Here is an 89,557-nt window from a genome sequence, read left to right as displayed (position 1 = left end):
GACATGACCCGGTATTTTATGAGCATTCCCGAGGCAGTGGCCCTGGTGCTGCAGGCGGGCGCAATGGGAGACGGGGGCGAAGTTTTTATTCTTAATATGGGAGAACCCGTGAAAATACTCGAAGTCGCCGAGGAAATGATCAGACTCAGCGGTTTTGAGCCTGATAAAGATATACCGATTATATTCTGCGGTATGCGGAAAGGTGAAAAACTTTATGAGGAGCTCCTCACCCCCGCAGAAACCACTAATTCGACAAGCCATCCCAAGATATATGTAGTGAAGAACGAAGTGGTGATGAACGACCTGATGGAGAGGCTCGAGCCACTGAAACATGCCCTAAAGAACCCTGACGGCAATAACATCAGGATATCCCTCAGTAAAATAGTCCCTGCCTACAAGCCCGATTGTACGTTGCAGGCAGTGCATGCAGACCCGGAAGAGGAAGAACCGGTCGCCCCGGACCGGATCGAAAGGATAATCCATGAATAGAACCAGGAGGTATGATTTCTTAGTGCGTGCGGCTATGGCTGCCGCCATCATTTTCACTGCTTTTACAGGGTCCGTTCACGCGATCGATTCTCAGTTAACGAGACAGACCCTCGCGGGTTTGCAGGGAGTTTATCTCATCGTCGAGGAATTGAATCCGAATATCGATAAATACACAAAAAAGAATAATCTCACTTCCAAAAGGCTGTATAGCGCCGTCGAGCAAAAGCTGTCGGAGGCGGGGATAAGGATCTTTACGTGGGAGCAATGGCTGAAGGCCCCACGACGACCGATGCTTTATGTGAATGTAAATACTCATCCGACCCAATTTGTGGTTGGCTATGACGTAAGAATAGAGCTGAGGCAGATCGTTACGATCGATGCCCTCCAGGTGAAAACTCTGGCGGGCACCTGGTCGATGAATATGACGGGAGTGGCTGACCGGGAGTCTCTCAATGCGATCAAGGATAATATCGGGCATCTTACGGACCGGTTCATCAGTGCGTATAAATCGGTGAATTGATCTTTTTATCGACCATAGACTTTTGTCCGGAAAGCCCGGCGCGTGAACGGCCTAAAGTAGCGGGAACTGAAGTAACACGCTTCGGCATACTATACACGGTAAGAATAAATAAAAGGATGGAAGACATTTCATGGAAATTGAGCGGGCGAAACAAGATACTGAAATAAGTATTTTCGAATATCTCAAAATCATAATCAACAATTATCGTTTGATACTAGCAATAGTGATCGGTTTTGTGGCATTGACAATCGTTTACGCTTCTTTTCAAACGCCCGTATATGAAGCGAGAGCCGTTATCGAGCCAATAGGCAAAACCACGGAAAGATCCGGCATAGGAGCAATCGCCCAACAATTCGGCTTAAGCACTCCCGCATCGACGAATATGGCTGAAATCGTAAATATACTGAGAAGCAATATTCTTAAGGAAGACATAATAAAGAAATATAATCTTGTGCCCATATTCCTTGGACCGGATAAAAAGGCCAGGCTGTCGGAAGAGAAGAAGCTATCGTCCGCCATCATGGGCCTTGCCGGATCCCTTAAGATTGTTCCCAGCCCCAAAGATAATGCGATCGAGCTCACCATGCAGTTTCGCGATCCAAAAACAGCGGCAGACATTCTCGGTTATACCATGGCTGAGCTCACCGACCGCATGAGCAGGGAAGCCCGGAGGGTCGCAAACACCAATAAGGCCTACATTGAAACGCAGATTGATAAAACAGCCGATCCTTTCATCAGAACCAAGCTTTATTCCATGATCGCGCAACAAATAGAGATCGCGATGATGGCTGAGGTAAAAGAGAATTTCGCGTTCAAAGTCATTGATCCCCCCAAGGCCTCGGATCAGAAAGTAAAGCCGAAAAAACGGCAAATGGTAATGATCGCCTTTATCATAGCCCTCTTTGTCGCGGTCTTTACCGCTTTTGTCAAAGAATTTCTCAAGAACAACTGGAGAAGCCTTAAAGAGCTTATGAAAAAGGATTGAAAAAGACCTTTACCGATGGAACCGCCGTTTCGGAAAAGTAAAAGATCTTTAAAGGGGGCCTCAATGAATTTACCTTCCACGGATCTTCTAATAAAGTCGAAAGAGGGCTGGGCAATGCAATTTTGTATCTATTTTTGGAGGAGAAAAGTGATCAAAAGGACTCTGGTCGTTGTGTTAGCGCCGCTGCTGGCTTTTGTCATGAGCGGATCGGCCTTCGCGCAGGTAACGGAAGACCTGAAGCGGTTAAGCCCGGAGCAGCAGAAGGCGATGATGATGGATGCGGGCAGGTCCGGAATGGGGATGAACCAGCTCGATTTCGAAGGTCTCAAGAAAAGGCGCGACGGTCAGGGGGAGCAGGGAAAGAAGACCGACCGAAAGATGGAACTGGAGAGAAAAGAATCGCCTCCACCGGAGAGTGTTTTTACCCCTGAAAAAGAAGAAGCCTCATTCCTTGAAAAACACAGGGCATTAGGGAAATATCAGGATATTTCCATAAAACTGAAAACATTCGGATCTGATTTCTTTAAAGAAGCATCGGTGAAACTGGCCAGAGACCGGCAGGATGTTCCGGTCCCCTCGGATTATATAGTCGGACCGGGTGATGAAATAAAGCTCCTCATGTGGGGACGGGTAAACAGCGATCTGATGCTGACCGTCGACAGGAACGGCAACATATCGATCCCCCAGATAGGCCCTGTGAAGGTAGCGGGCCTTACGTACGAAGAGATGTCGAAGCATCTCATAAAATTAAGCGAACAGATCGTCGGTGGGAATATAGATATCGCCATGGGATCGGTCAAGACCATTCCCATATTCGTGCTAGGCGAGCTCAAGAGACCGGGTTCCTATACGATAGGCTCCTTTGCCACCATAACCGATGCCCTTTTGATCGCAGGGGGCCCGTCGGACATCGGGAGCATGAGGAACGTGCAGCTGAAAAGAAAAGATAAGATAATAGCCCATTTCGATCTCTACGACCTTTTGATGAAAGGCGATAAATCGAAGGATTTGAATTTAAGGGCCGGTGATGTAATATTCGTGCCCGTGGCCGGTCCGGTGGTGGGTATTGCGGGTAATGTGAAGCGGCCGGCGATTTACGAGCTGAAGGGGGCGCACGATCTCCATACGCTCTTAGACCTTGCGGGCGGCATAATGCCGATCGCCTACACCCAGCAGGTCCAGGTAGAAAGGATCACGAAAAATGAAAACCAGCTTATCATCGATATAAATGCCAAGGATCTGGCTAAATCCAGGGAATTTCAGCTGCAGGATTTTGACCTGGTCAAGGTATTCAACATAACCGAGAGGGTCGAGAATGCCGTCTTCCTCCAGGGCAATGTGAAAAGACCGGGTAAATACGAATTCAAAGCAGGTCTTACGTTGAGAGATGTTATCAAGAACGAAAAAGACCTTCTGCCCGAGTCCTATCTCAATTATGCGGTGATAAAGAGGATGGAGCCGCCTTCTTTTGAATCTCAGGTTATCCCGATAAACCTGAAGTCTCTTTTTGAATCGCCCCAGTATAATGTAACGCTTAAAGCGCAGGATAGTATCTTTGTCTTCTCCCGTTGGTTTTTTGAGGATAAGCCGTATATCATTGTCGAAGGCGAGGTAAGAGGCGCACTGGAAGAAGCGAAGAAGCCGTCGAAGTCAGTTTCCAGGATGATGGACCGTTCGGAAGGGCAAGGATATTCTGAAGCGCGGATGGAAGGGCAGGCTGAAGGTCAGAATGAACAACGACGATCCGACAGCCGCAATGAAAAGAGAAGGTCCGTGGATACTCGGGTGTTGTTGGGTAATGCGGAGCTGAACCAAAGGACCATCGACGAGCTGCGGAAGGCCGGGATAACGAGGCTTGACGATCCGAGAATCACGGACCTTCTGACCAGAATAAGCGAAAACAAGCAGGATGTCGACCAGAGAACGATCGATGAACTGCGGAGAATGGGCATTACCAGCCTCGATGATCCACGCTTGACGGGGATCAGAAGCCAGATCTGGTCCGGGACGAGAGAAATCGATCAGAGGACGATCGACGAGCTGAGAAGGCTCGGTATCACGGACCTTACCGAAATCCGCCTATGGGAGCCCCGGTTCAGGAAACTGCTCGAGAGACCGGATATCGATCAAAGAACTATAGATGAGCTCTGGCGATCCGGGATTACCAGCCTCGACGATCCCAGGATTGCCGAGATGAGGAGCCAGAGCACGACGAGCAGGTCGGAGATCGACCATAAAACCATAGACGAGCTGCGAAGAGCTGGAATACTGAGTCTTGACGATCCTCGTATTCTCGAGATCAGAAAATCCACCTCCACCACCATGGGGTCGGGCGGAGAGTCACAACAAAGAGAAGCTCTCAGATTCGATATCGACCAGAGGACCATCGATGAGCTGCGACGGTTGGGGATTTGGAGCCTCGACGACCCCAGGATTGCCGAAATGAGAAGTCAAAGCGGCACGAGAGTCGATCAGAGGAAGTTCCTGAGAATCATATATACACCCAATATGACCGTGAGGGATGCGGTTCTGGCCGCCGGTGGCCCTTCCAAGGACGCGTATCTCGCTGAGGCCGAGCTTTACAGGACCGATCCGGCTACAAGAGTCGTTACCCGTTCGAAATTTTCAATAAAGAAGGCACTTGAGGGGGACGACCGCAACAACATCACTCTTAAGAGCCACGACCGTATAGTTATTCATAATATGTCAGGATTCAATTACAAGAAAACGGTCGCCATAGATGGAGAGGTATTGAGGCCGGGAAATTACACATTCGCAAAAGGCATGACGGTTAAGGACCTGATATTTGCCTCCGGAAATTTGCTTGAAAGCGCCTATAGGGACGAAATAGAAATTACCAGGCAGTCAATCGAGGACGACAAATATGTCAGACTGGAGCACAAGAATATCAATCTGAAAAGAGCCCTCGAAGGTGACCCGTCAGCCAATGTGGCGCTCCTCCCGTATGATAGAATAAATGTGAAGCGCCTGCAGGATTGGAGGAAGGAGAGATTTGTCTCGGTGAGCGGCGAAGTCCTGTTCCCCGGTAAATATGTGACCAAAAAGAAAGAGAGGCTTTCTTCTCTCATCGAGCGGGCCGGCGGGTATGCGGACGATGCCTATTTGAGGGGCGCCATATTTACGCGGAAAAGAGTACGTGACATGCAACAGAAGGCGCTTGACGAGATGATTTCCAGGATGGAAAAAGATATGGTCTCCGCCGGCTCCTCCGTGGGGGCCCTTAGTGCCGAGGAGGTCAAGGCGAAAGAAATAGAGATGCAGCAGAAACAGAAATTTATAGAAACCCTCAGAAAAGTTCAGCCTACCGGCAGGATGACCATATACCTCGCAAATTTAAGGCTCCTCAGGGGAAGTGAGTATGACGTGGAGCTCGAAGAAGGCGACAGCCTTCTCATCCCGACAAAAAACAGCGTGGTCACCGTGGCCGGAGCGGTCATGATGAACGGGAGCTTCGTGCATAGCGACGCCATGCGTTGGAAAGACTATGTCCAGTTGGCAGGGGGCTATTCGCGCTATGCAGATACATCGAGCACGTTCGTGGTAAAGGTTGATGGCACGGCCCAGAAACTGGATACCTCCTTTATCACCTGGAGCCATTACAGAAACAGGTGGGAGACCATGGGCTTCGGCGAGAAGAAGAGCGAGATCGAAGCGGGGGACACCATTATCGTGCCGGAGAAGCTCGACAGAACGGCATGGCTCAGACAGTTCAGGGATATTACACAGATTCTCGGAAACATAGGTCTTACGGCAGCCACCATAGCGGTGTTGTATAAGACAATGAAGAATAATTAGTATGACGGCGCGTGAAGGGAAGCCGGGGAGCATATGACCGCCGGCTTCCGCAAATGTCTCCTGCACAAGAAAATGGAGAAGCGGCCCCCGAGGAGGCCTTCGTCTCCGTTCCGGCGGTCGGTTTTGACTGTAAGGTATAAATTGATCACGTCCTGCGGGGTGGTCCTATGCATAATAAATTCAGCCCTGCCTGATGGATCTGACATACAGAAGCAGGGAGAATTGAGGGGATCATGACGCTCATTCTCCCGGAAATGGAGAAAATAATAAGGCCGCTTATCATGTATTCCGTCGGGGCATGGGTTCGGTGCTCATCGAGTGAATAAATGGATTTCCGGGAGCCGATGTCGCTCGACATTGGCTCGCATCATAGCTTTCGCTTCATATGGGGTACTTCTTTTTTCAATAACCTCCTTCCCTCTGCCTTCCACGTTTAAATCTTCACTCTCTCATTCTTCCCCTGGTATGACGATATTCGGCCTTTGTGTCGCGAATGCGTCGGATGAGCCTTTTACAGGTCCGGCGAACTGGGGTGGTACGGGTCTTATGGAGCTGCCTACCGCGCGCCTCATGAAGGAGAATAACTGGAGAATGGGCGTGGGGCAGGTCCACCCCTACAGGTTTTATTATCTTGCCATGACCCCTTTTAAAAATTTTGAGATTGACGGGAGGATGACCGAGATCATCGGGGTCAGCGCGGCCGATGTGAATCCCGCCTTCACCGGATATGGAAACGTCAAAGATAAGTCCATGGACTTTAAATTCCGGTTGATAGAAGAGAGCAAGTATCTGCCGGCCATAGCATTTGGAATCATGGACCCTCAGGGTACAAGGAATTACGCGTCCCAATATATTGTCGCGAGCAAACAGATTTATCCTTTCGACTTCACAGTTGGAATGGGGAACGGCAGGTTCGGAAAGGTGGCATTACCGCCTTCGGTAGACCAATATGACGTGGAGATCCTGTCGAACACCATGGGCTGGCTTCAGGATTCGCAGATATTCGCAGGGGTGCAGTTTGCACCTACAAACTGGCTCACTTTGATGGCGGAGTATAGCCCGATCAAATACGAGGTGCAGATACACGATTCCGCCCAAAGGAAATATTTTTTAAGCCCCGTGGCTTCGAAATTCAATTTCGGCCTGAGATTAAAACCGACCAAGTGGAGCGAGATAGGACTCACATTTCAGCGAGGCGATACAATAGGGGTCAGCCTTTCGACCGTATTTGAGATGGGAAAACCCTTTATTCCCATATATGACCGCCCATATAAAGAGAAAGCCGAAGTCGCCACATATTCGCTCGAGAAAAGACTGGAAATCGCCCTTTCCAAATCCGGTTTTCAGAACATAGGAATAAGCGTCGACGGCAGTCATTTAAGAATAGAAGCGGAAAACGTCAAATATTATTACGCCCCCCGCGCCCTCGAGGTGATACTGAAGATTGCCCATTCCCTGACCGGACCGGGAATACAGCTGATCGACGTGGTCTTCACTCAGAATGGCATTCCCATGGTAGAGCATACGTGCCTCAGGTCCGATCTTGAGGAGCTCTACAATAACAAATTGACCAAGGACGAATTCTTCTTCCTTTCCAGGATGAATACATCGGTAAATCAAAGGCCCGATGTAAAGATAAAGGACAGAAGGTGGATAGGCGCGGGCTTGAAACCTTCCTTTGAGACACTCATAAACTCCGCCGAAAAATTCTTCATGTACCGGCTTGGCGTGGAAGCCTGGGCCGAACTACATCCCTGGGAGGGCTTCACCGTGGCGGGAGGTGTTCAGGGCTACCCCTTGAATGATATCTCCGCCACCACACGGCCTCTTGCGGATTCAGTAAGAAGTGACATTTTTCAATATAAGTCCAAGAACTTCAATATGGGCAGACTTATGGTGGAGCAGATGTATAAAGCGAGCCATGAGATATACAGCCGCCTCGCGGCAGGGTACCTCGAGATCGAATATGCAGGGTTGGATGGGGAAATCGCAATGCCATTATGGGGCGGCAGGGTGTTAATAGGTCTGGGGGGCAGTGCCACCAGAAAGCGTGATCCGGATAACATCTTCATGCTGAAACCGGGCGATGATAAAGTATATAATACGCAATTTTTCAACACCAGGTTCAATGTCCCGGAATATAACATATGGCTTGACTTTAAAACAGGTAGATTTCTTGCCGGCGACTACGGCACTGTCGTCACGTTGACAAAAAACATACACGGATTGATGATCTTTGGATGGTATAGTTTTACGAACACAAATTCCTTACAGGCCCCGGAAAATAGAGGCTACCATGACAAGGGCGTCGGAATCTCATTGCCTATGAGACTCTTTGACGGCACGGATTCAAAAACCAGCTACGGTTATTCGATATCGCCATGGACGAGGGACGTAGGACAGGATATTATGCATTACAATTCCTTGTTTGATTTCATCGGAAGAAATTTGAAAGTGTTCTGGGATCATGATACGGAGAATATGAAATAGAGTTTAGTCCCTGACTGTGCCGGCGCGCTGGGAGGGATCCTTTGCGGACAGGGCCTGCTCCCGATGCGACGATCTCTGCCTGATCCGACGATCCTCTGCTTGAGAAGATATACCCGCGCAATATGCCGTAACGGCCCCAGGTCGTGGGCAAGGTTCCAGTCGTCTTTTCATACCCGGTGCTCGTAGGGTCTTACTCACCTCTTTTTGATCTTGAGTCATTCGCCCCTCCACAGACCGAGTCTCATGCTGTCACATCTGTTATAAACGATCGGCCCGGGAAGGAAATCCTTCCCGGGCCGATCGCGTTCGGGGTTACTTATCGGTCACTTTGTCGCGATCGATTTTGTCTTTGAATAAGCGGAGCTTCCGACCGTATTTGTGGCGAGAACCCGATAATAGTAGGTGGTTCTGCCTGCCACTGTCGTGTCGGCGAATGAACTGGTATTTGCGCCCAGGGTGAATGAAGTGAGGCCCCTCGTAAAGGCTGCGTTCGTCGCCCTCTGAAGGGTGAACCATCCTTCATTGTTCGAGGCCTCATTCCAACTCAGCGAAACAACCTGAGTCTGACCTCTTGGCGGAGTGGTGGCGAAGAGGTTCCAGGGAGCGCCGGGGGCCGCAGTAGTGATCGATACCCAATTCGAAGGATCCGAGCTTCCGGTCCCGTTGGTAGCGACCACGCGATAAGTATAGGTAGTGCCGAGGGCCGTGGTAGCATCGCTATAGCTTGTGATGCCCGCGGCAACCGCGCCGATGTCGCTGAACGCGGTGGTGATGCCTGCCGCCCCAGTGGCCCGCTGAACTGTATAACCTGTGGCGTTGGGCGTAGAGGCGCTCCAGGCGAGGTCAACCTGTGTGCCGGTCGGCACGGCCACTGCCGCTGAAAGCCTTAAAGGCTCGAGCGGAAGGTCGGCTCCGGCCTGCATGATAAGGGGTCGCATCATATCATTCTCTTCATGTCCGAGGAGATGACAGTGCCAGACATATTCCCAGCCGAAGTCGGTGACCTCATTCGAAACAGTGATGGGCTGGTTATTTGGGTCCACTCCGGTAAAGTCCATCGTGGTATGGAGCGGATTTGACGGCGCCAGAGGCCGTGAACTGGTAGGCATTGCGAAAGGTAATATCTGTTTCTTAGGCTTCATCGCCACTACCACGTCTTCGAGAGGGTTCATTTTTACCGTCTCTTTCCAGCCCACCTCATTGGCATCGGGCGGCTTCTTTGCTCCGTCCCAACCTATACGGTTAATCAGCTGCACGTTGACGAGATGGAAGTGAATCGCATGGGTGTCGACGCCGTTGTGGGTGATCTTCCACAGCTGAGGCTCGTGTTCGGTGACCACCTCCGTAGTGGGATCGACATAGAAATAAGGAATCGTGGTCTGGGTGAGGAAGTTGGTAAAGGGCAATTCCACTCCCAGCACTGCATTCATCCGGCCATAATTCGGCTCGAATAGCTCATGTATGGCCTTCGGCTCGAGGGCGCGGGTAACTGGAGCATTTCCCCCGATGGGTGTAAAGGTGAGAGAATTGGAGAAGATTTCAGCATACGTATCGGTAGGCGATCCGTAGGCGGTTTGAGGTACGATGGGCGTAGGCTGAGATTTGGCAAAAGCATGAGGCAGACCTGTTGCCGGGTCGTTCAATTTCGCCAGGGTGGTAGCATAGGTGTCGGTTTCCGGCGGGAGGGTGCCTGAGTTACCCACCACTCTGAACTGCATGACGGTCCTCGTGTTCGGACCATATCCCTTGACTGTCGGTATCCAGCCGCCTGATGCGCTTTGATCCTGATTACCGGTATAATAGTCGAGTCGGGGATCAAAAGCGGGTACGGGTGCGGGGGCATCGTTATACAGTATGATTTTAGAGCCAGCCGGAACCTTGGAGAAATCGACTATTATGTCGGCCCGCTCTGCTGGTCCCATATAAAGGGTGTGATCCGAAATATTGAGGACCGTGATGTCCCGGCGATTATAATTGTATCCTACCGGCGTGTTCAAAAGCTCTACCGGCGCGGGCAGGAATCCTCCCTCCGTCCCGATCTGAATCATGGTGGGACCTATTTTCCTGGGATTCGGTACGCCTCCAACGCGGCTGTCCGTGGGCCATCTGGCAGGGAAGTACGAAGTCGGAAGAGCGGGGACCATGGCGACTTCTTTGCCGCTCGCATCAGCATAATAGAGCTGGAGATTTAAGAACCGGTCGTTAGAGGCGTTGAGAACCCTGAACCGGTACCTTCTTTTTTCCACGTTCATATAGGGGTATGCGGTACCGTTTACCAACATGGTATCCATAAAGGCCTCGGGTGTGGTGGAAACCTCCGGGAGAGCGCCTTTCAGCGTCGCGGGGTTCATAGGCGGCCAGAACCAGGGGCCGTAGTCCCATCTTCCGAAGGGGTTCGCCCCGTCTGGGGAACTGGGATCCTGGTTCGTCTCATACACGTGAGGGAACCAGAGGTCTCCGTAAGTGCCCCATTTGGCGGTATCCCACTTTGAGTCCTGCACCGCGATGTTTTGGGGAACAAAGGTTTTATCCTGAATTATAAGGGGAACTTGTACGGAAGGGATAGCGCCGGAGTTCACGAGCTGCTTCTCCACGTCATCCTGGATCAAGTATCCCGCAGCGATACCCGCATACACATTAAGGCGTGTGATGCCCAAGGCGTGGTCATGGTAGAACATAAGCCTCGAGCTTTGCTGATTTGTGTAATAAACGGTTGTCGATCCGTTGCCCGGGTCCTGCATATCGGGTACGTTTACCACGCTCACGCCTTTGGGGTAGATGGTCGTTTCCCCGGCGGGTGTGATCCACTGGTGAGGCGTGCCGTCGCTTATCCACGGGGTATTCCCTCCGTGGAGATGGATGGCGGACCTGTTTTCCGTGTAAAGGTCGTTAGGGTTGGGCCCGGTCACGCACACGTGGGTGATGGGGTCGCAGGTCTGGGCAAGAGGGCCGGTGCCTGCACCCATGAGTGTCGTATCGACCGGGATAAAAAGATTGCCTGCCGTGCCTGTGGGTAAATCGTTCGTGAACTTGATTCGTACCGGCCTGTCGCGCTGGGCGACGATTATGGGCCCTAAATAATGAATCCCTGCAGGGGCAACAGTATTTTGACCTGCCGCGTCTGTACCGTTATTTGTCTGCACGTATCCCCGAAGTCTCGTGGCCTTTGGGAGGTCCGAGTGCATTCTTTCGGCGTATTCTCTGATTGCGATTTCATAATAATCCGATCCCGGATAGGTAATGGTATCCGCTACTGCTACCGGAAGATATTGACCCAGATTGTTCGCGCTCGATGCCCCCAAACCGGGCAGTGAATCGACGAATTTCCTGAGCGCGGTGCCTGAAGCACCCCCGGCAGGGCTATTCGCGTAATATGTTCCTCCTCCCGGCCCCGCATGGAGCGTATTTGCACCCCATAGGAGCATGACCATAGTGAGTATCAAACCTGCAAGTATCATGGCTCGTGGCCTGTACATTCCTGAACCTCCTCCTCAATTTATTTTCCTGAATTTACTCAATTTCGCATTAGAAACAGATTAACCATTAGCCCGTTCAATCGTACCAATGCGCCCCGGCCATTAAACGTATCCCACCTCCTTTGCGCTTACACCGGGTGCCGCCGGAAGGCTTCATGGCCGGCGGTCCCTATGTAGACCTTTATATTTCCAGCTTCCTTTTAGCAAAATGCATGCCGTGCCTCCCTAAAACGGGATGTAGCAAATATACTTAAATTTCTGTAACATAAAGCACACCCATGTTGTAGCTATTCTGTATATTGTGTTGTAATCGTCTTACGAACAAAGACACCCGTCTTGTGCGGCAAGAGCTGTCTTGCTTTACAAGAGCTGTCGAAAGTGGTCTTATCGTAATTCGATTCGTCACTATAAACCCCCCTCTCTGACTGGATGCAGTGGTTTTTGACTACAGTTTAGTATAAGATTGATTACTAGAAGAGTCAAGTATATGATGACACTAAAAATGACAAAAGGGCGTCAAGTATCCCTACACAGGGGCAAATACAGTACAAAAAAAGTAATATATAGCGTAGGAGCATTTTAATTGGACAGTTTTGTCATGGATATGAATAGATCACCCCATGGCCCCTCGTGAGATTTTTCGCTGGAAAGCCCTTCATGAAAAGGTTAATATAGTCAACCTCAGTTCAGGAAGAAAAGAAAAAAGAGGCATGAGTTCGAGGGAGGTGCATGGAAATGGACGTCAAAGCGATACAGCAGATTTGTTATGGTCTTTATGTGATCAGTTCCGCAAAAAATGGCAGGTTCAACGGCCAGATTGCAAATACCGTGTTTCAGATAACATCGGAGCCGCCGACCGTGGCGGTGAGCATCAATAAAGAGAATTTAACCCATGAATACATTAAGGAGAGCGGGGTTTTTTCCATTTCCACCCTGTCCAAAGAGGCCCCAATGACTTTTATCGGACAATTCGGTTTTAAGACTGGAAAAGATGTCAATAAGTTCGATAATGTGAAATTTAAAGTGGGCACTACCGGCGCACCTATCGTATTGGAGAACTCGACAGGCTACATGGAATGTAAAGTCATCGGTTCGACGGATGTGGGGACCCACACGATCTTCATAGGACAAATAACTGATTGTGAAACACTGAATGACGCCGAGCCTATGACCTATGCCTTCTACCGTCAGGTTAAGGGCGGGAAGTCTCCCAAAACCGCGCCTACCTACGTGGATCAGGAGAAAACCGCCGGCGCCGGCGCACCCCAAAAAACAGAGAAGAACCTTTCCCCGTCTTCTTACCGGTGCACGATATGCGGCTACGTGTACGATCCCGCGGCAGGCGACCCGGATAATGGTATTGCTCCGGGTACCGCCTTCGAAGATCTTCCCGACTCGTGGCTGTGCCCTCTGTGCGGCGCCCCGAAATCTGAATTCGAGAAAGTAATGTGAGGTGATGATATAATGGACAAGGCTTTGTTGCACACCGATTTTACCGACATCGGCACACCTAAGAAAGGAAAAGTAAGGGATATATACGACCTTGGCGACAGGCTTCTTATCATCGCCACGGACCGCCTTTCCGCCTTTGATGTCGTCCTGCCTACGGGAATAGAAGATAAAGGAAAGGTCCTGACCAAACTGTCGGTGTTTTGGTTCCATGAGATGGAGAGCCTGGTACCCAATCACATGATAGAGACCGATGTAGCCCGCTATCCGCAGAAGGTCCGGCAACATGAGAGCTTTCTCAGGGATAGAAGCATGATCGTGCGGAAGGCGAAGCCTTTCCCCGTGGAATGTGTGGTAAGGGGCTACCTCGCCGGATCGGGATGGAAAGAATATTCCGAGACCGGCAGCGTCTGCGGTATCAAACTGCCCAAGGGGTTGGTGGAGTCATCGAGGCTCGAGACCGCCATTTTTACCCCCACGACCAAGGCCGAAGAGGGTCACGATTTAAATATATCCTTTGAAGAAACATGTGATCTGATAGGGGAAGGGTCGGCCATGGCTTTAAGAGACCTGAGCATCGGAATCTACGAACGGGCCCGCACAATAGCTGAAAGCAAGGGAATAATCGTAGCCGATACAAAGTTAGAATTCGGTCTTTTGAATGGTAAAATTATCCTGATAGATGAAGTTTTGACTCCCGATTCATCGAGATTCTGGTCGAAAGAAAATTACGTGCCGGGACAGGGACAGGATAGTTATGATAAGCAGATCGTACGGGACTACCTCGATACCCTTGACTGGAACAAACAGTATCCCGGACCGGAATTACCGGAGGATATAGCCCGGAAGACAAGGGCAAGATATATCGAGATACTGCAAATATTGGCAGGAGAGGGAGTCTAAGCCGACATTCCTGTTGAAATAGGGTCCGGAATCCTCTATAATCATTAACATTGGCCCCCGTAGCTCAGGCGGATAGAGCAATGGTTTCCTAAACCATGTGCCGCATGTTCGAGTCATGCCGGGGGCATTTCTTTATTCTGGTTTTAGGTTGAAAAATGTGGATGGGGAGTTTTTTGGGGAAATCCCCCCATCCACTCACCAATATCCATCGGATACCTGCCAACCGATCCAGCATAACAAACTGCCATATTGTTTTTATGATTATTTAATTACATTTCCATAATGACCGGTATAGAATATCTGTCAAGGTGTGGCAAACTTGAGAAGGAGAGGGAAATGACCAAGATTGCGGGAAGTGAGGGAAGAGAAATTATTTATCTGTCAATTGATGGGGAGGCATATAACGGTCCCGAAATTGACGAGATTCGTTTTCCTGACGAAGGACATCCATTTTGGGAATTTGTCCTGCATGACGGAAGCATTGTAGTTTCTTCGGCGGCCGTGGTTCTACGATACAAATAAAAATTGCCTTTAAGGTTCTTCGGCTGTGGGGGATATTTTGGGGGAGCGCCTTTTTCAAAGGAGCCCTGTCGAGGCACCCAGAAGAGGATTAATTTCGAAACGATCTTTAAATCAGGATAACCAGCCTCGTGCCTCGGTCGGTGGGCACTCGCGATTTCAGCTTCCGAATTCCGGAATTATACAGGATCATACAAATGGTGTGCGCCTAAGGGGCAACGGGCTCGAGGCCCCTTAGGCGTGTGTCACTTTCGTTGACTATTTTGCGGCCCCTTCCACCATGAGGCGGGCGATGACCTTGGAAAAATTGACGGGGTCTTTGGGCAGCGACCCTTTGAGCACCAGGGCCTGGTCGTAGAGAAGATCCACATAATCTTTCAGGAGATCGCTTTCCTTATCCTTTTCGAACAGCTCGTTCATTGCAGTGAGCAAGGGATGGTTCGGGTTTATTTCGAGAGTCTTCTTGTTCTCGGGAATGGACTGCCCCATTGCCTTGAGGAGTTTCTCCATCTGGGGGTCGATATCGTCCTCGTCGCCCACGAGACAACACGGAGAATCGGTAAGCCTGCCGGAGAAGCGCACGTCCTTCACCTCTTCTTTCAGTCTGTCTTTTATAAGGTCGAGAAGCTCCTTGTATTTCTTCTCCTCCTGCCTCTTCTCGACTTTCTTGGATACATCCTTGTCGAGGTCGATATTTCCCCTCAGCACCGACTGCAGCTTCTTTCCCTTGAATTCGAGGGTGGCCATGACGAAATCGTCGATCTCATCGAGGAAGACGAGCACTTCATACTCCTTCCCTCTGAAGGCTTCCAAATAGGGCGACTTCAGCGCATCTTTAAGCGAGGTGCCCGTGATATAGTAGATCGCCTCCTGCTCCGGCTTCATATTATCCACATAATCCTGAAGGGTAGTGAATTTGTGCTCTTCCGTCTTTGTCGAAGGAAAGAGGAGGAGGTCTGCTATGGCTTCTTTTCTTTGAAAATCGTAATGGATGCCCTCTTTGAGAATGCGGCCGAATTCCTCATAAAATTCCCGGTAGGCGCCGTAATCATCCTTCTTCATTTCAGTCAGTGTTTCGAGCACTTTCTTGATGATGCTCGTCCGTATGATCTCCACGAGCTTGTTGTTCTGGAGTATCTCTCGCGACACATTGAGCGGCAGGTCCGCGGAATCGACGACTCCCCGCACGAAACGGAGGTAGGGAGGGATCAGGTCTTCGCAATGGTCCATGATCTGGACTCTCTTCACGTAAAGGGTAGGTCCCACCTTGTAGTCCTTATAAAGGATGTTGAAAGGCGCCCGGGCGGGAAGGTAAAGGAGTGCGTTGAATTCGGTGGTCCCTTCCGCTTTATAATGGATGATTTTTAAGGGGTCGGAAAAGTCGTGGGACAGGTGCTTGTAGAACTCCTTGTACTCCTCATCCGACACGGCCGATTTGTCTCTGAGCCAGATGGCCTTCATGGAGTTGAGGGTCTCCTCAGTGGTCACCTTTACCTTTTTGCCCTCTTCGAGAGCGCTCGGCTCTTCCTTCTCCACGTCCATCACCACGGGATGCTCGATAAAGTCGGAGTATTTCCTCACTACTTCCCGGATCTGCCACTGGTCGAGATACTCCTTTCCCTCTTCCTTGAGGTGAAGGGTCACGTCCGTGCCCTTTCCCTCTTTTTCCGTATCCTCGACCGTGTAGGTGCCGTCCCCCGTCGATTCCCACCTGACCGCCGCCTTCGACCCCTGGCCGGCCTTTCGGGAAACCACGGTGATCCTGTCCGCAACCATGAAGGAAGAATAAAAGCCCACGCCGAACTGTCCTATGAGTTCCGGATTATCTTTCACCGCTTTACTCTGGAGGGCCTGAAGGAACTCCTTTGTCCCTGAATGGGCAATGGTCCCGAGGGCCGCGATGGTCTCCTCCTTCGTCATGCCCAGGCCGTTATCGCTTACGGTAAGCGTGGCCCCTTCTTTGTCGGTCGATATCTTGATCTTCCAGCCGGTCTCGTTTTCGTGGACCGCGCTGTCCTGGAGGGATTCATAACGCGCCCTGTCGATGGCATCCGACGCGTTCGAGATGAGCTCCCTCAGAAAGACCTCTTTGTGTGAATAGAGGGAGTGGACCATAAGGTCGAGGAGCTGTTTTACTTCCGTTTTAAATTCAAATTTTTCCTGAGACATAATCGATCACCCCATTACTCGATATTTTGAACGGATATGTACCCGCGGTCCTGTGGCCGCCCGGGGTCCGTCCATTCTATTGTACTTTTGTTGGCGCTCAAAAAAGAGCAAAGATGTTAGATTTATTAATAATACATGGAGCGCTAAAAATCAAGACCGAAGCCGGTTTCGGGGGCGGTCTCCCCTGCCCCTTCCCGGCGCCCCAGACGGTAGCTGTTTCCTCCGTCCCGCTTGATATCGTACATGGCCGCATCCGCGCAACGGATGAGCGTCTCCCCATCAGAGCCATGGTCCGGGTAAATGGCGATACCCACGCTGCACGTGACGAAAAGCTGCAGGTCGCTCACGGTGAAAGCCCTCCGAAAGGCGTGCATTATCTTCTCGCCTACCACGAACGTATCGGCCACTTCGCTTATCTCGGGCAGGACGAGGAGGAATTCGTCGCCCCCCATTCTCGATACGGTGTCGCTCTTCCGTACCGTTTCCTGAAGCCGGTCCGCCACAGCCCTGAGCAGTTTGTCGCCCCTGTCGTGGCCGTAGGTGTCGTTCACGTCTTTAAACATGTCCAGGTCGAGCATCATCACCGCGATATGGCGTGAATGCCTCGCCGCATTGACAATCGCCATTTCGAGGCGGTCGGTAAAGAGCAGCCTGTTCGGGAGGCCCGTAAGGCTGTCGTGGTAGGCCATATAACGGACATCTTCCTGTGCTTTCTTGATGGCGGTGATATCCCGGACCGTGCCCTGGAACCCTGAGATCCTGCCCCCCTCTTCATGGATGGGGTTCAGGGAGAGGAGACATTCCATTACGGTCCCGTCTTTTCGTTTCAGGGTCACGGCGAAATCCTTGAGATAGCCGCTTCTGCGCATGGTCTCCCGGAACCGCTGCCGGTCCCGGCTGCCGAACGTCTTTTTTGCGTTGAGGGTGAGCGCTTCCTCCCGCGTATACCCGAAGAGGTCGAGAAACGCCCGGTTCACGTCGATGAGGCGCCCGTCTCTCTTTGAGATATAGATCGGGTCAAGGGAGTTCTCGAAAAGAGCACGGTACTTTTCTTCCCTCTCCAGGAGCTCTTTTTCCCGTGGTCCCCTGTCCGTCACGTCCGTCAGGTGCAGGAGGTTCAGGATATGGCCGCCATATTCCAGAAGTGCGGCCGAGGCCTCTATAAAAATCACCCGGCCGTCCTTGCGCAGGCCTCTGAACTCGTAATGATGCGGCGTCTTTTGTCCCTGGAGATGTTGCGTAGTGATCTCTTCCACCCGCTCCCTGTCATCGGGATGCACCAGGATGGAAAACGGATTTTCCCGGATCTCCGCAGGGTCGTCATAGCCGAAGACCCGCGCAAAGCTGTCGTCTACGTGGAGGGCACGTTCGCCCGCCATAAGGACAATACAGTCCCGCGTCTTGGGAGCCCCGCCTTCGTCATCCTTGAGAGGTCCGGGCAATGTGAAGGTTAGAGTAGAATCCGGCATCATGATAATCGCCCTTCCCCCCGGCCGATATCTCCATGTTTTTATTGCCGTACTGCGGAGGGATTGTATCCGATACATAATTTTCGACGATAATCTCTATAAAGTCAATAGATTATTATCGCCAATGACTTAGAGTGAAAAAGAAGGATTTTGCCAAATCTGAAAAACCCTTTCATTCCCAATGATTCCTCCTACTCATACGTGCTATAATAGGTACCTATGTACCTCAAGGGCATTCCCAGGAGATTCCAGCACATAATCCTGCTGATCATCGCGATCGTTTTGATCGGGACCATCGGGTTCAAGATTATCGGGGGGAGCAGGACTTCTTTTCTCGATGCCCTTTACATGACGGCGATTACCATTTCCACCGTGGGATACGGGGATGTGATCGGCCTTGACGACAAGCCCTGGGGCAAGCTTTTCGCCATACTTTTTATCTTTGCCGGGGCTGGCACGGTGGCGTACCTTTTTACCTCTCTGGCCGCTTACATAATCGGCGGGGAACTGCGGAGGGTCTTCAGGAGGAGAAATATGGAGAAAAGGATAGAGAGGATGAAGAATCATTACATCGTCTGCGGCATCGGTATGGTGGGACTCTATATCGTGAAGGAGCTCTATCAGACGAAGCGGCACGTGGTCGCTATCGATATGGACGAGCAGGTGATGGAATCCCTGAAGGCCCAGAATATCAATGTGGACGTCATGACCGGCGATGCCACCGAGAACGAGATACTTGATAATGCCATGGTCCATCGGGCAAAGGGGCTTTTCGCGACCACCAATTCGGATAATGACAATATCGTCATCGCCCTTACCGCAAAGCAGCTTAACCCGTCGCTCCGGGTCATCTCCCGGTGCAACGACACGAAGAACATCGACAAGATCAAACGGGCCGGCGCGGACGGGGTAGTGGCCCTCAATTACATCGGGGGCTTGCGCATGGCATCGGAAATGATCAGGCCCAACGTCACCTCCTTTCTCGATAAGCTCCTTCGGGAGACGGACTCTCCCCTCAGGGTGGAAGAGGTCCATGTCCCGCCCCATTCCGCCTATATCGGCAAACCCGTGGGGGTGATCGATTTCAAGGACTTGGGGAATACGCTCCTCATCTCCGCGAGGACGGCAGACGGGGAATGGATCTACAATCCCTATCCTGATACGGTGCTCAGAAGCGGAATGCACCTGCTCGTCTTAACCACCCCTGAGCAGCGTGAGCTTCTGGAGACCCTGCTTTCAGCGCAAAATGAGAAAAGACAATCGATAGAGGGCGCCTGATCTTTCATATGCCAAAATGAGTCGTGTGAAGGACCGCCGGGTCGACCCCGCGGTCTGCATCAGTTCCGAAAGAGGGGATGCCTCTTTTCCCCTCCGACGGATTGACATGAAGGGCCGGAAATGCTACGTTTTTACGGGAAAATTATATGAAAATAGCCATATCGGGAAAAGGAGGGGTGGGCAAGACAACGCTGGCCGGGGTCATGGCGAGATGCCTCGCCGACAAGGGTCATAAGGTGCTTGCCGTTGACGCCGACCCGGATGCGAACCTCGCGAGCGCCATCGGCGTCGACGGGAAGAAGCTCGAGGGCGTGAAGCCTCTCGCCGAGATGACCGAATTCATCGAGGAGCGTACGGGGGCCAGGAAGGGCGAAATGGGCTCATTCTTCAGGCTCAACCCGAAAGTCGATGATATTCCCGAAAAATTTGCCATCGAAAAAGACGGCATAAAGCTCGTGATCCTGGGGAACATCCCCCAGGGCGGGGGCGGCTGCTTCTGCGCGGAGAATGTGCTTCTGAAGAGCCTCCTCTCCCACGTGCTCATAGAGCGGGACGAATATGTGATCGTCGATATGGAAGCAGGCCTCGAGCATCTCGGAAGGGGAAGCACCGCATATATCGACGCCCTCATCGTGGTTGTCGAGCCGGGACAGAGGAGCTTCCAGACCGCGCGGCAGGTGAGTAAGCTCGCCGCCGACCTCTCCATTCCCCGCGTCTATGGGGTGGCGAACAAGGTTGCAGACCTCGAGGAGCTTGCCCTGATAAAGACCCATCTCGTGGATCTTCCCCTTCTCGGTTTCATCGGGTACAATAAAAAAATAATGGAAGCGGACAGGCGTAATGTGTCGCCTTACGACATGGACGAAAAAATAAAGGAAGAGGTTGAAGAGATCATCCGCGCCCTTCGAGACGATATGAAATGAGGAGGGCCTTCTCTTTCTTCTACATCGTCGGCTCCACCATCATCCTCTCAAGCCTGAGCCTCATAGTATCCTTTTTCGATAAGGATAAAAAGGGAGTGCACGCCATTTCCCGTTTCTGGGCGAAATCCCTCCTTTCAGTCTGGGGCGTCCGGATTACTGTCAGGGGTCTCGAAAATATCCCGACTCCCCCCTTCATTTTTATGTGCAACCACCAGAGCGCCCTGGATATCTACACCCTGATTGCGGGCCTTCCCCTGGCCTTCAAATGGCTGGCAAAGAGGGAGCTTTTCCGCATCCCCTTTATCGGCTGGGCTATGACAAGGGCGGGTTATATATCCATCGACAGGGAGAACCCGAGGGAGGCGCTCAAGGCCATCGACGACGCGGGCCGGAAGATCAGACAAGGCATGGTGATCATCATCTTCCCCGAGGGCACGAGAAGCGAGGATGGGCAGCTGCTCCCATTCAAACAGGGGGTGTTCAACCTGGCCCAGAGGGCGCGGGTGCCGATAGTGCCCGTCGGCATCGAGGGCACGAGCCGCCTTCAGCCGAAAGGCAGTTTTATTCCCAAAGAAAAAGGGATAGTATATATCAATATCGGGGAGCCCGTAGAGGTGGGAAGCAAAGGCAGCGCAGAGAAAGCCAGGCTCATGAGCGAAGTGAGAGACCGCATCGAGGGGTTGATGACATGTCGGGAGACCTGAAAAAGGAGATGTTGGGCGTCGGCCTCGCGGGACTCTTCCTTTTTCTTTTCGTGAGTCTCCTCACCTACCATCCCTTCGACCCTTCTTTCAACACGATCACCGAGGGGGCGGCAAAGAACCTCTGCGGCAAGGTGGGCTCTTATATATCCGACATCTTCGTGCAGATCTTCGGCATGATGAGCTACCTCATCATCGCCTTCGTGCTGCTCTTTTCCGTCTTCTACATCAGGAAGAAAGAGCCCCCCCATCCGCTCCTCCTTATCTCCGGATTGGTCCTCTTCTTCCTCTCCCTTTCCTCGCTCCTTCAGGTAATGGTGGGAAAGATCACCCTGTCGGGCGTGGCCATGCCTTTTTCGGGCTTTTTGGGGTCGCTGCTCGAGAGGACGTTCTTCGCCCTCTTCAGTTTCTTCGGCAGCGTCCTTATATCGGTGGTCCTCCTGCTTATCTCCCTCTTCCTCATCATCCGCGCGCCTATCCTCTCGATCATCGAGAAGAACCTGGCGAGGATGAAGCCCCTCGAGCGCAGGAAGGAGATAAAGGTCACCGAGACGGAGGAGAAAAAGGCCGAGCCGCCGCCTAAGAAAGAGAAGAAGCCCGTCCAGGAGTCCTTCGAATTCTTTCAGGAGATGGGTCCCTACAAGCTCCCCTCCCTCACCCTCCTCGACCCCGTGGAGAGAAAAGAGGTGAAGATCGATAAGGAGAGTATCCAGTACAATGCCCAGATACTCGAAAAGAAGCTCAAAGATTACGGAATAGACGGTAAGGTCTCGGAAGTACGGCCCGGACCGGTCATCACCATGTACGAATTCGAGCCTGCCCCGGGCATCAAGGTAAGCAGGATATCGAACCTGGCGGACGACCTCGCCATGGCGCTGTCCGCCGTCTCCATACGGATCATCGCCCCTATCCCGGGAAAATCGGTGGTGGGCATCGAGATTCCGAACAAGGCGCGTCAGACCGTCTACTTCAGGGAGATCATGGAATCTGAGGTGTTTGCCTCGTCCCAATCCTATCTCACTCTCGCCATAGGGAAAAGCATCTCCGGGGAGCCCTATGTGGCGGACCTTACCAAAATGCCCCACCTTCTCGTGGCGGGCGCCACGGGCTCGGGCAAAAGCGTCTCCCTGAACAGCATGATCTGCAGCATGCTCCTGAAGGCGACCCCCCTGAACGTGAAATTCCTGATGATCGACCTCAAGATGCTCGAGCTCTCCTTTTATGAAGGCATCCCCCATCTCCTGTTGCCTGTGGTGACCAATGCGAAGAACGCGAAAACGGCGCTGAGGTGGATGACGGAGGAGATGGAGCGGCGCTATTCCATGATGGCGGAAAAAGGTGTACGAAGCATCGAGAAATATAATCAGAAGATGGCGAAGCAGGAGCAGGAGACCATCCCCTATATAGTGGTGGTCATAGACGAGCTTGCGGACCTCATGATGGTCTCCCCTAAAGAGGTGGAGGAATATATCGCCCGCCTCGCCCAGATGGCCAGGGCCTCGGGAATCCACCTCATTCTCGCCACCCAGCGCCCGTCGGTGGACGTACTGACCGGCATCATCAAGGCGAACTTTCCTGCCAGGGTCGCATGTAAAGTCTTCTCAAAAGTCGATTCCCGCACCATCCTCGATACGAACGGGGCGGAGGCCCTCCTCGGATACGGCGACATGCTCTTTCTGAGTCCCGGCGTGGGCAGGCTCCAGAGACTTCACGGACCCTACGTATCGGAGGGCGAGATAAAGAGGATCGTCGATTTCCTGAAACAGCAGGGGGCGCCCTCGTATCAGAGCGAAATACTGGAAGAGAAGGAAGAGGAAGAGGCCCGGGAAGAGATGGATGACGAGAAGTACCAGGAAGCGGTCGAGTTCGTCGTCGATAAAGGGGAGGCCTCGATCAGCATGGTCCAGAGAAGGTTCCGGATCGGGTATAACAGGGCAGCGAGAATAATAGAGAGGATGGAGCGCGACGAGGTGGTGGGACCTTCCGACGGAGTGAAGCCGAGAGAGGTTCTGAGGAGGAAGTGAGCCCTGGTCCGTGACTCTGGTGAAAGGACGATAAAGCAATGAAAGGCAATAATCTCATGAAAAATGGCTCATCCGCGGTGTTGCTCGCACTTCTTGCCTTTGGGGTATGCATGGTCTGTGCCGGTTCCGCGTATGCTCAGACAACAGGAGCAGTCAGGGTCCAGGCAGAAGAGGGGAGGGCGAATAATGCCGGCCCATCGGCTTTCGAAGGGATCAAGAAGACCTATTCCGCGATCCAGACCCTCGAGGCACGGTTTCACCAGAAGGTCGTGATCGCGACCCTCAAGAAGGAGCGCGATTCGGACGGGGAATTCTTCTATAAGAGGAACAGGGGTTTTCTGTGGAAGTACAGGACGCCCAAGAGCAAAACTTTTCTCTATGACGGGAAGAGCATATGGCAGGCGGACGAGGATAAACCCTTTGTCATAAAGGAGAAGATACGGAAGGAGAAGACGGGCGGCACCTTCCTGGATCTAATAGAGGATATCGCCAAGATCGACGACCTTTTTACCCTGAAACAACAGACAAAGTCGGGAGACCTCGATGTCCTCGAGTTGGTCCCGAAGAAAGAGGGATCCGTCACTTCGGCGAAAATATGGATAGACAAACAGTACAGGGTAAAGAAGATAGAGATCCTCGAGTTCACGGGCAATACCAACTCGATAGAATTTTCCGCCATAAGGATAAATCAGTCCATCGACGACAACAGGTTCGCCTTCAAGCCCGAAAAAGGGATCGAGATTATTGAGAGGTAATCGAGGGAGAATCTATGGGGCTTCATAAGGATGAGGCGATCGTACTGTCCAAGAGGGCCTACGGGGAATCGGACCGGATCGTAAGGCTCCTGACCCTGGAGTCGGGCAAAATAGGGGCTATTGCGAAAGGGGCGAGCAAGAGCCGGAAGCGGTTCAGTAATACCCTTGAACCTTTCAACCATATAAAGGTCGAGTATTTCGAAAAATCGGGCTCCGGTCTGGTAAGAATAGACAATGCGGACATAGTGGCCACGAACCAGGGAATCGAGGTAAGCCTGAAGAGGGCCTGCACGGCAAGCTTCTTTACCGAATTTTCGGACAGGCTCAGCAGGGAGAGGGAAAAGAATAAGGCCCTTTTTTACACCCTCAAGGAGATACTGGAGACGGCCAGGGTGCGGGAACTCTCCTATGGGGATATTCTCTATTACCAATTGAAGATGCTCGATGTTCTGGGATATATGCCCAACTTCCGCCACTGCGTCTATTGCGGAAAAAGTGTGGCCGATGAAGTGAAGCGTTATTTTTCCAGGCAGAGAGGGGGCGTCCTCTGTCCCGCCTGCATGAGGTCCGTGCCCCACAGGGTCTATGGCGAGGGAACCATATCGAGACTGGTCTCCATAGTAGGTCACGATTTTGCGGCCCCTCAGACAGTCTGTGATTCCCCGATGTCTTACGTATCGGACATGAAGAGATTCGAAGGGGAGGCGAGGGAGATCATGGAGGGATTCATATCTTTCCATCTCGAGGTGGAGCTGAAATCCTATAGAATTTTAAAAACCCTCCTGTGGCAGCCTTAATTCAAGCCCATTTACAACACCTTTCCCGGATGACTAAATTCTCCAGGATAGGGATCTTATCTTCTTTTCGCGAGGAGGCATGGATGGGGAGAATTAAGGTTTCAGTCTGCGTTGCGGTGACGATCCTATTAATGGGCACAGCCCTTTCGGCGGAAGGCATATTGAAAATGACTCCCCCGGAGTTGAAGGAACGGCTTGGAAATGCCGACCTGGTGATTATCGATGTGCGGTCTCCTCATGCATGGAATTTAAGCAGGGATAAGATTAAAGGCGCCGTCAGGGAGGACCCGATGGATGTGGAATCCTGGATCGGCAAATACCCGAAAGAGAAGACTTACGTCTTTTACTGCACTTGACCGAATGAAGCGACCAGCGCCAGTATGGCGCAGGATTTCATGGAAAAAGGGTACGTGAAGGTGTTTGCCCTCACCGGGGGATGGGACGCATGGATCAGGGCTGGCTATCCCGTGGAGCGGAAAGGAAAGAGGTAGCTCCTGCCCCCCGGGTTTCTTGCGCATGGCGCTCATTTTTGATATAGTAAAGGCAAAAGTGGCACCGGTCGAGCGGGTCTTGATGCAATAAGATTAAAACGAAAAATAGGCCCTGCCATGACCAGGATCAGGTCCTGCTCATAATGGAAAAATCGATATCTCCAATTCAAAAAGTTGCCTCCCTTTTAATAGCCGTGGCTTTGGTGGCGGTGTTGTGGCTCTCGAGCCTGCGCAGCTACCTCCTTTTTCATAGCCTGGCCGAAGGTTTCTCCATCCTCATCGCCGTCAGCATTTTTATGCTCGCCTGGAACTCCAGGCGGTTCATGGATAATAATTATCTTCTTTTCCTCGGCATCGCCTATCTTTTCGTGGCAGTTCTGGACCTCTTCCACTCCCTCTGCTACCGGGGAATGGGTATATTTTTCGTGGATGAGGGGAATGCTGCCACCCAGCTTTGGATCGCCGCCCGCTATATGCAGGCCCTCTCCCTCCTTCTCGCTCCTTTGTTTATAAGGAGAAGACTGAAGCCCCCCGCCGTGGTAGCCTCCTATGCGACAGCTGTTGCGCTTGTTCTGGCATTCATTATCTGGCGCCCTCTCTTCCCGGATTGCTTCATTGCGGGTTCGGGGCTCACGCCTTTCAAGAAGGCGAGTGAGTACGTCATATCCGCAATTCTTGTCGGCTCGATTATAATGCTCTACAGGAACCGTCGGAGTTTTCACCCCCTGGTGTTCCGGTGGGTTGTCTGGTCCGTGGGCCTCACGATACTTTCGGAGCTCGCCTTCACCTTTTACGTGAGCGTGTACGGCCTCTCCAACCTCGTGGGCCATTTCCTCAAAATATTCGCTTTTTGTCTTATTTATAAGGCCATTATCGAGACAGGCCTTTCTCGCCCCTACGACCTGCTCTTCAGGAATCTGAAGCAGAGTGAAGAAGCCTTAAAAAAGAGCGAGGAGCGCTATCGGGGACTGGTGGAACTCTCGCCCGATGCGGTATTCGTGAATCGCAATGAACGGGTAATTTTCGTGAACCAGGCAGCGGTAAGGGCATTCGGTGCCGCACAGGCGGCGGAGATTCTCGGCAGGTCGCCTTACGAGCTGTTCCATTCCGACTATCATCATGTAATGAGAGAGCTCGGCCGGCTCCTTCAGAAGGGCGAAATGATTCCCCTTACAGATGGAAAGATCGTCCGCCTCGACGGGTCGATAAGGAGCGTCGAAGTCGCTGCAAGTCCCTTCCTCGATGTCGAAGGCCCGGGCGTCCAAGTGGTGTTCCGGGATGTAACGGAGCGCAGGGAAGCAGAGGTGGAGCTGGCACGCCAGCGGGAATGGCTGCGGGTTACCCTCACGAGTATAGGGGATGCGGTCATCGCTGCGGACAGGGCCGGCAAGGTGACTTTTATCAACCCGGCTGCCGAAGAGCTGACCGGTTGGAGCCTTAGTGAGGCATTCGGACATGGGGTACAAGGGGTATTCCGGATCATACACGAAAAAACAGGCGATCCATCGGAGGATATTGTGGAGGAAGTCTTCCGGGAGGGAAAGATTATCAGCCTCGCCAATCACACGGCACTTGTGAGCCGGGAGGGGCGAGTGATCCCTATCGAGGATAGCGCGGCGCCGATAAAGGATGAGAGCGGCGCTATCATTGGAGCGGTGATCGTCTTTCATGACGTTACCTCGAAACGGAAAGCACAGCAGGAGCTGAGGGAAAGCGAGGATCGGCTTCGCGTTGCCGTTGAATCAGCCGAGCTGGGAACCTGGGATTTCGATCCCCTGACAGGAGATATGAAGTCATCGGAGCGGTGCAACGCTATTTTCGGGGTGCCCGGGGCTTCTCGTGTTGATTATCAACTCTTCCTCGACCTTCTTCACCCTGACGACCGTGACCGGGTCGACGAGGAAGTGCGGTGCGCCCTCAATCCCTCGGGGAATGGTTCTTTTGGCACTGAATACCGCCTGAGAAGACCGGACGGGGAAGAGCGCTGGGTCGTGGCCGCGGGGAGGGTCTATTTCGGGTCCATAAACGGCAAGGAGAATGCCCTTCGCTTCCTCGGCACCGTGCTTGACATCACCGGGCGTAAAGAGGCGGAAGAAGCCATGAAAAGGGCACGGGACGATCTCGAAAAGCAGGTGAAGGAGAGGACCACGGAGCTAAGGCGTGCATATGATTCCTTGCGGGCTGAGATAGAGGAGCGCAAGGGCGTGGAAGACCGGCTGAGACAGGCCCAGAAGATGGAGGCCATCGGTACACTGGCTGGGGGCATCGCCCATGATTTCAACAATATTCTCGCAGGTATCATCGGTTTTACCGAGATGGCGATTGATGACACATCCTCCGCAAGTCCTGTGCATCGCAGATTAAGCCTCGTGTTGCGAAGCGCCATGAGGGGCCGCGATCTGGTGCGGCAAATCCTCGCCTTCAGCCGCCAGACCGAGCAGGAGAGAAAGTCGGTGGAGCTGTCGGATATTGTGGAAGAAGCGTTGAAACTTCTGCGGCCCGCTTTCCCCTCTACCATAGAGATCAAAAAGAGATTCATGAGCGGCGGGGACCGGATATTCGCCGACCCGGTGCAGATTCACCAGGTATTCATGAACCTCTGTACCAATGGGGCACACGCGATGAGGGATAAAGGCGGGGTGCTTGAAGTGAGCATCGAGGAGCTCGATATTTCCGGGGATGAACCCTCGCCTTATCCGGGAATGAAGCCGGGCCCCTACATCAGGCTTTCCGTAAGGGACTCGGGGTGCGGGATCTCGCCGGAAAACCGGGACAAGATCTTCGATCCTTTCTTTACGACCAAAGCGCCGGGTGAGGGGACGGGTCTCGGGCTTTCCGTAGTCCACGGTATCGTAAAGAGCCATGGCGGCCAGGTCGGGGTGTACAGTGAACCGGGCAGGGGATCGGTGTTCCATGTGTATTTGCCTAAAGAGGCGGGCGTCTCACCAGGTGAGCCGTGCAGGGCCTCGCAACTGCAAGGGGGAAAGGAAAGCATCCTTTTTGTCGACGACGAGGAAATACTCGTGGAGATGAATTCAGGCCGTCTCTCGAAGCTCGGATACGAAGTGGTGGGATGCACGAGCAGCGCCGAGGCGCTCGAAATATTCCAGCGTGAGCCCGGTCGTTTCGACCTCGTTATTACGGACTATACCATGCCCGGCATGACCGGAATGGATCTCTCCGAAGCCATGCTCACGATAAGGCCCGAGATTCCCATTATACTGTGCTCGGGCCTCAATGAGACCATAAGTGCGGAAAAAGTGAGGCAGTCAGGCCTCAAAGCGTTCATCGGCAAGACGGCGAACAAGCGAGAATTTGCCAAAATAATCCGTAAAGTATTGGATAAGTGAGGGTATCTCACCCATTGCGGCCCGCTCCGTACTATCGACAGGTTGAGGGTTGTCTCTTCCTTTTCATTATTGCCCCAAAGGCATATCTTTGCTTCACTAACGACTATATACCATCCTACTATCGACTAGCGACTGCCCTTAAAGGTTTTTCTTCCGCCATTTTCCGGAGCCTCGCCACATCCACGATGAGCGCCACGGTGCCGTCGCCCAGGATCGTGGCCCCTGAGATACCCTCTACATCGCGGTAGGCCCTGCCCAGGGTCTTTATCACCGTCTGGTGCTGGCCGATCACGTGGTCTACCACAAAGCCCATCCTCGTTCTGTCGATCTCGGTAATGACGATCTGCTCGAGCTCGGGCTCCTCTCCTTTGATATTGAACTCTTCTCTGAGCCTCATGTAGGGGATGAGGCTCCCCCGTACATTGGCCATATGCCTGCCGTGGGTCCTTTTCACATCTTCCCGGGTCAGCTCCACGCACTCCTCCACCGCGGATAGGGGAAGGACGAAGTGGTTCGTCCCGATCTCCACGAGGAGCCCCTCGATGATGGCTAAGGTGAGGGGGAGCTTTAAGCTGATGGTGGTGCCCACCCCTTCTTCACTTTGGACTTCAATGGAGCCCCGCAGGGAGTCGATGGTCTTTTTCACCACGTCCATGCCCACGCCCCTGCCGGAGACGTTGGTCACATTGGCGGCGGTAGAGAAGCCCGCGGCAAAGATGAGGCCGAAGAGGTCCTTGTCGGAGATCTCCTGCTCGGGGGTAAGGAGCCCCCGCTCCACCGCCTTGGCCCTGATCCGCTCCCGGTTGAGGCCTGCCCCGTCGTCGGTGATCTCCACAAGCACGTAGGCCCCCGAATGCTTCGCTGAGAGGTGGACCATCCCCTGCCGGGGCTTGCCTGCCGCCTCTCGTATGTCGGGAGATTCCACCCCGTGATCGACGGAATTCCTGATGATGTGGACGAGGGGATCGTTTAACTTTTCGATGACCGTCTTATCGAGCTCCGTCTCTCCCCCTTCGGTGGTGAGATCGATCTCTTTTCCTAGCTCGGATGAGAGGTCCCTGACTAAACGTTTGAACTTACTGAAGGTGGTCCCTATAGGGAGCATCCTGATACTCATCGTGGTGTCCCGTAATTCTTCGGTCAGCCGCTCCACTTCCTCGGCGATGAGGGTGAGCTCCGGATCCTTCTCCGTGGAGCTCTTCTGGGTGAGCCTCGCCTGAACGGTCACGAGCTCCCCTACGAGGTTGACGAGCTTGTCGAGCTTGTCGGCGGCCACCCTGATGCTGGAAGCAGCATCCTCTTTCCTGACCTTCTCCTTCGCCTCCTTGATCCGGCTCTGCTCGGCTAAGGCCGAGACGACCTTATCCTTGGTTACGAGCCCTGCGTCGACTAACAGCTCTCCTATGGGCTTCTTATCCTTGAGCACTCGCTCGAGGTCTTCTTTCTTTACGTCTCCCCTTTCGAGCATAATCTCGCCCAGGAGCTTATCCTCTTCCACGGTATCGATCGTGATCTCCGCTAAGTCTTCGACGAAGATGAAGACGTCCTTTATGGCATTGACCCCCTTATCGGTGGTGAGGACGATGTCCCAGTATGTATAGCACAGCTCGGGGTTCATATCCTCGAGGGAGGGTATGGCGTCGAGCTGCGCTATCACGGTGGCGTCTCCTAATTGACGGAGCTCGTTGAGGAGGGGTATGGGGTTGGTACCCGAAGCAAAAATATCCGGCTCTGGGCGGAACCGGATACGGTAGGTCTTGAGTTCTTCTTCAATCTCCCGGGGCTTCCCGGAGGCCTTTTCTTCCTTTGCCCCCGGAAGGTAGTGCTGAAAGGAGGCGGTAAGGGCGTCTCTCTCGGGAGGCTCCTTGCCGTCGAGCATGGCGTGGATCAGGTCTCCCGCCTTTAAGGTAAGGTCGATGAGCTCCTTCTCTACCGCGATTTTGCCGTTACGGACCATGTCGAAGACCGTCTCCACCTCGTGGGTGAAGGAGGCGATATCATCGAAGCCGAACATGGCGCCCGAGCCCTTTATCGTATGGAGGGCCCGGAATATCTGGCCGATGAGCTCTTCGTTCTCCGGAGCTTCTTCCAGTTCCAATAGGGAGGATTCGAGCTCCTGAAGTCTCTCGTATGCTTCTACTCTGAATGTTTCGACAGGGGTACTCATCCCAGCACCTTCCTTACGACCGCTAAGAGCTGGTCCGCCTTAAAGGGCTTGACGATCCACCCCGTGGCGCCCGCGCTCCTGCCTTCCTGTTTTTTTGAATCCTGCGACTCCGTAGTGAGCATGATAATGGGGATGAACTTGAACTGGGGTTGGCCCCTTAGCTCTCTGATAAGGCCAATGCCGTCGAGGTTCGGCATATTGAGGTCGGTGATGACCATGTTGACGGCAGCCCCGTCGATCTTGCCTAAGGCGTCCTTGCCGTCCACCGCCTCCACCACGTCATAGCCTGCGTCCTTCAAGGTGAAGCTCACCATCTGGCGGACACTCGCCGAGTCGTCTACGGTCATGATCCGCTTACTCATGTGGGCCTCCGGTGAAGAGACAGTGATCATCCCCGGCAAGGCCGCACCCGGAGCGGCGTGAATAACCGAGGTTCCCGGCTGTCTGCTCCAGAATGACGGAAGGGGGCCGTTGGAAGATGAGTTCCTTGTTCATGCGACGCGCCATCCGGTGGGCCGAACAGAGGAGCTGAAGACAGGAGAGGTCCGTTTCCAGTATGCCCCCGGTATGAACCGTAATAGTGGCACACTCGCCAATTGTGCCGGTGAGCGCCTTTTTCATTTCCTCGCCATGGATTATGGTAGCCTCGCCGCCGATGACCACAGTCGCGCCGTCACCGGATTTCTCCACTTTGATCTCAATCATATTTCTCTCCTCTTTCTATAACGATGGTTTAGAAAAGCTCCACATTATCTCCGAATTCCTCATTTATTTCAGGCGTCGGGTGCATATCCCGGCCCAAAGTGTCGGCTTGGAGCGATGCCGGTGTGCTTTTCCGGCCGCTTCCCAGGACCGAGTCATGGATAGTCCTCTCGCTCTGCATTGTGTAGTTCGCCTCCAGATGCTTCAGGTAATCGGCCATACCCTCCCAATCCGAGTGGCACACCATCTGTTTCGATTCGGCTGAGATAGACTGGAGGGTTATGACGGCCTTATCGATGACTTCTGCAAAGACGTTCTGCACGGTCACCCCAAGGACCGTCGTCTCGATATCGGCGGCAAGCTGCCGGCCGGAGGTGCCTATGCCGATCAAGAGTGAAGCGATGCGGCTGTTTGCGCTCCTCAAGGTAGCGACAAAGAGGCCGAGGTCGTCGATCATCTTATCCGTCTCGAGAGAGCGGCTGTCGATTCCGCCGTGGGTGTGAGACTGCAGGTCTCCCGCGATCTCCATCACCCTACCGAGGGTTTCCGAGATAGCCCCTTTCTGTGTATTCGCATCGAATGATAATTTTTGTATGGCTTCCGCGATCACGCCCAGAGGGGCGCCTTTCTCCCCTGTATGGGCTGTCTTGATCCGCGCATTGAGGGCGATAAGCTCTATTTCAGCGCTTATCTCCTCAATGTCGTCTACCGACCCCGATATATCGGCGGTGGTCGCAAGAAAGCTGTCCATGGCTGCCGAAAGGTCCGACCGGGCATTGGCGCTCGCTTGCAGTGATGATATTGCAGGGGCTATCCCGTTTTCTATTTTCGCGAGATAAGACGACGAGGATTCATCCGTCGTGCCCGCCAAATGCCCCGTTTTTTGCGAAAGCTCCATTATGTTATCTTTAATGCTGAGCAGGTTATCGTTGATGCGGGCAGTTGCCCCCATAATCTGCTTTTTCGAATCATCGAGGTGTGCTTTTTGAAGCTCGCATATCTTACCCGTTTCGAATATGACTCTGACCGAATCCGAGTCATCTCCCTTCATTTCCGCGGCGCCGCCGGGATACTGGGCATTAAGTTTCTCTATCAGACCGTCGAGCGCTTCCTTCACGTGCTCTATCGTCTGTCTTGTAATATCGTGATACTGCATGGCAGAGACGACATCGCCAATGTGCCGGGAGATGTCTTCCGATTCTTTTGCGATGAGATCCGTGCCTTTTCGGGATGACTCGTTTTTTTCTGCGAGGGCATTGAGGCTCGCCCCGATGCTGTCCAGAATACGATGAATTTCGACCTTCTGCCTCGTCTCGAGAGTGGAGATATTTGCCATGTTCTGCCGGATCATGCTGTTGAGTACCGCGGCCTTTGATGCGATATTCGCCGTTTTCTTCTCAATGAGTGCGGAAAGTTTCTCCACGTCGTCGGCGAGGGTAAAAAAACCGGCTTGCTCCTGACCGAGCTGCCCGCTCTCGATTTTTATTGAAATACTCAGTATCTTCAGTATCTTCACTATTTTCTTGAAACTCGCCAAAGGCGTCCGCACCGTGTCGACTATCTTTACCGTTTCTTCGAGCGTCCTGACGCCGTGGGTGAACTCATCTTCCGTGCCGCCGAGGCCGGTCCCGATGGAGCCGAGCATTTCGCGCAAGCCATCCATGGTATGGGTGATTTCATTTCCGGACATGACCCCCAGAAGAGATGAAAGCATCTGGGTGATTTCCCGGGCGCGGCTGTAGAAATCCGTCATGCTTCTTCCGATTGTCAGGAACTCGTCCTCTGTTCCCGTGATAAGGCGGTGCAGAGAGCTCGATACCCCCTGGAGCTGAGCCGACCATGAAGGACTAGCCGGTCCCGAAAGGGAGAAAAAATGTGCTGAAGGATCAGGTGTTTCATGGACCATCTGTTTCATCCTTACGTACCCGTCACTCGGGCTTATTTTCTCCACCCGCAGAATATACGGTTCTCGGGCATAAAAGGGCCTGAGCTTGCGGGGGGCGCCCGCCCGGAGACTGCGACCCTTCGTAATATGGCTATATTACCCGCTTCAAATGTATTATCGGCGGCATAAGGTTTTAATTAAATGATCTTTGTTTACCTTTTGATACAAGACATGGGCGGCGGGGTATAATAGGGGGCAGGAAGAACAAAATTCGGTGAAACAGGCGGCTTTGGAAAAATTGCGGAAAGGACGGCTGCGACTCTTCCCGCGGAATTAGTCTTATTTATGGTTCGGCGCCAGCAGCTCATTGGGTCGGTCCGGGTTCACGTATCCGCCCCGGGCAGCATTATAATCTCCGAGAGGAGTATTGCGCTGTTTTCCGGTTTTGGGGTCTACGGTAGGCTCTGTGCCCATCATGCCCTCGCGCCATCCTTCGCTCGCATGCTCCCGTACCCGGTCCCGGTTTTTTCCGGATTGGATAAGGCCCGAGTTATCGAGAGGGTTGTTTCTCGGCCGTATAATGGAATTATTGCCGTGTGCTTCCGCTCCATTCGTGAGAACGATGCTTCTCGAAATCTGGGGCAGGAACGATTGGGCGCCCGCAAAATCGGGATTTGCCGCCCGATAACCCACGATCATGGCATCGTTCATTCCCGCGTAGTTTGCCACTCCCACTTTATAGATACCTGTAACAGGAAGACCGTTATCCGTAAAGGAGACTTTCGCCTCTATAAAATGCCACACCTGATAACCCATCCTTTGGCTCGGCAAGTTCCGCATGTTCATGACTCGTGCGTTCCGGTAACTTGGAACGTGGCTGAATATCCATTTCAGAAATGCGTCGGGGGTGGTGGTTCCCCGGGAACGAAGGAGGGAGGCCAGCGAAGCGCAGTACCTACCATCGGGAGAGGTGAGGGTAAGGCCGGCATTGGTCTCACTCACGCGCCAACCCGGAGGGCTCGTCCACCTGAAGTACCTTCCCTGGTGCTGCTCGAGGGACAGGGACGAGGGGCTTGCTCCTGCCACGGGACGCGCGGAAGCCGAGATGGCGGAAAAAAGCATGGTAATGATCGATGCGAGTGAAATGATGAAAATTATATTGCGACGCATGCAACGAACCTCCGAGTCATAATAAAAATTCTGAAACAGACCGGAGACGTTCCCTCCCCGAGAGAGTTCCCCCGGTCTCCGCCATATTATCGGCGATCTCAGGATAAAATGAAGAGAAAGAGCCCCTCATGCGTGCGCCAGCTTATAAAAAAATCCCAATGCAGCGCTTGAAACGACCACCTCGGCGCATTTTTTACGGTCAAGAAGCGCTTTTGCGAGGTGGAACGCCTCGCCCCTATCTCTCAGCAGATCATATTTATTGAGTATAATCGTGCATTTTCTCCTTTCCACGTCCTTGAGCATGGCGCGCTCCGAAAAAAAGCTCAGGAAGATCTCTTCAGAGATAACGGTATCCCCGGCGATTTCTCCCGGGTCGGGCAGGAGCTTCCATCGGAATACCGCCTTTTCGACCGTGCAGTGGAGGGCGTCGAGGCCTCCCACCACAAAGATCCGGTCGGAGAAGGGCGGGACAACCGGTTCATGGGGAGCAGGGAATTTGAGGGGAAAGTGCTTTGCTCCGTCCGCCTCGATAAGTACCGTATCCGCCGATTCCCCCAAAGACCTTACTTCTTCAAAGGCGAGTCCGGTAAGCTTCCCATCCTCGTGAGTCTTCCCCACGCGGGTGGCCGGGCCCCTTGAGAATGATTCGAAATCGGAGAAAAGGATGAAAGGCTCTTTCGCGTAAATCCTGGTGGTGGTCGTGAGGGCAACGCTTTTTCCGGCCATGGCCTGCCTGCCGGCCAGAAATTCGATTATCGTTGATTTGCCGCCCCCTCCCACCACCGAAATGTATTTGCGGCCCGCAAGAAGCAGAAGGGGGTCAATCTTTTGAAAATGCCACATAGGGAAGGGACCTTATCCGCGTCACGACCTTCTTCGCAATTTCCTCATTTTTTCGTTCCACGGACAAACTTGCATAGCCTTTCTGGAGGATGAAAAGGCCGTCGTAGGCGGTGTCTTTGTATTCCTTGATCGAATACTCGATACCTTCTTTATCGAGAGCGTCCCTGATCATGTCCATCTCGAAGACGCTCTCGATCGTATGGATTCTCACCCATTTTTCCGGATCAACGCGCGGGTCCATTCCCTCTCTGCGGGCTCCCTTTGTCTAAAGAGGTGGCCGGTCCGACCCATATTTGGACTTCGGAGGAAAAGGATTCTCTCGACATCTTGATATTGGCGGTCTTATCGTCTTTCACATAATTGGAAGCGATGTCGCCTTTGAACTTGAAGCTGTTCACGAACCGCCAACCGTTTTTCACCATGTTCACCTTGAAGTAATCCTCGAGGGACGGAAGGTCTACATTGCCCGTAAGCACGAGAACCCCCACTTTCATGGTCTGGGTCTCGTAGATGAAGCTTTTATTCTGAGAGTAGGTAAGCTCGGTGGGGACCGGGATATCGGGAAAGCCATAAAATGCCTGGTTTGGAAGGTCCGTCTTTGACTTCTCTTCCTTGCCGTTACTCCAGGTTCCGAAACTCGAGCATCCCGAAACGACGGATAAGGCAAAAAGCAGGGCAACGCAGATCAGCACATATTTTTTCATAGGTCTCCTCCTTCTTTTTTTCTCTCAAGATATGCATAGGCACTGTGGTTGTGGATGCTTTCGAAGTTCTCCGCTTCAATGGCAAACCAGGTAATGTTCTGATCTTTTGAAAGCGCTTTGGCAATGTCACGGACCACGTCTTCGACGAATTTAGGATTATCGAAAGCCTGCTCCGTGACGAATTTCTCATCCTCCCGTTTCAGGATGGAATATATCCCGCTGCTGGCACAGTCCTCTATGGTCGAGATAAGGTCCTCTATCCAGAAAAACCGCCTGAACCTCACGTCCACCTTCGCGACCCCTCTCTGATTATGGGCCCCATGCTCGCTGATCTCTTTGGAGCATGGACAAAGCGTATTGATGGGGACCAGCACGGTCACGGTGAATTCAGTCATCGTGCCGGAATCGTCCATGGACCCGAAAAAGCCGCACCGGTATTCCATGTAACTCTGGGTCTTGCTTACAGGCGCTTCCTTCTTCAAAAAATAGGGGAACCGCACCTCAAGGTGGGTCGACTCGGCATTGAGCCTCTCTTTCATCTGCCTCAAGATGCTCGGAAGGTTCTTCATGTTGATCATGCTCTGGTTCTCGTGAAGGATCTCCACGAAGCGGCTCATGTGGGTGCCTTTGTAATTGTGGGGAAGGTTGACGTACATATCGATGGTGGCGACGGTGTGTTGAAATCCATTCGCTTTATCGAGGACCACTATGGGGTACTTTACCCCCTTCACCCCAACCTTGTCGATCTCAATATTTCTGGGATCGTGCATATTCTGCACATCCACCATCTCGGCCCGTATTTTCTTACTCATAATATGCCGCGCACGCCTTATCAGATTCCCAGACCCTCACCTCTTTGACGGTGACACCGCTCCCTTCGGTCCGTATGCGGAGCTCGCCGAAGATGAACATCGCGATATACTCGGAGGAACTGGCCCTTTCTTTGAAAAAAGGTAATTCATTGAGATATTTGTGATCGAGGATATCGAGGATCTCCTTCAGGAAACCCTTGAGGATCTTGAAATCGATGACCATTCCGTCCGGCCCCGGCTCTTTTCCTGTAAACAGGGCGTCTACCTGGAAGTTATGTCCATGCAGCTCCTCACATTTCCCATGATAATCTTCGATCCTGTGGGCTGCCGCGAATGCATCTTTGACGCAGAGGGTAAACACATTGATAATCTATATTGGTTGGATAGTCAAGTCAATAGATTATCGGAAATACAAGGATTCGGGAACGGACGGGTATGGGCCGCCTTTATCCGTCAGGCGGGAGTCTTGAAACCCGGCGTCCCGAGCCTTATCTTTTATTAATACACTAATCTCGCCGCATAAGGGGGTTTTTCTGGATTATTCAATAAAATTGGGTGGAGAAGGGGGGCAGGGCATCGATACCATGGGCTCCGTGCTGGCCCAGTTGTTCTCAAGGGCCGGGTATCACGTATTTACTCACCAGGAATATGAATCCCGGGTCAGAGGGGGCCATAACTTTTTCCAGATGCGGCTTTCCGATGCGCCGGTTTGTGCTTCGAGAGCGCCTATCGATATACTGGTTGCCATGGACAGGGCGAGTATACCGGTTCATGCGGCCGAGCTTGCTCCCGGGGGTATGGCTATATATGACGGGCGGGCTACCAAGGAATCCCATGAGGGCGCACAATTCCTCAGCATTCCATTCGTCGATCTCGCATTAGAGCACGGCAAGAACAGGATCATGGCCAATATTGTGGCAACCGGGGCGGTGCTGGGCATGCTCGGAATTGACCTGCAGCTCCTCTTCGCGATCATCAGACAGACCCTTGCTAAGAAAGGCGAGGCAACGGTGACCGCAAATATGGATTCCGCCCGCGCGGGACATGAATATGCTGTAAGGGAGTGTTTGAAATGCGCCTTTATCGCTGCGCCCGGAGGACCCGGAAAAATACTTATCTCGGGCAACGATGCAATCGGTGTGGGGGCAGTAGTTTCGGGCTGCAAATTTTATACGGCTTACCCCATGACCCCCGCCACGGGAATACTCAATTACATGGCCGGCAAGGAGCTCAGCCACTCAATCGTGGTGGAACAGGCTGAGGACGAGATCGGGGCGATCAATATGGCCCTGGGCGCCTCGTTTGGAGGAGTACGGGCCATGACGGGAAGCTCGGGGGGCGGATTTGCCCTCATGGTGGAGGGTCTCTCCCTTGCTGCCATGACCGAGACCCCGGTAGTGATCGCCCTCGCCCAAAGGCCGGCGCCCGCGACGGGACTTCCCACCAGAACGGAGCAGGCCGATCTCCTTTTCGCGCTCCATGCGGGCCATGGGGAGTTTCCACGGGTAATTTTCGCCCCTGGAAGTCCCGAGCAGTGTCTATATCTTACGAACAAGGCCTTTGACATGGCAGAGAAATACCAGATACCCGCCTTTATTCTCACCGACCAATACCTCGCCGACAGCGCCTGGACCTATGATTCCTTCGATCAGGACAGGATCGTCTTCAACGATTACAGGGTAAGGGGGGAAGCATTTCAGGGCCTCGGAGAATACAAAAGGCACGCCTACACGGAATCGGGGGTCACGCCCCAAGGCACGCCGGGAGACGGGACACACCTTGTGGTCACGGACAGCGACGAGCACGACGAGGAAGGTCATCTCGTGGAAGACGCCCTTACCAGGGTCAGGATGGTAGAGAAGAGACTCTTCAGAAAACTGCCTCTTTTAGCGGAAGAGATTTCGCCGCCCCTCATGTATGGAGAGGGAGAGGCCGAAACGGTGATAGTCGGCTGGGGCTCCACTTACGGAGTGATGAAAGAGGCGGTAGACATCCTCGCAGGGTCCCATAAAATAGCCCTCCTCCATTTCAGCGAGATATATCCCTTCCCTTCGGTGAAAAAATTAGACTACCTGACTCTCCTGGAGAAAGCGACACGGGCCGTCTGCGTGGAGAACAATGCCACGGGCCAATTTGCATCGCTTATGAGGAGGGAGACGGGATTTCTATTCCGTGACAGGATAAACCGTTATGATGGCAGGCCTTTTACCGTGGAGAGCCTCCTCGCGGAATTGAAAAATGTAATGGATGCCGGGAAAGGCACGAAGAGGGGAGAGAATTAATGGCAAAATTCGAAGATTTTGAAGGTCGTACCTCTGCATGGTGCCCGGGATGCGGTAATTTCGGCATTCTGAAGTCTTTCAAACAGGCCATGGTGGAATTGGAGCTCGAACCACACCAGTTCACCATCGTCTCCGGTATCGGTCAATCAGGCAAGTTTCCCCACTATGTAAGGTGCAATACCTTTAACGGCCTCCACGGACGTTCGCTGCCGGTTGCCACGGGCCTGAGGCTCGCCAATCACCGAATGCCCGTCTTTGCCTTCGCGGGGGACGGAGACTGTTACGGAGAAGGGGGAAACCACCTGACCCACGCGATCAGAAGGAATATAAATGTGAAGCTCTTTGTCCACGATAACCAGATCTACGGGCTCACCAAGGGGCAGCCCTCTCCCACGAGCATGGAGGGGACGGTCTCGAAAATTCAGCCCATGGGACTCATCTCCGAGTCGTTTAACCCTGTGGCCTACGCGACTGCCCTGGACTGCAGCTTTGTAGCGAGGGGATACGCGGGAGACGGGGACCATCTCAAGGAGCTGATAAAGAAAGCGGTGAACCATCAGGGTTTTTCTCTGGTGGATATCCTTCAGCCCTGCGTCACCTTCAATAAGGTCAATACCTATGACTGGTATAAAGAGCGGTGTTATTACCTCGAGCCGGAATATGATTCCCATAACCGCATAAAGGCATTTGAGCGTGCCCTTGAATACGGCGAACGCATACCCCTGGGTGTGCTCTACAAGTCGGAGCGGCCTTGCTATGAAGACAGGGTCCCGGCTATAGAAGCCATGCCACTCGTGAAGCAGGTTTCGGCCCCGCCCGTTTTGAAGGAGTTAATGGAAGAATTTTTCTAATATGAAACGGGTACTTGTGATTTTATCGTATTTCAATCATACAAATAACATAAAAGCCATCCGACCAGACGGTAATTACCGGCTTGACGGCTCTTGCAGAAACCGGAATTTCCCGGCTGCAAGGGTTGTTTTTTTTTGGAGCCAATCGTCTCCCGGTGGCGTTAAATACCGATCTTGCGAAGGGCATATTCGGAACGGGAAATCCATGACTTAATCTTAATTTTTGGCCTATTTTGCCGATAATAAGAACGTAAAGAAGCTGCGAAAGAAAAAAGCAAGCTTCTCTTGAAGGGGGTAGGAAGCCATGAAATGTCCATGGGTTCCGGTCGGGGCATCAGAGGAGAATCAAAGGGTATCGTCGTCGGAAGAGAAGATTCGGGGAAAAAGAAAAGACGGTCTCATTAGATCGGCGGAAAAGAGCTTCCGTGAAATGCTTCTCCTGTCTCTATCCATGATACTTTTGCTATTCAACCTTTTAGGCCGGAGGCGAGGTCCCGATTCTTCAACCTGACAGTCGGACACATGCCTTCCGCCAAACCGGCTCACAATCTCTCAATCTTTGTTTTTCAGCCCCCAGGAAGCGGGGCGTGTACATGTAAACAATCTCTTATTAATCCTTGACAACGGAACCTATTTGCGTAAGAATTTCTTGTAAGGGGTTTTTCCCGCAGCTGCGGGGATGACCCTTTAACCGTCTCAATAAAAAGGATGGTGAGAATCATGCAGTCGATCGAATTGGCGAAGCATTTGAGCGAAAACGAACTGAAGCGGCGTATGAAGGCAGCGAAGGATCACGAGCACTTTCAGTGCTGGCACTGCGTCTATCTCGCGAGCAAAGGGCTTCCGGCAAAAATCGTGGCCGAATATGTAGGCACCACAACCGGGGCCGTCCATCAGTGGGTACGGCAGTACAATCACTACGGTCCCGATGGATTCGAAAAGCCTCCTCTTTCAGTGCCGCGACCGGGATTCGAGCACCTGCCGTAAGGATCTCCAATAGGGAGAACGCCCGCCCAGGCAGTAGTGAACAGGGGTCGGTCCTCTTTTTTGAGACGGAGCCCAAGGGGCACTTCTATACTTTTACCATTTCGTAATTTTCTCTTCCATGAACAGACGGCAATGGTGGTCCTTTATTGGAATCATCGGTTCGCCCGGCATCATCCCTTTCTTGATACCCTTAGTGCATTTCCCGTGACGGTGAGACTGCTCAGAAACATTGCCCCCACTGCGACCATAGGGTTCAAAAACCCGGCCGCGGCGATCGGTATGACGGTCACGTTATAGATAAAGGCAAAAATGAGATTCAACCTGACAGTGCGCCTGTATCGTGAGCCGAGGCCGAAGGATCTAACTATTGCCCTAAGATCGGAACCGGGAATGATCAGGTCTGACGCGTTCTTGAGGATATCGCTCCTTGCACCGACGGAGAAACCGACGTCCGCGGCGGCAAGGGCGACCGCGTCATTGAGCCCGTCTCCGGCCATACCCACCTTATGGCCCCTATGTCTGAGCTCCTCGATGATTTCAGCTTTTTCGGACGGCGTCTTTCTGCCGCTGTAATCCGTGATACCGAGGTTTCGGGCGACTGCTCCCACGGTCTCGTCGCTGTCGCCGGAAAGAAGGATCGATCTTATGCCTTTTTGAGCGAACGAGTCGATGACTTCCCTCGCTTCCTTTCTTAGGGCGTCACCGAATACGAAGAACCCCTCCGTCTTGCCATCCCACCCGAAGAAGACAACGGTCATGGAGGCTTTTTCCCATTCCTGCGCCCTCTTTTCCAGGTGTCCGGAGGGAGGGGCTTCGCAAAGGGAGGCCAGTTCCCTGTTTCCCGCGAAAGCCTTCCGGCCGCCGACCGATCCTGTCACCCCGAGGCCGGGTTTCTCATCCGCTCCGACGGCCCCATTGAAAGAAAGACCGAGCTTCTCCGAGCGTAGGAGTATCTCCCGCCCCAGGAAATGGGCCGATTTTGCCTCCAGGGGAGCGATCATGGCGAATATTTCCTCCTCGCCCTCCGTGATGGAGACCACATGAAGAAGGGTTAAACGGCCTTCTGTCAGGGTGCCCGTTTTATCAAAGACCATCGTATCGAGGGAGAGGGTGCGCTCAAGGGCTTCGGGATTTTTTATAAGTACCCCTTTGCGCCGTCCGAGACCTATGACCGCCACCTTTGCAAGGGGCGCTGCAATGCCGATAGCGCACGGACAGGAGATCACCAGAACGGTGAGGCACCGGAGGATGATCTCGTCAAGGGAAAAGCCGAGAAAAGCGAGAAGAATCCCTGTCGACAGTGCCAGACATATTATTCCCGGGACGAAAAGGCGGCCTATGGAATCGGCGCGGCGCTCCGATTTGTCTTTTCCCTCGAGGGCATTACGCATGAGCCGGGATATTCGAGCGAGGGAGCTTTCCTCTGTAGTCCCCGATGTAGTTATTTCCAGCTCTCCGTCCGTTACCAGAGCTCCTGCAAATACCTCGTCACCCTGTGCGACCCGGACGGGGGCAGGCTCACCCGTGATTACGGACTGATCGAGGAAAGCATAGCCGAGGCGGACTCGTCCGTCAAGGGCGAGGCGCTCCCCCCCTTTCACCAGGAAACGGTCTCCGGTGCGTACTGCCCCCGTGGCCGTCCACGTTTCACGCAACCCGTCCGTCAGCCTTACCTTCGTGGGAATGAGCTCTTCGAGATTTGATGCGATTGGCACAAAGACCCGTTCCCGGGCATGGAGCTCCATATATCTCCCCAGGAGAAGCACGGTCACGAGCATGCAAGCCGTATCGAAATAGAGGTGCAAGCTGCCCCGGAATAGCTGAACAAGGCTATAACCGAAGGCGGAGAGGGCGCCGAGGGCGATCAGGCTATCCATAGAAAAAGCTGCGAACCGAAGAGCCGACCACGCCCTTTTGAGAGTGGGCATGCCGCCGTAGAAGATTACCGGGACGGACATTAGGAGAGCGGGATAGGAAAAAAAGGCCTTTACGGCCGGCGTAAGGTCTCTTATAAAACCGGAGTAGAGGGCTGCGGAGAGCATCATCACATTCATGGTGAGTATCGCCGATATGCCAAGACGGATAAGAAGGTCCTGCTTGATCTCATCGCCTTTCCCCCCTGCATCGACGGGAGGTACCCGGTAGCCGAGGTCTCTTATCCGGGACTTGACCTCCTCCGGGGATATGATATGGGGCAGATATCTGAGGCGAACCGTATCGGTAAAAAAGGATGCCCCCGGCTCCATGACCCCCGCCGTTTTTTTAAGCACCTCTTCAATCAGCCAGCTGCAGGAGGGGCACCACATCCCCTCGGCGCGGAAGGTAAGTTCGAGGGCCGGTGCCTCCTGATCCGGTGGTAAAGCAACTCCGGCAGCCGGAGAAGAATTTCCTCCCGGAATGATGCCTGCCTTTACACAGGCGCGAAAGAGGACGGTATCTCGGAAATCAGTGGCACCTTCTCCCTGAGATGCCGCGAGGATGAGAAAGACCTGAAAGCATCCGGGGCAGCAGAAACAGCGGCGGGAGTCATCGATAATGTGCATGGATGACAGGGGGCCCGGAGGCAGGCCGCACAGGTAACATGTTTCCGCAGGGGAAGGCATACCGCCATAATCAACAGAGACTGCCGAGGTAGGATCAGACAAAAGGGGCCATTCCTTTCCATGTGAGCACGAGCCCCATGGCGATAATTGAAAGAGCGGCCGCCCGCTCCCCCAAAAGACGCATACGCAGAGAAAAGAAAGATGCGGAAAATCCGACGAGGAGGAGCGCGGGAATTGTTCCTGCTCCAAAGCAGACCATAATCAGGAACCCCTGGATAGGGTTTTGGGTGCTGGCGGCCTTCACGACCATGGCCCACGAAAGCATGCATGGCAACAATCCCGCCGCAAGTCCGAGCACCCACCCGGGCCGGCGATGGGCGGACGTGAGGTGAGCGCCCATAAAACGGGAGACGACGGAACCCCGGGGCATGGGAGAGGCGGGGAAAGTGAAAGGCAGGCGAAAGACTTTGAGAAGTATGACTCCACAAATTATCATGACCAGACCCGCAACGAATGCCGCCATATTGCGGGCAGTCGCAAGCGATCCGCCCGCTATGCCGAGACCCAAAAAACCGGCTCCGAGAGCCCCGAGAATCCCGTAAGTGACGATGCGGCCGAGGTGATAGGTGAGGTGATGGGTGATCCCAGGCATCACTGATGCAACGCCCGAACCCTGGTCTATCCCGCGCAATTGTAATGAATAGGCGATCATCAAGGGGCCGCACATACCGAGACAGTGGAGGCTTCCCGTCAGGCCGGTAATAAACGCCCAAATGAAATCCATGTTCATGAGCCGCCCTTATGGAGAGATCTTATATAGATGACCACCGCCCACGCATCCTCAGCCGGAACAGTGGAAAAAAGGGCGGGGTGCCGCCTGAACCCGAGCCGAATGCGGGCGTAGAGCTCGCCGTCTCCGCGGGAATCGATTTCTTTGGAAGAAAGATCCGTAGGCAGGGGGGTAAAGCTCTGGCCCACAGTACCCCTGCCGTCCAGTTTGGGCCCATGGCACTGGGCACAAAAATAGGCATAGGTGACCCGTCCTCGCTCGACCGCTTCCGGAGATGGGGTCAACGGACTTTTCAGCTCCTTCGGATCGGAACGGGAGAGGACGAAAAAGCTATCCCCGCGAGGCATGGTCCGTGCATCCATGGCCGGTATCTTGCGCTCATAGGTCCTCACCGAATCCTGATCCCTCATCCTGCCGTAGTCACAGGAGCCGAGGGTAAGGAGGGCAACCAGGAGGCAGGCCGCTTTCAAGCTCAAAATAGACTCCCTTCTTCTCATTTTCCCTTCCCTCCCGTGGGGCCGGTCGCGAGGGCCGGTTTTTCCGACACATGCTGGGGGTCCGGAATGGATGGACCCGCGCCCGGCTCCGGGTAGGTCGAATATACCGATTTTCCCGGCAAATCCTCAATCGCATGAAAATCCCAATCGGGGGGACCCTTGTCGCCGACCGTAAAGAACATGAATAAGCCATAGAGGAAAAACGCCAGGGCGAGGCCGCAGACCAGGGCCCAGCCCTTCCACATCGGCCGCCTTAATTCGGCGCTCCCCGGTTTTTCCGGGATCATTTCTTTCTCCTTCGTCAAATCCATTAAATCAGTCTCTCCCTGACCGCGCTCTTAGAACGGACCCCCCAAAAACCCGAAGAAAATCACGTAAAAGACAAACCAGACGATAAATCCCATGTAGAGAAATATAAGGACAAGGGGCACGGGATTATATTCGATCTTAAATCCATCGGGAAATTCCTCGAGCCCTTCAGCCTGTCCGAGGGCGCCGTGTTTATGTTCCCGTATTTTCAACGCCCCTCTCCGGAATGCGAGGTAGAGCACCAGCACGGAGAGAGCGCCCAAGAAAAAGGCAAGCACGAGATGATGGTAGTCAAGAAGGGTAAAGAGTCTCATCAACGCACCCCCAAGGTCATGAAGGCGATAATCGTCGCGGTGATAATGGATCCCACGCCCATGAAGAGAATAGCCGCCGTCACCAGCGCTTCACGGCTCGAACCCCGGCCCTGGGCGTGTAGAGGACCTGCCTCTCCCCGCAGAGGAAGATAGCGGGCACGCTCCTGGTCCCGGAACTGGCCGTTCCGATGGGCCCACAGGAATACCCCGATGCTTGTCCAGAGACTTACCCCGATCAGCGCCACCCAAAAAATATACGTAAGTCCCATGGTCATTCTCCCTTCGGAGGCGTGATATAGGATGCGTCGATGCCTCTGGGCACTCCGTGGGCATCGCTTTGCCCCACAAACATGCGCGCCACGTAATCGCCCACGTCCCATATTTTTTCGGATTCAAGCTCTTTCTTAAAATAGGGCATCGCCGTTCCTGTAATGCCGTTCATTATCTGATAATAAAGTATGCCGCCCGTGATATCCTTGCCCCTCAAGATGGTGAAATTGAGGGGCGGCGGATAGAGGTAAGGTTGGGCCGGGCCCATGCCGTCCCCCACGGGTCCGTGGCACCCTATGCAGTAGCTTTGAAAGAGGCGATGTCCGCGGCTGAGGCTCGCCCGGGTCGTGGGGTAAGGGTTGGGGAGCCTTCGCCATGGTTCGGGCACCATCGAGTGGAGCCATCGCACGTTCTCTTCCGGGCCTGCCGCGTACGCGTCGATTGCCTTTTTCTTCCAGGTGTGTTGTCGCTCCACCCGGGCGTCTGCGTCTTTGAAACCCAAAGCCTGTTTGTAAGCGATAAGGGCCGAGATATTTCCCATTCCCAGGAATGCGAAGGAAGGCATGACCGATTCAGGCCGCACGAACCGAGGGTTCGTATAATGGGCGACATGCCAATCGTCCGGGTGTTCTCCTCCTTCCTGGGAGAGGTCGGGTCCTGTCCGCTCGCTTCCGAGGAGATGGGGCTGATCCGCCACGTAATCTCCCGAACGCGCGATTCGCTCGGCGCCGATATCCCAGTCGATCTGCCTTATAAACTGGGTGTGGCAGAAGGTGCAGCCGTTTGCCACATAGAGGCTTCTCCCGAGGTCTTCGGCTTTTGTCCGGGGACGGAATATATCGGACGGTTTTTCACTGATCGTGAGCCATGGAAGAATGACCGCAATGAACAGAATGGAGGCGAAGATGATAAGGCCGCCGAATAAGAGGAGTCTCAGGGTCATCCTCATAGCCCTTGCTCCTCCTCTCTTGCCTGCCGAAGGCTCATTGCGACATTATAAAGACCGATGGCTGCTCCCGCGGCGATCATGACGCCGAAGCCCAATCTATAGATCCAGTAGACGTGCAATTCGGGGAGAATATTGTATACCACTCTCCCCCAGCGCCACCCGCTTCCCTGGATCAGGCCCGCCATGGTGAGAACGATGAAAAACCCCGTGAGCCCGGTCAAAAGAAGCCAGTACTGAATATCTACCAGTTTGCGGCTGTAAAGCGGTCGCCCTGTGATTCTGGGGAGGAGGAAATAGACGGCCCCCAGGGCTATGAACCCCGAAAAGCCAAGGACGGCGATATGGGAATGGGCGACCACCCAATTAGTGAGGTGGGTGATCCGCTGGACCGAAGGGAGGGATTGAAAAGGGCCCTGGAGGCAGACAACGAGATACCAGACAAGACCTGCAAAGACGAACTTGCCTCCCAGATCGTCATGGATATAGCCCAGCCGGCCCTTGATGCTGAGCCAGATATTGACGAGGACCGTGGCTACGGGAATGAGCATGCCCATGCTTCCCGTGATTGCGACCACCTTGAGCCATGTAGGGGCCGGGGTCTGCAGCAGGTGATGGGTCCCGATATGGGGGTAAAACATGAGTATGGTCCAGAAACCCACGAGTGAGAGGGTATGGCTGAATAGCGGTCCCCGGCAGACTATGGGCATTACATAGTAGGAAATGCCTATTGCCAGGGGGGTGAGAAAGAGTCCCACTATGCCGTGCCCGTAAAACCACGCGAGGATTCCGTCGGCCATGCCGGTGATGGCCCCCGTGGAAGGGTTCCAGACGGCATTCCCGAAGAAGTAAATAAAAAAAGTAAAGACAAGGGCGCCGAAGGCGTACCAGACAGATACATAGAGCAGTTTTTCCCGTCCCGATACCACTGTTCTCAACAGGTTGTAAAAGGTGATCGCCAGGACGAAGAGAAGAAGGATGTCTACGGGCCAAACCCATTCGGCATATTCGCGGCTTTGACTGTACCCGAATCCGAGAAGAACGGTGCCCGAAGCGACGGTGATATTCCACGCCCACACCGCGATTCGGCCCGCTTCGGGACTGAAGAGGGGCGCCCTCACCAGGCGGGGGACTATATAGTACATGGCGCCGAGAAGCGCGGACCCGACAAAACCGAAGATCATCATATTTGTGTGCATGGGCCGGACTCGTCCGAACATGAGCCACGGCACATTCCGGTAGAGCGGCAGATCAGGGGCTACCATGGCAAAAGCGAGTATAAGGCCGCCCAGGGCAGCGACAAAAAACCAGGCGAGGGAGGAGAGAAAAAATCCCGCCACCGGGCGATGCCCTTCTTCAACCGTTCTTACCATCTCCTCCAACCTTTGCCGGACCCGTCGACCGGCGTGTAAATAGAGTCATTACCTATGGCACGCGAGCCAGCAATCGAGCTGTGCGCCTTTTCTCCTGTGGCACTCGATACAGAAGCTCATCTGAAAATCGACCTTTCGAAGACGGTCGAAGGTTTGCACATCGCCGTGACAGTTTACGCAGTCGAGCTTTGCCCATTTCAGATGAGGCACGTGGGTAAAAAATACGAAATCCGGGATATAGAATATGCGCTTCCACGGGACGGGCGAATTGGTGCGGAGGTATTGCTCCTCCCGCTTGATCTCGCTATGTCCCGGTATTACGTAGGTATGGCAGTAAAAACATTTTTCCATTGTCGGGAGCCCCGCGTTGGCCGACCGCTCCACGTTGGGATGGCAGAAGCGGCAGTTTATCTTTTTCACCCCCGCGTGAACCCTGTGGCTGAAGGAGATGGGCTGCGCCGGGCCGATGTCGAGGGCGGGATAAAAATAGAAGAAGAACATGGCCGCTACCAGGAGACCCGCGAGGCCAAGCCATAACGAGGCCCGTGCCTTCCATTTTTTTCCCTTCGCCCGTCCATCTTCATTCTGCCTTTCTTCCCCGATCATGGCTCCAGCCTCTTCTCTTCCGTAAGCCACCGTCTGAAAAGGGGATCCGAGACCGGCATGAGGGGGACCTTCCTTAGAAAGAGGGTGACACAGATGGCCATAACCCCAAAAAAGCCTATAGTGATGAGAATTTCCGGGACTCCAAGGGGGATGGCTTTCCCTTTCCAAAGCGAAGGTGCGACAAGGATGAGCCTTTCGAGCCACATGCCGAGGATTATCACAATGGAGAGCAATATCATGGGGAGGCGCATGGTTTTCACTTTCCTGCTGAGAAGAATGAAGAAAGGTACGAGGAAGATCATGAAAAGCACCACCCACGCCAGGGGTTCCCAGGGGGTCAGCTTCACCCGGAGGATCACGTAACGGGTCTCTTCAGGGAGGTTGCCATACCATATCGTCAAGAACTGGGCATAGAAGAGATATCCCGTAAAGAGACAGAAGGCGAAGACCATTTTGCCCATATCGTGAAAATGGCGGGGCAGGAGAAAATCGCGGAAGCCGGTGGAGCCTGCAAGGAGGAGCGTGAGGAGGAAGAGCGCCACGAGACCCGTATAGAAGGAGGCCACCAGAAAATACGCCCCGAAAAGGGTGGAATACCAGTGGGGATCGAGGGACATGACGAGATCGAACCCTACGAAGCTCATTATGAAGGCATAGGCGATTGCGAAGACCGTCGAAAGGACCTGCTGTTTCCTCCAATAAGGACTGTCCGGAAGGTTGGCATCTTCCGGCTCCCCTTCCCCGTGATGTTCTTTTTTCCATAAAAGATCGGCTCTCAGGGAGCATCTCACCATAGCGAGGGAGATGATAGTAAGAAACAGAAGACCTGCGCCGTTACGGATGAAAAGAAAGGGGGCGCTCAACCATGCTTCTTTGCCCTCCGCCGGTGTCGTGATCCACGGAAAGAGCTCCACTCTGCCGAAATAGAGGAGCCAAAAAAGAAGGAACGCGCAGGGGAGGAACGCGCCAAGGGCCTCTGCCGGCCTCTTCAGCGGGCGTCCCCATTTTGCTCCGGTGAGGTTGAGGACCGCGACAAAGAGGATGGCCCCGAAGGAGAGGCCTGTCCAGAAAAGAAAATTGACCAGATAGGCTTGCCAGGCGCGAAGAGGCTCGGACCCGGACACCCCCGCGATGAACGCGGCCGCTCCAATGACAATAAAGGCGATGAAAAGGAGGGTTGACCCGACGGAAAGAGGAAATCCAAAAGGGGCGGCCGGCCTACCAGGTAAGATGGCGCACCTCCTCGGCTCCCGCTTCGGAGAGAAGTACCTTGATTTTACCTTCTTCCCCGGATTCGAAGCTCACCAGGATTCCGAACCGATCTCCCGAGAATCGCGGATCATACCCCGGGTCCGGACGAAGGCGGGGCAGGCGGGCCATGAGGATCCATGAGGCTACGGCGGCGAAGACCGCTCCGAGGACCGTTCCCTCGAAAAAGACTATAACCCACGGTATCCACGGAAGGACCGGCTTTCCACCAGTAATGAGATTAAAGGAAAGGTGCGAGTAGACTGCGAGCCCGAGGGTGGCCAGGCCTCCCAGAATGCCGCCGAGGAGGGTGACGAGCCTTGCCGGGCTCGGACCTGCTGCCATGATCTCCTCCACCTCCGGGAGCCTGATAGGGGTATATACCTTTTCTATCCGGTACTTTTCCCCCTTGAGTCCTTTAAGGGCCGCAATGAAGTCATTCAAATAGACGAAGAGGACGAGAAGTCCTTCTCTATGCGGCATGAGAGCTCTCCTCGGGACGATTCGGCGGTTTCACCTCTGCTTTGACATCGAACATGGAAATCGAAGGCAGAAATTTGACAAAGAGCAGAAAAAGAAAGAAAAAGAGACAGAAAGAGCCGAAGGTGATGGACCAATCTACCCAATTGGGCCAATAGTTTCCCCAGGAGTAGGGGATATAATCCCGTGCCATAGAGCCCACGATGATGACGAACCGCTCGAGCCACATGCCGATATTGATGAGAATTGCGATAATAAAGAGCCACACGGGGTTCCTCCGTATTCTTCTTAGGAAAAAGAACAGGGGCGCCACTGCATTGCAGAAGCACATGATCCAAAAGAGGGGCGAGTAGTACCCTGTGGCCCTGAAGAGGAATGTCTGCCTCTCGAAAATATTGCCCCCATACCAGGCGATGAAGGGCTCGACCACATATGCGTAGGCTACGATGAGGGCCATCAGAATGGAAGTTTTCGCGATCTTCTCCAATGTTTCCACGGTAATGATATTTTCAAAGTGCAAAATTTTCCTCAACGGCACGAGAAGGGTGAGTACCATGGCAAGGCCGGAATGAATTGCCCCCGCGACGAAATAAGGGGGGAAGATGGTGCTGTGGTAGCCCGGTATGATGGCGAGGGCAAAATCCCACGAGACCACGCTGTGGACTGAGATTACCAGGGGGGTGCACAAACCGGCGAGGAGGAGATAGGACATGCCGTAGTGACGCCACTGCCCGTGTGACCCGGACCAGCCCAGGGAAAGAAGGCCGTATATCTTTTTTCGTATTCCCCCCGCATTTTCTCTTACGGTTGCCAAATCGGGTACGAGGCCCGTATACCAGAAGAGAAAGCTGGCCGTCATATAAGTGGATACCGCCAGAAAATCAAAGATGAGGGGAGATTGAAAATCGGGCCAGAGGGTCCGCTGGTTGGGATAGGGGATGATCCAGTAAAAAACCCACGGTCTTCCGAGATGGATAATGGGGAAGAGGGAGGCGATGAAGACGGCGAAGATCGTCATTGCCTCGGCGCTCCGGGAGATGCTTGTCCTCCATTCGGCGCGGAAGAGAAAAAGTATGGCCGATATGAGGGTGCCGGAATGGGCAATCCCGACCCAAAAGACGAAATTGACGAGATATGCACCCCACATTACAGGGGGCCTGTAACCGGCGGAGCCCATTCCCGTCAATATCTGATAGGGCCAGACAATCAGATAGCCGTAGACGACGCCGAGAAAAAGGAAGGCCACCGCAATAAGCCAGAGCCGCCCCGGAGGCGAGAGGGTCCTCAGCACTTCACGGTCTACGTCACTAAACCTCAGTTCTTCCATTCCGCTCCCGATTGCTCTTTACATACGACATTGGGTAATCTTCTGAAGATAGATCACCCCCGGCTTCGTATTCAGCTCTCCCAAGACCTGATACGCCCTGCCCGCGTCCGTAAGCCTTGCCACCCGGCTTGCAGGATCCTTCAGATTTCCGAAAATCAACGCATCGGCAGGGCAGGTCTGGGCACAGGCGGGGGCGAATTCCCCGTCCGCGATGAGCCTGCCTTCCGATCTGGCCTTTATCCTCGCATCATTAATCCGCTGGATGCAGAAGGAGCATTTTTCCATCACCCCTTTGGTCCTTACCGTCACATCCGGGTTCAATTGCCATTCGAGGGGCGCCTCCCGTTTCCAGGTGAACCAGTTGAACCGGCGTGCCTTGTAAGGACAGTTTTGATTGCAGAAACGAGTGCCGATGCAGCGGTTGTATACCTGGTTGTTTATGCCTTCCCTGCTGTGATGCGGCGCAAAGACCGGGCATACGGCCTCGCAGGGCGCCTCATCGCAGTGCTGGCATAACATGGGGAGGAAGCGGATGCGGGGCTCTTCTTCCTCGAAATAGCGCTGGATATGAAGCCAGGCCATGATGCGGCCTTTTATCACCTGGTCCCTGCCCACGATCCCCACGTTGTTCTCCATGTAGCAGGCTGCAACACATGCGCCGCAGCCGATGCACCGGTCGAGGTCCACGGCCATGGCCCAGCGATACGTGTCGTGGAGGTGGGGGGCGTATAAATCACGCGACCCCTTATATCCTTTCTCGAGTGGGAGTATGACCTCAGGCGGGCTCGACCCCTTTTCAACATAATGATCCCAATCCAAAGACCGGGCAATGGCCCTGCCGTGCTGGTCGGAGCTCCCGTCCATATGAGCGAATACCTCCCTTTCACCCGACCGGGCCACGGCCGCCGAAAGCAAAGGTCTTATTATCCCTCCGGCGCTATCGAGACGGTTTCCGAGGAGAAGGGCCGGATTCAGAGTCCCTCCCGTGGCGTATCTGCCGAACCGTGTATGGCCGTGCCCCAAGGGCATGGCAAGCACGTCGGGCATGATTCCGGGAAACAGGTATGCCGGCGCCCTCACCGACGTCCCGCCCGAACTTATGGTGAGCACCTCTCCCTGCGAGATATGGAGCCTCTTTGCCGTGTGAGGGTTGATCTCAACCCACCCACCCCAGGTTATTGCCGTAATGGGATCGGGTAGTTCCTGCAGTACGGGCCTGTTGGCCGAGCGGCCGTCGAAAAACTGAACCATGGGATAAGAGAAAAAGGAAAGTCCATTCCCTGCCGGGACCTGATCCGGACCCGGGATCGGGAGTTTAAGATTTGTAAAAGAGGGGCGGGAAGCAGGCTTTTTCGCCGGTCCTTCGTGTTCATCCCATGAGCCGCCCTGTCGCAGGGCCGTCTCCCAGGCCTTCTGCCTCTCATTGCCTTCCTTTTCGCCGTCCCTGGAATCCCATGAGTTTCGGAGGACCTCATAAAAATCTTTCTCCGGAAACGCCGTCGTTCCCCTGAAAGCTTTTCCCAGGGAAAGGAGGATATCCCCCGGGGTCTTCGTGTCGAACACGGGACCGGTCACGGGCTGAATGAGGCCGCGGATGCCGCGCTCCGGCTCCCAATCGCCCCAGGACTCGAGAAAGGTATGGGTGGGCAGAATGAGATGGGCCAATCGGCTTGTCTCGTCGGGGAAGCTCCCCATGGTCACTACGAAAGGGACCTTCTTGACCGATTCTTCGAATCCCCAATCCCGGGGAAGGTGAAACGAAGGGTTTGCCCTGAGAATGAAGAGGAGGCGGACCTTTCCCTCCCTCATGGCCCCTATCCGGGCTTTTATTTCCCCTGCGGCTGCCGTGGCGGAAAGGGCTTGAGCACGAGAAAAATCGATCGTCTCGGCGCTTCCCGCGACGAGGCTGGAAAGGAGGTGTGCTGCCCGGGCTGTCTCCAGGGCCAGTCCGTCCTGGTATCCCGTACCTTCCGCAATTATGAGGGGTCTTTCAGCTTTCATGAATGATGCGCAGATGGAGTCGATAACCTCCTTCTTCACCCCCGACTTCTTTTGCACATAGGCAGGGGTAAAGGGGGCCACGAGATTTTTAAGCCGGGCCGCATCGTCTCTGCTCAGAGCCGGTGCATAGTCCAGTTCCAAAAGGGAATGGACGACGGCAAAGGCGACCACCCACTGGCTGCCCGGTCCGGCAGGTATCCAATGGTCGGCATTCGCGGCGGTAATGTTGATTCTCGGACCGACGTAATAGAAGGGGTGTTTGCCGTGCTCCCCCGGCTCCCGAAATTTGGAGAACTGACGGGCGAAGCGCACATTCGAAACCCACGTCTCGAGGAAATCGGCTCCAAAGGAGAGAAGGAAATCGGCCTTGTCGATCCGATAGGAAGGGATGGCGCCTGTGCCGAAGATTTCAGCCGATGCACGTCTCAGGGGCTCGTACGCCAGAGGTTCATACATGAGATGGTTCGATGGTCCCATGGATGCAAGGAATCGGTTGACCATCCGGAGCTCGGAGCCCGTGGTGAGATCGCTCAGGAAAAGGATTTCTCCCCGGGGTCCGGGAAGCGATGACGGCGCGAGTGCGGCGAGGACCATTTTCTGCCCTTCCTCCCACGACACCGGGACCTGGGTGCCGTCGGAGAGTCGTCTCGCCGGTCCTGTGAAGCGGTCGGGGTTGTAGACGCCCTGAACCGATGCCTGGCCTCTTGCACAGAGTCTCCCGCTATTTACGGGATGGAGAGGGTTGCCTTCCACCTTGATAACCCTGCCGTCCCTGTTCTTCGCGACCATACCGCAGCCTGCCGGGCATTCACGGCAGGTCGTGGCATACCAGGATGCCTCTCCCGGTACGATGTCTTCGGGCGCGGCAACGTATGGAATGAGTGTGCGGTTTGCATCGGAGCACCCGGATACCATGGCGGTGATACCCGTAAGCCCCGCTGTTTTTAGGAACTGACGGCGGGATACTTTCAATTTTCACTCTTTCCTGAAGATTTTGCTGCGTGTTAAAAAAAAATAATCACCGACGCGAGGTCGCGCAAGACATCCCATATCCACCGTGCCCGGGTTCTCCATTGGATTAAAGGAATTATGGAATTATTTTAGCTTCGCTCTTTTTTGCCGATAACAATTCGAGAAGGGTGGAAATCGTCAAACCGATGAGAAACTGGATTTATTACGGGAATCATACCGAGGCACAGGGGTCGCATCCTCTAAAAACTGCCGGGGTCGCGACCGCGCGCATTTTCAAGTCCCAAATCCAAAAGAATATGGAGATGATCAAGAGGGAGACCTGCCACGCCCAGGGGTTCATGGAAGTCCTTATGAAGCAGAGAAATAGCGGGGAAAGATGGACCAAAGAGGAGAAAGCTCTTATGAAACGCTGCCTCAGGCGATTTGCCGTGTATGTGCCTGTCATGGCCGTCTTCCTCCTTCCTTTCGGGATGGTTTTTCTGCCCGTACTGGCGGAGATCCTGGACCGCAGGCACGACAGGCGCGGCTCAGATCAATAATACCCGCCTCTTCCGGAGCTGTCGATACATATCTCTCTCGAGTCCTCGTCATCATAACAGGCCGTACAATTCCCATGGCAATCGCCATAGAGCATATTACAATAGGAGGCCGCCCTTCTCGCGTCATAGATGTCTACCGTGCCCAGGTACTGATTATCAGCCCTTTCACCTGCATAGCAGAAAACCTGGATCTCCGTCGGTCCCCAGTCTGCTGCTCCACTTCCCGCGAGAGAGACCAATCCGATGAGGGCCAGCGAGACCCCCCACACAAATTTTCGAGCCATATTTCACCTCTCCGGCCTTATCATTGCCCCTCGGCTCCGGCAAAGCCTTTCAGTTTTTAATGCATCCATTATAGACCTCCATTTCTAAATTATACTGCGCCCCCATGTCCCCTGCCAACTGCTCTTTTCGCCCGACCTCTTCCATAAGCAGGTTGTACCCGGTGATCCTCTCGCGATAATCTCCGGTTGTCCTCGCAACCATGGTCTCCTCTTTCCTTGCCTGGGAGAGAAGCAGTTTCCTTCGGTTTTCGATGTCGGTCTTCAAGGACTTGAGCTGATCCCTGCCGGCGGCTATCTCCGTTCGGAGGGCTTCTGCGCGAGAATCGAGAAAGCCGTTCGGCTTGAGACAGGGCAAAGAGCCCCTGTCCGCAGGCAATGAACGAACAAGCCCGTCCCGGGTCTGGGGGGCCGGTTTTCCAAACACCTGGACCGCCACCCACACAATTTCGCCGTTGAGCCTGCCTTTTCCCACGGCGGCCCCGATCTCTTCAATATCCCTTGAAAGGATGTTTTTACGGTGCCCCGGACTCTGGAGCCATCCCCGGACCACTCTTTCGTCGTCACCGAAAGCGCCTTTCGCGATATTTTCCGCGAGAACCCGGTATCGGTACCCTATTGTTTTGGCGGTCTCCGCCACACCCTCACGGGACGGCGAGACGTGGGCAAAGTACTGTTTTTGGAGCATATCATTGACCCGTTCGGCGGCGATTATATCGAGCCGGCGGTTCTCGGTCAGGGGCAGGAGCATCTGCTGGACCCTGGCCTCATTGGTCCAAAGTATGATCCTTTGACGGGTGAGCACCGGCTCCGGAGCCTCGGGTGAGGGAAAGGATGCCACGAGTGCAGGGAGAGTCTCAGGACGATAGGCTGTGGGGGACGCCCCTTTGACCGTTTTACCCATCACGGAAGGAAAGGGAAGGAAATTGAGGACCGTGGGATTGTCTCTCATCAGGGCGATTACCAGAAGGGCCAGGAAGAGGAGGGGTAGAATTAAATGACCCCAGGCGCGGCCGATCTTCTTTGCCGAAGGTGGAAAAACTGCAGACGCAGGCTGCCAGTTGTCCTGCAATCCCTGCCTGACCAATGCGTTTTCCGGGATGCGGCCTCGCGCGAGGAGTCTTCTCATCTCCTCTTTTGAATGAGGTCCCTTCACGAGGTCAAGTCCGTCCTCTCGTATCCGGTAATACCACCCCGACCCTTCCTCAGAGGCAGGACGGGCCTGTGTGCCGACGGACCCGGGCCCCGGCGTCACCTCGTCCTCCTCGTGACCCGCCGCAAGGATTCAGCGCGTCGCGCGAATGGATAATAGGGGCTCCATGGAGCGGATGTCTCATTATTTGCCATGATGATTCCTTACTATATTATCAGTATTTTCTCTGAATAGAGATTTGCATCAAGAAGCGTCATGGAGTCCAGTCTGATCGACCGGACGATCCTTGACAAACCCCTCGGAAGGTCGAACATTTCACATATCATCCGGCCGGGAGAGACGCCGGTAACCTGTGGGGAGGCTAAGAATGGCGGAAAAGACGAAGCGTGAAAAAATTCGATTATGTCCCTATTGCAAGACTACACCGGAGGACAAAGATGAAAAAAGCTGCCCGGCGTGCGGCGTCGACCTTCTTACCCATTGCCCCAGTTGCCGTGCCATTTTAGAAGAGAACGGAGACGCGAGGGAATGCAGGGCATGCGGCTTCAAATTTGAAGAAGAATAGAGATTTGTGCTCTATGGACCCAAGGCTGCATAAATTTCCCCTATGGGAAATATTTTCCTACCTCCATCAAAGATCGTCAGGGAATCGGCGGCCGCAAAACAGAGGCCGGTAACGGATCCGGCACGATCCTCTTCCGCGGGAATGGAAACGGCATGGCTATTGCATTTTCTGGGTGCAATAACCCCTCAGCGCGGGTTCACGAAGGACGTTGGGAAGCTTCTTTTTTCGTTCTCGAGGTCCGGTGTTGAAAGAAAGGAGGCAACAAGTGGTAAGCGGGATTAATGGAGCAGGGGGTTCCATGTACCTGGCACAGATACGGCAGGCGGCGATGAACCTTCAGACAACCGGAGGCTCGAGTCTCGTCAACACAACAAAGGCGCAATACGCGTCAAAGACTCGCGAGCTCCCTTTGGGTCAGGTTTTCGGCAAGATAGACACAAATGGGGATGGGGTCGTAAGCAAGGAGGAGTTCGACCAGGTCAAGTCGACCACCGACAAAGAGGTCGCACAGGCCCTCTCGAGCCTGAAAACAGGCTCTACGGCATCGTTTGTAAGCATGCTCCAGGGGGCCAACCAGGCGACCACCGGGGCATCGGGGACGGCAGCGCAGGACGACGCTCTCTCTTCCGACCGGCTCTTCGGCAATATCGATGCCGATGGAGACGGGGTAATCACACGGGATGAATTTCAAAACCTGGGCTCGGCGCTTCGGTCCGGCGGGGTCTCGGGCGGACAGACCGCGGCTGCCTCGTCCGCTACCGGTTCTATTCCGACTTCGTCCATGAAAAGCAGCGCCACCAATCCTCTGGCGGCCCAGCAGAACGCGGTGATAGGCGCGGCCTCCCAAACGAGAGCCCTTATGGAGCAGGCCATGACACAGTATAAACAGCTTGCCCAAACCGGGGGAATCACGGGGAGCATGGGCCATTATCTCTTCACGGGATAGGGCGGTTATTGGATTCGCACGATATCGGAGCTCACGAGGCCCTGAAGCCGGAAGCCCATCCGGTCCAGGGCCTTCTCTTCATGGGATACTATTGAGTCCATGGGTGCATCAGAGGAAAAACTCTCTTACCTGGGGACACATTTCTTCCGGGACCACGACGCTTACCGGCTCTCCGAGGAGGGCCTGGAAAAAATTGAGGTCCGACGCGTAGTCGCGGAGGTTGAGAAAGGTTCGCGGCACGATCCGGAAATGGGAAGAGAAAAAGCCCTGATTCGACGGCCCGAAGAAGAGAGAGGCGTTGAAGCTGTCTATCCCTTTATGCATGAAATAGCGGAATACCCTGAGCAGCCCTTCCACGAGAGCGCCGAGATCCTTCCCGGTAAAATCATCTATTGAATACACTTCCGGGAATAGAGCGAGAACTTCACCGAGAAGCCCGTGAGACACAAAGGGGGTGATCCAGATGGAATCTCCGGCTCTCCCTATATACCGGCTTTGCAGTCTCTCTTCCTCTCTCCCCAGCTCATGCCAATAATTTAACCCTTTGCTGTCCAGGAAGAGCTTCGAGGCGTTCAACTCGTCCATGTATTGGTTTCCCGGGTGGGCTGATGCAAAATACTGCTGGTGGGGGTGTACCAGACCTCCCCCGGAGGGAGGCATATAGTTCCATGTCATGACGTGATAAGGCAGGGACGGCTCTCGTGACGCGATGGTGCGAAGAAAATCGAGACCGGTCGAAAAGGCGTCCTCAAGCCGGGAAGAGGTCAAATCTCCGAGTGGCACCACATGGTCGTCCGCCATTATGACCACTCCGTTATAAATGTCGTAGGGAAAGAGATTCGGGATGAGGAGGGCTTCGTTTTTACCGGGTCTTCTCTCTCGGAGGACCCCTTCCGGAAATTGGGGGGTATATTTCTGCCTGTTTTCAGGGCAAAAGGGGCAGAACCCCTTCACCTGGGCCGTTCTGTACGCGTCGAGGGGGAGCCGGGGCGGAGTTACGGCGCCGAAATGGGAAATATGACCCGTCCTTCCGGTGAGTGGATCGAGACGCACCTCAAAGGGCGCGCGGGTAGGTGCGAAGCCTTTTCTCGGATCGAGAAAAGTGCTTTCGTATTCCTTTCTCTCGAACTGTATGGAAGACGGCATTGTCCATCCCTCCCTCATCTTATTTTTGAAACGCCAACACTATAACAGACTTTTTGCAACTCTTCACCATTTTAACAGCCCGCCCCTCCATCTTTGTTTTATGGATTATGAGAGCTCCCTGATTTATACTTATGAATAAAGACAATCGAGGGTAAAGAATACAATGGACGAAAAAGAGACGGACCGGAAGATTGTCGCCCGGGGAAAAGAGTTGTTCCGGATCATGGAGGGGCGAAAGCCTTCGCTCTTTGACGAAAGCCGTTGGGTCGGAATGATGATGGCATGGTCCTTCAGGCACGGCGATATTCGGACCGGGATGCTCCGCTTCGTGGATGTCTTCCCCTCCCTTGTCACTCCCCGGCTCCTCGCGGAGCATGTGAAAGGGTATTTCGGCAAAGACGTCAGCTCCATGCCTGCACCCCTTCGCATCTCCGTGCGGGCCGCTTCCCATGGGGGCCGGTTCAGCGCCGCCATTTTGAGTGCAATTGTCCGAATCGGCATTCAAAAGATGGGCAGACAGTTTATTGTGGGCGACACGATTGCGCGCACCCTCAGGGGGCTTGCGGCGGTAAGGCGCTCCGGATGCGCCTTTTCGGTAGATATCCTCGGGGAGGCGGTCCTTTCGGAGCACGAGGCGGTCCTCTATGAAAACCGGTATCAAGACCTCCTCACCACCCTGAGGCGGGCGGAAGCCTCGTGGAAACCTATCGAAGGGCAAGGGACCTCCCTCGACTGGGGATATGCGCCGAAGATCGCCCTCTCCATCAAACCGAGCGCCCTTTACTCTCAAGCGAAGCCCCAGGATTTTGACGGTTCCGTCGAGGCCATTCTCCGCCGGCTGAAGCCTTTTTACGAAAAAGTAATAGAGGCAGGAGCTTTCCTGACGATCGACATGGAGTCTTATAGGCTCAAGGATATGACGATAGAGGTTTTCAGGAGATTGCGTCGGGATTATGCCTCCTATCCCTATCTGTCCATAGTACTGCAGGCATATCTCAAGGAGACGGAACGAGACCTGGAGAGCCTCCTCGAATGGAGTAAAAGTCTCGGGCTCCCCATAGCCGTGCGGCTGGTGAAAGGGGCATACTGGGACCATGAGGTCATGAGGGCGAAGCAAAACGGATGGGACATTCCCGTGTATACAGGAAAGGCCGAAACCGACGCGGCTTTCGAGCGCCACGCACGTACGATACTTCAGAACCATGAGATTGCCTATCTCGGGTGTGCCTCCCACAATATCCGCTCTATCGCGGCAGCGATGGAGACGGCGGATCGATTGGGCGTGCCCCGGGACCGGTACGAATTTCAGGTCCTCTACGGGATGGCGGAACCGGTGCGGGAGGCCCTTCTTAAGACTGCGGGACGGGTCCGTCTCTATTGTCCGTCAGGAGAAATTGTTCCCGGCGTGGCATATCTGGTACGGCGCCTTCTGGAGAATACGGCAAACCAGAGTTTTCTCCGTCTCATGTTCGGCGAGAAGGCTGAAGTGGGGGAGCTTCTCAGGGATCCCCGCTCCATTGGGAGTAAAGGTCGCAAAGAAGCATCCGATGCGATGGAGAGCGAAAGGCCGCATGACGGGGAAAGCCCTGTTGCCGCGCCTTTCAGGAACGAGCCGTCAACCGAGTTTGCCTCTCAAAAGGACCGCGAGCTTTTCGCCCGGGCTCTTGTATCGGTAAGGAATAAATTGGGAGCTGCCTGTCCCCTTTATATCAATGGAAAAGATCGGATCACCCCCGATACCCTTCCCAGTCTCAATCCGGCCGATTCCCGGGAAGTGATCGCCCATGTATGCCAAGGCGGAAATGAGGAGGCTGAAGAAGCAATCGGGGCTGCTGTAGCTGCTTTCGGCGGCTGGCGGGACATGCCGTACGAGGAGAGGGCAGCGTTTCTCCTGAGGGCCGCCTCCTCTTTTCGGACCCGAAAGTTCGAACTTGCCGCATGGCAGGTCCTCGAGATCGGCAAACAATGGGATCAGGCATACGGGGACGTGAGCGAGGCCATAGATTTCATGGAGTACTATGCCCGGGAGATGATACGCTTCGGCGCGCCCCGCCGGCTTCCATCGCCTCCGGGAGAGCTGAACCATTCCTTCTATGAGCCGAGAGGTGTGGCGGTGGTCATCGCCCCATGGAATTTTCCTCTCGCCATCAGCTGCGGCATGGTCTCCGCGGCGGTGGTCACAGGCAATACGGTAGTATACAAACCGTCTCCTCTCACCCCCGTGACCGGGCGCCTTCTCGTGGAGGCATTCCAGGAAGCGGGACTTCCTCCGGGTGTATTCAATTTTATCCCGGGCCGTGCGGAAGTGATTGCCTCGTGCCTTACCGATCATCCCGCAGTACGTACCATTGCTTTCACGGGTTCCACAAATACAGGGCTCGGCATAATAGAAAGAGCGGCGATCCTGCGTCCCGGTCAGGAGGGCGTGAAGAAAGTCATTTGCGAAATGGGGGGTAAAAACGGGATAATTATCGATGAGGATGCGGACCTCGATGAGGCCGTCCCTGCAATCATTCATTCCGCCTTCGGTTTTCAGGGACAGAAATGCTCATCCTGCTCCCGGGTAATAGCCCTCGCCTCCGTGTATGACACACTTGTGGAGCGGCTCATTGGCGCGGCCCGCTCTTTGAGGATAGGCCCTGCCGAGAATCCGGCTTGTTTCATGGGACCCGTTGCCGACGAATTGAGCTGCGCGAGAATTATGGATTATATAAAAATTGCGGAGAAGGAAGGAACCATACTCTATTCCGGGAGGGTCCCGGCGGGAGGCAATTATGTGCCTCTTACGATCGTAGGAGATATACATCCCGGACACACCATTGCCCAGGAGGAGATATTCGGACCCGTCCTTGCCCTCATGAAGGTAAAAACCTTCGAGAAGGCCCTCGAATGGGCAAACTCGGCCAGGTTCGCCCTTACGGGGGGCGTATTCAGCCGTGACCCCGCGCACCTGGAAGAGGCGCGGCTACGTTTCAAGGTAGGGAACCTCTATCTGAATCGCTCTATTACGGGCGCACTTGTGGAACGCCAGCCTTTTGGAGGCCTGAAGCTTTCGGGGCTTGGGACCAAGGCAGGAGGGCCGGATTACCTCCTCCATTTTATGGATCCCAGGGTGGTAACGGAAAACACGGCTCGCCGCGGCTTCTCCCCGGATATTTCTTAAGGCGGCGATGAAGTCCCCTCTATACCCGGCATATTGGCCGAACCTAGTGATAAGGAGAGAAGAATCATATGAAAAAAGAGAGCCCCATCGCCCTGTTCGCGATTACCCTGTTTGCCTTTGCCGCCTGCGGCTGCGGGGGCCTTCATGTCAATATAGGCGCCGAATCGAAGAAAGAGCCCCTGAAGGAATATGTGCTCCAGGGGAAGGAAGGCGACAAGGTCCTTGTGGTTCCCATACGGGGGTTCTTATCCGACGCCCCGAAAAAAGGTCTTCTCCATGACCGGCAAAGCGTGGTGGAGGAAGTGGTGGCCCAGCTTAGGCTTGCCGAAAAGGATGAAAGAATAAAGGCGCTGGTACTCGAAATCGACTCGCCGGGCGGATCGGTGACGGCGAGCGACATCTTGTACCGGGAGATCACGGACTACAAAGAGCGTACGAAATCAGCGGTGGTGGCGGTGCTTATGGACGTCGCTGCCTCCGGCGGCTATTATATCGCACTGGCCGCGGACAGGATCGTCGCCCATCCCACTACCATTACAGGATCGGTGGGAGTGGTATTCATCTCTCCCAAGGTGGAAGGACTTATGGGTAAGCTCGGGGTAACCGTCGACGTCAGTAAATCGGGAAAAGAGAAAGATATGGCCTCCCCTTTTCGTCCCGCCACCCTTGAGGAGACAAAGATCTTGCAGAGCCTTACGGACAGCCTAGGGGCCAGGTTCGTCGACCTGACCGTCGCGAGACGGAACATCGACCCTGCGGTCCGGGCCGAAATCGCGGGGGCACGGATCTATCTCGCAGAAGACGCGCTACGGCTAAGGCTCATCGACCGGATAGGGTATGTGAAAAATGGCATCGCCGAGGCACGGGGGCTGGCGGGCCTTCCTCAGGACGCGAAAATCATCGCCTACCGCCGGGCAAAATATCCCAATGACAATGTCTATAATACCTCCTCTTCCAGCGGGACCGGTGAGGTCCTTTCCCTGGCGGAGATGAGCCTTTCCGAATTCATCCCTTCCCTCCGATCGGGGTTTTATTACCTGTGGGCGCCGGGCATAGGGGAGAGACAGTAGGCGCTTCGGGAAGGGGAAAAGGGGTGGGGAAAGTCTCGGCCGTCGGTTAAAAAAAGGTGGCCACGGTCAGGACGTAGAGGGCGCCGAGAATCACCGGCCAGTAAAGGAGCTTCGATATCAGATTCTCTTTGTACTGGACGTGAAATTTTGTGCTTCCCGTAACGAAAAGAATGGAGCTTATGGGCACCCATAGGAGGGCGACATACATGGTGAGGTAAAAATATTCAAGGTAGAAGATCTCCTGGGTCGGAATCCTTCCCCTGGTGCTGATATGGGCAAAGATGAGGACGAAAAACATGGAGCCCACAAATACCAGATTTTCACCGATGTCCATGGAGAATTTCCTCGACATCCTCTCTTCCGTCGAGATGAACATGACGGCAAAGAGGAGGAGCGCCACGATGATGAGGGGCGTCATGTTACGTATGAAGGCATCCATCAGATTTCGCACGATGGCGACATTGAAATAGAGCTCCGGGATCATATCCCTGCCCAGGTAATTTTTGATTCCGAAATTGGTATCGTAATCTTTCGACACCAGCTCGAAAAAGGTCCGTTCGATCTTCCAGTCCGGTAAATCGAAAGTCTTTTCCAGCCCCGGACGGAAACCCGGGTTCATGAGTTTATAAGAGTCGAGATCGGGCACGAGCACCGTATTCCTGCCGATCTCCTTCGGGGCGAGCCGTATCCGGATAACCTCGTGGTCAACAGGATATTTCGAATAATCGAAATGCTGGTAAAGGGTTCCGGAAAAGTGCCATCCTAAGACATTCATATCATCCAATTTACGGGAGTATATCTCCTTCACCCTCACTTCGTCGACTGCATCAGGAAGGACAAAGCCCATGGCGTACTCCCTGTCGAGATTGGACGGATATTTTTGCCAGATATAGCCGTTTACCGCCAGCTTATTCGCACCGGAGAACTCCATGGAATGGATAAACATGCCTGTCGGCACGTAAAGAGGCCTATTCGCCCTGGTTTCCCGTGAGTTTAGATCGTAGGAGTTGGTGAAGTTGAGGAGGCTGGCACGGCTCACTATCTTCGGCCCCTGAGACTTGAGGTCCGTATCATAGGAGAGGGCAAGGTGCCACAGGCATCCTATCCCTGCCACAAAAATCAGGGATGAGACGAAACAGGCCACCCATAGCTTACCCTCGATACCTTTCTGGACGCCGCAAACAAGGCAGAGAAGAGTGAGAAGGAATACGATGGAGAGGGTTACGATACGTATCAACTTATGCCTGAGCACGTCGAGGTCGATTGGTATATCATCCTTGATGAAGGTAGTATGGATAGACCAGCTCGCCGAAGGGATGGGCCTGTAAAGGAGCCACGAGAGCTGTCCTGTCGTCGTGCTCTTATGATCCATAATCCCCGATTCTCCTCTCACTGTCCTCTCCGCGGCGATGAACCTGTCCCTGTCGTGAAAGGTCTTGCTTACATCCCAGACTGTTTTTCTATTCCTTACGAATTCGTAGTTGGGATGGTACAGGTACACACCCTGTTTAGACATGATCGCACTATATCCACCGGAGCCGAGATCAATCGATTCGACTATCTTCTTTATTTGAGTGAGTGAGATGTCGAGGGCGACCACGCCTCCGAATACCTGTTTTTTCGTCACCGGGTCTGTTTTTGAAAAAGGCACTGAATAGGTGGTCATGAGGGTGGCGCCGGCGGTGCCGAAATAGGGTTCGATCCACAAGGCGCCCTGATTCATGGGAAGAGAGAACCACTCATGTTCAGGTAAGGTGTAATCGTAATAGGACTCAATCCGGCTGAGCTCGGGAGCGGTTTCTCTCCTCGAATAATAGGGCGCATGGAGCCTGACCTCTTTTTTATACGCATAGGGCGCATATGCAACGCCGAGGCCGTGAATATGGGGGTCCCCCTCGACAATCGTTTTTATCTTACCCAGGATCTCATGGTCGTCATATTTCCCCATATCGTTTAATTCCGTAGCGAGGAGATGGGCGACGCGCATATACTTCTTAAATGTGTCGTCTATTTTCCGGGCCGCTTTGTCCGTATTGTCGACGGCACGCCCTTTTGTAAGGGCCGTGATATGCGAGGTATAGGCAAGGTGGTCATGGAGGAGAAGAAGGGTCCCGAAGAGACTGGCGGCGGCGACAAGGGAGAGAGACCAGCCGAGAATGCGTTCAACCCGGCTCCTCTTTTTGATTTTTGTCTTCTCGTGAATTCCCATAAAATATTTTAAGCCACTCATTTTATTACAGACTCATGAAGATTACAAGCAATTCATCGTTAACGGAGGCGACGGATGAATAGAGCACGGATTGTGACGTGCTTCAGGAGAAAGGGTCCCTCCGTCTTTACCGCAAAGCTTCTCGCCACAAGGAGAGATCACTTTGACCCCGGAGCAAAATATGCTATTATTTGACCGGGTGTAAGGATTATCAACGCGCCCCGGTGATTGCAGGCGCTGAATGGGCTCTGCTGAACCAGGTACATGATAGCACGAAAATAAAACCGGCACGGTTTTAAAGAAGGAATGAGGTGAACCATGGGAAAAGTGACGTGTCCCGTTTCAGGGGAAAAATGTGTGGAGTGCGGGGTATACAGGGCCCGGCACATCCACTGTTCGTTTTTCAAGAGAAATATCGAAATAGATTACAGCCAGGAGGAAATCCTGCAGCGACGCAGGCAGATGGAGGATGAATTAACCGCGGAAGGAGTCTGGGACATAGAGAGGCAACCCAAGAAGAGCCGTTAATCTTTCATATCACCGCCTCTCAAGGAAAGAGACAATGAATCGCGCATTTCTTGCGACCCACCGATTTCAGGATTATATTCTCTTTTAAGGAGAGGCATGGAAACCGACTCAGGATTACTTCGATTCATGCTCGATCCGGCACATTACCCGGATCCTTCTTTTCAAATCACCCATCTCGAGACCCACATATCCCACGTTTTTCTGTGCGACCACTTCGTCTATAAGATCAAGAAACCCGTTGCTTTCGGTTTTCTCGATTTCACCTCCCTCTCGAAACGCCATTTCTTCTGCCGTCAGGAGGTCAAGCTCAATTCGCGCCTTGCAGGCGACACCTATCTCGGCGTAGTCCCTATTTATCAAAAGGGAGAGGAATATTCTTTCTCGGAACCTGCAGGGGGCCGCATTGCCGAGTATGCCGTGAAGATGAGGAAAATCCCGATGGAGTGCCTCCTTTACAGCCTTATAGAGCAAGGCAGGCCGCTCTTCGGCAGGCTTGGTCCCGTGGGCCGCACCCTTGCCGGTTTCCACCGGGGGGCGCGGGTATATAAGGGGGTGAGATACGGCGGCCTCGAGGCTATCCGGAAGGCGGCGGAAGAGAATTTTGCTCAAATCGATTCATATCGCGGAGAGACCATTGAAGACCGGTTGTTCGAACAGCTCATCTCTTACACCAGGGGGTTTCTCGCGGAAAAGAAAGAGTACCTTGAAACGAGAAGGAGTCAAGGATACGTAAGAGAAGGCCATGGCGACCTCCACACCCAGCACATCTGCCTCTCCGATCCACCCATCATTTTCGATTGTATCGAATTTAATGAATCTTTCAGAATTATCGATGTCCTGGAGGATATTGCCTTTCTTTTCATGGATATGGAGTACCGGGCCAGGTTCGACCTTTCATCCGCCTTTTATAAGACCTATTTTACCGATAACCGGGAGTCGATGGATGATGAGCTTTTGCGATTTTACAAAATCTATAGAGCTGTAGTGAGGGGGAAAGTGGAGGGGTTCAGGGCCCGCGGGCTGACTGATGGAGGGGAGAAAGAGAAGAGCCTCAGGGACGCCGGGGAATATTTCCATCTCGCTGAATATTATTTGAATTTTGATAAGAGGCCCTTTAACCCCGTAATCTTCATGGGCCTTTCAGGAGCCGGGAAATCGGCTATCGCCCGCGATTTTTCGAACGACCGGATTATACTGAGATCGGACGAGATAAGGAAAGGCATGGAAGGTTTGGGCCCGGAAGAGCACCGATACACCGGGTATGGAGAGGGTATATATTCGGAGACCCTTACGAGGGATGTGTACTGCGCGTTGCTGGAGGAAACAGGTCGTCACGTGCAGGCGGGAAGGAAGGTGGTGGTGGATGCCACCTTTCTTAAAAAGAACCAGCGGAGAAACTTCTATGAGATGTGCATGGCGGAGGGCTTTAATCCGTTCTTCGTTCACTGTTTTGCGAAAGAAGCGATACTCAGGGACAGGATCGCAAGGAGGATGGAAGAGGGAAAAGACGCGTCCGATGCCCATGCAGGGATTCTCGAGCAGCAGATGCGGGATATGGAAGAGCCCGTGGAGCTCCCCTATTACAGAATGCTGCGGCTCAACACGGAAGAGAAGCTTCACGATATTATCAAAGCCCTGAAGCAGTTCCTTTGAAAGCGGGCAAATAGACAATCAAGGAGACAAAAATGGAAAGATATGAGACCCTTACTGCCGAAGCCTTCCATTTCATGAAAAGCCGTGTAATCCTCACCGCGGCAGAGCTCGATCTCTTTACGTGCCTCGACAGGCAGCCTTCAACCGCAATCGAGCTGGCCCGCAGCTTAACCCTTGATCAGAGGGCCCTCACGAGGACCCTCGATTATCTCGCGGCCCTTGGCCTCCTCTCCAGGGAAGAGGATCGATACCGGCTCACCGATACCGGCGCCTATCTCTCCTCCCGCCATGAGGAGACCATCCTGCCCATGATCCTTCACCTGGTGAGGTTGTGGCAGAGCTGGAGCCGCCTCACGGATACGGTACGGGAAGGAAGTCCGGTGAAAAGGGAGCAGGAGAAGATGGACGAACAAAGCAGGGCGGCTTTCATAGGCGCCATGCATGTAATCGGAAGGGACCTTTCCACGGAGATAGCGGACAGCTATGATCTTGCGCCTTACAAGATGCTTCTCGACGTGGGCGGCGCTTCGGGAACTTATACTGCCGCGTTCTTAAGGAAGAACCCCGGAATGAAAGCGACGATTTTCGATCTTGCGCCGGTTATTCCGCTGGCCCGGGAAAGGATGGCGGCGGAGGGGTTCCATGAGCGTGTCTCATTCGAAACGGGTGATTACCTGCAGGATGATCTGCCGAAAGGTTTTGACCTGGCCCTTCTCTCGGCGATCATCCACCAGAACAGTCAGGAAGAGAACGTCCGCCTTTACAGGAATGTCCATAGCGCCCTCATTCCCGGAGGAGTCCTCCTCATAAGGGACCACATCATGGATGAAACCAGGACCACGCCGGCTTCAGGGGCCCTGTTCGCGCTTAATATGCTCGTCAATACCCCGGAAGGCGACACCTACACTTTCGATGAAGTAAAGACGACTCTTGAAAAAGCGGGCTTCGGCCAGGTAAAAATCGTGAGATCGGGCGACAGGATGGACTGCCTTGTAGAGGCGCGCAGACCTGCATGAGCTGCGCCGTCTGCAAAACGGTAATTGTTGGGGGGTCCCTATGGCGAAGGTAATGATTGAGGAGACCAGCTATGAAATGGTGAGAGAGGCGATAGATAGAGTCTTCAGCCTTTTCCCTCTCGTCTGCACGGGCAAGAAGGTGCTTCTCAAACCGAACGTGCTTCGCGGCTCGACCCCCGACGAAGGCATCACCACCCACCCGGCGGTGCTGCGCGCAGTGGTGGAGAGGGTGGAGGCGATGTCCCCCAAAATGTTAATCGTGGGAGACAATCCGGGCATTTTCTGTTATGGGGCCAACGAGGATAGTTTTGCCCGGACCGGACTTTTAGAGGCCGCGAAGGGTCACTATATGAATATCGGCAATGAGTCCGAGAAAATGGCATTCAACCCCGATTTTCTACCCGAAGTAAGCGTCTCGCTCATTGTGAAGGAAGCTGACATCATCATCAGCCTGCCCAAATTCAAGACCCACGGTTTGACTGTAATGACGGGGGCGATCAAGAACAGCTACGGGTTTCTGCCGGGCGCACAGAAAGCAAGGCTCCACAAGGAGGCGGGTTCAGCGGTCCGCTTCCATGAAATGATAGTGGACGTCTTCCGTATCCGGGTGCCGGACCTTTTCATTATGGACGCCATAGTGGGTATGGAGGGCAGTGGCCCTGCCTCGCCCGATCTCCGCGACATAGGCCTCCTGCTGGCCTCCGATAACGCCGTGGCGATGGATGGAGTGGTAGCCTTCATGATGGGATGCGATCCAGGTCGCCTGAGATTTCTTCAAAAAGCAAAGGAGGAGGGTCTCGGGGACTATGATTTGAACACAATTGAAATTATAGGTCGCCTCCGCCGGATTCCCGGTTTCAAGCTGCCCCCTTTGGGCGGGGAGGCGATACTCGACAATGAAGGCATGATGGAGGTGCTCCTCAGCAAGACCGTTCTCAAGCCTTCGGCCGACCCTGAATGGTGTACGGGCTGCGGCGCCTGTGTGAACCAGTGCCCTGTATCCGCCCTTTCGATGGTGGAGTCTGTTCCGGTCGTGGACGGGAATGCCTGCATCGCCTGCTTTTGTTGCCAGGAAGTCTGCCCCGAGAAGGCGATCACTTTAAAATAGTCTATTTCGTGCGGAAAAGCCGGACGTACTCTCCGTACCCTTCTTTCTCAAGGTCCTCCCTGGGAACGAAGCGCAATGCAGCCGAATTCATGCAATACCTGAGACCCGTCGGGGGCGGTCCATCCGGAAAAACATGGCCGAGATGCGAATCGCCATGGGCGCTCCTGACTTCGGTCCGTTTCGTGAAAAAACTCCTATCCTCTTTCTCCACGATATTTCCGGGTTCAAGGGGCCTTGTGAAGCTCGGCCAGCCGGTGCCCGAGTCGAATTTGTCGAGAGAGCTGTATAGGGGCTCCCCTGAGACTACATCGACATATATGCCTTCCCTGTGGTTACCGTCATATTCGTTTTTAAAAGGAGGCTCGGTCCCCTTCTTTTGAGTAACCTTGTATTGCATCGGCGTAAGCATTTTCTTGAGGGCGGCGTCGTCAGGCTTTTTGAAATGCCTCCAATCGGTGTGGCCACGGGTCTGCATATTGCCTCCCTCATGTACTGTCGGTGTGGACCCCGAGGGTGCGTCTTTTCCCGCGCTCCATGCAAAGGGAATTAGGCACAGGAACAGGGGAATGAGAATGCAAAAGACCACCCCCATTATCTTTGCCGCCGATTGGCGATAAATTTTCATACCTAAAATCTATACACTGGAAACGATATGTCAACCGGCCCTTTAAATTCAACTTATTCCCGATTGAGGGAAAGAAAAAGGCGCCGGGGAAGCCGGCGCCTTTTTTATGTAAGCTGGTGAAAGGGTCAGTTTGCGGCCAGTACTACCTTTCTTTTCGCCATCCTGTGACGCAGGTAGATCTTCGTAAGCTCCGCTGCGATGGCGTTGCCGAAGATGAAGGGGATCATGAGGAGCCAGTCGTTGACGCCCAGTGAGACGGTGTCGAAAATAGGCTGGAGGAAAGGCACATAGACGATAAAGAGCACGAGCACCGCCGATCCCATGGTCGCCCAGTTCATCGACTTGTTGGAGAAGACGCCGATGGAGAAGACCGAGTGGTACTGGGAGCGGGCGGTAAAGGCCCTGACGAGCTCCGACATACAGAGGGTCGTGAAGGCGATTGTCTCTGCGTAGGCGGAGTTGCCGGGGTATCTGCCCAGGGCGATGGCGAAGACGCCTAAGACGAGGGCGGTCATGACCACTGCCTGCACGCCCGCGGAGAATGCCATCTCCCCGTTTATGACCGGCTCTTTGGTAGAGCGCGGCGGCTGGTCCATCAGGTCCGGCTCTCCCTTCTCGAGCCCCAAGGCAAGGGCAGGGGCCCCGTCGGTGACTAAGTTCAGGATAAGGAGCTGGACCGGCTTTAGGGGCATGGGCATCCCGAAGAGCATGGCGAGGAAGATGATGAGGATCTCGCCGATGTTACAGGAGATAAGGTAAAAGACGAACTTTCTGATATTGGAGTAGATCACCCGGCCTTCCGCGATGGCGGAGACGATGGAGGCGAAGTTGTCGTCGGTGAGCACCATGTCGGCAGTCTGCTTGGAGACGTCCGTACCGGTGATGCCCATGGCCACGCCGATGTTTGCCCTTTTCAATGCAGGGGCATCGTTCACCCCGTCGCCGGTCATGGCCGCCACATGGCCCTTGGCCTTGAAGGCATCGACGATCCGGGTCTTATGCTGGGGCGAGACCCTGCAACAGGCGTTTAACCGGTCGATCTTGGAGGTAAGCTCCTCGTCGCTCATCCGGTCGAGCTCTTCTCCGGTCAGGACGATGCCGTCCGGGGTGAGGAGCCCGATCTTTCCCGCAATGGCGACTGCCGTATCCTTATGGTCTCCTGTGACCATGACGGTGCGCAGTCCGGCCTTACGCGCCACGGCGACCGCTGCCTGGGCCTCGGGCCTCGCAGGGTCGATCATGGCCATGAGGCCCACGAAGGTGAGTCCCGTCTCCACCGTCTCGAAGCCCTGCCCCTGGGGGACCTCAGGCATCGACCTGCAGGCGATTGCCAGGACCCGGAGGGCCTGGGTCGCCATATCATGGTTGGCGGAGAGGATATTCTTTTTCATCTCCTCCGTGAGAGGCACTGCCTCACCCCCGGAGACGATCGTGTCGGAGAGGTTCAGGATGATGTCGGGCGCGCCCTTCACGAAGGCTAATATGTTATTGTCGCCGAAGACGGGGCTCTTGCCCGCGCCGTTCTTCCATTCGTGGACGGTGGTCATTCTCTTCCTGTCGGAGTCGAAGGGTATCTCCATGACCCGGGGCATTGCCTTCTCGGTCGCCTCTCTCCAGAGGCCCGCCTTGGCTGCGGCGACTACTAATGCGCCTTCCGTGGGGTCACCGACTATACGCCAGCCCTGGGCGCCGTCTTCGTTGAACTGCTCGAGCTTCGCGTCCGAGCAGAGCAGTCCCCCATAGAGGAGGGCGCAGATCGAGACGTCCGCTTCTGCCTTGAGGGCTCCTCCATTTAAGGAGAAGTCGCCGGAGGGGTTATATCCCTGGCCGGACAGGTGGAAAAGCTTGCCGTCGGCCCAACCCTGGACCACGGTCATCTCATTCTGGGTTAAGGTTCCCGTCTTATCCGTACAGATGACGGTGGCGCATCCCAAGGTCTCTACCGCGGGGAGCTTTCTTATCAATGCGTGTCTACGGATCATCCTCTGCATGCCGATGGCGAGGCATATGGTGACGACCGCGGGGAGCCCCTCGGGCACGGCGGCGATGGCGAGGCTGACGGCCGACATGAAGAGCTCGACGATCGTTGCCTTCTCCGCGATGAGGTAGGCCATGAAGCCTTTACTGAAGATATCGGACAAGGTGGTGAAGCGGACCAGTCCATAGACGAAGATGAAGCCGCAGATGACGAGGCAGATGATGCCCAGCCACTTGGCGAGCTCATCGAGCTTGATCTGCAAGGGGGTTGCCTCTTCCTCATAGGACTGGAGCATCTCGGCGATTCTTCCGATCTCCGTATTCATGCCCGTGCCCGTGACGATGCCTTTGCCCCTCCCGTAGGAGATGAGGGTACTCATGAAGGCGGAGTTGGTCCTGTCTCCTAAGGGGATATCTTCTACCAGAAGCGCGCGAGCCTCCTTCTCTACCGGCACCGACTCTCCGGTCAAAGAGGCTTCCTCTACCTTCAGGTTCACTGTCTCCACGAGGCGCATGTCGGCGGGTACGTAGTTGCCTGCCTCCAGCATGATGATATCGCCCGGGACGAGCTCTGCCGAGGGGATCGATACCTGGTGGCCGTTTCGTATGACCTGGGCATTGGGGGCCGACATCTTCTTGAGGGCGGCCAGTGCTTCCTCTGCTTTCGATTCCTGGACCACGCCCACCACCGCATTTAAGATGACGATGACGAGGATGGCGACCGCGTCGATCCATTCTCCCAGCGCCAGGGAGACGACCGCGGCGATGATGAGGATGATAACAAGGAAGTTGGCGAACTGCCGCATAAGGAGGGTGAAGAAGCTCGGCTTCTCTTTCTCCTGGAGCTCGTTCTTGCCGTACTTGGCGATACGGGCCTTGACCTCGGCATCGCTTAAACCCTTATCGAGGTCTGTTTCGAAAGCCTTTAAGACTTCTTCGACAGATTGTGCGTAACTCACGCCGTTACTCATGGATTATCTCCTCCTGAAAAGAATTGAACATCAAAAAAAAGACCTTCACCGAAGATGCTCGGTAAAGGTCTGCTGGTCATACAGTCCTGACCGCGCCACCGCCACTCTGTACTGGAAAAAGGACGATCCAGCCATTGGTGCCGTCGATCTGCCGCCTGTTGTAGTGAAAGTTTTTTGCACTCATAATCTATGAAATTGCCACCGCTATACCTTCCCTGTTTTTACCGGCATTCAAGATTACCGGTAGCCCCTCGGTGAGAAAATAGTACCCCAAATAATAATGCCTGTCAACAAATAAGATGCTCGTTCTTTGAGAAAGTCGCGGAGGCAGGTTTGATGTTAAGGCCTAAAAAACAAGCAAATACCGCTTGTTAGTCTCTTATTGTTGTACAAAATAGAATACATATTTACTGGCGGAGGTCAGGGGCCCTGCAAAAGAGAGGAAAGGAGGGGAGTAGGGGAAGGGAAAGGGGATGTCCTGTCGCTGTAGGGGAAAAGATTTCTTTATGACGTAGGTAAATGGTTGATATTACGGCTCCAATAACAGGGGGCCGCACGTGAGGCTTCTATTCGCGGTCTTTCCTGACATCGGCAGGCGAGGAAGCGCGTCATTTGACACTCCGGAAGGAGGCAGATGCTGGTTGTGGCACCACGGGTGAGCGCTCCCTGAACCCCTATTTCAGTCTATCACGGGAGAAAGGCGAGTAATGTCTATGTCAAGAATTTCAAGTATTTTGCTGCAATCCTCGGAAGGCTCAGTGGGGAAGGAGATCCTTTTTCCGTTCTCTTCTATAGTGATCTCCATAAGAGTATCGAGGCCTTGCCGGATACCGCGCCAATCCAAGGGGAAGCCTCCGTCGCAGAGCCTTCGTTCCAGCTCTTTCCGGAGTACAAGCGCCATGAAGCCCACTACTACGAGGCCGACGGCGATATCGTCGGAGGGAGGAGATATGCCGGCCTCCTCGAGAGGGGAAAGACCGTTCAGAAGAACCTCGCGGACTTCATGAAACTCCGCCGGCCCCCCATTCGGCTCATTTCTTCCAGAGGGGACGGCAATATGGGATGTACGCCCCTTTTTTTCCGGGCAGGCGGCGCCTTTACCACCAACAGCAGCCTCATCCAAAACCACGGACGGCATATCGATTGTGAAGCGGCGCATCGAACGTTCCAAAAAGCGCGTGAGATTCTTGGTATCTAATTGGCGGCCGTTAAAAAACTGGGAACAGAGGGGGTATCCATCTCCGTCGAGTATCATGGCGGCAATCCCCTGAAGAGTGCCCTCTTCGGAGCCCTGTTTTCCCGGGACCTTTCCGGGACCGGCGGGAAAACAGAGAGGTACCCCATAGAGTGACGGAGTTCCCTTTCCTGCCACCGGATCGCTGCGCCGGGAGAAAAGCCCGTGCTCTACCCGGTCCCTGAGAGAGCTTGCGGAAATGCCGATACAATCGATATTATCTCTTCCGCCGCTGCCTAAAAAGCCGCATAAGGCATCAAAAACTACAGGACCATCACAGGGCCGGCCTGAAAAAGGAGGGCCGGATTTATTCGATTGGAGCGAGCCGTATTCACTTCCCAGGATACAGTGCAACACGCTCCGGAACACTTCGGTCTCCTGACGAAAAGGCGTGTTGTTTTCTGAATTGACCTGATGAAATATGGCGGCTATGCCCATATCCTCCCATAACCGCTCGAACACGAGGGATGGACCTGCCTTGCGGACGTCCGTCCTTATCCCTTCGCTCCGCTCGGAGAGAAGCAGGATGGGCTTGTCGGTAAAACGGGAAAGGGATCGAACCACGCTTTCAATCTCCCCTCTGGCCTTGAGTTGATCCATGCGCCCGAGGGTGGCGATCACCCTCTGCACGGATTTCCCTTTCACCCGATGGTTTTCCACGACCTGCAGGTATTCGTACCTGCCCGCCTTCTTGATCCTCACAAACATCGGCTCTCCTCCTGCCTACACCTTATATACAGACATTCAAAATCCTGTCAACGGGCAGAGTTGCATTTAGAGTCCCGGCGGGGAGGGCGCGTATGGGGTTTTCATCGGAGGGTAATGACGACTCAGGAGGCATTGTAAGGAAACCTCCTCAGGCGCGGGGCGACTTTTTTTCGATCTCATTGAGGAGTCTTAACGCCTTCTCGTTACGTGGATTGAGAGAGAGAACGAGCCGGAGCCGCATGGCGGCCTCTACCCTGCACTTGTCTCCCGGCGGCGGGTTTTCCCCGCTCACGCACATGCGGGCAAGGTTGAAATGAGCCTTCTCCTGGAGAGGGTTCAGGGACAGGCATTTTTGGTACGCGGCGAGGGCGCGCTCATGGTCGCCCGTCTCTTCCAGAAGAGAGCCGAGATTATTCCATGCTTCACAATTCTCGGGGTCCAGAAGGACCGTTTTATCGAGACACTCCGCTGCCTGCTCGTGGAGCCCTTGGTGGGCATAAAGATTCCCCAGGTTAAAGAGTGTTTTGCGGTGGCAGGGATCGAGGGAGAGGATCCGCAGGTACTCTTCGGCCGCCTCATCGAACATGTCATACCGGTCATACAGGGATGCGAGGCAGAAACGGGCATTGACACCCCCCGGGTCGATTTCGAGGGCCTTTCTGTAGCAGTCCTCCGCTCCGTGATAATCCCCTTGCCTCTCCGCCACTTTTCCTATGTTGGCGTAAGCCTCTATGTCGGCAGGACTTATTTCCAGGGCCTTTTCATACATCCCTTTCGCGCTTCCGTATCGGCCCATCCGCTCGTACACATAACCGAGGTTATTATATGAATCAGGGTCTTCGGGTTTATGGGCGGCTATGGCGAAGAAGCACCTGAGGCTCTTCTCGTATTTCGAGTGTCTCAAATAGAGGGAGCCGAGGTTCAAAAGGGCGGCCGAAGAGCTCTTGTCTGCGAGGATCGCCTTTTTATAAGCTTTGACCGCCCGCTCGAAGTCCGGCTCCACGAGATCGTACCTGTATCCTTCGCGAAACCATTCCTGCGCGCTCTTTTTCACATCACCCCCGGCCTGTCAGCAAGCCTCTTTCCGCTCCTGAAACCTGAGGAGGATGAAATCCCGGATGGCGCCCCACGCGGCCACGGGGTCCTTTGAAAGGGGGGAACTGAGCCGGGGGTTTTCCTCTAAGGCCCGCGCTGCCAGCATCCCGGCCAGCCTGTCCCGGTGCTCCTGAGATGACCGGAAGGCTTCTTCAATGATTTCGGCTGGTATGACCACGATAATCCGGGCGCCGTTGACATCGATTTCGTGCGCCCCATCCGGTTCCGAGGTTGGTTTGTCGCGGCAGCCATTTTCACCATCATCATCCCTCATGCTATCGGAGGCAGGTCGCTCAGGCTCGGGTATTGGGAGAAGAGGCTCAGGCATCGAGAGAAGAGGCTCAGGCATGGAGAGCAGACGCTCGGGTATCGAGAGCAGACGCTCGGGTATCGGGGGAAGGGGCGGAGTGGGCTCGGGTGCGGCCTTCAGGTGAGATTGCTCGCTCTTCTCTACCTCCGGGTCCGGCTGTTCGTGCCTCCTTTTTCTCCTGGGCGCGGCCGAGGGTGCCATTTTCCCGAACCGGTCTCCTATCTGTTGCACCACCTCTTTATCTATTGTAGCCAAGCTGTTTGTTTCTCCCGCTTTGAGACTCAATTTGCATATCTTGTTGATCAGGCGCGGGACCCCCTGTTCCGAATATTCCCAAAGGGCAGGAAAAGCATCGTCCGTAAATAAGGGACGCTCCGCCCCGGCGAGATGGAGTCGCGTTTCCACATAGACCTTCACGAGGCTCTCCGATTTTATTTTCTCGATCCTGTTGTAGGTGCCGACGCGCTGAAAGAGGTTAGCCCTCTTCGGATGTTCGAGCCTGCGTGCAAATTCCATCTGCCCCGCGAGGAGCAAGGTGAAGAGATTACGGTTATCATCCTGCATATTGGTGAGAAGCCGCAGGCTTTCGAGATTGGCAGGGGCAAGGGCATTGGCCTCATCAATGAGGATGAGCACCTTTTTCCCCTCGTCAGGCGTGTCGAAAAGCAATCTGTTAAAGGTCTCGAGGAGTGCCATCTTCCCCTTTATCTCGCATTGCGTTCCTGTAAGCTGGCCCACAATCTCCCGGAGCAACTGGATAAATGACATATCGGGATTTGTAATATAGGCAATTCTATACCTATCGGGGGAAAGGGAATCGAGGATGAGCCGGAGCGACAGGGTCTTGCCGAGACCCACGTCCCCCACGATCACCGCGATGCATTCGTTTCCTTCCTCAATGGCAAAGAGGCTTTCCGCGATCGTATTCTCGACCGATTCATGAGCGTCCACATACATGGAAGGATCAGGAACATTGTCAAAAGGCGGTTTCTTGAGACCCCAGTATTCATAGTACATGGTTCTACACTCCTTATTTAAATTGGCCGTCCGTCATGGGCCCTGTGCGTGTTCCATCCCCCTGAAATTCCCTGCTATGTCCAAGATAATGAAGGACATCCTCAAAAAGGAACCGTCTGAGCCTCCCTATCCTGTAGCTGTCTATCTTCCGGTTTTTTACGAGTTTCGCGAGAGAGCTCCTACTGATCCGAAGCATGGCGCATACCTCGCCCGGACTCAGCATCCTGCCCCCATAGAAGGGGGACAGCCGGAAACTGAACACCATATGTCCCCTTTCCGGCTCCGCCCTCTCGAGATTAAGGACGAATGCCTTTCCGTGGGCAAGGTCGATTCGTGACCCTATGGCTTCGGACTGCTCCGGTGTCAGCTCCATAGAGATCACCCTTCCCGATTCCCGAGATTCCTTCTCCATAGGGGCGTCCGAGGGCGGGACTAAACCGAAGATCCTCTCGCCCCTCTCCTCCATCCGGTCGGGGACAGGAAAAAGGTCTCTCCTCCGGCGTTTCACGATGCATATCTTTTCCATTTTACCCTTTCCCTGTCCTCCTCTCTGTCCGGACCGGACGGTTTCAGGAGTGACCGGCCATTTTGCCGTCTCCGGAACCGCTTCCGGAGTATCCAGGCTAGCTCTATTGTGATAACACTGCCGGAAGAAAGACTCAATGATCTTGGTCACAAAGGAGGAAAAAGGGGTATCTCTAATATACGCGGCCGTGGTATATACTTGGGGGCGGGACGAAGAAGGCCCGCCTCGGAACGATCGTGGAGGTCATATGAAGCGTTGCGCATGGGCGGAGAGGGGCGATCCGGAACGGACGTATCACGATAATGAATGGGGCGTCGAGGTGCACGATGACCGGATCCTTTTTGAATTTCTCGTCCTCGAGGGGGCTCAGGCAGGATTGAGCTGGAGCACGGTTCTCAAAAAAAGGGACAACTACCGGAGCGCCTTCGACGGGTTCGATCCCGTGAAGGTCGCCGCGTACTCGGAAAAAGAGGTCGCTACGCTCCTTGCGAACCCGGGAATAATCCGGAACAGGCTCAAGATCCTTTCGGCGATCACGAACGCCCGCGCATTGCTCGCGGTCCGGAAGGAGTTCGGAAGCTTCGATACGTACATATGGTCATTTGTGGGAGGGAAGCCTATCCGCAATGCGTGGCGCACCCTCGCGGAGATTCCTTCCCATTCGCCCGAATCGGATTCGATGAGCAAAGATCTCGGCAGAAGGGGATTCAAATTCGTGGGAACCACGATCTGCTATGCCTTTATGCAGGCAGTGGGCATGGTGAACGATCACGTGGCGGACTGCTTCAAACATGATATGGCCTGAGATTTATGCACCCTTTCATCCGTCTCCCGCTGGCGCCCGCGCCGTTTGAATAGACTCGAATGGGGCGGGCCCCGTTTGCTATAATTGATAACATATCTTTAAGGAGCTTTGTCATGATCAAGATTTCTCACTGTGCCTTATTCGCTTTAATAATGATCGGCGCTTTTTTATTCCCTTTTATGGCGCGGGCATCGGAGGTGACCCTTCAGAATGTTCCCGTGCAAGTAATCTTCTCTCCCGGAGAAAAGCAGGTCGAGGCCGTGGTCCGGGAGGTGGAGAATGCCACCCTGGAGGTCCTCGTGCAATCCCGTTCCTTCGATTCGGCCCGGGTTGCGACCGCTCTTCGTGAGGCGACAAAGAGGGCGGTAAGCGTGGAGGTGATGGTGGATAATACGAGGCAGTCCGATAAGAGCGGGGTTCTCCGTTCGCTTATGAGCGCGAAAATACCGGTCCTCATCAACGGCTCCCATGCGACTGCCCTCGATGAGGTCATTATCATCGACAAGACGACTGTGATTACCGGCGCCTTCAGGCTTTCCACAGCCGGCGGGAAGACTGCCGGAAACATGCTGATCGTCAGGTCGAAAGACTTCGCGGGCCTCTACCTCGATAACTGGCTGGGTCACAGGTCTCATGCCTATGCCCTGCAGGGTATAGGCCCTGCGAAAGGCGCCGCGAAAAAGAAAAAGAAATAGTAACGTTGAAAGGGAATGGTTTTAGAGATAAAGGATCGGCCGCTTAAGCCGCTTAATTTTCGCTCTTCAGGTAGAACCTCATTTCTGTAAGAACGCCTTTCCTGATGGTTATATCAATCTTACCCAGGATATCGTGTTTCATATATTTGAGCTGGGTGAGCCAGAGAGGGTCGTCCACTTCCACGAGAAGGGCTCTTCCGTCTATTCTCACGGGCCTTGCATGACGGGCGATCCGGTTGCCCACGAGCTCTTCCCATAAAGAAAAGACCCTGTATGCATCCAGGTCGCCGTTTAACCGGTATTTCTTGAGAACCTTCTCAATGACGCCCCGGACCGTGGAAAAACCCGCGTTTTTAGATCTCAAGGCGCGGAAAGAGGGGTGCGATCTTATCGATGGGGCTTAACCCTTCAGGGAAGTAGAATTCCATCTCCTCATCGAAGCGGACCTTCTCGATGGGACTTCCTATCCCGAGGGCCTTTCTGATGAGATCCGATTTGTCCGGCATAAAAGGGTAGAGGAGTACGGCCGTGATTCTCAAGCTGTTCCATATATTGTAAAGGACTGTCTTGATGCGCACGTCCCCTTCCTTTGCAAGCTTCCAGGGCGCCTCTGCATCGATGTACTTGTTGAGGATCGCGATGATCTCAAAGGCACTGCCCAGGGCCTTGTGATAGGCGAAAACCTCCATCTCCCTCTGATAATCAACTCTCAGCCTTCTCACCTGCTCTTCCACGTATTCATCCATGCCGCCCTTCTTCTCGGGTCGCTCGATCGCACCCTTCAGGAATTTACCGATCATGGTGACGCTTCTGCTCGTGAGATTGCCGATGTCGTTCGCCAGGTCGCCGTTGATCCGGTGCTCGATGGCGCTTTTCGAGAAATCACCGTCCAATCCGAAAGGCACTTCCCTGAAGAGGAAGAACCGGAATTCGTCCACACCGTACTTTTTCACCATCTCATTCGGATCGACCACATTACCGAGGGATTTCGACATCTTCTGCCCTTCGATGGTCCACCACCCGTGGGCGAAAACTTTCTTGGGCGGCTCGAGACCGAGGGACATAAGGAAGCTCGGCCAGTAGACGGCGTGAAAACGCAGGATATCCTTGCCCATGAGATGAGCGTCACAGGGCCAGAATTGCCCGAAAAGCTCCGGGTTATCGAGATAGCCGATACCCGTGATGTAATTCGCGAGGGCATCGAACCAGACATAGACCACGTGATTCTCGTTCATCGGGGTAGGGATGCCCCAGCGGAAGCTGGTCCTGCTTACGCTTAAATCCCTGAGTCCTCCCTTCACAAAGCTTAAAACCTCATTGTAGCGTACCTCGGGAAGAACAAAATCCTTGCGGGACTCGAGAAGGGAGAGGAGCCGATCGGTATACCGGGAGAGCCTGAAGAAGTAGCTCTCTTCCTTCAGTTTCTCCGGTGGCCTTCCGCAATCGGGACATTTCCCTTCCTTGAGCTGAAGCTCGGTAAAATAGCTTTCGCAGGGCACGCAATACCAGTCTTCGTAGGCGCCAAGGTATATGTCATCCTTATCATACGCCTTCTGAAATATATGCTGTACCACCTTCCGGTGCCTCTCGTCCGTAGTCCGTATGTGATTAGTATGGGTAATGTGAAGGGTATCCCAGAGATCGGTGAAGGAGTGGACCATGCGGTCTGCGAGCTCCCGGGGATGGATGCCCTGCTGCTCCGCCGCCTTTTCGACCTTCTGCCCGTGCTCGTCGGTGCCCGTAAGAAAATAGACGTTATACCCGCAAATTCGCTTATAACGGGCCATGATATCAGCCGCTATAGTCGTATAGGCATGGCCGATGTGGGGTACGTCGTTGATGTAATATATGGGTGTGGTAATGTAGTAGTTCATTATATCTCGATCTCCGTTGATACAGCTTCAATTACAGGGACTTGCTCATCTATTGGGGCTCACGTCGCTCAATAACTATTGGGGCTCGCGTCGCCCCCTCAGTCGGCAAAGCCGACTGAGCCTCCCCTTCTCGCTCGCGGTGCGAGCTAAACGCGAAGGAGGTGTTGCGGTTTCGGCTTTTCATATCACGCGGGTAAACGCTTTTGACGTGCCACACGCTTTACCGCCTTACAGGTTTTACACGACGCATCACACGCATTAACGCATCACACGCACTACGCACTTGGCCCTTTATCCACGGGCGGCGCGGGGCGTTCGGGCGGCGCTATGTCTTTTACTGTGGCGCTGATTTCCTTTCCGTCGTCGAGCTCCACGGTGAAGGTGGAGTTGAGGGTATTGTGCTTGACCACCTTGCCTTCACCCATGGTCAGCTTTACCCTCTTTCCCAATTTGGGGAAATTCTTTTTCAGTGCCGCGTACATCTCGTATTCATAGGAAAGGCAGCACATGAGCCTTCCGCAGATACCGGAAATCTTATTCGGGTTCAGGGCGAGACCCTGCTCCTTTACCATCTTTATGGAAACTATCGAAAAATTGGTAAGAAACCTTCTGCAGCAACAGACATTTCCGCAGTTGCCGAGGCCCCCTATGATCTTCGCCTCGTCTCTTACTCCTACCTGCCTCAGCTCGATCCTCACCTTGAATTCTTTTGCGAGCTCTTTTACCAGCTCCCTGAAATCGACCCGGTTTTCCGAGACGAAATAAAAAAGGAGTTTGGTCCCACCGAAGAGATACTCGGCCCACAAAAGTTTCATGGGGAGGTTCATCTCCCTGATTTTGTCCCTGCAGAGGATAAATGCGTAGCCTTCTTTCTCCTTGAGCGCCGTGTACTGGGTTACTTCCCCTTCGCTCGCCCTTGCTACGATCTTCCTCAGATTATCTTTGGTAGAATCGGCGGGCTCGGTAGTCACAACCCCAAGGCAGAGGCCTTTCTCCATTTCCGCGATGACCTGATCTCCTACCTTCATGTCCTCGGGCGCTTCAAGTTCCACCACGCCCGTCAGTTTGTCTATCTTTACGTAACAACTTTTCATAACTACCTCATGATGTGGAGCAGCATGTTTTCAAACAGCAGCCATTTATTTATATTATACCTCATATTGAGAATGGTTTCCTGTATCTTCTGCAGTGAGCCTTCGATCCATCGAAGGTCTGCGGGTCCCCATTCGATGAGGTCCTTCAGATCCTTGTTTACCAGGGGAGAAAAGACCTTGCCGTACCGCACCTTGTAGAGGTCGCAAAAGAAAGAGAGCAGGAAGGAGAGATAGAGGCCCAGGCTCCTTTCAGTCTTCGAGATTCTTTCGGAGAGGATGGTAGAGGTGACATATCCTTTTGTTTTCCCCATGACGAGCTCTCCGAGAGTGCGCCTCAGGAGGAGATTCTCCTTTTCGGCCCAAAAAAGGGCGCATCCGATGCTTCCGTAGGACTGGGAGGAAAGGAGCTGAGCTTTCCCCTGTTCCATCTTGAGAATCTTCACTAAATAATCCTCCACGTCCTTGTGTGTGAGGGGGCCGAAAGTGACCCGGGCCGCGCGGGACCGGACCGTGAAAGGGATCTCCCTCTCGGATGACGTGATGAGGAAAAAAATATTGAAAGGGGGAGGCTCTTCGAGGGTTTTAAGGAGGGCATTCGCCGCTTCCCGGGTCATGGTCTCCGCCCGGTCTATGATGACGGCCCGTTTTCTTCCTTCATAGGGATGTTCGCACACCTCCCTGCTTATCATCCTTGCCTGGGCAATGCCGATAGATTCCGTTCCTTCTACAATCAGCAGGTCGGGATGGGTCCCGTGGGCGAGTTTGAGGCATGGTCTGCACCTGTCGCAGCCTGTGCCTTCATCGCAGAGAATATGCTTTATGAATTCGAGGGCGAGCTTGCGCTTGCCCACTCCTTCCTGGCCCGAAAAAAGGAACGCGTGAGGCAGACGCTCCCTTTTGTGGAGGGAGAGAAGAAATTCTTTTTGCCGGTCATGGCCGATGATGCTGCTAAATCCCATGGTTTTTGAGAAGTATTTCCGTCTGCTGCCGGAGAATGTCCCGGACTTTTTCCATCGCCTGGTTACCGTCGATTACAAAAAACCGTTTGGGGTCTTCTTCCGAGAGCTTCACATAGGCATCCCGTATGAGTTTATGAAAGGAGAGCGCCTCTTTCTCGAAGCGATCCATAGGGGCGTCCTCGGCTTTCCGCCTGAGACCGGTCTCCACGGACACGTCGAGAAGGAAAGTCAGATTAGGCCGCACGCCTTTGGTGACAAGCCTGTTCAGGGTCTCGATGATCCCGAGATCTATATTCCTGCCATAGCCCTGATATGCATAGGTGGCATCGACGAACCGGTCGCACAAGACGATCTTGCCGTCCTGAAGGGCCGGCATGATTACCCGCTCCATGTGCTCGGCCCTCATGGCCATGAGCAGGAGGAGCTCCGAGAGGGGAAAGATCTGCATGTCCGTCTGGAGCACTACCTTGCGAAGGGCCTCGCCGAAAGTCGTCCCTCCGGGCTCCCTTGTCTGTATTACCGAATATCCTTTTGCGATGAGATATTCATTTAAAAGAGCTATCTGCGTCGATTTACCGCTCCCCTCGATGCCTTCAAAGGTGATCAGCATGGGGCGCCTACTTTACCCTTTCAAGATACTGCCCCGTCCTTGTATCGATCCTTACGGTTTCACCCTGTTCCACGAAGAGGGGGACCTGAATCGTATATCCCGTCTCGAGCACGGCGGGTTTGGTCGCATTCTGCGCGGTATCTCCCCTGATCCCGGGTTCGGTCTGGGCAATGACGAGATTGACAAAATTGGCTATTTCCGCCCCTATGGTCTTACCCTGATAGATAAGCACCTGTATCACGAAACCCTCTTTGAGGTAATTCTTTGCATCTCCCAGCTGCTCCTCCACGATAAAAAGCTGATCGTAGGTATTCTGGTCCATAAAATAATAATTGGTCCCTTCTTTGTAGAGGAATTGCATCTCCCTCTCTTCGAGCTCCGGCACGTCGGCTTTATCTCCCGACTTGTACGTCCTTTCCAGGACATTCCCCGTTACGAGGCTTTTAAGGCGGGTACGCACAAAGGCGCCGCCCTTCCCGGGTTTGACGTGCTGAAATTCGACAATTACGAAAGGCTCGTTATCGACAAGGATTCTTAAACCTTTTCTGAATTCGTTTGTAAAAACTACCATCACTTCCTCCTCATATATTCAAAATCATATATGCCATGTCCTGCGGTCAGGGAAGACTCCGCTCTTTCGTCCCTTCAGCCGCCTATTTTAAGCATATCTTTTCGAATTTTGGTAAGGACGGTTGTCCTGTCCTCTTCTATAAGTACCATATCCTCGAGCCGGACGCCACCTAAATGAGGTATATAGATACCCGGCTCGATGGTAAAGACCATATGAGGCTCGATCAGGCCCTCGGATTGGGTGCTGACGGCGGGGGCTTCGTGGACGGCTACGCCCACCCCGTGTCCCGTGCCGTGACGGAAGAATTCGCCGTAGCCCTTCTCCTCTATATAACCCCTCACGATCATATCGAGGTCCCTGACCGGCATTCCCTTTCGGACGCTTGCCAGGCCCAGGTCCTTTGCATCTCTCACTATGGAAAAAATCTCCTGAATCTTGCCGTTTGTCTCGCCGATGACGAATGAGCAGGTCTCGTCGCTGCAGTAGCCGTCCACCTGTACCCCGAAGTCGATAATGACCGATTCTCCCTCCCGGAGCTCCCGGTCCGTGGGCTCCGCATGGGGAAGGGCAGCCCTCGGTCCCGAGGCGACAATCGTGCTGAAAGAGGGACAATCTGCCCCATGCCTCCGCATCGCGTGCTCCAGTTCGGCGGCGACCTGTTTCTCTGTCTTACCGGGACGTATCGCTTCGAAGGTTTCGGTAAAAGCTGCGGTCCCTATCCCGATTGCCTTCCTGATCGCCTCGATCTCTACCGGCTCTTTAATTGCCCTGATATTTTCCACCCGTTGTGCGAGGGGGATGAGCTCCGTCTCCTTGAGGCTCTCTTTCCATCGAAAATAGGTGTCGTAGGTGGTATGGAGGCTGTCGAAGCCCAATTTGCGGATGTCATATTTCCTGCATATATCGGCGAGGATATCTATTTTCGGCTTGATTTCAAGGATGGTGACATTTTTCGTCACCTCGGCGGCATGGGTGATGTACCGGAAGTCGGTAAGGAGCAGGACGTCGCCCCGGGTCACCACAAGGGCGCCTTCGGAGCCCCTGAAACCGGAGAGGTAAAAAATATTGTCCATGCCCCTCAAGACGCAGGCATCCATATCCATCTCACCGAGTATGTCGACGACGCGGCTGATCCTGTTTTCCCTCATAATCCTACCAAAGTTTTTTCTTGAGTATTCTCTTGAAGGCGGGCCCTTTCTGTTTTTCTTTCAGTTCCTTCTTTAGAGAAGAGAGCCGCTGCTTATAAAAGGTGTTCTCCGGCTCCTTTTTTGCGAGTTTTTCATAGATCTCCACCGCCTTTTCGAGGCACCCCTGCTCGAGATAAATATCTGCCAGTGTGGCGGTCATGATCTTCCTGTCTTCCATAATGGATAGTTAAATGAATATGGGCATAAAAATCAAGTAAAATCGTTAAGATAAGGATGTCGGAGCTTGCGCCGGAAGGTAATGCACGCGCTCGAGAGGAAAGGGATTTGTATCGAAAGGGGATGCTTATTCTACGCTCCCGGGTCGACTGGAAAGCCGGAGGAACAGTTCTTATCCATGGCCGAGCCGGAGGAGGACGAGGCGTTCATTTTTCTTTTCCCGGGCCCCCTTTTCCTGCACGAGAAAAGCCCGGACCCCTTCGAGACCGGGTATGTTTTTAAGCATCTCCCCATGGTGAAGCTCGCTCACCACGACGCCGTCCGGGTGCTGCGTGAAAAATTGCCTGATTTCTTCAGGATTTTTAAGTGTTTTCAGGGGCCCCCTGTTCAGATAAAATATGAGCGACGAATCCCCCCCGGGATAAAGCGCGATTTTTCCGTCCTCTATTCCCTGCAGTCCCGCTGCCGCTTCCCGGCAGAAAGGGCGGAAGGTACGCATCTGCTCCATTGAGGCCATGCCGCCGGTAAAACCCCATATATGGAGCGAGTAGACAATGATAAAGAGGAGAACCGCTCCATTGATTTTCTTGTTCTTCAAGAAGAGGGCGAGAGCAGCGCCACCTCCGGTCACCGCGAGAATAGCCACTGCCACCTGAACCGCATGGTGAGGCAGATCACTGGTAAAATATGCAACAATCAGGGCAATACCCGCCAATACCGGGAAAGCCGAGGTGGCAAGGGCCGCCGACTTAAAAACAATATCTTCCTTCGGCGCCGTCCCCGTAAGCCAGTCCGAGATTGATTTGCCTGTAATCAGCGCGAGGGCAGGCACGAGGGGCAGAATATAGTAGCTCCTCCGGGACCCGGAAGCGGTAAAGAAGACAAAAATGGCGAAGGCGGTCAGCCACATCCAGCGGACCTGCCAGTTCGGCGTCCATTCCTTCGAGCGCCACAGGGCCGCCACGAGCAATAAGGTCCAGGGAAGAAAGAAGAGGGGGATATACTTTACATACACATAAGGCGGCTCCACGTGGTCGAAGGGCTTAAAGAAACGCTCCACGTTCTCCCTCCACATGAGCTCCGCCGAGTCCCACGACCCCGTCACAAGGACCGGCAGGAGAAAAAGAAATGCGAATAGAGCAGCCGCCGCAAGCACGGCGAGGCCGCCCCGGAGAGAAGCGATCCAATTGAAATGGAGAAAAAAGGCGGTCTGCGCCTTCTCACGAGTGAAACGCCCCGTCCGTGCGGCAGTCACGAACCGGACCAGACTGTAAAAACCTATGGCCGAGAAGGCCACGGCAGGAGCCACGGGCCCTTTCAAAAACGCCGAAACCGCTCCAATGCAATAGAGCAGCATAAGGTGCTTCAAACGCCCGCTCACACCGCCCGCCATAAAAGCCCACAGCATGAGCCATATGGAGAGGAGGTTCAAAAGCTCCGCCGATGCGGTACGGGTCCAGAGCACGAACATGGTGGAGGTAAGGAGGAGCCCCGCGGCCGCCAATCCCGCCCTTATTCCGAAAAGCCTTCTTCCCATGGAAAAAAGGAGAAGCACCGCGCCCACCCCCGCGCAGGTGCTCGGTAGGCGGGCCGCCGCTTCACTCATCCCCCATAGTTTCGCAAAGGGGATTATTGTCCAGTAGCTCAGGAGTGGTTTGTCGAAATAGACCTCTCCGTTTATGGTGGGCATGAAGTAGTTTCCCGATGCGATCATCTCCTTTGCCACCACTGCCCATCGGCCCTCCGAGCCCCACAGCGACCTTGCGGAGAGTCCCGCAAAGAGCAGGCCGGCACTTATGACGCCAAGGAGAAGAAGGAGGAGCAGATCGCGGGAAGTCCAGCGGCGGGGATGGGCGAAAAGGATATCCGGGTTTTGCGGCTTCATCTGAAGGAAAACTATAGAGGCAGGATTACATATCTGTCAAGGGGAAAAAGGGGCGGAGAAGGGCCGGCCCCTCAGGGAGCGTGAAAGGGGACAGAGTCCGAATCCGGCGCGGGCCGCGGTGCCGGGGCAAAGGATATTGTTGATTTTTCGCGATCCTGCGTGGTATCCTTCTTCACGTATATTCTGACAAAAAGTAATGCCCATTCGATTGCAATTATTTCAGATGAACGAAAAGAGGAAAAGTGATGAAACAGTTTAAAGTACTCGTTACGGATAACATTGCCCAGGAAGGGATAAATATTCTGGAACGGGACGGCGAAATAGATGTCGATGTAAAGGTCGGGATCAAGAATCACGAGCTTAAAGAGATCATAGGAAATTATGACGCCATCGTAACGAGGAGCGGCACCACCGTGACTGCCGATCTTGTCGAGAATCCGGGAAAATTGAGGATTATCGGCCGGGCGGGGGTCGGTGTGGACAATATAGATATCGAGGCAGCGAGCAAGAAAGGCATCATCGTCATGAACGCTCCTACGGGCAACACCCTCGCCGCCACGGAGCTCACCATGGGCATCATGCTTTCGGCGGCGCGCAAAATTCCCCTTGCCAATCAATCATTGAAATCCGGCAAATGGGACAGAAAGAAGTTCATGGGTATCGAGCTTTACAACAAGACCTTGGGCATTGTGGGATTAGGCAGAATAGGGAGCAATGTGGCCATAAGGGCAAAAAGCTTCGGCATGAGGGTGATCTCCTATGATCCCTACATTAAAAAAAGCAAAGCCGATTCCCTGGGAGTTCAGCTTTACGACAGCCTGACCGCCGTACTCAAGGAAGTGGATATAGTAACCTTCCATACCCCTCTTACCTCATTGACACGAAATATGATTACGGAAAAAGAAATAGGGGTAATGAAAGAGGGCGTGATTTTCATCAATTGTGCCCGCGGCGGGATCGTGAATGAAAGGGCCCTTTATGAAGGGCTGCAATCAGGCAAAATAGCCGCTGCCGGGGTCGATGTGTTTGAAAAAGAGCCGCCCGTCAATAATAAGCTTCTCGAGTTGGAAAATGTGATCGCCACGCCTCATATCGGGGCGAACACCAAAGAGGGGCAGAAGGCGGTATCGGTCATTCTCGCGGAGCAGGTGGTAAACGCCCTTCACGGGAAACCTTA

76 protein-coding genes and 1 tRNA gene are annotated in these 89,557 nt (G+C 53.9%); 32 read left to right on the top strand and 45 right to left on the bottom strand.

Features of this window, described 5'->3' with window-relative positions:
* From VGJ94_01850 to VGJ94_01830, 5 genes are all read left to right on the top strand, one after another.
* A partial coding sequence (locus VGJ94_01850; protein ID HEY3275336.1) for a polysaccharide biosynthesis protein occupies window positions 1-489 on the top strand: 489 nt, incomplete at its 5' end.
* Window positions 482-1,009: a hypothetical protein gene (locus tag VGJ94_01845; GenBank protein HEY3275335.1), complete on the top strand. Its 528-nt coding sequence runs from the start codon at window positions 482-484 to the stop codon at window positions 1,007-1,009. The genes VGJ94_01850 and VGJ94_01845, both read left to right, overlap by 8 nt.
* 130 nt (window positions 1,010-1,139) lie before the next feature.
* Window positions 1,140-1,994, top strand: a complete 855-nt coding sequence (locus tag VGJ94_01840; protein HEY3275334.1) for a Wzz/FepE/Etk N-terminal domain-containing protein — start codon at window positions 1,140-1,142, stop codon at window positions 1,992-1,994.
* Between the two features lie 147 nt (window positions 1,995-2,141).
* Window positions 2,142-5,810: an SLBB domain-containing protein gene (locus tag VGJ94_01835; GenBank protein HEY3275333.1), complete on the top strand. Its 3,669-nt coding sequence runs from the start codon at window positions 2,142-2,144 to the stop codon at window positions 5,808-5,810.
* Window positions 5,811-6,275: 465 nt separating this feature from the next.
* Window positions 6,276-8,300 carry a YjbH domain-containing protein gene (locus VGJ94_01830; GenBank protein ID HEY3275332.1) on the top strand — a complete coding sequence of 675 codons (2,025 nt, stop codon included), beginning with the start codon at window positions 6,276-6,278 and terminating at the stop codon, window positions 8,298-8,300.
* 323 nt (window positions 8,301-8,623) lie between these two features.
* Here the strand turns inward: VGJ94_01830 and VGJ94_01825 are convergent, their stop codons facing one another.
* Complete coding sequence (locus VGJ94_01825; protein ID HEY3275331.1) at window positions 8,624-11,776, bottom strand: hypothetical protein; 3,153 nt, start codon at window positions 11,774-11,776, stop codon at window positions 8,624-8,626.
* A 735-nt stretch (window positions 11,777-12,511) separates the two neighbouring features.
* Here VGJ94_01825 and VGJ94_01820 point away from each other — a divergent pair.
* The 4 genes from VGJ94_01820 to VGJ94_01805 all read left to right on the top strand — a co-directional run bounded on the left by VGJ94_01820 (window position 12,512) and on the right by VGJ94_01805 (window position 14,650).
* Window positions 12,512-13,228 carry a flavin reductase gene (locus VGJ94_01820; GenBank protein ID HEY3275330.1) on the top strand — a complete coding sequence of 239 codons (717 nt, stop codon included), beginning with the start codon at window positions 12,512-12,514 and terminating at the stop codon, window positions 13,226-13,228.
* Between the two features lie 12 nt (window positions 13,229-13,240).
* Window positions 13,241-14,128 carry a phosphoribosylaminoimidazolesuccinocarboxamide synthase gene (locus VGJ94_01815; protein HEY3275329.1) on the top strand — a complete coding sequence of 296 codons (888 nt, stop codon included), beginning with the start codon at window positions 13,241-13,243 and terminating at the stop codon, window positions 14,126-14,128.
* Between the two features lie 53 nt (window positions 14,129-14,181).
* Window positions 14,182-14,255 (top strand) — tRNA-Arg (locus tag VGJ94_01810).
* A gap of 209 nt (window positions 14,256-14,464) precedes the next feature.
* Window positions 14,465-14,650 carry a hypothetical protein gene (locus VGJ94_01805; GenBank protein ID HEY3275328.1) on the top strand — a complete coding sequence of 62 codons (186 nt, stop codon included), beginning with the start codon at window positions 14,465-14,467 and terminating at the stop codon, window positions 14,648-14,650.
* A 255-nt stretch (window positions 14,651-14,905) separates the two neighbouring features.
* On the opposite strand, the gene htpG is transcribed toward VGJ94_01805, so the two are convergent.
* Together htpG and VGJ94_01795 are read right to left on the bottom strand one after the other, a co-directional pair.
* The gene (gene htpG / locus VGJ94_01800) at window positions 14,906-16,816 is read right to left on the bottom strand and encodes a molecular chaperone HtpG (GenBank protein HEY3275327.1); all 1,911 of its coding nucleotides are present in this window, start codon (window positions 16,814-16,816) and stop codon (window positions 14,906-14,908) included.
* A 143-nt stretch (window positions 16,817-16,959) separates the two neighbouring features.
* Window positions 16,960-18,288, bottom strand: a complete 1,329-nt coding sequence (locus tag VGJ94_01795; GenBank protein HEY3275326.1) for a diguanylate cyclase — start codon at window positions 18,286-18,288, stop codon at window positions 16,960-16,962.
* Window positions 18,289-18,504: 216 nt separating this feature from the next.
* Between VGJ94_01795 and VGJ94_01790 the strand changes: the two genes are divergently transcribed.
* The 8 genes from VGJ94_01790 to VGJ94_01755 all read left to right on the top strand — a co-directional run bounded on the left by VGJ94_01790 (window position 18,505) and on the right by VGJ94_01755 (window position 28,604).
* Window positions 18,505-19,563 carry a potassium channel protein gene (locus VGJ94_01790; GenBank protein ID HEY3275325.1) on the top strand — a complete coding sequence of 353 codons (1,059 nt, stop codon included), beginning with the start codon at window positions 18,505-18,507 and terminating at the stop codon, window positions 19,561-19,563.
* A 146-nt stretch (window positions 19,564-19,709) separates the two neighbouring features.
* Window positions 19,710-20,486, top strand: coding sequence for a carbon monoxide dehydrogenase accessory protein CooC (locus VGJ94_01785; GenBank protein HEY3275324.1), 777 nt, complete (start codon window positions 19,710-19,712; stop codon window positions 20,484-20,486).
* Window positions 20,483-21,190, top strand: coding sequence for a lysophospholipid acyltransferase family protein (locus VGJ94_01780; protein HEY3275323.1), 708 nt, complete (start codon window positions 20,483-20,485; stop codon window positions 21,188-21,190). The genes VGJ94_01785 and VGJ94_01780 overlap by 4 nt, the downstream gene beginning before the upstream one ends.
* Window positions 21,175-23,211: a DNA translocase FtsK 4TM domain-containing protein gene (locus tag VGJ94_01775; protein HEY3275322.1), complete on the top strand. Its 2,037-nt coding sequence runs from the start codon at window positions 21,175-21,177 to the stop codon at window positions 23,209-23,211. The genes VGJ94_01780 and VGJ94_01775 overlap by 16 nt, the downstream gene beginning before the upstream one ends.
* Window positions 23,212-23,249: 38 nt before the next feature.
* The gene (gene lolA / locus VGJ94_01770; protein HEY3275321.1) at window positions 23,250-23,966 is read left to right on the top strand and encodes an outer membrane lipoprotein chaperone LolA; all 717 of its coding nucleotides are present in this window, start codon (window positions 23,250-23,252) and stop codon (window positions 23,964-23,966) included.
* 14 nt (window positions 23,967-23,980) lie between these two features.
* On the top strand, window positions 23,981-24,763 hold the full coding sequence (gene recO / locus VGJ94_01765; GenBank protein HEY3275320.1) for a DNA repair protein RecO: 783 nt from the start codon (window positions 23,981-23,983) through the stop codon (window positions 24,761-24,763).
* A gap of 83 nt (window positions 24,764-24,846) precedes the next feature.
* Window positions 24,847-25,254 (top strand): rhodanese-related (seleno)protein, encoded by a 408-nt coding sequence (locus VGJ94_01760; GenBank protein ID HEY3275319.1) that lies wholly within the window; start codon window positions 24,847-24,849, stop codon window positions 25,252-25,254.
* 143 nt (window positions 25,255-25,397) lie between these two features.
* Window positions 25,398-28,604, top strand: coding sequence for an MASE3 domain-containing protein (locus tag VGJ94_01755; GenBank protein HEY3275318.1), 3,207 nt, complete (start codon window positions 25,398-25,400; stop codon window positions 28,602-28,604).
* A gap of 118 nt (window positions 28,605-28,722) precedes the next feature.
* Here the strand turns inward: VGJ94_01755 and VGJ94_01750 are convergent, their stop codons facing one another.
* The 10 genes from VGJ94_01750 to VGJ94_01705 all read right to left on the bottom strand — a co-directional run bounded on the left by VGJ94_01750 (window position 28,723) and on the right by VGJ94_01705 (window position 37,248).
* Window positions 28,723-30,771 carry a chemotaxis protein CheA gene (locus tag VGJ94_01750; GenBank protein HEY3275317.1) on the bottom strand — a complete coding sequence of 683 codons (2,049 nt, stop codon included), beginning with the start codon at window positions 30,769-30,771 and terminating at the stop codon, window positions 28,723-28,725.
* Window positions 30,768-31,133, bottom strand: coding sequence for a response regulator (locus tag VGJ94_01745; protein HEY3275316.1), 366 nt, complete (start codon window positions 31,131-31,133; stop codon window positions 30,768-30,770). Before VGJ94_01745 ends, VGJ94_01750 begins: the two co-directional genes overlap by 4 nt.
* Window positions 31,126-31,476, bottom strand: a complete 351-nt coding sequence (locus VGJ94_01740) for an STAS domain-containing protein (GenBank protein HEY3275315.1) — start codon at window positions 31,474-31,476, stop codon at window positions 31,126-31,128. The genes VGJ94_01745 and VGJ94_01740 overlap by 8 nt, the downstream gene beginning before the upstream one ends.
* A gap of 28 nt (window positions 31,477-31,504) precedes the next feature.
* Entirely contained in the window at window positions 31,505-33,379 is a 1,875-nt protein-coding gene (locus VGJ94_01735; GenBank protein HEY3275314.1) for a hypothetical protein, read from the bottom strand.
* A 318-nt stretch (window positions 33,380-33,697) separates the two neighbouring features.
* A complete protein-coding gene (locus VGJ94_01730; GenBank protein ID HEY3275313.1) occupies window positions 33,698-34,528 on the bottom strand; it encodes a hypothetical protein in 831 nt (276 codons plus the stop codon).
* 126 nt (window positions 34,529-34,654) lie between these two features.
* Window positions 34,655-35,371, bottom strand: a complete 717-nt coding sequence (gene yqeC, locus VGJ94_01725) for a selenium cofactor biosynthesis protein YqeC (protein ID HEY3275312.1) — start codon at window positions 35,369-35,371, stop codon at window positions 34,655-34,657.
* A complete protein-coding gene (locus tag VGJ94_01720; GenBank protein HEY3275311.1) occupies window positions 35,349-35,612 on the bottom strand; it encodes a hypothetical protein in 264 nt (87 codons plus the stop codon). Before VGJ94_01720 ends, yqeC begins: the two co-directional genes overlap by 23 nt.
* Window positions 35,596-36,075: a hypothetical protein gene (locus VGJ94_01715; GenBank protein HEY3275310.1), complete on the bottom strand. Its 480-nt coding sequence runs from the start codon at window positions 36,073-36,075 to the stop codon at window positions 35,596-35,598. Before VGJ94_01715 ends, VGJ94_01720 begins: the two co-directional genes overlap by 17 nt.
* On the bottom strand, window positions 36,072-36,887 hold the full coding sequence (gene folE2, locus VGJ94_01710) for a GTP cyclohydrolase FolE2 (protein HEY3275309.1): 816 nt from the start codon (window positions 36,885-36,887) through the stop codon (window positions 36,072-36,074). Before folE2 ends, VGJ94_01715 begins: the two co-directional genes overlap by 4 nt.
* Entirely contained in the window at window positions 36,880-37,248 is a 369-nt protein-coding gene (locus tag VGJ94_01705; protein ID HEY3275308.1) for a 6-carboxytetrahydropterin synthase, read from the bottom strand. Before VGJ94_01705 ends, folE2 begins: the two co-directional genes overlap by 8 nt.
* A gap of 136 nt (window positions 37,249-37,384) precedes the next feature.
* On the opposite strand from VGJ94_01705, the gene VGJ94_01700 reads away from it, so the two are divergent.
* The 3 genes from VGJ94_01700 to VGJ94_01690 all read left to right on the top strand — a co-directional run bounded on the left by VGJ94_01700 (window position 37,385) and on the right by VGJ94_01690 (window position 41,007).
* Window positions 37,385-39,169: a 2-oxoacid:acceptor oxidoreductase subunit alpha gene (locus VGJ94_01700; GenBank protein ID HEY3275307.1), complete on the top strand. Its 1,785-nt coding sequence runs from the start codon at window positions 37,385-37,387 to the stop codon at window positions 39,167-39,169.
* Entirely contained in the window at window positions 39,169-40,020 is an 852-nt protein-coding gene (locus tag VGJ94_01695; protein HEY3275306.1) for a 2-oxoacid:ferredoxin oxidoreductase subunit beta, read from the top strand. The genes VGJ94_01700 and VGJ94_01695 overlap by 1 nt, the downstream gene beginning before the upstream one ends.
* A gap of 720 nt (window positions 40,021-40,740) precedes the next feature.
* Complete coding sequence (locus VGJ94_01690; protein ID HEY3275305.1) at window positions 40,741-41,007, top strand: helix-turn-helix domain-containing protein; 267 nt, start codon at window positions 40,741-40,743, stop codon at window positions 41,005-41,007.
* A 170-nt stretch (window positions 41,008-41,177) separates the two neighbouring features.
* On the opposite strand, the gene VGJ94_01685 is transcribed toward VGJ94_01690, so the two are convergent.
* From VGJ94_01685 to VGJ94_01625, 13 genes are all read right to left on the bottom strand, one after another.
* Window positions 41,178-43,652 (bottom strand): heavy metal translocating P-type ATPase, encoded by a 2,475-nt coding sequence (locus tag VGJ94_01685; protein HEY3275304.1) that lies wholly within the window; start codon window positions 43,650-43,652, stop codon window positions 41,178-41,180.
* Entirely contained in the window at window positions 43,645-44,340 is a 696-nt protein-coding gene (locus VGJ94_01680; GenBank protein ID HEY3275303.1) for a sulfite exporter TauE/SafE family protein, read from the bottom strand. The genes VGJ94_01685 and VGJ94_01680 overlap by 8 nt, the downstream gene beginning before the upstream one ends.
* Entirely contained in the window at window positions 44,337-44,837 is a 501-nt protein-coding gene (locus VGJ94_01675; GenBank protein ID HEY3275302.1) for a c-type cytochrome, read from the bottom strand. Before VGJ94_01675 ends, VGJ94_01680 begins: the two co-directional genes overlap by 4 nt.
* A complete protein-coding gene (locus tag VGJ94_01670) occupies window positions 44,834-45,148 on the bottom strand; it encodes a hypothetical protein (protein HEY3275301.1) in 315 nt (104 codons plus the stop codon). Before VGJ94_01670 ends, VGJ94_01675 begins: the two co-directional genes overlap by 4 nt.
* Window positions 45,149-45,175: 27 nt before the next feature.
* Complete coding sequence (locus VGJ94_01665; GenBank protein ID HEY3275300.1) at window positions 45,176-45,460, bottom strand: hypothetical protein; 285 nt, start codon at window positions 45,458-45,460, stop codon at window positions 45,176-45,178.
* A complete protein-coding gene (locus VGJ94_01660; GenBank protein ID HEY3275299.1) occupies window positions 45,460-45,729 on the bottom strand; it encodes a hypothetical protein in 270 nt (89 codons plus the stop codon). The genes VGJ94_01665 and VGJ94_01660 overlap by 1 nt, the downstream gene beginning before the upstream one ends.
* 2 nt (window positions 45,730-45,731) lie before the next feature.
* A complete protein-coding gene (locus VGJ94_01655) occupies window positions 45,732-46,679 on the bottom strand; it encodes a cbb3-type cytochrome c oxidase subunit II (GenBank protein ID HEY3275298.1) in 948 nt (315 codons plus the stop codon).
* Complete coding sequence (locus VGJ94_01650) at window positions 46,676-48,049, bottom strand: cbb3-type cytochrome c oxidase subunit I (protein ID HEY3275297.1); 1,374 nt, start codon at window positions 48,047-48,049, stop codon at window positions 46,676-46,678. Before VGJ94_01650 ends, VGJ94_01655 begins: the two co-directional genes overlap by 4 nt.
* 48 nt (window positions 48,050-48,097) lie before the next feature.
* A complete protein-coding gene (locus VGJ94_01645; protein ID HEY3275296.1) occupies window positions 48,098-48,655 on the bottom strand; it encodes a cytochrome c3 family protein in 558 nt (185 codons plus the stop codon).
* The gene (nrfD, locus tag VGJ94_01640) at window positions 48,652-49,779 is read right to left on the bottom strand and encodes an NrfD/PsrC family molybdoenzyme membrane anchor subunit (protein HEY3275295.1); all 1,128 of its coding nucleotides are present in this window, start codon (window positions 49,777-49,779) and stop codon (window positions 48,652-48,654) included. Before nrfD (VGJ94_01640) ends, VGJ94_01645 begins: the two co-directional genes overlap by 4 nt.
* A gap of 94 nt (window positions 49,780-49,873) precedes the next feature.
* Entirely contained in the window at window positions 49,874-50,386 is a 513-nt protein-coding gene (locus VGJ94_01635) for a quinol:electron acceptor oxidoreductase subunit ActD (protein HEY3275294.1), read from the bottom strand.
* Window positions 50,376-51,710, bottom strand: a complete 1,335-nt coding sequence (gene nrfD / locus VGJ94_01630) for an NrfD/PsrC family molybdoenzyme membrane anchor subunit (GenBank protein HEY3275293.1) — start codon at window positions 51,708-51,710, stop codon at window positions 50,376-50,378. Before nrfD (VGJ94_01630) ends, VGJ94_01635 begins: the two co-directional genes overlap by 11 nt.
* A gap of 18 nt (window positions 51,711-51,728) precedes the next feature.
* Window positions 51,729-54,683 carry a molybdopterin-dependent oxidoreductase gene (locus VGJ94_01625; protein HEY3275292.1) on the bottom strand — a complete coding sequence of 985 codons (2,955 nt, stop codon included), beginning with the start codon at window positions 54,681-54,683 and terminating at the stop codon, window positions 51,729-51,731.
* Window positions 54,684-54,985: 302 nt separating this feature from the next.
* Here VGJ94_01625 and VGJ94_01620 point away from each other — a divergent pair, with 302 nt between their 5' ends.
* On the top strand, window positions 54,986-55,222 hold the full coding sequence (locus VGJ94_01620; GenBank protein ID HEY3275291.1) for a hypothetical protein: 237 nt from the start codon (window positions 54,986-54,988) through the stop codon (window positions 55,220-55,222).
* Here VGJ94_01620 and VGJ94_01615 read toward each other — a convergent pair.
* The gene (locus VGJ94_01615) at window positions 55,216-55,506 is read right to left on the bottom strand and encodes a hypothetical protein (GenBank protein HEY3275290.1); all 291 of its coding nucleotides are present in this window, start codon (window positions 55,504-55,506) and stop codon (window positions 55,216-55,218) included. The genes VGJ94_01620 and VGJ94_01615 overlap by 7 nt on opposite strands.
* A gap of 49 nt (window positions 55,507-55,555) precedes the next feature.
* Complete coding sequence (locus tag VGJ94_01610; GenBank protein ID HEY3275289.1) at window positions 55,556-56,758, bottom strand: CAP domain-containing protein; 1,203 nt, start codon at window positions 56,756-56,758, stop codon at window positions 55,556-55,558.
* A gap of 265 nt (window positions 56,759-57,023) precedes the next feature.
* On the opposite strand from VGJ94_01610, the gene VGJ94_01605 reads away from it, so the two are divergent.
* The gene (locus VGJ94_01605) at window positions 57,024-57,221 is read left to right on the top strand and encodes a hypothetical protein (GenBank protein ID HEY3275288.1); all 198 of its coding nucleotides are present in this window, start codon (window positions 57,024-57,026) and stop codon (window positions 57,219-57,221) included.
* 265 nt (window positions 57,222-57,486) lie between these two features.
* Window positions 57,487-58,167 carry an EF-hand domain-containing protein gene (locus VGJ94_01600; protein HEY3275287.1) on the top strand — a complete coding sequence of 227 codons (681 nt, stop codon included), beginning with the start codon at window positions 57,487-57,489 and terminating at the stop codon, window positions 58,165-58,167.
* Between the two features lie 108 nt (window positions 58,168-58,275).
* Here VGJ94_01600 and VGJ94_01595 read toward each other — a convergent pair whose 3' ends face one another.
* Window positions 58,276-59,313, bottom strand: a complete 1,038-nt coding sequence (locus tag VGJ94_01595) for a hypothetical protein (protein HEY3275286.1) — start codon at window positions 59,311-59,313, stop codon at window positions 58,276-58,278.
* Window positions 59,314-59,476: 163 nt separating this feature from the next.
* Here VGJ94_01595 and VGJ94_01590 point away from each other — a divergent pair, with 163 nt between their 5' ends.
* On the top strand, window positions 59,477-62,476 hold the full coding sequence (locus VGJ94_01590) for a proline dehydrogenase family protein (protein HEY3275285.1): 3,000 nt from the start codon (window positions 59,477-59,479) through the stop codon (window positions 62,474-62,476).
* Between the two features lie 68 nt (window positions 62,477-62,544).
* A complete protein-coding gene (sppA, locus tag VGJ94_01585; GenBank protein HEY3275284.1) occupies window positions 62,545-63,546 on the top strand; it encodes a signal peptide peptidase SppA in 1,002 nt (333 codons plus the stop codon).
* A 46-nt stretch (window positions 63,547-63,592) separates the two neighbouring features.
* Here the strand turns inward: sppA and VGJ94_01580 are convergent, their stop codons facing one another.
* Window positions 63,593-65,776, bottom strand: coding sequence for a cache domain-containing protein (locus VGJ94_01580; GenBank protein HEY3275283.1), 2,184 nt, complete (start codon window positions 65,774-65,776; stop codon window positions 63,593-63,595).
* 297 nt (window positions 65,777-66,073) lie between these two features.
* Here VGJ94_01580 and VGJ94_01575 point away from each other — a divergent pair, with 297 nt between their 5' ends.
* The 4 genes from VGJ94_01575 (at window position 66,074) to VGJ94_01560 (ending at window position 70,060) form a co-directional block, all read left to right on the top strand.
* The gene (locus VGJ94_01575) at window positions 66,074-66,283 is read left to right on the top strand and encodes a hypothetical protein (protein HEY3275282.1); all 210 of its coding nucleotides are present in this window, start codon (window positions 66,074-66,076) and stop codon (window positions 66,281-66,283) included.
* Between the two features lie 96 nt (window positions 66,284-66,379).
* Entirely contained in the window at window positions 66,380-67,936 is a 1,557-nt protein-coding gene (locus VGJ94_01570; GenBank protein HEY3275281.1) for an AAA family ATPase, read from the top strand.
* A gap of 32 nt (window positions 67,937-67,968) precedes the next feature.
* Entirely contained in the window at window positions 67,969-68,952 is a 984-nt protein-coding gene (locus tag VGJ94_01565) for a methyltransferase (protein ID HEY3275280.1), read from the top strand.
* Window positions 68,953-68,992: 40 nt separating this feature from the next.
* Window positions 68,993-70,060: a DUF362 domain-containing protein gene (locus VGJ94_01560; GenBank protein ID HEY3275279.1), complete on the top strand. Its 1,068-nt coding sequence runs from the start codon at window positions 68,993-68,995 to the stop codon at window positions 70,058-70,060.
* Between the two features lies 1 nt (window position 70,061).
* Here the strand turns inward: VGJ94_01560 and msrB are convergent, their stop codons facing one another.
* From msrB to VGJ94_01530, 6 genes are all read right to left on the bottom strand, one after another.
* The gene (msrB, locus tag VGJ94_01555; GenBank protein HEY3275278.1) at window positions 70,062-70,535 is read right to left on the bottom strand and encodes a peptide-methionine (R)-S-oxide reductase MsrB; all 474 of its coding nucleotides are present in this window, start codon (window positions 70,533-70,535) and stop codon (window positions 70,062-70,064) included.
* A gap of 275 nt (window positions 70,536-70,810) precedes the next feature.
* Window positions 70,811-73,633, bottom strand: coding sequence for a cation-translocating P-type ATPase (locus VGJ94_01550; protein HEY3275277.1), 2,823 nt, complete (start codon window positions 73,631-73,633; stop codon window positions 70,811-70,813).
* Window positions 73,634-74,312: 679 nt separating this feature from the next.
* Window positions 74,313-75,575 carry a hypothetical protein gene (locus VGJ94_01545; GenBank protein HEY3275276.1) on the bottom strand — a complete coding sequence of 421 codons (1,263 nt, stop codon included), beginning with the start codon at window positions 75,573-75,575 and terminating at the stop codon, window positions 74,313-74,315.
* Between the two features lie 148 nt (window positions 75,576-75,723).
* A complete protein-coding gene (locus VGJ94_01540; GenBank protein HEY3275275.1) occupies window positions 75,724-76,629 on the bottom strand; it encodes a tetratricopeptide repeat protein in 906 nt (301 codons plus the stop codon).
* Between the two features lie 15 nt (window positions 76,630-76,644).
* On the bottom strand, window positions 76,645-77,997 hold the full coding sequence (locus VGJ94_01535) for an AAA family ATPase (GenBank protein ID HEY3275274.1): 1,353 nt from the start codon (window positions 77,995-77,997) through the stop codon (window positions 76,645-76,647).
* A gap of 13 nt (window positions 77,998-78,010) precedes the next feature.
* On the bottom strand, window positions 78,011-78,523 hold the full coding sequence (locus VGJ94_01530) for a helix-turn-helix domain-containing protein (GenBank protein ID HEY3275273.1): 513 nt from the start codon (window positions 78,521-78,523) through the stop codon (window positions 78,011-78,013).
* A 247-nt stretch (window positions 78,524-78,770) separates the two neighbouring features.
* Here VGJ94_01530 and VGJ94_01525 point away from each other — a divergent pair, with 247 nt between their 5' ends.
* Both VGJ94_01525 and VGJ94_01520 read left to right on the top strand, forming a co-directional pair.
* The gene (locus VGJ94_01525; GenBank protein HEY3275272.1) at window positions 78,771-79,328 is read left to right on the top strand and encodes a DNA-3-methyladenine glycosylase I; all 558 of its coding nucleotides are present in this window, start codon (window positions 78,771-78,773) and stop codon (window positions 79,326-79,328) included.
* A 113-nt stretch (window positions 79,329-79,441) separates the two neighbouring features.
* Window positions 79,442-80,023, top strand: coding sequence for a phospholipase D-like domain-containing protein (locus VGJ94_01520; protein HEY3275271.1), 582 nt, complete (start codon window positions 79,442-79,444; stop codon window positions 80,021-80,023).
* Between the two features lie 52 nt (window positions 80,024-80,075).
* Here VGJ94_01520 and VGJ94_01515 read toward each other — a convergent pair whose 3' ends face one another.
* From VGJ94_01515 to VGJ94_01475, 9 genes are all read right to left on the bottom strand, one after another.
* Window positions 80,076-80,387, bottom strand: a complete 312-nt coding sequence (locus VGJ94_01515; protein ID HEY3275270.1) for a DUF721 domain-containing protein — start codon at window positions 80,385-80,387, stop codon at window positions 80,076-80,078.
* Window positions 80,377-81,897, bottom strand: a complete 1,521-nt coding sequence (gene metG, locus VGJ94_01510) for a methionine--tRNA ligase (GenBank protein ID HEY3275269.1) — start codon at window positions 81,895-81,897, stop codon at window positions 80,377-80,379. The genes VGJ94_01515 and metG overlap by 11 nt, the downstream gene beginning before the upstream one ends.
* Before the next feature lie 275 nt (window positions 81,898-82,172).
* On the bottom strand, window positions 82,173-82,991 hold the full coding sequence (gene ricT / locus VGJ94_01505) for a regulatory iron-sulfur-containing complex subunit RicT (protein ID HEY3275268.1): 819 nt from the start codon (window positions 82,989-82,991) through the stop codon (window positions 82,173-82,175).
* A 2-nt stretch (window positions 82,992-82,993) separates the two neighbouring features.
* A complete protein-coding gene (locus tag VGJ94_01500) occupies window positions 82,994-83,950 on the bottom strand; it encodes a DNA polymerase III subunit delta' C-terminal domain-containing protein (GenBank protein ID HEY3275267.1) in 957 nt (318 codons plus the stop codon).
* A complete protein-coding gene (tmk, locus tag VGJ94_01495) occupies window positions 83,940-84,560 on the bottom strand; it encodes a dTMP kinase (GenBank protein HEY3275266.1) in 621 nt (206 codons plus the stop codon). The genes VGJ94_01500 and tmk overlap by 11 nt, the downstream gene beginning before the upstream one ends.
* Before the next feature lie 7 nt (window positions 84,561-84,567).
* Window positions 84,568-85,131, bottom strand: coding sequence for an elongation factor P (gene efp, locus VGJ94_01490; protein HEY3275265.1), 564 nt, complete (start codon window positions 85,129-85,131; stop codon window positions 84,568-84,570).
* A 74-nt stretch (window positions 85,132-85,205) separates the two neighbouring features.
* On the bottom strand, window positions 85,206-86,279 hold the full coding sequence (locus tag VGJ94_01485) for a Xaa-Pro peptidase family protein (GenBank protein HEY3275264.1): 1,074 nt from the start codon (window positions 86,277-86,279) through the stop codon (window positions 85,206-85,208).
* A 4-nt stretch (window positions 86,280-86,283) separates the two neighbouring features.
* Entirely contained in the window at window positions 86,284-86,478 is a 195-nt protein-coding gene (locus tag VGJ94_01480; GenBank protein HEY3275263.1) for a hypothetical protein, read from the bottom strand.
* Between the two features lie 189 nt (window positions 86,479-86,667).
* Window positions 86,668-88,380 (bottom strand): glycosyltransferase family 39 protein, encoded by a 1,713-nt coding sequence (locus VGJ94_01475; protein ID HEY3275262.1) that lies wholly within the window; start codon window positions 88,378-88,380, stop codon window positions 86,668-86,670.
* Window positions 88,381-88,625: 245 nt separating this feature from the next.
* On the opposite strand from VGJ94_01475, the gene serA reads away from it, so the two are divergent.
* The coding region (gene serA, locus VGJ94_01470; protein HEY3275261.1) for a phosphoglycerate dehydrogenase at window positions 88,626-89,557 on the top strand (932 nt) is incomplete at its 3' end.

The organism is Syntrophorhabdaceae bacterium (genome assembly GCA_036504895.1).
In the GTDB taxonomy this organism is placed as follows: domain Bacteria; phylum Desulfobacterota; class Syntrophorhabdia; order Syntrophorhabdales; family Syntrophorhabdaceae; genus PNOM01.
Note: the sequence above shows the minus strand (reverse complement) of the source record. Positions and strands in the feature narration are given on the sequence as shown.

What these genes read in the sequence shown, in the direction of transcription:
- VGJ94_01525 (HEY3275272.1), top strand. Translation starts at nt 78,771, where the DNA reads ATGAAGCGTTGCGCATGGGCGGAGAGGGGCGATCCGGAACGGACGTAT.
- VGJ94_01565 (HEY3275280.1), top strand. Translation starts at nt 67,969, where the DNA reads ATGGAAAGATATGAGACCCTTACTGCCGAAGCCTTCCATTTCATGAAA.
- VGJ94_01820 (HEY3275330.1), top strand. Translation starts at nt 12,512, where the DNA reads ATGGACGTCAAAGCGATACAGCAGATTTGTTATGGTCTTTATGTGATC.
- msrB (HEY3275278.1), bottom strand. Translation starts at nt 70,535, where the DNA reads ATGCAGACCCGTGGCCACACCGATTGGAGGCATTTCAAAAAGCCTGAC.
- VGJ94_01740 (HEY3275315.1), bottom strand. Translation starts at nt 31,476, where the DNA reads ATGATTGAGATCAAAGTGGAGAAATCCGGTGACGGCGCGACTGTGGTC.
- VGJ94_01715 (HEY3275310.1), bottom strand. Translation starts at nt 36,075, where the DNA reads ATGAAAAAATATGTGCTGATCTGCGTTGCCCTGCTTTTTGCCTTATCC.
- VGJ94_01500 (HEY3275267.1), bottom strand. Translation starts at nt 83,950, where the DNA reads ATGGGATTTAGCAGCATCATCGGCCATGACCGGCAAAAAGAATTTCTT.
- VGJ94_01755 (HEY3275318.1), top strand. Translation starts at nt 25,398, where the DNA reads ATGGAAAAATCGATATCTCCAATTCAAAAAGTTGCCTCCCTTTTAATA.
- VGJ94_01695 (HEY3275306.1), top strand. Translation starts at nt 39,169, where the DNA reads ATGGCAAAATTCGAAGATTTTGAAGGTCGTACCTCTGCATGGTGCCCG.
- folE2 (HEY3275309.1), bottom strand. Translation starts at nt 36,887, where the DNA reads ATGAGTAAGAAAATACGGGCCGAGATGGTGGATGTGCAGAATATGCAC.
- VGJ94_01650 (HEY3275297.1), bottom strand. Translation starts at nt 48,049, where the DNA reads ATGGTAAGAACGGTTGAAGAAGGGCATCGCCCGGTGGCGGGATTTTTT.
- VGJ94_01785 (HEY3275324.1), top strand. Translation starts at nt 19,710, where the DNA reads ATGAAAATAGCCATATCGGGAAAAGGAGGGGTGGGCAAGACAACGCTG.
- metG (HEY3275269.1), bottom strand. Translation starts at nt 81,897, where the DNA reads ATGAACTACTACATTACCACACCCATATATTACATCAACGACGTACCC.
- VGJ94_01845 (HEY3275335.1), top strand. Translation starts at nt 482, where the DNA reads ATGAATAGAACCAGGAGGTATGATTTCTTAGTGCGTGCGGCTATGGCT.
- VGJ94_01805 (HEY3275328.1), top strand. Translation starts at nt 14,465, where the DNA reads ATGACCAAGATTGCGGGAAGTGAGGGAAGAGAAATTATTTATCTGTCA.
- VGJ94_01530 (HEY3275273.1), bottom strand. Translation starts at nt 78,523, where the DNA reads ATGGAAAAGATATGCATCGTGAAACGCCGGAGGAGAGACCTTTTTCCT.
- VGJ94_01645 (HEY3275296.1), bottom strand. Translation starts at nt 48,655, where the DNA reads ATGATCGGGGAAGAAAGGCAGAATGAAGATGGACGGGCGAAGGGAAAA.
- VGJ94_01605 (HEY3275288.1), top strand. Translation starts at nt 57,024, where the DNA reads ATGGCGGAAAAGACGAAGCGTGAAAAAATTCGATTATGTCCCTATTGC.
- VGJ94_01830 (HEY3275332.1), top strand. Translation starts at nt 6,276, where the DNA reads ATGACGATATTCGGCCTTTGTGTCGCGAATGCGTCGGATGAGCCTTTT.
- VGJ94_01660 (HEY3275299.1), bottom strand. Translation starts at nt 45,729, where the DNA reads ATGGGACTTACGTATATTTTTTGGGTGGCGCTGATCGGGGTAAGTCTC.
- VGJ94_01795 (HEY3275326.1), bottom strand. Translation starts at nt 18,288, where the DNA reads ATGATGCCGGATTCTACTCTAACCTTCACATTGCCCGGACCTCTCAAG.
- recO (HEY3275320.1), top strand. Translation starts at nt 23,981, where the DNA reads ATGGGGCTTCATAAGGATGAGGCGATCGTACTGTCCAAGAGGGCCTAC.
- tmk (HEY3275266.1), bottom strand. Translation starts at nt 84,560, where the DNA reads ATGCTGATCACCTTTGAAGGCATCGAGGGGAGCGGTAAATCGACGCAG.
- VGJ94_01735 (HEY3275314.1), bottom strand. Translation starts at nt 33,379, where the DNA reads ATGGTCCATGAAACACCTGATCCTTCAGCACATTTTTTCTCCCTTTCG.
- efp (HEY3275265.1), bottom strand. Translation starts at nt 85,131, where the DNA reads ATGGTAGTTTTTACAAACGAATTCAGAAAAGGTTTAAGAATCCTTGTC.
- VGJ94_01780 (HEY3275323.1), top strand. Translation starts at nt 20,483, where the DNA reads ATGAGGAGGGCCTTCTCTTTCTTCTACATCGTCGGCTCCACCATCATC.
- VGJ94_01475 (HEY3275262.1), bottom strand. Translation starts at nt 88,380, where the DNA reads ATGAAGCCGCAAAACCCGGATATCCTTTTCGCCCATCCCCGCCGCTGG.
- VGJ94_01825 (HEY3275331.1), bottom strand. Translation starts at nt 11,776, where the DNA reads ATGTACAGGCCACGAGCCATGATACTTGCAGGTTTGATACTCACTATG.
- VGJ94_01655 (HEY3275298.1), bottom strand. Translation starts at nt 46,679, where the DNA reads ATGAGGATGACCCTGAGACTCCTCTTATTCGGCGGCCTTATCATCTTC.
- VGJ94_01545 (HEY3275276.1), bottom strand. Translation starts at nt 75,575, where the DNA reads ATGTTTGTGAGGATCAAGAAGGCGGGCAGGTACGAATACCTGCAGGTC.
- VGJ94_01485 (HEY3275264.1), bottom strand. Translation starts at nt 86,279, where the DNA reads ATGAGGGAAAACAGGATCAGCCGCGTCGTCGACATACTCGGTGAGATG.
- VGJ94_01575 (HEY3275282.1), top strand. Translation starts at nt 66,074, where the DNA reads ATGGGAAAAGTGACGTGTCCCGTTTCAGGGGAAAAATGTGTGGAGTGC.
- VGJ94_01815 (HEY3275329.1), top strand. Translation starts at nt 13,241, where the DNA reads ATGGACAAGGCTTTGTTGCACACCGATTTTACCGACATCGGCACACCT.
- VGJ94_01570 (HEY3275281.1), top strand. Translation starts at nt 66,380, where the DNA reads ATGGAAACCGACTCAGGATTACTTCGATTCATGCTCGATCCGGCACAT.
- VGJ94_01535 (HEY3275274.1), bottom strand. Translation starts at nt 77,997, where the DNA reads ATGTACTATGAATACTGGGGTCTCAAGAAACCGCCTTTTGACAATGTT.
- VGJ94_01550 (HEY3275277.1), bottom strand. Translation starts at nt 73,633, where the DNA reads ATGAGTAACGGCGTGAGTTACGCACAATCTGTCGAAGAAGTCTTAAAG.
- VGJ94_01620 (HEY3275291.1), top strand. Translation starts at nt 54,986, where the DNA reads ATGATCAAGAGGGAGACCTGCCACGCCCAGGGGTTCATGGAAGTCCTT.
- VGJ94_01680 (HEY3275303.1), bottom strand. Translation starts at nt 44,340, where the DNA reads ATGAACATGGATTTCATTTGGGCGTTTATTACCGGCCTGACGGGAAGC.
- VGJ94_01480 (HEY3275263.1), bottom strand. Translation starts at nt 86,478, where the DNA reads ATGACCGCCACACTGGCAGATATTTATCTCGAGCAGGGGTGCCTCGAA.
- VGJ94_01520 (HEY3275271.1), top strand. Translation starts at nt 79,442, where the DNA reads ATGATCAAGATTTCTCACTGTGCCTTATTCGCTTTAATAATGATCGGC.
- VGJ94_01665 (HEY3275300.1), bottom strand. Translation starts at nt 45,460, where the DNA reads ATGAGACTCTTTACCCTTCTTGACTACCATCATCTCGTGCTTGCCTTT.
- VGJ94_01745 (HEY3275316.1), bottom strand. Translation starts at nt 31,133, where the DNA reads ATGAGTAAGCGGATCATGACCGTAGACGACTCGGCGAGTGTCCGCCAG.
- VGJ94_01840 (HEY3275334.1), top strand. Translation starts at nt 1,140, where the DNA reads ATGGAAATTGAGCGGGCGAAACAAGATACTGAAATAAGTATTTTCGAA.
- lolA (HEY3275321.1), top strand. Translation starts at nt 23,250, where the DNA reads ATGAAAGGCAATAATCTCATGAAAAATGGCTCATCCGCGGTGTTGCTC.
- yqeC (HEY3275312.1), bottom strand. Translation starts at nt 35,371, where the DNA reads ATGTGGCATTTTCAAAAGATTGACCCCCTTCTGCTTCTTGCGGGCCGC.
- VGJ94_01690 (HEY3275305.1), top strand. Translation starts at nt 40,741, where the DNA reads ATGCAGTCGATCGAATTGGCGAAGCATTTGAGCGAAAACGAACTGAAG.
- VGJ94_01560 (HEY3275279.1), top strand. Translation starts at nt 68,993, where the DNA reads ATGGCGAAGGTAATGATTGAGGAGACCAGCTATGAAATGGTGAGAGAG.
- VGJ94_01580 (HEY3275283.1), bottom strand. Translation starts at nt 65,776, where the DNA reads ATGAGTGGCTTAAAATATTTTATGGGAATTCACGAGAAGACAAAAATC.
- ricT (HEY3275268.1), bottom strand. Translation starts at nt 82,991, where the DNA reads ATGAAAAGTTGTTACGTAAAGATAGACAAACTGACGGGCGTGGTGGAA.
- VGJ94_01750 (HEY3275317.1), bottom strand. Translation starts at nt 30,771, where the DNA reads ATGAGTACCCCTGTCGAAACATTCAGAGTAGAAGCATACGAGAGACTT.
- VGJ94_01635 (HEY3275294.1), bottom strand. Translation starts at nt 50,386, where the DNA reads ATGCCGCATAGAGAAGGACTTCTCGTCCTCTTCGTCTATTTGAATGAC.
- sppA (HEY3275284.1), top strand. Translation starts at nt 62,545, where the DNA reads ATGAAAAAAGAGAGCCCCATCGCCCTGTTCGCGATTACCCTGTTTGCC.
- VGJ94_01615 (HEY3275290.1), bottom strand. Translation starts at nt 55,506, where the DNA reads ATGGCTCGAAAATTTGTGTGGGGGGTCTCGCTGGCCCTCATCGGATTG.
- htpG (HEY3275327.1), bottom strand. Translation starts at nt 16,816, where the DNA reads ATGTCTCAGGAAAAATTTGAATTTAAAACGGAAGTAAAACAGCTCCTC.
- VGJ94_01730 (HEY3275313.1), bottom strand. Translation starts at nt 34,528, where the DNA reads ATGCGTCGCAATATAATTTTCATCATTTCACTCGCATCGATCATTACC.
- VGJ94_01790 (HEY3275325.1), top strand. Translation starts at nt 18,505, where the DNA reads ATGTACCTCAAGGGCATTCCCAGGAGATTCCAGCACATAATCCTGCTG.
- nrfD (HEY3275293.1), bottom strand. Translation starts at nt 51,710, where the DNA reads ATGGAAGAACTGAGGTTTAGTGACGTAGACCGTGAAGTGCTGAGGACC.
- VGJ94_01595 (HEY3275286.1), bottom strand. Translation starts at nt 59,313, where the DNA reads ATGCCGTCTTCCATACAGTTCGAGAGAAAGGAATACGAAAGCACTTTT.
- VGJ94_01675 (HEY3275302.1), bottom strand. Translation starts at nt 44,837, where the DNA reads ATGAGAAGAAGGGAGTCTATTTTGAGCTTGAAAGCGGCCTGCCTCCTG.
- VGJ94_01590 (HEY3275285.1), top strand. Translation starts at nt 59,477, where the DNA reads ATGGACGAAAAAGAGACGGACCGGAAGATTGTCGCCCGGGGAAAAGAG.
- VGJ94_01670 (HEY3275301.1), bottom strand. Translation starts at nt 45,148, where the DNA reads ATGGATTTGACGAAGGAGAAAGAAATGATCCCGGAAAAACCGGGGAGC.
- VGJ94_01720 (HEY3275311.1), bottom strand. Translation starts at nt 35,612, where the DNA reads ATGGACCCGCGCGTTGATCCGGAAAAATGGGTGAGAATCCATACGATC.
- VGJ94_01775 (HEY3275322.1), top strand. Translation starts at nt 21,175, where the DNA reads ATGTCGGGAGACCTGAAAAAGGAGATGTTGGGCGTCGGCCTCGCGGGA.